Consider the following 115,343-nt stretch of genomic DNA (forward strand, 5'->3'; position numbering starts at 1 on the left):
TTCCACACCACCACGTTGCCCATCAGCGCGGGCGCGGTCGGCAGGTTGCCGGCGATGGCCGTGAAGTTGAACGGCGTGATCGCGTAGACGAAGCCTTCGAGCGGACGGTGGTCGAGACGGTTCCACACACCCGGCGAGTTCGCCGGCGGCTGCTCGGCCAGCAGGTCACGCGCGTACTTGACGTTGAAGCGCCAGAAGTCGACCAGCTCGCAGGGGGTGTCGATCTCCGCCTGCTGCGCGGTCTTGGACTGACCCAGCATGGTCGAGGCGGCCAGCGTCTCGCGCCACGGGCCGGCCAGCAGCTCGGCGGCGCGCAGGATGATCGCGGCGCGGTCGTCGAACGACATCGCGCGCCAGGCCGGGGCGGCGGCGAGCGCCGCGTCGATCGCGTCCTGCGCGTCCTGCTGGGTGGCGTGCGCGCCGGTGCCGATCACAGCCTTGTGGTTGTGCGGCTGCACGACCTCGAAGCGCTCGCCGCCGCCGAGCCGCTTCACACCGCCGATGGTCATCGACAGCTCGATCGGGTTCTCGGCCAGCTCCTTGAGCTTGGCCTCGAGGCGGGCGCGCTCGGCGGAACCGGGGGCGTAGCCGTGCACCGGCTCGTTGACCGGCGCGGGGACCTGAGTGACAGCGTCCATGAGTTCCGTGACTCCTTTGCGAGGGTGGGGAGGGGCTCGGCCCTGGAATCGGTTCTGGGGTCAGTTCTTGGTGATCATCGAGCGCGCGAAGAACAGCAGGTTGGCCGGCTTCTCCGCGAGACGGCGCATGAAGTAGCCGTACCAGTCGGTTCCGTACGCGGTGTAGACACGCATCCGGTGTCCCTCGGCGGCGAGGCGGACATGCTCCTCGCTGCGGATTCCGTACAGCATCTGGAACTCGTACTCGTCCAGTTTGCGCCCTGCGCTGCGCGCGAGCTCCTGACCGATGGCGATCAGGCGCGGGTCGTGCGACCCGATCATCGGGTAGCCGTCGCCCTCCATGAGGATCCGCAGGATGCGGACGTACGCCTTGTCGATCTCGGCCTTGTTCTGGAGCGCGACGGAGGCGGGCTCCTTGTAGGCGCCCTTCACCAGCCGCACCCGGCTGCCGTTCGCGGCGAGGCGGCGGGCGTCGTCCTCGGTGCGGTAGAGGTACGCCTGGATGACGCAGCCGGTCTGCGGGAAGTCCTTCCGCAGCTCCTCGTGGATGGCGAACATCGAGTCGAGGGTGGTGTGGTCCTCGGCATCGAGCGTGACCGTGGTGCCGATCGCGGCGGCGGCCTCGACGACCGGACGGACGTTCGCGAGGGCCAGCTCGTGTCCGCCCTCCAGCGCCTGGCCGAACATCGACAGCTTGACGGACATCTCGGCACGGGGGCCGAGCTCCAGCGGCTTGAGGTGCTCGATGAGCTCGAGGTAGGCGTCGCGCGCGGCGGTCGCCTGCTCGGGGGTGGTGATGTCCTCGCCGACGACGTCGAGGGTGACCTCGAGGCCCTGGGCGGCGGCGTCCTTGACCACCGGGACGACCTGGTCGACGGTCTCACCGGCGATGAACCGGGCGACCACCTGCTTGGTCCCCGGGGCGGCCGACACGAAACGGCGCATCTTGTCGCTGCGCGACGCTGCGAGGATCACGGGACCCAGCACGGGGCACCTCCACGGAACAGGTGTTGAAGGGGACCGAGGCCGACCGTTTCGCGTACGTGTCGGGAACGGCACGAAGAACCACCGTGAAACTTAAGGATCGCTCCGATCCGGGGCCATCGACAGCTGTCACGCATCCGTGTCCCGGATCTCAGACATATGTCTGAAGAGGTGCGAGAATGGCGGGATGAAGGGCGATTACCAGGATCTGGTCGACGAGATCTCCGCACTGCTCGCCATGCCGGCGACGCTGGAGAACCGGGATTTCGGGCTGATCGCCTTCGGGGCCCACGACAGCGGCAGCGCCTTCGACGAGACCACGCTGGACCCGGTGCGCACCCGGTCGATCCTGACCCGGAAGTCGACGCCCGCGGTGCGTGCCTGGTTCGAGGGCTTCGGCATCGCCCGCGCGACGGGACCGGTCCGCATCCCCGCCGCCCCGGACGCGGGCGTCTTCCGTGACCGCATCTGCCTGCCGGTACGGCACCGGGGCATCGTCCTCGGCTACGTGTGGCTGCTCGACGCCGACCCGGGTCCGACCGCGGAGCAGCTCGCCGCGGCCATGGAGGTGACGGAGCGCATCGGCACGTTGATGGCGGACGAGGAGCGCGCCGGCGCCGACCTGTCGCGCGAGCTGCGGGCGGTGCTGGCCGCGGAGCGCGGCTGGCAGTACGACATGGCGGTGGCCGCCCTGCGCACGGCGCTGGGCGCGGACGCCGACGGGACGCACACCGTGGTGTGCGTGACGCCGTGGCCGGCGGACGACGCGCCGTCGGCCCGGGCGCTGCCGGGGGCGGCGGCGCTGTGCACGCTGCCGCTGGGGGCTGGTGCCGCCTCCGGCGCGACCGCGCAGGGGGCCGACAGGCCGGCGGCCGGGCGGGCCGTCGCCGCGCTGGTGCGGCTGCGTTCGGCGGACAACGCGGCCCCGGCGCTGACGGTCGCCTCCCGGCTGCGCGACGCGGCGGCGTCGGGGGCCGGGGGCGTCGTGGCCGGGGTGGCCGCGGCGCGGCGCGGGCTCGGCGAGCTCGACGGGGCGTGGCGGGAGGCCGTGTCCGGCGCCCGCGCGGTGCTGGCCGAGCCCCGGCTCGGACCGGTCGCGCGGTGGTCGGACCTCGGCCCGTACCGGATGCTGACGGCCCTGCCCGAGGGCGCGGCCGACGACCCGGCCGTACGGGAGCTGTTCACCCCGGCGCACGCCGAACTGGCCCGCACCGCCGAGGTGTTCCTCGACTGCGCGGGCCAGGCGGGGCGCACGGCGGCGGCCCTCGGCATCCACCGGCAGACGCTGTACTACCGCCTGTCGCGCGTCGAGGCGCTCACCGGGCTGGACCTGAACGAAGGCGAGCACCGGCTGCTGCTGCACATGGCGTTGAAGGGCACGCGGCTGTGAGCGCTCGGGGCGCGCGCCCGGCCCGGTCCGCCGAGAGGCCCTAGGACGTCCGGGACGCCGCGTCCATCACGCGCCGCAGGCCCTCGGTGAGTTCGTCGGCACGGGTGGCCGTCTGCGGGTCGAACGTCCACTGGGCGATGAGGCCCATCATCAGCGTCATGTAGAACTTGCCGACCGTGTCGACCTGTTCGTCGTCGACGTCGGGCTCCTCGCCGCCCATCAGCATCGGGATGATCCCCCGTGCGCCCTCACGCTGGGCCCGCGCCAGGTGGTCGCGCACCCCGGGGAGCTGGTCGCCCATGACCACGATCTCCATGCTGAGCCGCCACAGCGAGTCGGGCCCCTGCATGGTGCCGATGACGTTCGACCAGACCTCATGGAACCGCTCCAGCGAACCCGGCCGCGTCCCGGTCGTTGCGCGCTCCCCCGCGTCGAAGTCGTCCGAGACGCCCTCGACCAGAGCGATGTACGCCTGGGCGAGGAGCTCGTCCTTCGAACCGTAGTGATAGCCGATCGACGCCAGGTTCGTCCCGGACTCCTTGACGATGTCCCGCGCCGTGGTGCGCACGAAACCCTTGTCCAGCAGGCAGCGCTTGGCGCCTTCGAGCAGATCCTCTCGATGTCCCATGCCCGGCACCCTACCGCCGGTTCCATACAAACGTCCCATACGCACGTCTTGCACGCCCGTGCTACACAGTTGTCCTAGACAAGCGTTTAAGACGTGCGTACATTGCTCGGCATGACGCTTCCCGCCACCCCACCGGTCCGCGCCGGCCGCCGCGAATGGACCGCCTTCGTCGTCCTGCTGCTGCCGCTCCTCCTGGTCTCGATGGACGTCTCCGTCCTCTACTTCGCGATCCCCGCGATCAGCCGCGAACTCGACCCGAGCAGCACCCAGCAGCTGTGGATCTTCGACATCTACACCTTCGCCCTCGCCGGGCTGCTGATCACCATGGGCTCGCTCGGGGACCGCATCGGGCGACGCCGGCTCCTGCTGATGGGAGCGGCCGCGTTTGGCACCGCCTCGATCGGCGCGGCGTACGCGCAGAGCGCCGAGATGCTCATCGCCGCACGCGCGCTGCTCGGCGTTGGCGGCGCGACGCTGATGCCGTCCACGATGGCGCTGGTGCGCAACATGTTCCGCGAAGACGCCCAGCGCACCAAGGCGATCGGCATCTGGTCCGGTGCGATGGCCGGCGGCATCGCGCTCGGCTCGGTGCTCGGCGGCGTCCTGCTGGACCACTTCTGGTGGGGCTCGGTGTTCCTGATCAACGTGCCCGCGATGCTGCTCCTGCTGGTCCTGGTGCCGGTGCTGGTGCCGGAGTTCAAGGACCCGGCGCCCGGGCGGTTCGACCTGCTGAGCGTGCCCCTGTCGATGGGCGCGGTCCTGCCCGTGGTCTACGGGCTCAAGGAGATCGCCGCCGAGGGCTACCGCCCCCTGCCTGCCCTGTGCATCACGGTCGGCCTCGCCGTCGGCTACGTCTTCGTACGGCGTCAGCGCAGCCGGGACGACGCCATGATCAGCCGGACCCTGTTCCAGAAGCGCGGCTTCGGATCCGGGATCGTCCTCAACACGGTCGCCATGTTCGCCGTGATGGGCTCGGCGTACTTCACCACGCAGTACCTGCAGTCGGTCCTCGGCATGGGCCCCATGGAGGCGGCGCTGTGGAGCGTGGTGCCGTCGCTCGCCGTCGGTGTCGCCGCCCCGGCCGCGGGCGCCGCCGTCCAGCGCGCCGGGCGCGGCCCGGTCGTCGTCGCCGGGTTCCTGATCGGCGCGGCGGGCTACGCGATCCTGTCGCTGACCGGCACCGACTCCCTGGCGGTCCTGCTGACCGCCGCGGCCGTCATGGGCTGCGGCACCGTCACGGTGATGGCAGTCGTCTCCGACATGGCACTGGCCGCGGCACCCCCGGAGAAGGCGGGCTCGGCGGCGTCGTTGCTGGAAACCGGGCAGGAGTTCGGCGGGGCGCTGGGCATGGCGTTCCTCGGCAGCCTGGGAACGGCGGTCTACCGCCGGGACATCGCCGACACGGCCCCGTCGGGCGTGTCGGGCGACGCGCTGACGACGGCCCGCGAAACCCTGGGCGGCGCCGGCGTGGTCGCGGACCGACTGCCCGCAGGCGCCGGCCAGTCACTCCTGGAGGCGGCCCGGGAGGCGTTCGTCCACGGGATGCAGATCGCCGCGGTGGCGGGCGGCGCGCTGCTGATCGCCGCGGCGCTGCTGGCGACGGTGCTGCTGCGCGGGCGCGCGTGCGCTGGCCCGGCCGAGCGCCCGGCCCCGCGGACCCCGGCCGACGCGGTGCGGCGGTAGCCGCGGGGCCGCGCTACTGCGCAGGCGCGCATGTACGTCCGCCCCGACGAGCCGACCGCGCCGGCCGATGCGGTACGGCGGCAGCCGCGGGCCTGCGCCCCTACCCGGCGGCCGATGGGGCCCCCGGGTGGCCACGTCCGCAGGGCGCACCCCCGCCCCGAAACCGGCAAGCCGGCGGGACCCCGAACCGCCGTCCGACCGGTGGCCGGACACCCCCTACGGCCCAGCGGCCGCGGGCAGGGCCCCGGCCAAGCCAGAGGATGTCCCCACCCCACAACCAACCTGGGCAAACGCAGGACGCCGTGAGCCCCGCAGCGGGGCTGCATACGCGGCGTCGGCGAGTCGGGCGCGAGGGCCGGTCGGCGGGTCCCACGCCCAATAGGGCCCGCCTGGGGCCACCTCCCACGGCCGCCAGGCCGTACGGAGGAAGGCCGCGGGCCGGTGGCCATGCCCGCAGAGCAGAGGTGAGGGTCCGGGGCGGAGCCCCGGTCGGGAAGGATCCGGGACGGAGCCCACGGTCCGGGGGCCGGGTATGCGAAAGGGCCCGGTCCACCGGGCCCTTTCGGGTGCGTGCAGGGCGCAGACCGTCAGTCCGTGAGGTTCACGGAGCGGGACGACGTCGCGCCGATCTCCGCCGCGATCTCCGAGAGCACCGCCTGCGGCACGGTGTCGTCCACCGTCAGGACGACGAGCGCCTCGCCGCCCTCCTCCGCGCGCGAGACCTGCATGCCCGCGATGTTGAGGCCCGCCTCGCCGAGGATGCGGCCGACCGTGCCGACGACGCCGGGACGGTCCTCGTACCGCAGGACGACCATGTGGTCCGCGAGCGCGAGGTCCACGTCGTAGTCGCCGACGGCGACGATCTTCTGGAGGTGCTTGGGGCCGGCCAGCGTGCCGGAGACCGCGACCTCCTCGCCGCCCGAGAGGGTGCCGCGCACGGTGACGACGTTGCGGTGGTCCGGGGACTCCGAGCTCGTCGTCAGCCGGACCTCGACACCGCGCTCCTGGGCGAACAGCGGGGCGTTGACGTACGACACGGTCTCGTCGACGACGTCCTCGAACACGCCCTTCAGCGCGGACAGTTCGAGCACCTTGACGTCGTGCTGGGTGATCTCGCCGTAGACCTCGACGTCGAGACGGACCGCGACCTCGCCCGCGAGCGCGGTGAAGATGCGGCCGAGCTTCTCGGCGAGCGGCAGGCCCGGGCGCACGTCCTCGGCGATGACGCCGCCCTGGACGTTGACCGCGTCCGGGACGAGCTCACCGGCGAGCGCGAGACGCACGCTGCGGGCGACGGCGATACCGGCCTTCTCCTGCGCCTCGTCCGTGGACGCGCCGAGGTGCGGGGTGCAGACGACCTGGTCGAGCTCGAACAGCGGGGAGTCCGTGCAGGGCTCCTTCGCGTACACGTCGAGGCCGGCGCCGGCGACCCGGCCCTCCTTGACGGCGGAGAACAGCGCGGCCTCGTCGACGATCCCGCCGCGCGCGGCGTTGACGATCCGGACCGTCGGCTTGACCTTGTGCAGCGCCTCGTCGCCGATGAGACCGAGGGTCTCGGGCGTCTTGGGGAGGTGGACGGTGATGAAGTCGGAGACCTCGAGCAGCTCGTCGAGCGTCAGGAGCTTGACGCCCATCTGCGCGGCACGCGCGGGCTGCACGTAGGGGTCGTACGCGACGATCTTCATGCCGAAGGCGGACATGCGCTGGGCGACCAGCACGCCGATGCGGCCGAGGCCCACGACGCCGAGGACCTTCTCGCTGAGCTCGACACCCGTGTACTTCGAGCGCTTCCACTCGCCGTTCTTCAGGGCGGTGTTGGCCTGGGGGATGTTGCGCGCGGTGGCGACGATCAGACCGCAGGCGAGCTCGGCGGCGGTGACGATGTTGGACGTCGGCGCGTTGACGACCATGACGCCGGCCTTGGTGGCGGCCGAGACGTCCACGTTGTCCAGGCCGACGCCGGCGCGGGCGACGACACGCAGCTTGCGGGCGGCGGCGATGGCCTCGGCGTCGACCTTGGTGGCCGAGCGGACCAGGATCGCGTCGACGTCGGCGATGGCGGGGACGAGCTCCGCGCGGTCGGCGCCGTTGCAGTGCCGGATCTCGAAGTCCGGACCGAGTGCGTCGACGGTCGCGGGCGACAGCTCTTCAGCAATGAGTACGACAGGTTTCGAGCTCACGTGAGTCCTCACATGTCCGGTGCAGACGGCCGTCCCGACGGCCGCAGCGGTGGAGGGGGCTAGCCGCGTGGAAGACGCACGACACTGTGGGCCTGACGCGTATGTAGTAACGAGTGTAGTGGTGCACCAGGGTGCGCCTTACGCCTCGGTGGAAGGATCACCCGTCCGTGGCTGGACGAAGTGGCGGAGGCGAGGGGGCCGGACACCGGCCCCCTCGCCCACAGGGTCACGCCTCGTCGTTGTCGACCCAGCTCATGAGCTTGCGCAGCTCCTTGCCGGTGGTCTCCAGCAGGTGGTTCTCGTCCTGCGTCTTGTACTCGTTGTACTTCTTCAGGCCGCCGTGGTACTCGTCCATCCAGTTCTTGGCGAACGTGCCGTCCTGGATCTCGGCGAGGACCTTCTTCATCTCGGCCTTGGTGGCGTCCGTGATGATGCGCGGGCCCGTGACGTAGTCGCCCCACTCGGCGGTCTCGGAGACCGACCAGCGCATCTTCTCCAGGCCGCCCTCGTACATGAGGTCCACGATGAGCTTCAGCTCGTGCAGGCACTCGAAGTAGGCGATCTCCGGCTGGTAGCCGGCCTCGGTCAGGGTCTCGAAGCCCGCCTTGACCAGCGCCGCGGTACCACCGCAGAGCACGGCCTGCTCACCGAACAGGTCGGTCTCGGTCTCTTCCTTGAAGGTCGTCTTGATGACGCCCGCGCGGGTGCCGCCGATGCCCTTGGCGTACGACAGCGCCAGGTCGAAGGCCTTGCCGGTGGCGTCCTGCTCGACGGCGGCGATGCAGGGAACGCCGCGGCCCTCCTCGTACTGGCGGCGGACCAGGTGGCCCGGGCCCTTGGGGGCGACCATGGCGACGTCGACACCGGCCGGCGGCTTGATGAAGCCGTAGCGGACGTTGAGGCCGTGGCCGAAGAACAGGGCGTCGCCGTCCTTCAGGTTGGGAGCGATGGACTCCTCGTAGACCTGGGCCTGGATCGGGTCCGGGACCAGGATCATGATGACGTCGGCCTCGGCGGCGGCCTCGGCGGGCGTCACGACGCGCAGGCCCTGCTCCTCGGCCTTGGCCTTGGACTTGGAGCCCTCGTGCAGACCGACGCGGACGTCGACACCCGAGTCACGCAGCGACAGCGCGTGGGCGTGGCCCTGGCTGCCGTAGCCGATCACCGCGACCTTGCGGTTCTGGATGATGGACAGGTCGGCGTCGTCGTCGTAGAACAGCTCGGCCACTGGGATTCTCCTTGGAGTGCTGGTGTTGCGTCCCACCGTACGGCGGGAGTGGATGGGGAAGTCTCGGGGTCTCGCCAGGCGAGAAGGGTGCGTCAGGCAGAACGGTCCAGGGCCCGCAGCGAGCGGTCCGTGATGGACCGGGCGCCACGCCCTATGGCGATCGTGCCGGACTGGACGAGCTCCTTGATGCCGAACTGCTCCAGCATCTTGAGCATCGCCTCCAGCTTGTCACTCGAACCGGTGGCCTCGATCGTGACGGCATCGGGCGAGACGTCGACGGTCTTGGCGCGGAACAGCTGGACGATCTCGACGATCTGGGAGCGGGTCTCGTTGTCCGCGCGGACCTTCACCAGGACGAGCTCGCGCTGGATGGCGCCGCCGGGCTCGAGCTCGACGATCTTCAGGACGTTGACCAGCTTGTTGAGCTGCTTGGTCACCTGCTCCAGCGGCAGGTCCTCGACATTGACCACGATCGTGATGCGGGAGATGTCGGGGTGCTCGGTGACGCCGACGGCGAGCGAGTCGATGTTGAAGCCGCGGCGGGAGAACAGGGCGGCGATCCTGGCCAGGATGCCGGGGGTGTTCTCCACCAGGACGGAGAGCGTGTGCTTGGACATGTGCGTCGTACCTCTTCCTACGGCTCTCAGTCGTCTTCGTTGTCGCCGAAGTCGGGGCGCACGCCACGGGCGGCCATGACCTCGTCGTTGGAGGTGCCTGCGGCGACCATCGGCCACACCTGGGCGTCCTCGTGGACGATGAAGTCGACGACGACCGGGCGGTCGTTGATCGCGTTCGCCTCGGCGATGACCTTGTCCAGGTCGGCCGGGGACTCGCAGCGGATCGCGTAGCAGCCCATGGCCTCGGACAGCTTGACGAAGTCCGGGACGCGGGTGCCGGCGCTCTTCTCCAGGCCGCTGGCCTCGGGGCCGGAGTGGAGCACGGTGTTGGAGTAGCGCTGGTTGTAGAACAGGGTCTGCCACTGGCGGACCATCCCGAGGGCGCCGTTGTTGATGATGGCGACCTTGATCGGGATGTTGTTCAGGGCGCAGGTGGTGAGCTCCTGGTTGGTCATCTGGAAGCAGCCGTCGCCGTCGATCGCCCAGACCGTGCGGTCCGGCTGTCCGGCCTTGGCGCCCATCGCGGCCGGGACCGCGTAGCCCATCGTCCCGGCGCCGCCCGAGTTGAGCCAGGTGGCGGGCTGCTCGTAGTCGATGAAGTGGGCGGCCCACATCTGGTGCTGGCCGACGCCCGCGGCGAAGATCGTGCCCTCGGGCGCGAGTTCACCGATGCGCTGGATGACCTGCTGGGGGGCGAGGCTGCCGTCGTCGGGCTGCTCGTAGCCCAGCGGGTAGGTCTCGCGCCAGCGGTTGAGGTCCTTCCACCAGGCCGCGTAGTCGCCGGTGTTGCCTTCGCTGTGCTCGGCCTGGACGGCCTGGACCAGGTCGGCGATGACCTCGCGGGCGTCGCCGACGATCGGGACGTCGGCGGTTCGGTTCTTGCCGATCTCGGCCGGGTCGATGTCGGCGTGGACGACCTTGGCGTACGGTGCGAAGCTGTCCAGCTTGCCGGTGACGCGGTCGTCGAAACGGGCTCCGAGGGCGACGATCAGGTCGGCCTTCTGCAGCGCGGTGACGGCGGTGACCGCACCGTGCATGCCCGGCATTCCCACGTGCAGGGGGTGGCTGTCGGGGAACGCGCCCAGCGCCATCAGGGTGGTGGTGACGGGGGCTCCGGTGAGCTCGGCGAGGACCTTCAGCTCGGCGGTCGCGCCGGCCTTGATGACGCCGCCGCCGACGTACAGCACCGGGCGCTTGGCGCCGGTGATGAGCTTGGCGGCCTCGCGGATCTGCTTGGCGTGCGGCTTGGTGACCGGCCGGTAGCCGGGCAGGTCGGTCTGCGGCGGCCAGCTGAAGGTGGTGCGCGCCTGGAGGGCGTCCTTGGCGATGTCGACCAGGACGGGGCCCGGGCGGCCGGTGGCGGCGATGTGGAACGCCTCGGCGATGGTGCGCGGGATGTCCTGGGCCTTGGTGACCAGGAAGTTGTGCTTGGTGATCGGCATGGTGATGCCGCAGATGTCCGCCTCCTGGAAGGCGTCCGTGCCGATCGCCTTGGAGGAGACCTGGCCGGTGATCGCGACCAGCGGCACGGAGTCCATGTGCGCGTCGGCGATCGGGGTGACCAGGTTGGTGGCGCCGGGGCCCGAGGTGGCCATGCAGACGCCCACCTTGCCGGTGGCCTGCGCGTACCCGGTGGCCGCGTGGCCGGCGCCCTGCTCGTGGCGGACCAGGACGTGGCGGACCTTGGTCGAGTCCATCATCGGGTCGTACGCCGGGAGGATGGCCCCGCCGGGGATGCCGAAGACCGTGTCGGCCCCTACTTCCTCAAGAGAGCGGATGAGGGACTGCGCACCCGTGACGTGTTCGACGGTGGCGGAGTGCTGTCCGCCGTTACGGGCCCGCGGCTGAGGATGGTGGGCCCCGGTGGCCTGCTCGGTCATCGGCTTCTCTTCTCGATGCTGAGGGTTTTTGCGAGGGTTTGGTACGGCTTCGGTACGTGCCGGTGCAACAAAAAACCCCTCGTGCCGTGAGGCAAGCGAGGGGAGCGCGTCGGGAGGTGTCCGCAGAGCCTGATCATGCGGCTCTGCTCAGCCGACGCGCTTTCCAAGTACGAGAATTCGGGTGCGCATGGCACTGACCCTCTCCCCGTCGCACCATTACTGTCAAGTGGGTGGGACGCGCGTCTCAGCATTTGAGCCATTTCGCGTGGGGGGAACGCCCCCGGTGAGCACCGGCAGAGCCATCCCCGCGGGAACCGGGAACTCGTCCCTGACCAGGGCGCGTCGCAGCCGGTACTCGTCCAGCGGCCCCGAGAAGGCCATGCCCTGCCCATGGGTGCAGCCCATGGCCCGCAGCGCGAGAACCTGCTCCGGGACGTCCACGCCGTCCGCCACGGAGTACATGCCGAGGTCGCGGGCGATGCGGAGCAGTCCACTGGTGATCTTGTGCAGCCGCGCGGACTCGACGACGCCCTCGACCAGACCCCGGTCGAGCTTGAGCACGTCCACGGGCAGCCGGCGCAGGGCGTTGATGGCCGCGTAGCCGCTGCCGAAGCCGTCCAGGGCGATCCGTACGCCGAGTCTGCGCAGCGCGACGAGCCGCTGCTCCAGCTCGTCGAAGGAGATCCGGGGGTCGCTGTCCGCGAGCTCGATGATCAGCGCTCCGGACGGCAGCTGGTGGCGGGTGAGCAGCGCCTCGATGGAGCCGAGCGGCAGGGATCTGTCGAGCAGGAGCCGGGCCGAGAGCCGGACCGAGACCGGGGTCGGATGGCCGAGCCTGCCGCGCTCGGCGGCCTGCTCCACGGCCTCTTCGAGGAGCCAGCGACCGAGCTCGGCGGTGCGGTTCCCGTCGTCGGCGACCCGCAGGAATTCGGCCGGGGTGAACAGGATGCCCTGCGCGGAGCGCCACCGGGCCTGGGCGGACACGGCGGCGATCCGGCCGGTGGTCAGGCTCACCACGGGCTGGTGCAGGAGGGCGAACTCGCCGTCGTGCAGGGCGCTGCGCAGGCGGGCGGCCAGCTCGGTGCGGCGCACCACGTCGGCCTGCATCTGGGGCGCGTACAGCTCGACGCGGTCCTTGCCGGCCGCCTTGGCGCGGTACATGGCGAGGTCGGCGTTGCGCATGAGGTCGGTGGGGCTGAGGGCCGGTTCGGCGAAGGCCACGCCGATGGAGGCGGCCACCCGCACCTCGGTGCCGTCGATGCGGTACGGCTGGGAGAGCATGAGCCGCAGCCTGTCCGCGATCTCGTGGACCTGGAGCTCGCGGGCGGTCCGGTCGAGGGTGCCGTCGCCGATGATGAGGGCCGCGAACTCGTCGCCGCCGAGACGGGCGGCGGTGTCCCCCGCCCGGACGGAATCGGCCAGCCGGCGGGCCGCCTGGATCAGCAGTTCGTCGCCGGCCTGATGGCCGAGACGGTCGTTGACGCCCTTGAAGCCGTCGAGGTCGATGAAGAGCACGGCGGTGCCCGGATCGCCCGCCCTGCGGCCGCCGAGAGCGCGGCGGACCCGTTCGGTGAACAGGGCGCGGTTGGGCAGGTCCGTCAGCGGGTCGTGTTCGGCGTTGTGCTGGAGCTGGGCCTGCAGCCGCACCCGCTCGGTGACGTCCCGGCTGTTGAAGATCAGCCCGCCCTGGTGGCGGCTGACCGTGGACTCCACGTTGAGCCAGTCGCCGGCGCCGGACCTGAAGCGGCACTCGATACGGGTCGTCGGTTCGTCGCCGGGCGGCGCGGCGAGGAACCGGCGCACCTCGTGGACGACACGGCCGAGATCCTCGGGGTGGATCAGCGAGGCCAGCTCGGAGCCGACGAGCTCCTCGGCGTCGCGCCCGTAGACCTTGGTGGCGGCGGGCGAGACGTAGCGCAGGACGCCGGTGGGAGCGGCGATCATGATGACGTCGCTGGAGCCCTGGACCAGGGAGCGGAAGTGGTTCTCCTTCTGAGCCAGTTCGTGGGTGAGCGCGATGTTGTCCAGGAGCATGATGCCCTGGCGCACGACGAGGGCCAGCACGACGGTGCAGCCGGTGATCACGACGACGCGGTCGACCCGGCGGTCCTCGGTGACGCTGTACAGGATCCCCAGTGTGCACACCGCCGCGGCGAGATACGGCGTGAGCGCGGCCAGGGAGCTCGCCAACGGCCGGCCGGTCTGCCGGGGGCCGCGCGGCGGGCCGCCGGTCTCCGCCGAGCGGCGCGCGCCCCAGGGCGCGTACGCCAGCAGGAGCGAGCCGGCGAACCAGCCCGCGTCGAGCAGCTGACCCGACCGGTAGCTCTCCCGCAGCAGCGGCGAGGTGAACAGGGCGTCGCACAGCACGGTCAGGGCGAGGCCCGCGATGGCCGTGTTGACGGCGGAGCGGTTGGCGGGCGAGCGCCGGAAGTGGAGCGCGAGCACCATGCTGACCAGCACGATGTCCAGCAGCGGGTAGGCGAGGGACAGCGCGGCCGGCGCCACGCTCTCGCCCTGGGCGTGCGCGGTGTGGGCGAGGGCGAGGCTCCACGACAGGGTGAGCAGCGAGCCCCCGATCAGCCAGGCGTCGAGCCCGAGGCAGACCCAGCCCGCCCTGGTCACCGGGCGCTTGGCGAGCACCAGGAGTCCGACGATGGCCGGGGGCGCGAAGCAGAGGAAGAACAGGTCGGCGACGGACGGGCTCGGCACCTCGCGCCCGAGCACCACCTCGTACCAGCCCCAGACAGCGTTGCCGGCCGACGCCATCAGGGACGAGATCGCGAAGAGCAGCCAGGCGGGGCGGAAGCGGCAGTCGGGTGTGCGCGCGTAGAACAGGCACGAGACGGCGGCGACGAGCGCGGCGGCGCTGAGCCCGAAGTCGCCCATGATCAATGCCAGTTCCTGCGACCCCCAGCCGAGGGCCGCACCCACGCCGTAGGCCGCGCACACGACGGCCAGGACCAGTTGCGGAAGCAGCGCGGCGGCGCCGCCCGGGACGGTGTCCCGCGCCATCAGCGCCCCTGGGGCGCTCACCGGGCCACCCTCAGGTGCCTGGTCGGCGGCTGGGGCCGCGCCGGGTGGGTGAGCGGCGGATGCGCCGAGCGCGGTCGGCACATCGGCGTGCACTGCCGACCGGGCCTGCCCGCCGGAGCGCACAGCGGCCGGCGGCGGCGGCCCCGCCGCGTCGGATCGTGGGTCCATCGGCCCTGCATCGCCCGTCGCCCCCCTCGGATCTGATCTGCACTCAGCTCGCGTCGCAGCACCGCTCCCTCGCGTCCGGTGCAGCCCCCAGGTCGGGACGATACACCAATATCGTCACTCAGGGACATAGCCCCTCTACTCTCCGTGACGACCTGCGACGATGAAGGCACGCGGCGCATTCGAGTGACTTCAGAGCGTGATCAAACGATCGACACTCCTGCTGTCAGGTGCCGGTGGTCGCGACCACGTTGCGCAGAGGCTCCCCGGCGGCGAACCGGGTGAGCTGGTCGGCGAGCAGCCGCTTGGCGCGTGGCATGAACGCCGAGGTCGAGCCGCCGACATGGGGGCTGATCAGTACGCCCGGCGCGTGCCACAGCGGATGGCCCGCGGGCAGCGGCTCCGGGTCGGTGACATCGAGCGCCGCGGTGATCCGTCCGCTCTCCACCTCCGCGAGCAGGGCCTTTGTGTCGACGACCGGTCCGCGCGCGACGTTCACCAGCAGCGCGCCGTCCTTCATCCGGCTCAGGAAGTCGGCCCCCACCAGGCCCTTCGTCCGCTCGGTGAGAGGCGTGGAGACGATCACGACATCGGCGTCGGGCAGCAGTTCCGGCAGATCGGCGAGTGCGCGCACTTCGCCGCGCTCCGTTGCCCGGGCGGAGCGCGCGACGCGCGCCACCCGCGCGCACTCGAAGGGCGCGAGCCGGTCCTCGATGGCCGCGCCGATGGAGCCGTACCCGACGATGAGCACCGACCTGTCGGCGAGCGCCGGATAGAAGCCGTCCCGCCACTCCTCCGCGTCCTGCCCGCGCACGAAACCGGGGATGCCGCGGAGCGAGGCGAGGATCAGGGCGAGGGTGAGCTCGGCGGTCGACGCCTCGTGAACGCCCCGGGCGTTGCACAGGCGTACGCCCTCGGGCAGTGCGGAGAGCCCCGGCTCCACGTGATCGATTCCGGCGGACAGGGTCTGCACCACGCGCACGGACCGCATCGCGGCCAGGGGGCGTATGGCGACCTCCATGCCCTTCATGTACGGGACGACGTAGTAGACGCAGTCGGCGGGGTCGGCGGGAAAGTCCGGTCCGCCGTCCCAGAAGCGGTAGGTGAGTCCCGACTCGGCGGGCGCGGGCAGGCCGTCGATCTCGTCGGCGGGGATGGGCAGCCACACATCAGCAGTCATGGTCAGGAGGCTATGCGAAGGGCGCTGCGGGCCATTGGTTAGTTTTGACGACGGCCAGGGGGCCCGACGGGAAGGTACGGGGAGTTGGAGCGCAGGACAATCGGTGCGGCGGCCCTCGAAGTGGGCGCCGTCGGGCTCGGCTGCATGCCGATGAACTGGGCCTACACCGGCTCCGAACAACGCGGGGAGCGCTCGCTGCGCGCCGTCCACGCCGCGCTGGACGCCGGTACGACCCTGCTCGACACGGCTGACATGTACGGGCCGTTCACCAACGAACTGCTGCTCGGCAGGGCACTGAGGGAGCGGCGGGCGGAGGCGTTCGTGTCGACCAAGGCGGGTCTGCTGGTGGGAGACCAGCACATCGTCGCCAACGGGCGCCCCGGCTACGTGAAGCGGGCCTGCGACGCGTCGCTGCGCCGCCTGCAGACCGAGGTGATCGACCTCTACCAGCTGCACCGGGCCGACCCCGAGGTGCCCGTCGAGGAGACCTGGGGCGCGATGGCCGAACTGGTGTCGGCGGGAAAGGTGCGGGCGCTCGGGCTCTGCGCCGTGGGGGCCCGCGCCGCGCGGCGCTCCGGCGCGGACGTGCATGAGCAAACGATCCGGCAGCTGGAGCGGGTCCAGCAGGTCTTCCCGGTGAGCGCGGTGGAGGCGGAGCTCTCGGTGTGGTCGCCGGAGGCGCTGGAGCGGCTTGTGCCGTGGTGCGAGGCGCGCGGGATCGGTTTCCTGGCCGCTATGCCGCTGGGGAGCGGGTTCCTCACGGGGACGCTGACGCCGGGGCAGGGCTTCGAGGCGGACGACGTGCGGGCACGCCATCCCCGGTTCACGGCGGAGATGATGGCCGCCAACCAGCCGGTGGTGGCGGGGCTGCGGCGCATCGCGGAGCGGCACGGGCCGGGGACGACGCCGGCGCGGGTGGCGCTGGCGTGGGTGCTCGGGCAGGGGCGGCACGTGGTGCCGGTGCCCGGGACGAAGCGGCCGCGCTGGGCGGCGGAGAACGCGGGCGCCGCGGATCTGGAGCTGACGCCGCGGGACCTGGCCGAGATCGCGGCGCTCCCCCCGGCGCGGGGGTCCTGGGACTGAGTCCCCGCACGTGCCGCCGAAGGCACCGCCGAACGCACCGGCGAAGGTTCTGGCGAAGATCGGGAACCTCGGGGCGGGCTGCGGTGTAAGAACAGTAGTCAGGCAGTTCACCCGGCACGCCGGGCAGCGCAAGCAGCCGTCGAAGGGATCACCACCGTGCATCGTCCTGCATTGACGGCCGTCGTGGCCGCCGCGCTCTTCCTTACGGCCGGGTGCTCCTCCGGCGACGGACAACACCCGGCGGGCAGTTCCGGGCCCTCGGCGGACGCGGCCGCATCCCCCACCGGCGGCTCCCCCACCACCTCCCCCTCCGCCCCCGCCGGTCCTCCGGCGAGGGGCTCCGTGAAGGTCGTCTCGACCCTGACGGACGAGCTGGACTCCCCCTGGGGCGTGGCGGCCCTGCCCGGCGGGGACCTGCTGGTGGCCTCGCGCGACGAGGGCACGATCACCCGCGTGTCGGCCGACGACGGCAGGAAGACCGAGATCGGATCCGTACCGGGCGTCGCCCCCGGCGGTGAGGGCGGGCTGCTGGGCCTGGCTGTCTCCCCCTCGTTCGCCTCCGACCAGCAGGTCTACGCGTACTTCACCACCGCATCGGACAACCGCATCGCCCGCATGCTGTACGACGAGCGGAAGCCCGCCGGCCAGCAGCTGGGCGCACCGGACACGGTGCTCCGCGGCATCCCCAAGGGGGTCATCCACAACGGCGGGCGGATCGCCTTCGGCCCGGACAAGATGCTCTACGCGGGCACGGGCGAGACGGGTGACACGGGGCTCGCGCAGGACAAGGACTCGCTGGGCGGCAAGATCCTGCGGATGACCCCGGACGGTCAGCCGGTCCACGGCAATCCGGAGGCCGACTCGCTGGTGTACTCGTACGGGCACCGCAATGTGCAGGGCCTCGCCTGGGACTCCGAGAAGCGGCTGTGGGCGGCCGAGTTCGGGCAGAACACGTGGGACGAGCTCAATCTCGTCGAGCCGGGGAAGAACTACGGCTGGCCCGAGGCGGAGGGCAAGGCGGGCAAGGCGGGCTTCGTCGACCCGGTGGCGCAGTGGCGGACGGCGGACGCCTCGCCGAGCGGTATCGCCTACGCCCAGGGGTCGATCTGGATGGCGGGGCTGCGGGGCGAGCGGCTCTGGCGGATTCCCCTGTCCGGCGCGGAACCATCCGCCGAGCCCCAGCCGTTCCTCGAAGAGGAGTACGGCCGTCTGCGCACCGTGCTGTCGGCGGGCGGCGACCAGGTCTGGCTCGTCACCAGCGAGACGGACACCCGGGGCACGCCAGGGCCGGGTGACGACAGGATCCTCCGGCTGGAGGTGAGGTAGGAGGTGGCCGGTCGGTGTTCCAGAGCTTCGACGAGTTCTTCGCCCCGGGCCGCAGGCATACCGACGAGGAGCGGCACCGCCTGGCGCTGACCCGGGTCGACGTCGGGGACGGTGACTCGGGCCGCGGCCCGATAGACCTCGCGTCGGGCAGGGTCACGATCCGGGTTCCGCAGGAACCGACGTCCCCTGCGGATGAGGCCCTTCCCCCTCCAGAAGATCGGTGAACAGCCGCAGGCGGTGCGCCATCGCCGCCGCCTCGCCCCGGCCCGAGACACCCAGTTTGGCCAGGATGTTGGAGACGTGGACGCTCGCCGTCTTCGGTGAGATGTAGAGCTCCTCGGCGATGCGGCGGTTGCTGTGCCCGACCGCGACCAGGCGCAGTACGTCCTGCTCGCGGGGTGTCAGGCCGAGCGCCGGGGGCGGTGGTGCGGCCTGCGGAGTGGCGGATGCGTCCGGGGCGGGGTCGGTGAGGGGGATGCGGGCGCGCCGGGCGAGCAGTTCGACGTCCTCGGCCAGCAGGCGCGCGCCGAGTTCGGCGGCGGTCGTGCCGGCCTGGCGCAGCAGGTCGGCCGCCCGGGCGCGGTGGTCGTCACCGGAGCCGGACCCCGCCGCGTGCAGCAGGGCCTCGGCCCAGCGGTGGCGGACGCGGGCCAGGTCGTAGGGGCGCTCGAGCGGTGCGAAGGCGCAGCCGGCCTCGGCCCAGTGCCCGGCGGTGTCCCGGCCCTCGGCGCGGAACAGCTCCGCGCGCACCCACCGTTCGTGGGCGGACCAGACGGGCACGGCGCTCGCCAGGGTGCGGGCGGCCTCACGGATGCGGCGGAGCGCCTCGTCGCGGCCCGCCTCCGCCGAGGGCAGGCCGCGGGCGTCCGCCTCGGCCGTGGCGGCGGCTCGCAGCAGCGGCCAGGCGTAGCGCTGCGTGCCGGGCGGGAACCCGCCGGCGGCGGCCCGTGCCAGCTCGGCCCTGGCATCCGCCAGCCGTCCCTGAGCCGCGGCGATCTCCAGCGCGGCCGTGGTGAGCGGCAAGGCCGTCTGGGGTACGGGGTCGTTCGTGCCGAAGTGGTCGTGGGCGACGCGGAGTTGCTCTGCCGCCCCGGTGGCGTCGCCGCGCCCCAGCGCGAGGAAGGCGAGGTGCAGCGAGGCCGATCCGCGGGGCTGGGGGCTGGTGGCGATCCGCAGCGTCTCCCGGGCGTGCTCGGCCGCCTCGTCCCAGCGTCCGAGCGACTGACAGGACTCGGCGAGGTTCTGGCGGATCCACGCCTCGCTGTCCAGCAGGCCGTAGCGCTGCGAGATGCCGATGCCCTCGACCAGGATCCCGACGGCCTCGCGGGAGCGGCCGACGCCCTCCAGCACCGAGGGCAGGTTCACATGGATGCGGCCGACGTGGGCGACGCCGAGGGCGGCGTCCCGGTCCTTGACGGCGTACAGCTCGGCGAGACCGCCCTCGACGTCGCCGGAGTCGACCAGGAGGCAGCCGAGGGTGAGCCGGGCGCGCAGCTCGATGTCCTCCTCACCGACCATGCGGGCGTAGGCCACGGCCCGCTCGGCCGTGGCGAGGCTGCCGGGCCCGGGGTCGTGGGTCATGCCCCAGCGGGCGGCCTCGGCGAGCACCTCGGCGTGGACGGCGGAGGGCGGCAGTCCGCGGACGAGTTCCTGGGCGGCACCGAGTTCGGCCCAGCCGTCGCCGCGGCCCAGGCCCGATATCAGCCGCGAGCGCTGCACGGAGAACCAGGCGGCCCGCAGCGGGTCGCCCTCGGCCTCCGCGAGGCGCTGCCCGCGTTTGGCGATCTTCAGGGCGCGTTCGCGTTCGCCGCACAGCCGGCCGGCGACCGATGCCTCCGCCATCAGGTCGAGGTAGCGCAGCGGGGTCGTGTCCGGGTCGCAGCCGCACGGCGGGTAGACCTCCACGTGGTCGACGGGCCGCAGCCGGTCGCGCACCTCCTCCGGTGCGTCGTCCCAGAGCTCCATGGCCCGCTCCAGCAGGCGCAGTTGCTCGGCGTAGGCGTGGCGCCTGCGGGCGGCGACGGAGGCGGCGAGTACGGCGGGCAGGGCCTTGGCCGCGTCGTTCGCGCGGTACCAGTAGGTGGCCAGGCGCGTGGCGCGCTCCTCCTCGCGGACGAGCGCGGGGTCGGCCTCCAGCGCCTCGGCGTAGCGGCGGTTGAGCCGGGAGCGTTCGCCGGGCAGCAGGTCGTCGCTCACGGCCTCGCGCGCCAGCGAGTGGCGGAAGCGATAGCCGTCGCCGTCCGGTGCGGCGAGGACGATGTTCGCGCCGACGGCGGCACGCAGCGCCCCGTCGAGGTCGTCGTCAGGCAGCCCGGCGACGGCGTGCAGGAGGCCGTGTTCGACCGTGGAGCCGCCCTCGGCGAGGATGCGGACGACGCGCTGGGTGTCCTCGGTCAGGGCCTCTATGCGGACGAGGAGGATGTCGCGCAGGGAGTCGGGCAGGCCGGAGCAGGAGTCGTCGCTCAGGCTGGCGGCGAGTTCCTCGACGAAGAAGGCGTTGCCGTCGGAGCGTTCGAAGACGCGGTCGACCAGGGCGGGGGCCGGTTCCTGGGCGAGGATGCCGGCCATCTGCCGGCCGACCTCGGCGCGGTTGAAGCGGGTGAGCTCGATGCGCTGGACGGTGCGGGCGCGGTCGAGTTCGGCGAGGAAGGGGCGCAGGGGGTGGCGCCGGTGGACGTCGTCCGAGCGGTAGGTGGCCATGAGCAGGAGGCGTCCTCGCCGCAGCGTGCGGAAGAGGTACCCGAGCAGGTGGCGGGTGGAGGCACCGGCCCAGTGCAGGTCCTCCAGGACCAGGACCACGGTGTGCTCGCGGGCGACGCGTTCCAGCAGGCGCGCGGTCAGTTCGAAGAGGCGGGCCATGCTCTCCTCGTCGTGGCGGCCCCCTTCGGTCCGTGCGGCGGTGCCGAGTTCGGGTACGAGCCGGGCCAGTTCGTCCTCCTGCCCGGCGGCGGCGTCGGCGAATTCGCGGGGGAGGCGCCGGTGCAGGGTGCGCAGGGCGGTGGAGAAGGCGGCGAACGGCAGCCCGTCCGCGCCGATCTCGACGCATCCGCCGACGGCGACGACCGCGCCCCTGCGGCACGCCTCGGTCAGCAGCTCCTCGACGAGCCGGGTCTTGCCGACACCCGCCTCGCCTCCGATGAGGAGCGCCTGCGGCTCTCCCCCGGGGCTCGTGCCCTCGGGGGAGTCGCCGCCTGCTGCGCGGGTGAGTGCGTCGGTGAGCAGTGCCAGTTCGCCGGCTCGGCCGACGAACACGGGGCTGACGGACCTGGTCTCCACGTCGCCGAGCATCGCACAGCCGTCCGGACCCGCGGGACGGTGCACCGCCGTGCTCCGCATCGGGGTCAGGCGGCGCGCGTGTAACGGCTGCTGTCGGCCGCGCCGGTCCGGTCCTCCTCCCAGTTCCTGGTGTGCCGCCGGGCGGCACGGCGGGCGGCACGGGCCTGCCGGACGAGGCGCTGCGCGTCGGCCTGGCGGATCAGTTCGGCGCGGTGCTGTTCCTGGATCGCGTAGTGCAGCACGGGGTGGCTCCTTCGGGACGTGTGCCGGGGTGCTTCACGGCGTGTGCCGTTGCCCCGACTCTCGTCTCCCAGGTGGCTGCCGCGCATCGGGCGACTGCCGCATGTTCCGGGGGCGGGGTGCCTTAGACGTACGCCGCGCTGCGGCAGGCGCGTCTGAGGTACCCCGCGCCGGCGGCGCGGTCCCGGTGCCCCGCGGGGCGGCGGGCAGGGTCCAGCCCCGCCCGCCCCCGGATCCGGTTCTGCGGCTCGTCCCCCGGGCGGCCCGGATCTCCGGGCCGTGTCCCGGTCTCAGCGCTTCCGCCGGACGGCCCGTCGCGGTCTCACGGCTTCCGCCGGACGTACGGATGGCGCGCCTGGGGCTTACCCGCGTACGGGCCCGGATCGCGATCCCAGGGCCTCCCCTCTTGCGCCGCCCCGGTCGCAGTACCGGGGCTTCCCCGCGTAGGGGCCCAAGTCGCGGTCCCGGGGTTCCTCCGCGTACACCACCCCGGTCGCGCCCCAGCGCCTCCCCACCTACACCGCCCGCATCGCAGCCCCAGCGCCTCCCCGCGTACACCGCCCGCATCGCAGCCCCAGCGCCTCCCCACCTACGCCGCCCGGATCGCGGGCCCAGCGCCTCCCCGCGTACACCACCCGGGTCGCGGGCCTACGGCTCGTACACGTACGGCGTCGTCGTCGCCAGGGCCGTGAAGCCGAGGCGTTCGAGGATGGGGCGGCTGTCGTCGGACGCGTCGACCTGGAGGTAGCGCACGCCCCGCCGCGCCGCGGTCTCGGCCCGGTGGGCGACCAGGGCGCGGTAGATGCCGCGGCCGCGCCAGTCGGGATGCGTCCCGCCGCCCCACAGGCCGGCGAAGTCGGTGCCGGGCGTGAACTCGATGCGGGCCGCGCACACCGGCAGGTCGCCCGCCATCGCGACGGTCATGAGGACCGTGTCCGGCGCCTGGTCGAGCTGGGCGAGGAGTTGCTGCCGCAGCCGGGTGCCGTCCGTGCCGAACGCCCGGTCGTGGACCCGCATCGTCAGCTCGACGCCCTCGGGGCCGGTCACCGGCTCCAGCCGTACGCCATCGGGCAGTTCGGGGACGGCGGGCAGACCGGCCGTCTCGGCGACGAGCACGGTCTCCTCGGGTTCGGGCCGAAAGCCGGCCCCGAGGAGCCGGTCGGCGAGGTCCCGTGGTGCGTCGTGGCTGTACAGCTTCCACTCGAAGGCGAGGCCGCGCCCCGCGAAGTACCGCACCTGTTCGGCGATCTCGGCGTCCGCCGTGTCCGCTGTCAGGTCCGACCAGAGGACACCGCTCCAGTCGCCGCCGGCACCGACCTGGCGGACGACGCGACCGGAGCGTTCGGTCAGCGGCCCGGTGGCCCCGGGTGTGGTGGTGCGGCGGCGCATCTGGCGGTCAAAGAGCGCGAGTACGGCTGTGTGATCCATGCGCGCAGTGGAGCACCCGCCCGTCCCCGTGGGCCAGTGCTTTTACGCCGCATCAGCCGCCACGGGCCCGGTGGCGCGGCGCGGCCGCTACGCGGCGGACTCCCGCCGCTTGCGCCACTCGGGCGCCAGGATCGACCAGCTCTCCATGTCGTGCCGGGCGCCGCGGTAGGCGTAGCTCTCGCGCAGCACACCCTCGTAGGTCATCCCCAGCCGCTGGGCGACGGCGATGCTGGGCTTGTTGGCGGAGGAGACCTGCCATTCGATCCGGTGCATGCCGCGCTGCTCGACCGCCCAGTCGATGATCACCCGCGCCGCGCGGGTGACGAGGCCCCGGCCCGCCGCCGACGGCTCCAGCCAGCAGCCCGCCTCGCAATTGCCCATGGCCGGGTCGAAGGTGCGGAAGAGGACGCCGCCGACGAGGGTGCCCTCCAGCCAGATGCCGTAGATGCGCCCGGCGTCGGCCGCGGCCTTGTCCGCGTAGGACTGGAGGAACGCGCGGGCGGAGTTCAGGTCAGCGGCGGCGGCGGCCAGCCCGACGTGGCGGCCGATGAACTCACGGCCCCGTTCTATGTGCGCGAAGAACTCCTCGGCCTGCCACGGCTCCAGGGGGCGCAGTTCGGCTCCGTCATCGCCCAGGCTTACGGCGAACACTGTGCTCCTCGTGGGTTAGGGCACGAGCTCCCCTTGATCGCCCGCGCGCTGCACGGGGATCTTCGCACGCGCCGCGCCGCGGCACTCGGGCTTTTCGATGCTGATGCGGGGCAGCCAGCGGTCCATCCAGCGGGGGAGCCACCAGTTCGCCCCGCCGAGCATGTGCATCAGGGCGGGGACGAGCAGGGTGCGCAGGACGAAGGCGTCCAGGGCGACGGCGGCGGCGAGTCCGATGCCGAACATCGCGATGACACGGTCGCCGCTGAGGACGAAGGCGAGGAAGACCGAGATCATGATCACGGCGGCGGAGTTGATGACGCGGCTGGTCTCGGCGAGGCCGACCCGTACGGCGCGCCGGTTGTCCCCGGTCTCCAGCCACTCCTCGTACATCCGGCTGACCAGGAACACCTGGTAGTCCATGGAGAGCCCGAAGAGCACCGAGACCATGATCACGGGCAGGAACGGCTCGATCGGTCCCGCGCTGCCGAGACCGAGCAGTTCGCTGCCCCAGCCCCACTGGAAGATCGCGACGACGACCCCGAAGGCGGAGGCGACGGCGGCGACGTTCATGGCGGCGGCCTTGAGCGGGATGCCCAGGGAGCGGAAGGCGAGCAGCAGGAGCAGGCAGCCGAGCGTGATGACGACGCCGACGAACAGCGGCAGCTTGCCGACGATGATCTCGGCGAAGTCGTCGTAGCTCGCGGTGACCCCGCCGACGTGGGCCGTCAGGGAGCTGCCCTGTTCGGCGGCGGGGAGGATGTCGTCGCGCAGCCGGTCGACGAGTTCGCTGGTCTCCCGGGACTGCGGCGAGGTGTCCGGCACGACGGTGAGGACCGCGGTGTCCCCGCTGCCGTTGTACGCGACGGGTCCGGCCGCGGCGATGCCGTCGGTGGTGCGCAGGGTCTGGGCCAGCCGGTCCATCGCGAGTTCGTCGTCGGCGCCGTCGAGGGAGGCGACGACGGTCAGGGGCCCGTTGACGCCCGGGCCGAAGCCGTCGGCCAGCAGGTCGTACGCCTGGCGGGTGGTGGCGGTCGCGGGTCCGTTGCCCTGGTCGGAGGTGCCGAGGTGGAGCGAGAGGGTCGGCAGGGCGAGGACGAGCATGACGACGGCGGCGACGGCACCGAGCAGTTTGGGGTGCCGTTCGACGAACGCCGACCAGCGGGCGGCGATGCCGGTGGGCACTTCGGGTCGCGGCCCGTGCTCGGCGAGCCTGCGCCGCTCGCGGCGGCTGAGGGCGCGCGGTCCGATCCAGGAGAGCAGGGCGGGAAGCAGGGTCACGGACGCGGCGACGGTGAGGACGACGGTCAGGGACGCGGCGATCGCTACACCGTTGAGGAAGCCGAGGCGCAGTATCAGCATGCCGAGCAGGGCGATGCAGACGGTGGCTCCGGCGAAGACGACGGCACGGCCGGTGGTGGCCACCGCCTCGCGGGCCGCCTCGGCGACGGGGAGCCCTCTTTTCAGGCCCTTGCGGTGTCTGGTGACGATGAACAGCGCGTAGTCGATGCCGACGCCGAGGCCGATGAGCATGCCGAGCATGGGCGCGAAGTCGGCCACCGACATCACATGGCCGAGGAGCACGATGCCCGCGTACGCGGTGCCGACCGAGACGAGCGCGGTGGCGATGGGCAGCAGGCTGGCGGCGAGGGAGCCGAAGGCGAGGAAGAGCACGACGGCGGCGACGGCCACGCCGACGATCTCGGCGGTGTGGCCTTCGGGCGCCTCGGTCAGGGCCACGGCGTTGCCGCCGAGTTCCACCCGCAGGTCGCCCTCCTGGACCGCCTTGGCGGTGTCGACGAGCGCGCGTGCCTGGGGCTCGGGGATGTCGTCGGCCTGCGCGTCGAAGGTGACGACGGCGTACGCCGTGCGCCCGTCGGCGCTGATCTGGGGGCCGCCCTGGCTGCCGTAGGGGCTGGTGACGGAGGCGATGCCGTCGAGGCCGGCGACGCGGTCGAGCATCGCGGACACGCGCTGCTCGACGGCCGGGGAGCGGACGCTGCCGTCCTGGGTGTGCCACACGACGGTGTCGGTGTCTCCGACACGGCCGTGGAAGCCCTCCTCCAGCAGGTCGGTGGCGCGGCCGGACTCCGTGCCCGGGACGTCGTAGTCGTTGGAGTACGCGGACCCGGCGATGCTCGCGCCCGCCGCGGTCCCGCCGAGGGCGAGGAGCCAGAGCATGACAACGACGAGACGGTGCCTGACACACCACCGGGCGATAGCTGCCAACGGACCTGCTCCCTGAGTGGTTCGTGGATCTTTGACCGGGAACCGCCCGCAAAGACTCATGACCTGCGGCGAATACTCTCGCAGTCAATGGTGATCCTTTGCCCGTTTCGTGGCGTTACTCACACAGGTGCGCGGAAGCAGGATGATCACTTGATTCCCGCTTCCGCACCACCGCGCATGTGCGTGCCCGCGCCGCTCAGCCGGAGACGCTGGCCCGCCCGTTCTCGATGTGGCCCATCAGCCGGCGGCGGAAGCCCTCGTCACCGTCGGCGGTCACCTCGATGTCGTACCAGCCGTGCGCGTCGGCGGCGGAGTGCACCACCGTGCGGCTGCGGCCCGCCTTGACCGTGACGCTGCGGGTCCAGGTGTGCAGGTCCGCCTCGTCCACATAGCCGAGCGGGCGGACGGTGAAGGTGACGGGCTCGCTGCCGCGGTTGCGGAGTGTGAGGTGCACATCGCGGTCGTGGTGGTCGATGTGCGAGGCGACCTCGGCGGCTCCCGCCGCGCGCCCGGCGAACTCGCGGCGGAAGCCGTTCGGGCCGGTGATCGTGAAGCGGTAGTGGTTACCGGTGAGGGGCACGCTCCACTGCGCCTCGCCCTTCACGTCCTTGTGCTGCGGGACGGCGAACTCACCGGCGTACGGGTAGAGCGCGAAGTGCGCGCTCGCGCGTCCCGTGTTGCGCAGCGTCACGGTGAACACCGTGCCGTCGGTCGTCCCGTGCGCGTCGGGCTGGTAGGGCAGGGGACGCGCCGGGCGGGTGCCCGGCTCCTGGACGGGCATGCGCTGCTCCGCCGGCGGCACCGGGCGCCAGCGTCCCGTGAACGGCGGGACGGGTCCGGGCCGCTCCACCTCGGGCTGCGGCCTGCCGCGCCCGAAGTCGAACGCCGAGGTGAGGTCGCCGGTCACCGTGCGCCGCCAGCGCGTGATGTTGGGCTCCTCGATGCCGGTCCACTTCTCCAGCAGCCTGATCACCGACGTGTGGTCGAAGACCTCGGAGCAGACGTAGCCGCCGACCGACCAGGGCGAGACGACGAGCATCGGCACCCGGATGCCGAGGCCGGTGGGCAGCCCCTGCCAGCGCTCAGCGTTGCCTGCGGGGTCGTCGGCCGGCGGCACGGGCGGCGGGACGTGGTCGAAGAAGCCGTCGTTCTCGTCGTAGTTGATCAGCAGGACGGTGTGCCGCCACACCTCCGGGTGCGAGGCGAGCGCGTCGAGCACCTTGTAGACGAGCGAGGCGGAGGCGATCGGCGAGGAGGAACCGGGGTGCTCGGAGTCGATCGCGGAGGGCACGAGGTAGGAGACCTCGGGCAGGGTGCCCGCGGCGATGTCGTCCCGGAAGGCGTCGGCGAGCCGGCCCGTCTCCACGCGGCGCAGCCCGCGCTCGAAGAGGGACCGCTCGGCGTCGGTGAGGGTCTTGACGCCCTCCTCGAGCGCGGCGAGCAGCTTGTCGCGCTCGGCGGCGTCCTCGGTCTCGCGCACCTTCGCGTAGAAGGCCTCCATGTATGTGAAGTCACCGGCCTTCTCCAGCGCCTTGCGCGCGATCTTCTTGAAGGTGGTGAAGAACTCGATGTTGTTGTCGGTGAAGTTCTCCCACTCCGTGTACGTCTTCCAGGTGCGACCCGCCTTCTCCAGGCGTTCGGCGTACGTCGGCCACGGGTAGCCGGGGTGGGTGCCCTCGGCGTACGCGGCGTTCGACACGGCCCGGCGGCCGTCGGCCTCGTAACCGGTCCAGCCGCTCCACAGGTGGTTGCGGTTGGGGCTCGTCGAGGTGTGGATGGAGGAGTGGTAGGCGTCGCAGACGGTGAAGGTGTCCGCGAGTTCGTAGTGCAGCGGCAGGTCGCGGCGGTCGTAGTACGCCATGGTGGCCGCGGTCTTGGCGGTGATCCAGCCGTCCGTCCAGCCGCCCCGCCAGGCCCGCGCCCCGCCGGTCCAGGAGTGGTCGAGGTCGCCGATGTACTGGAGGTCCTTCTTCTGGGCCTCGGCCGCGTCGCGGACGGGGAAGGGCAGGACGGTGCCATCGGGGCCCGGCTGCTCGAAGACCGGCTTGCCGGAGGGCAGTTCGACGGCATTGCGGTCACCGAAGCCGCGAACGCCGCGCAAGGTGCCGAAGTAGTGGTCGAACGAACGGTTCTCCTGCATCAGGATCACCACGTGCTTCACGGCACGCAGGCCGCCCGTGGGCGGGTCGGCGGCCAGGGCGGCCTGGAGGGACGGCGGCAGCAACGAGCCGACGGCGGCGGCGCCGACGGCCCCTCCCCCGAGCGCGAGCATCCTTCTGCGTGAGATTTCCGGTGACATGCCCGACCTCTTCGTCGACGACCAATGGTTCTGCTGCGATCCATTGAAGGCTTACGGCCGGGACGGTAGTGAGAAGGGATGTCGGCGAGAAGACCTGGTGACGACCCCGTGGTGAACGTCCAACAAGCCGCGCCGGCAGTCCAAGCGAGATCCGGCCAGCGGGAGCCTAGCCGAGGGGAACGGCCCAGGTGCCCGGTGACCCGCCTGCGGCGGAAATCGGCCTCGGTCGGCAAGACCGCCGGAACTGTCGGTCGCCCCTGGCACCATGGCCGACATGGAATACAGGGGGATCGATCAGACGGCACTGACGCCCGCGGACGCGGCGGAGTTCGCCCGTATGCTCCACGACGCGCCCGGCCCTCACCTGGGCCGCGCCCCCGTCCCGGTGCTCGTGCACGGACCCGGCGCCCCGCTCGCCGGGCGCCGCGAGGCGTTCCGCGGGGTGTACGAGGCGATCACGGCCCGGATAGGCCAGCCGACGCTCTACGGCGGGTCGTCGCTGGGGCCGGGCGTCCGCTGGCGGGACAGCCGCCGCACCGTGCTCCTCGCCGGGGACGACCGGCAGGTGGGTCTTTCGGTGCACGACACGGAGGCCCTGGAGGGCGAGGAGCACCGCGTCTTCGAGTGGGGCGGCGCCTGGTCCGGCGGCGAGCCGCACGGCGTCGACTTCCTGCCGTACGTATGGCAGTTGGACCGCAGCGGCCCGGGCGAGCGCCCCCTCGCGCGGCCCGGTGCCCGTCTCGCCCCGAGCCTCGAGCACTTCCGCACCGGGCTCGAACTGCTCCTCGCGGCCTGGGTGGAGCAGCTGCCGGTGCAGGTGGGCACCGATTGGGCGAGCTTCTGCGTGACCAGCTCCGCCGACCGCGGCCGCCGGATCCTCGTGTCGTACAGCATCGAGGACGGGCTGTACGCGTCGGTCGACGACCGCGACGGGGAGGACGGCGAGGAGCGGGCCCGGCTGATGCGCGAGCGCGGCTGGCAGTCCCGCGACCGGGGCTGGTGGCAGACGGAGTTCACCGAGCCGGAGCGGGTGCACACCGCCGCGCTCGCGCACCTGGTGGTGGCCGAGCTGCGGGCCCGCGGCACGACCGAGCCGGAGGAGCTGCGGGCCCGGGACGTCAGCTGCAAGGACCGCGGCGAGATGTGGCTGCCGGGACTCGGCATACGCCAGTGACGCGGCCCGCTCCGCTCAGGCGCTGAGCAGTCCGGTGACCGGGTCGAGCCGACCCGCCAGCGGCTGGAGGTCGTTCGGCACGCCGGCGAGCCGGTTCAGCCCGGCGAGCTGCTCGGAGGGGGCGGGCACCTGCCCGCGGTGCTCGGCGGGGATCGAGCCGGCGGAGAGGGAGTCGGGTTCGTCCATCACCGGGACGGACTGCGGGGCGTCGAGGGGAGCGGCGGTCGCGGCCGGTGCGGCGAGCGCGGTGGCGCCGGTGGCAAGGGCAAGTGCGGTGAGTACGCGGTGTGCGGTGGTCATGCCGTGAGCGACGCGACGGGAGATCACCGGTCGGGGACACCGTCCGCAGGGCGGTGCTGCGACCACCGGCGCGCAGGGCGCCTTCCGGGCCGCGGGCCGGACGGGGTGGCGCGGGCCCCGCCCCGGCCCGCCGCCCGGTCCACCGGGGCTCCGCGCCTCAAACGCCGGCGAGGCTGATTTCTCCCGCACGGGGCAGCGCGGACCCGACCCGGGGCCGGACGCACCGAAGGGCGGCACGTCGCGCGTGCCGCCCTCCGATCGGACAGGGGGCGTCAGCCCTCGACGCCCAGCTTCTGAAGGATCAGCTCCTTGACGCGCGCCGCGTCCGCCTGGCCGCGGGTCGTCTTCATGACCGCGCCCACCAGCGCGCCCACTGCCGCCACCTTGCCGCCGCGGATCTTGTCCGCGATCGCCGCGTTGCCCGCGATGGCCTCGTCGACGGCCGCGCCGAGCGCGCCCTCGTCCGAGACGACCTTCAGGCCGCGCTTCTCGACGACCTGGTCCGGGTCGCCCTCGCCGGCGAGCACGCCCTCGATGACCTGGCGGGCCAGCTTGTCGTTGAGGTCACCCGCCGCGACCAGCGCCGTCACACGGGCGACCTGCGCCGGGGTGATGGGGAGCGCGGACAGGTCCACGCCCTGCTCGTTGGCGTTGCGCGCCAGCTCGCCCATCCACCACTTGCGGGCCGCGGCCGCGTCGGCGCCCGCGTCGATCGTGGCGACGATCAGGTCGACTGCACCCGCGTTGAGCATCGACTGCATGTCGTGCTCGGAGATGCCCCACTCCTCGCGCAGCCGGTTGCGGCGCACGCGCGGCAGCTCGGGGAGTCCGGCGCGCAGCTTCTCGACCCACTCGCGGGACGGGGCCACCGGCACGAGGTCCGGCTCGGGGAAGTAGCGGTAGTCCTCCGCCTCCTCCTTGACCCGCCCCGATGTGGTGGAGCCGTCGTCCTCGTGGAAGTGGCGCGTCTCCTGGACGATCGTGCCGCCGGACGAGAGCACCGCGGCGTGCCGCTGGATCTCGAACCGGGCCGCGCGCTCGACGCTGCGCAGCGAGTTGACGTTCTTCGTCTCGGAGCGGGTGCCGAACTTCTCCGTACCGTTCGGCCGCAGCGACAGGTTCACGTCGCAGCGCATCTGGCCCATCTCCATGCGGGCCTCGGAGACGTCGAGCGCCCTGATGAGCTCACGCAGCTCGGCGACGTACGCCTTGGCGACCTCGGGGGCGCGCTCACCGGCGCCGACGATCGGCTTGGTGACGATCTCGATCAGCGGGATGCCGGCGCGGTTGTAGTCGAGCAGGGAGTGGGACGCACCGTGGATGCGGCCCGTGGCACCGCCGACGTGCGTCGACTTGCCGGTGTCCTCCTCCATGTGGGCGCGCTCGATCTCGACGCGGAAGACCTCGCCGTCCTCCAGCTGGACGTCCAGATAGCCGTTGAAGGCGATCGGCTCGTCGTACTGCGAGGTCTGGAAGTTCTTCGGCATGTCCGGATAGAAGTAGTTCTTCCGGGCGAAGCGGCACCACTCGGCGATCTCGCAGTTCAGCGCGAGGCCGATCTTGACGGCCGACTCGACGGCGATCGCGTTGACGACCGGGAGGGAGCCGGGCATGCCGAGGCAGGTGGGGCAGGTCTGCGAATTGGGCTCGGCGCCCAGCTCCGTGGAGCACCCGCAGAACATCTTGGTCTTGGTGCCGAGCTCGACATGGACCTCCAGGCCCATGACGGGGTCGTAGGACGCGAGGGCGTCCTCGTACGACACCAGTTCAGTGACGGTCACGATGAAACTTTCCCTCTCAGCCCAGCAGTACGTCGTCGTCGCCGAGCCGCTTCAGCTCGCGGTAGAGGATGGCCAGGCCGGTGACGATGGCGGCGGCGGACACCGCGGCGTCGACCAGTCGCAGGAAGTCACCGTCCTCGCGGGCCAGCTTGGCCTGCTTGGCGACGCTGATCGCACCGAAGGCGGTGGTGCCCAGCGACACGTACAGCCCGGTCTTGGACTTCTTGAAGTTCTTGGCCTTCTTTGCCATGGCACTCATAGCGACGGAGCCTCCTCAAGCAGCGGGTGACCCCAGCGTTCCACGAACGCGGCCTCGACGGCGGCACCGACCTTGTACAGCCGGTCGTCCTTCAAGGCGGGGGCGATGATCTGCAGGCCGACGGGCAGGCCGTCCTCGGGCGCGAGACCGCACGGCAGGGACATCGCCGCGTTGCCGGCCAGGTTGGTCGGAATGGTGCACAGGTCCGCGAGATACATCGCCATCGGGTCGTCGGCGCGCTCGCCGATCGGGAAGGCGGTGGTCGGCGTCGTCGGGGAGACGATGACGTCCACCTGCTCGAACGCCTTCTCGAAGTCGCGCGTGATGAGCGTGCGGACCTTCTGCGCCGAGCCGTAGTACGCGTCGTAGTAGCCGGAGCTGAGCGCGTAGGTGCCGAGCATGATGCGGCGCTTGACCTCCGGGCCGAAGCCGGCCTCGCGGGTGAGCGCGGTGACGTCCTCGGCGGACTTCGTGCCGTCGTCACCGACGCGCAGGCCGTAACGCATGGCGTCGAAACGGGCGAGGTTCGAGGATGCCTCGGACGGCGCGATCAGGTAGTACGCGGCGAGCGCCAGGTCGAAGGACGGGCAGTCCAGCTCGACGATCTCGGCGCCGAGCTCCCCCAGCAGCTCGACGGACTCGTCGAAGCGCTGCACGACACCGGCCTGGTAGCCCTCGCCGCGGAACTGCTTGACGACACCGACGCGCATGCCCTGGACGGAGCCGTTGCGGGCGGCCTCGACGACCGGCGGGACCGGCGCGTCGATGGACGTCGAGTCGAGCGGGTCGTGCCCGGCGATGACCTCGTGCAGCAGGGCCGCGTCCAGGACCGTACGGGCGCAGGGGCCGCCCTGGTCGAGGGAGGAGGAGAACGCCACCATGCCGTAGCGGGAGACGCCGCCGTAGGTCGGCTTGACGCCGACGGTCGCGGTGACGGCGGCGGGCTGGCGGATCGATCCGCCGGTGTCCGTGCCGATGGCGAGCGGGGCCTGGAAAGAGGCGAGCGCGGCGCTGGAGCCACCGCCGGAACCGCCGGGGATACGGGTCAGGTCCCAGGGATTGCCCGTGGGGCCGTACGCGCTGTTCTCGGTCGAGGACCCCATGGCGAACTCGTCCATGTTGGTCTTGCCGAGGATGACGACGTCGGCGGCCTTGAGCTTCTTGGTCAGGGTCGCGTCGTACGGCGGGATCCAGCCCTCGAGGATCTTGGACCCGACCGTGGTCGGGATGCCCTCGGTGGTGAAGATGTCCTTCAGCGCGAGCGGCACGCCGGCGAGTGGGCCGAGCTTCTCGCCGCGCGCACGCTTGTCGTCGACGGCGCGGGCCTGGGCGAGAGCGCCCTCGCGGTCGACGTACAGGAAGGCGTTGACCTTCTCGTCGACCGCGTCGATACGGGCCAGGTGGGCCTCGGTGACCTCGACGGCCGTGAGCTCGCCCGCGGCGATCTTCTCGGCGGTCTCGGCGGCGGTGAGCCTGATGATGTCCGTCATGTGATTAGTCCTCCCCCAGGATCTGCGGCACCTTGAAACGCTGCTGCTCCTGGGCCGGGGCGCCGGAGAGCGCCTGCTCGGGGGTGAGCGACGGACGGACCTCGTCCGCGCGCATGACGTTGGTCAGCGGCAGCGGGTGGGAGGTCGGGGGTACGTCTTGGTCGGCGACCTCGGAGACGCGGGCGACCGCGCCGATGATGTCGTCGAGCTGTCCGGCGAAGTGGTCGAGCTCTTCGTCCTTCAACTCGAGACGCGCCAGCCGGGCGAGGTGGGCGACCTCCTCGCGCGTGATGCCAGGCATGCAGCGATCCTCAGGGGTGAGTGTGATGGTTTTGGCCCAATCCTATGGGGCGGGGCGGGGTGACCGTGAAACGGTTTGCTCTCCCCCGCTCCGCGGCCGCCGACGCACCCCTTGCGCCCATGGGCGAGAGCCGCCACGGGAACCCACCCCGACGGGCCCCGGGCGCAGGCGGCGGCCCACGGGGCTACGGGACCGCGTGGCCCCCCGGGCACGGGCGGCAGCCCACGGGCCGGCGGCCCCCGGAGCTACAGGACCGCGTGGCCCGGGGCGCGGGCGGCAGCCCCCGCGGTTGGCGGCGCCCGGGGCTACGGGACCGCCTGGCCAGGGGCGCGGGGGGCGCCGTTCGGGGACGGTGGGCGTTCGCCCGCCGGGAGCGCCGGGCGGTGCCAGCCCCGCTCGCCGCGCGCCAGCAGCCACGCCGTCGTCTCCTGGGGCGGCATCGCCGCCGCCACCAGCCAGCCCTGCACCGCGTCGCAGCCCAGGTCCCGCAGCCGTTCCCACGTCTCGTCGTCCTCGACGCCCTCCGCGACGACGAGCAGGCCGAGCGAGTGGGCCAGGTCCACCGTGCAGCGGACGATCTCGGCGTCCTCGGCGTCCACGGCGAGGCGTGCCACGAAGGACCGGTCGATCTTCAGCTCGCTGACCGGGAGCCGGCGCAGGTGCACCAGCGAGGAGTAGCCCGTGCCGAAGTCGTCGAGGGACATCTTCACGCCGTGGTCGGCGAGCCCGGCCAGGGTGTCGGCGGCCCGCTGCGGGTCCTCCAGGAGCACGTGCTCCGTTATCTCCAGCTGGAGCGCGCCCGGCGGGACCCCGTGCCGGGCGAGCCGCGCGGCGACCGCGCCGGCGAAGCCGGGGGTGTGGACGTCCCGGGGCGAGACGTTGACGGCGACCGGGACCGTGAGCCCCTGCGCGCGCCACTGTGCGACCTGCGCGAGCGCCGTCTCCAGGACGTACTCCGTCAGGTGGGGCATCAGCCCCGATGACTCGGCGATGGCGATGAACTCGTCCGGGGGGACCCGCCCCCGCTCCGGGTGCACCCAGCGCACCAGGGCCTCCAGCCCCGAGACGTGTCCGTCGAAGCGGACCTTGGGCTGGTAGTGCAGCTCGACGTCGCCCGCGTCCAGCGCCCGGCGCAGATCGCCGAGGAGTCCGAGCCGGTCGGGGGTGTTGCTGTCTCGCTTGGACTCGTACACCTCGACGCCCGTGCGGTCCCGCTTCGCCTGGTACATCGCCACGTCCGCGCGGCGCAGCAGCCCCTCGGCGTCGAGGGCGTGGTCGGGGAAGACGGCGAGTCCGGCGCTCGCCTCCAGCACGAGGGTGAGTCCGTCCAGGTCGAGCGGCGAGGACAGCTCGGCGACAAGGTGACGGGCGACGCGCTGCGCGCTGGTCGTGGAGTCGGCCGTGGGCAGCAGGACGGCGAACTCGTCGCCGCCGAGCCGCGCCGCCTCGGCGCCGCGCGGCAGGGCGAGCCGCAGCCGCTCGGCGATCTGGAGCAGCAGCCGGTCCCCCGCGAGATGGCCGAGGGTGTCGTTGACGGCCCGGAAGCGGTCGAGGTCGATGAGGACCAGGGCGGAACGCGCCCCGGAGCTCTCCGCGTCCTCCAGCGCGGACCAGGTGCGCTCCAGCAGCCACTGACGGTTGGGCAGCCCGGTGAGCGGGTCCCGCAGCTGCTCCTCGGCGCGGGCCCTGGCGATCCACAGGGTGGAGTCGAGGGCGATCAGCGGCACGGCGAACAGCGGCAGCAGCACGGGCATGGCCACGGTGACGACGCTGATGAGCGGAGCGATGCCGACGAGGGCGAGGGCGACCAGGCCCTGCCGGAGCAGGGCGGTGCGGGCGACGGTGGGCAGTCCGCCGCCCTGCGGGGCGAGGACGTACCACAACAGCAGCCGGGTGACGGCGAGATAGGCGGTGGCGGCGAGGATGACCTCGGGCGCGGCCTCGACCTCCCAGCGCAGCGGATCCCACGGCCGCTCGACGGTCGGTACGACGCCGAACGCGGCGAGCGCGAGCGCCGCCGCGCCGATACCCAGGACGTCGACGGCGCCGTGCAGCAGCCCCTGGCGCCATCTGCCGCGGCACGCGGCGCCGACGAGGGCGACGACCGAGAGGCTGACGAGCCCGGCGGGCACCCAGCCGAACAGCAGGAGGACGGCCAGGGTGAGTGCGGCGCCCGAGCCGGTCCCGCCCCACCAGCGGTCGCGGCCGAGTGCGACGAGATGGCCGACGATGATCCCGGTGAGCAGCGCGAGGGACCAGCCCTCGGTGGAGCCGGGGAACAGGGCGTGCCCTTCGCGTACGGTGGTGACGGCTCCGGTCACGAGGACGAGTGCGGCGCCCGCGACGACGGCCGCGGGCAGGCCGGGGGTCCGGCCCACCAGTGCCGCGCGTGCACGCGGCCGTGGGACCGGGGCGGCGCTCTCGGTCGGTTTCATTCCCGTCCCTCTCACAGCCGGCGGTGCCGATGCGGCCCTGTCCTGTCGACCCTGCCGGGCCTGAGCGAACAGGACGGGGCCGTGCGATGGCTCCCGATTGTCATGCCACCACGACTGAAATCCCACCACGCAGCCGTGCACGACAGGCGCACGTCTCAACAGTAGGCGGCAGGAGGCTCGGACGGGCAGCGCTCTACAGCTCTTGCCCGAATGAGACCCGGCCATCCTTATCCATCTGGTATGCGCTGAACGGGTGACCTGTACTGGCCGTTCCACCGGCGCGCCGTACGTCGCTTTCCGGCCCCGCGCGCCCTTTTCGGGCTCCCGGTGCGCCCCCGGAGGAACCGACTCATTCCGCGCGGGTCACGCCCCTTCGGTAACAGCCGCCTCACGAGCCGCATCCGGTCCCTGCTCCAGGAGGACCGCGAAGCCCGCTTCGTCCAGCACGGGCACCTTCAGCTGCACAGCCTTGTCGTACTTCGACCCGGGGTTGTCACCGACCACCACGAAGCTGGTCTTCTTGGAAACGGAACCGGCCACTTTCGCACCGAGGCTCTGGAGCGCCTCTTTTGCGCCATCCCTCGTGTGGTGCTCCAGAGTGCCGGTGACGACGACCGTCAACCCCTCCAGCGGGCGCGGGCCTTCGTCCTCGCCGGTCTTCTCCGCCTCCAGCCGGACGCCCGCCGCACGCCACTTGCGCAGGATCTCGCGGTGCCAGTCCTCCTCGAACCACTGCTTGAGGGAGGCCGCGATGGTCGGGCCGACGCCCTCGACCGCCGCCAGCTCCTCCTCGCTCGCCTGCTCGATGCGGTCGATCGAGCGGAACTCGCGCGCCAGCGCCTCCGCCGCCACCGGGCCGACATGACGGATGGACAGGCCGGTGATGATCCGGGCGAGCGGCCGCTGCTTGGCCGCCGCGATGTTCTCCAGCATGGCCAGGGCGTTCTTGCGCGGCTCGCCCTGCTGGTTGGCGAAGACCGTGGCGATCTTCTCCTCGCCGGTCTTGGGATCACGCTTGGGCAAGCCGCTGTCCTGGTCCAGGACGTACGCCTTGATGGGCAGCAGCCGCTCGATCGTGAGGTCGAACAGATCGCCCTCGTCCACCAGCGGCGGTTCGGCCGGCTCCAGGGGCTTGGTCAGCGCGGCCGCCGCCACATAGCCGAAGTTCTCGATGTCGAGGCACTTGCGCCCGCCGAGGTAGAAGAGACGTTCACGCAGCTGCGCCGGGCACGTACGGCCGTTGGGGCAGCGCAGGTCGACGTCACCCTCCTTCATCGGCCGCAGCGGCGTCCCGCACTCGGGGCACTCGGCGGGCATCACGAACTCCCGCTCCGTACCGTCCCGCAGGTCCGCGACCGGCCCGAGGATCTCCGGGATGACGTCGCCGGCCTTGCGCAGCACGACCGTGTCCCCGATGAGGACGCCCTTGGCCTTGACCACGTCCTGGTTGTGCAGCGTGGCGAACTCGACCTCGGAGCCCGCGACGGTGACCGGCTCCACCTGCGCGTAGGGCGTCACCCGGCCCGTCCGGCCCACGCCCACGCGGATGTTGACCAGCTTGGTGTTGACCTCCTCCGGCGCGTACTTCCAGGCGATCGCCCAGCGCGGCGCCCGCGAGGTGGAGCCGAGCCGGCCCTGGAGCGGGATCTCGTCGAGCTTGACGACCACGCCGTCGATCTCGTGCTCCACCGAGTGCCGGTGGTCGCCGAAGTACGCGATGAACTCCCGTACGCCGTCGATGTCGTCGACCACTTTGTTGTGCCGGGCCGTCGGCAGGCCCCACTCGCGCAGCAGCCCGTACGCCTGCGACAGCCGGCTGATCTCCAGGCCCTCGCGCGCGCCGATGCCGTGCACCACCATGTGCAGCGGGCGGGTGGCAGTGATCTTCGGGTCCTTCTGGCGCAGCGAACCCGCCGCCGCGTTGCGCGGGTTGGCGAAGGGCTTGTCACCGGCTTCCACCAGGCGGGCGTTGAGCTCCTCGAACTTCTCCATCGGGAAGTAGACCTCGCCGCGGATCTCGACGAGGTCCGGGATGCGGTCGCCCTTCAGCCGGTCGGGCACGTCCGAGATGGTGCGGATGTTCGGCGTGATGTCCTCGCCCGTGCGGCCGTCGCCGCGTGTGGCCGCGCGTGTGAGGCGGCCCTTCTCGTACGTCAGGTTGACGGCGAGGCCGTCGACCTTGAGCTCGCACAGGAAGTGGTACGCCGAGGTGCCGACCTCCTTGGCGACGCGGTCCGCCCAGGCGGCCAGCTCCTCGTCGTCGAAGGCGTTGTCCAGCGACAGCATCCGCTCGCGGTGCTGGACGGCCGTGAACTCCGTCTCGTAGGCCCCCGCGACCTTCTGGGTCGGCGACTCGGGGGTGCGCAGTGCCGGGTACTCCTCCTCGATCGCCTCCAGCTCGCGCATGAGCCGGTCGAACTCCGCGTCGGAGACGATCGGGGCGTCCTTCACGTAGTACCGGAAGCGGTGCTCCTCGATCTGCTCGGCGAGCCCCGCGTGCTGCTCCCGTACATCGGCGGGCAGTGCCGTCTGCTGTTCGCCAGCCACCGTTTCGTCCTTCCGTCTGCCGTGCACCCGTTACTCAGGGTTGTCCGCGAGTGATCTCGCGGCGCGGACGCAGTGGGCGAGCGCCGCGCGTGCGTATGCGGGCGATGCGCCGGCGAGGCCGCAGGCAGGAGTGATCACGACCGACTCGGAGAGAGTCCCGGGATTCAGCCCCAACCTGCGCCACAGTGTCCGTACACCCTTGACGATATCGGCGCCCACCGACAATCCGGCCGACGCGGCGTCGGTGGAGGGCACGAGGCCCGCGAAGAGCCTGGTGCCGCCCTCGACGGCCTCGCCGATCGCCTCCTCCTCACGCTCGGTGATCAGCCCGAAATCGAACGAGATGCCCTGCGCGCCGGCGCGGCGCAGCAGCGCGAACGGCACGTCGGGGGCGCAGGAGTGCACGACGACCGGTCCGTCCGTGACGGCGACGACGTCGCGCAGCGCGCTCTCTACGATCTGGCGGTCCACCGCGCGGTGCGTGCGGTAGCCGCTGGCGGTGCGGATCTGCCCGCGCAGCACGGCGGTGAGGGACGGCTCGTCGAGCTGGAGCACGACCTGCGCGCCGGGCACGCGGCGGCGTACGTCGGCGAGGTGGCCGCGCAGCCCCTCCACGAGCGAGGCGGCGAGGTCCCGGCAGGCACCGGGGTCACCGAGCGCGGCCTCGCCGCCGCGGAGTTCGAGGGAGGCGGCGAGCGTCCAGGGGCCGACCGCCTGCACCTTGAGCGGGCCCTCGTACCCCTGCGTGAACTCCTCCAGCGCGTCCAGGTCCTCGCCGAGCCAGGAGTGGGCGCGGCGGGTGTCGCGGCCCGGCCGGTCGCTGACCCGCCAGCCGCTGGGCTCGACATGGGCGTACATCTCGACGAGCAGCCCGATGGTGCGCCCGATCATGTCGGCGCCGGGCCCGCGCGCGGGCAGCTCGGCGAGGTACGGGAAGTCCTCGACGGACCCGGTCACGGTCCTCGCGCTCTCGCGGGCGTCGCCGCCCGGCATGGATCCGACACCGGTCGCCGGTCCCCAGCTGAAGTCCTGTTTCTCGCTCACGCGGGAAGCGTACGTGGCGCGCACGGGCTCCGGCGCAGGTCGGGGCCCCTCAGCGTCCCGGCCGCACGGTCAGGTCGTTGATCTCGGCGTCGCGCGGCAGGTCGAGGGCCGTGAGGATCGTCGTGGCGACCGACTCGGGATCGATCCAGCGCTCCGGGTCGTACTCCTTGCCCTCCTGGGCGTGGACCTTGGCCTGCATCGGGCTCGCGGTCCGGCCCGGATACACCGACGTCACCCGCACCCCGGCCGCGTGCTCCTCGTGCCGCAGCGAGTCGGCCAGCGCCTTGAGGCCGTGCTTGGAGGCCGCGTAGGCGCCCCACTCGGCGTGGGCGTTCAGCCCGGCGCCGGAGTTGACGAAGAGCACATGGCCGCGGGCGACGCGCAGCTGGGGCAGGAAGAGCCGGGTCAGCTCGGCCGGGGCGATCAGGTTGACGTTCAGCTGGTTGCGCCAGGTCTTGGTGGTCAGCTCGCCGACCGGGCCGAGGTCGACGATGCCGGCGATGTGCAGCAGCGAGTCGATGCGCTCGGGCAGGGTCTGGTGGCCGAGCGCCCAGGAGATGCGGTCGGGCTCGGCCAGGTCCGCGACGAGGGTGCGGGCGCCGGAGTACCGTGCCGCGAATTCCTTGGCGCGGCCCGCGTCCCGTGCCACGAGGACCAGGTCGTCGCCCCGCTCGTGCAGCCTGCGGGCGACCGCCGCGCCGATGCCGGACCCTGCGCCGGTGATCACATGTGTAGCCATGCCCGCCATGCTCGCACTAGCGGATGCCCGCGCTCTCCTCCAGGTAGGCCATGGCGGCCACACCGTCCTCTGCGAAGAACACCAGGTCGGTCAGGGGCAGCGGCAGGAAGCCCTCGTCCTCCATCCGCCGGAACTGCTGCTTCAGACCGTCGTAGAAACCGGCCGCGTTGAGCAGGACCACGGGCTTTGTGTGGTGGCCGTGCTTCTTGAGCTCCAGGATCTCGGTGGCCTCGTCCAGCGTCCCGGTGCCGCCGACCATGACGACGACCGCGTCGGACTTGGCCAGAAGCAGCGCCTTGCGCTCGGCGAGGTCCTTGGCGACGACCATCTCGTCCGCGTCGGCCCGCGCCTTCCCCTGGAGGAACTCGACCGACACACCGACCAGCCGGCCGCCCGACTCCGCCACCCGGTCCGCGACGACCTTCATCAGCCCCACGTCGGAGCCGCCCCACACCAGGGTGTGGCCGCCCTTGCCGATGAGTTCGGCGAACTCGCGGGCGGGGCGGGTGTAGCGGTCGTCGAGGTCGGCGGCGGAGAGGAAGACGCAGATGTTCATGGGGCAACCGTACGGGCCGCGGCACGTTCTCAGAATTTTTTTCGTGGCCGCCGATGAGTTGGGCCCGGCGGACCGGTCTGCACTCTCATGGACAACTTGAGCAGGACGCTCAACAGGACCGAGTCGGCGGACGGTACGCGCATCGTCTACGAACAGCGCGGCGAGGGACCGGCGTTGGTGCTGGTGGGCGGGGCGCTGTGCACCGCCGCGTCGGACGCGCCGCTCGCCGAGCTGCTCGCGGACCGCTTCACCGTGCTCACGTACGACCGGCGCGGCCGGGGCGGCAGCGGTGACACCGCCCCGTACGCGGTGGAGCGGGAGGTCGAGGATCTCGCGGCGGTGATCGAGCAGGCGGGCGGGAGCGCCATGGTCCACGGCATGTCCTCGGGCGCCGCGCTGGCGCTGCGGGCGGCGTCCGACGGGCTGCCGATCACCAGGCTGTCGGTCTACGAGCCGCCGTTCGAGACGGACCCCGCGCTGCGGGAGGCGGGCCGGAGCTACGAGGCCCGGATGCGCGCCCTGCTGGCCGAGGGCCGCCCGGGCGATGCGCTCGCGGAGTTCCTGGGCGCGGTGGGGATGCCGCCCGAGGCGCTGTCGGGGCTGCGGCAGCTGCCGGTCTGGGCGGACATGGAGGCGCTGGCGCACACCCTCGCGTACGACCACGAGGTGCTGGGGGACGGCAGCGTTCCGGCGGCCCGGCTGGCGTCAGTGACCGAGCGCGTGCTGGTCGTGGACGGCGGAGCGAGCCCGGCCGGGATGCGGGAGGCGGCACGCGCGGTGGCGGCGGCACTTCCCCGCGGGCAGCACCGGACGCTGACGGGCCAGACGCACGAGGTGGCGCCGCAGGTGCTGGCGCCGACGCTGCTCGACTTCTTCACGGCGTGAGGCCCCGCGTCCCGGTCAGGTCCTCTTGAGGACCGGCGGCAGCCGGGTCAGGCGACCGCGGCCGCCCGCCGCGTCGTCGCGATCGTCGCCGAGCCGACCACGCGCGTCCCGTCGTAGAGCACGATCGCCTGGCCGGGCGCGACCGCGCGGACCGGCTCGGCGAAGGTGACGTGGAGCTCGCCGTCCACCAGCTCCGCCGTGGCCTTCGTCTCCCCGCCGTGTGCGCGCAGCTGCGCGGTGTACGTCCCCGGGCCCTCGGGGGCCGCGCCGCACCAGCGGGGCTTGATCGCGGTCAGGGCGGTGACGTCCAGTGCCTCGGCCGGGCCGACCGTGACCGTGTTGTTCACCGGGGAGATGTCCAGCACGTAGCGCGGCTTGCCGTCCGGAGCGGGGTGGCCGATGCGCAGGCCCTTGCGCTGGCCGATCGTGAAGCCGAACGCGCCGTCGTGGCTGCCCAGCCGGTTGCCGGACTCGTCGACGATGTCGCCCTCCGCCGTGCCGAGGCGGTTCGCCAGGAAGCCCTGGGTGTCGCCGTCGGCGATGAAGCAGATGTCGTGGCTGTCGGGCTTCTTCGCGACCGCGAGCCCGCGCCGCTCGGCCTCGGCCCGGATCTCGTCCTTGGTGGTGAGCGTGTCGCCGAGCGGGAACATCGCGTGGGCGAGCTGCTTCTCGTCCAGGACACCGAGCACATAGGACTGGTCCTTGGCCATGTCGCTCGCGCGATGCAGCTCACGGGTGCCGTCCTCCTTGAGGACGACGGTGGCGTAGTGGCCGGTGCACACGGCGTCGAAGCCGAGCGCGAGCGCCTTGTCGAGCAGCGCGGCGAACTTGATCTTCTCGTTGCACCGCAGGCACGGGTTGGGCGTGCGGCCGGCCTCGTACTCGGCGATGAAGTCCTCGACCACGTCCTCGCGGAAGCGCTCGGCGAGGTCCCACACGTAGAACGGGATGCCGATCACGTCCGCGGCGCGGCGGGCGTCGCGCGAGTCCTCGATGGTGCAGCAGCCGCGGGCGCCCGTGCGGAACGACTGCGGGTTCGCGGAGAGCGCCAGGTGGACCCCGGTGACATCGTGCCCTGCCTCGGCGGCGCGGGCGGCGGCGACAGCGGAGTCCACACCGCCGGACATGGCGGCGAGCACACGGAGGGGGCGCGGGGAAGTCTCAGTCATAGCTCTACCAGAGTACGGGCCCCGGGAACCGATGACTCATGAGTATGCGTTGTGGTCGGCATGGGGAGCGAGAAGAAGCACGGCAAGCGCAAGAGCGGCGTGAGCCGGCGGGCCGTGCTGATCGGGGGCGGGGCCGCTGTCGTCGGCGGCGGGGTGGTGGCCGGCGAGGAGATACGCCGTATCTGGCGCGGCATGCCGTGGGTGCGGACACCGCGCAAGGCGGGGGAGATCGACCACGCGGGGGCGCAGTGGATCGCGGCGAACGCGGCGAACTGGCGGCTGGCCGACCGCCCCGACGACTACACGATCGACCGCGTGATCATCCATGTCGTCCAGGGCAGCTATCCGACGGCGCTGAAGGTCTTCAAGGATCCGCTCCACGGGGCGGCGACGCACTATGTCGTGCGCAAGGACGGTCATGTGGCGCAGATGATCCGCGAGCTGGACGTCGCCTACCACGCGGGCAACCGCTCGTTCAACGAGCGCAGCATCGGCATCGAGCACGAGGGCTTCGTGGACCGGCCGCAGGATTTCACGGACGCGATGTACCGCGCGTCCGCGCGGCTGACGGCGGACATCTGCGCGCGGTACGCGATACCCGTCGACCGCGAGCACATCATCGGTCACATCGAGGTCCCGGGCACGGACCACACGGACCCGGGCCCGCACTGGGACTGGACGCGCTACATGAAGCTGGTGCGGGAGGCGGCGGCCTCCCAGGGCACCGCCTGACAGCACGGGCTCACAGCACGGCTAGGGTCTTTCGTTTGGATCAGGCCGGATCAGTGAGCGGGGTCTGGTGCGTGCGATCGCAAGGCGGAGGAGGGAGACAATGGCGGAGCCATGGCGACCGACGACAACGCGGCGTGGGGGCACCTCCCGTGCCCGAAGGGCTACGGGGGAGTGCATGCCAGGGCCCGCGAGCCCGGCATGATCCAAACGAGAGGCCCTAGCTGAGTCCTGCCGTACGGGCCCGTTCGACCGCGGGTCCGATCGCCTGGGCCACCGCGTCCACGTCGGGCTTCGTGGAGGTGTGGCCGAGGCTGAAGCGCAGGGTTCCGCGGGCCAGGTCCGGATCGGTGCCGGTGGCGAGCAGTACGTGGCTGGGCTGGGCGATGCCCGCGGTGCAGGCGGAGCCCGTGGAGCAGGCGATGCCCTGTGCGTCCAGCAGCAGGAGCAGGGAGTCGCCCTCGCAGCCGGGGAAGGTGAAGTGGGCGTTCGCCGGCAGCCGGTCGACCGGGTCGCCGCCGAGGATTGCGTCCGGCACGGCCTCGCGCACCGCACGGACCAGCTCGTCGCGCAGTGCGCCGATGTCGCGGGCGAAGTCGGCGCGGCGCTCGGCGGCCAGCCGTCCGGCGACGGCGAAGGACGCGATGGCGGGGGCGTCGAGCGTGCCGGACCGCACATGGCGCTCCTGGCCGCCGCCGTGCAGTACGGGAACCGGGCTGTACTCGCGGCCCAGCAGCAGCGCGCCGATGCCGTACGGGCCGCCGATCTTGTGGGCGGAGACGGTCATCGCGGCGAGCCCCGACGCGGCGAAGTCGACGTCGAGCTGGCCGACGGCCTGTACGGCGTCGGCGTGCAGCGGTACGTCGAACTCACGGGCCACCGCGGCCAGTTCGGCGACGGGGAAGACCGTGCCGATCTCGTTGTTGGCCCACATCACGGTGGCCAGCGCGACGTCGTCGGGATTGCGCGCGATCGCCTCGCGCAGCGCCTCGGGGTGGACCCTGCCGTACGCGTCGACCGGCAGGTACTCGACGGTCGCGCCCTCGTGCCCGGCCAGCCAGTCGACGGCGTCGAGGACGGCGTGGTGCTCGACGGGGCTGGCGAGGACGCGGGTCCTCGCCGGGTCGGCGTCGCGCCTCGACCAGTACAGGCCCTTGACGGCGAGGTTGTCGGCCTCGGTGCCGCCGGAGGTGAAGACGACTTCGCTGGGCCGCGCGCCGAGGGCCTCGGCGAGCGTCTCGCGTGCCTCCTCGACGGTGCGGCGGGCCCGGCGCCCGGCGGCGTGCAGCGCGGAGGCGTTGCCGGTGACGGCGAGGTTGGCGGTCATCGCCTCGACCGCCTCCGGCAGCATCGGAGTGGTCGCGGCGTGGTCGAGGTATGCCATGGTGGCCTCGATTCTACGAGGCTCCGCGGGGGCGCGGCTGCGGCGCAGGGGTGCACGGTCGTCCGGCGTGCGCCCGCGGCGGGGACGGGGGGCGGCTCTCCCCCGGCGAGGCCCGTACGGCGGTCCCCCGATCGCGGCTCAGGCGCCGAAGCCCCAGACGACCGATCCGTTCACCGTCACGAGGACGGCGAGGACCACGAGGTCGGCGATCCCCAGCGCGAGGCCGAGGATCGCGCGGCCGCGGCGCCCGGTGCCGCGCAGCAGGGCGAGCGCCGCGAGCACGACGGCCGTGGGGCCGAGCACGATGTTCATCACGAGCAGCCCGACGAGGCCGAGCACGAAGGCGGCGACGGCCATGCCGTCGGCGTCCTTGCGGCGCTCCTGCATGCGTGCGGGCGTGGCGAGTTGCATGACGTTCTTCTCCTTCCGGGGCCGGTGCGGGGTCAGTCGCGGCGGGTGCGCCGCTCGCGCACGGCGAAGACGAGCAGCCAGCAGCCGATGACGGCGGCGGCCACGAGCGAGGCGGAGGTGGGGAGTTGGACCACGGCGCCCAGCATCACGCCCATGAGCAGGAGTGCTGCGACGAGGACTGTCACGGTCGTCCTTTCGGTGAACTTTGAGAGTACGACTGTTCACTGACTCATCAGTCTACTGTTTCGCTCCCCGGAGAACGGTTGTTTACTGAATGTCATGAGTCACACCGTCGGCGTCCGCCAGGCCCAGAAGCAGAAGACCCGTCAGGCCCTTCTCGACGCGGCGCTGGGGCTGCTGGAGGAGCAGAGCCTGAGCAGCCTGGGGCTGCGCGAGGTCACCCGGGCGGTGGGGGTCGCGCCGACTGCGTTCTACCGGCATTTCCGGGACATGGCGGACCTCGGCGTCGCGCTCGTGGAGGAGACGCTCGGCAGCCTCCACGCGACGATCGCGGAGGCCCTGACCGAACCGGTGGACGCAGCACGCATCGATCGTGCGGTGGCACTGATCGCCGGCCTGGTGCGTACGTCGCCGGCGCATGTGCGCTTCGTCGCGCGCGAACGCCACGGCGGTGTCGCGCCGGTGCGGGAGGCGATAGCCGAGCAGTTGCGGCGGTTCGCGGACGAGGTGGCGGCGGTGTTCGCGCGGGACGAGGGGGCTGAGGGTTGGAGCGAGGACGACCTGCACATGCTCGCGGGGATGTACGTCGATCACATGGTGATGACGGCGTCGTCGTTCCTGGATGCGGGGCCGGAGGGCGAGGAGCGCGTGAGCGAGCTGGCGCGGAGGCGGTTGAGGCTGGTGAGCCTCGGGAGGGCGCACTGGCTGGACTGAGGGGCCGGCCCGCAGGGAGCCGCCCGGAAACGGCGCAGCGCCCGTGAGGACAGCCTCACGGGCGCGCGCATCACGTCCGGGGGTCGGTGCCCCCGAGCGTCAGGTGCGGGGGGCCTTGGCGAGTTGGCGGGACTGGGCCACCAGGCGGTCCGCGGAGTCCCAGACCTCCGCGTCCTCCTCCAGGAACCCGCCCGCCAGGTTGCGCGTCGTGATCGACACGCGCAGCGGGCCCGGCGCCGGGCGGCAGCGCACATGCGTCGTCAGCTCCACGGTCGGCGTCCAGCCCGTCAGGCCCAGCTCGAACGACGTCGGCGGCAGCGCGTCCACCGTCAGCAGCAGCGACAGCGGGTCCGCGTCACGCCCGTCCGCCAGCGCGAACCAGCCCCGCATCTCACCCTTGCCCGACGGCGCGCCGATCGCCCAGCCCACCGTCGCCGGGTCCAGCCTGATGTCCAGGCGCTCGGTGATCGCCGAGCTGCCGGGGATGGGCGCCGGCCCGTCCGCGGGGCCGAGGCAGTGCTCCATCGGCGGGATCGCCGGCGGCTTCGCGGAGGTGCGCACATCGTCCGGGAGCGCGTCCAGGTCGCCGTAGGAGGCGAGCACCCGGATGCGCTCCACCTCCGTGCCGTCCTCCTCGAACTGCACGAGGGACGCCTGACCGGTGGACAGCGTGCGGCCGGTACGGATCACCTCGGTACGGATCACCGCCGGACCCGGCCGGGATGCCGTCAGGTAGTGCGCCGAGACCGTGAACGGGTCCGGGTGCGGCAGCGCGTCACCGAGCGCGCGGCCCAGCATGGCCAGCAGATAGCCGCCGTTCACGGCATGGATGATCGTCCAGCCCGCCGAGAGCTCCGCGTCGTAGACGCCCGTCTCGCGCAGGGTGACCGCCGTGTCGCGGTCGAACTCGCTGTCCCCGACGGCCGCCCGGACCGTCTGCGCTGCCTCTGCCATGCCGGTACCGTACAACAAACAATTACTGAGCGGTAGCTTTTTCCTCGGTCGCCTCCGACCTCCGGTTCCATGCCCGCGGCGCCCGCCAGTGGAACCGCATGGCCAGCAGCCGCAGCACGAAGGCGGTCATCACCGCGAGCCCGCTCGTGGCGGCGTTCAGTACGTCGAACTGGATGCACAGCACCACCATCGTGGCGCCCACCATCGCGGGCACGGCGTACAGATCGCGGTCCCAGCGCAGCAGCGACGGCACCTCGTTGGCGAGCACGTCGCGCAGCACACCGCCGCCGACCGCCGTGGCCAGCCCGAGCGCGGCGGAGGAGGTGAGCCCGAGTCCGTACTCGTACGCCTTGGTCGTGCCGGCCACGCAGAACAGCCCGAGACCCGCCGCGTCGAAGACGTTGACGCCGACCTGGATGCGCTCCACGTGCGGGTGCAGGAAGAAGACGATGACCGTGGCCACCAGGGGCATCAGGAAGTACCCGAGATCGGTGAAGGCCGCGGGCGGCACGGCCCCGATGACCAGGTCACGCAGCAGCCCTCCGCCCAGCGCCGTGACCTCGGCGAGCACGGCGATGCCGAACACGTCGAAGTTCTTTCGTACGGCGAGCAGCGCCCCGGAGATCGCGAAGACGAAGATTCCGATGAGATCGAGCGCGTGCTGGACGGAGGGCGTGAACAGTTCTTGGAACACCGGACGATTGTGCCGTGTCCGGCGACCGGGTTCTGTGCCGCGCTATTCCTTGCGGCCGCCCTCCGACTCCTCGGGCCCGTCGCCCTCGGCTCCCGGGGCCGCCTCGGCGGGCGTGTCGGCGGAGGCGTCGTCGGCCGGCGTCTCGGCGTCGTCGTCCGCGGAGGCCGGGCTGTCGGCGTCGGCCTCGGGGGCCACGTCCTCCTCAGAGGCAGCCGCCTCAGGAGCCGCCTCGTCCGGCGTAGCCGCGTCCTCCTCCGGGGCCGCCTCCGACTTCGGCGTCGTCGTCACTATCTCGATCGCGTCGCGGGCCGACGCCAGCGCCACGTCCTCCGGTGCCTGGTCCGGCGCGTTCTCCGGGTGGTGGCACGCCACCTGCTGGCCCGGCCCCAGCGCGAGCAGCGGCGGCTCCTGCTCCTTGCAGATCTCCGTCGCCTTCCAGCACCGCGTGTGGAAACGGCAGCCGGTCGGCGGCGAGATCGGCGACGGGACGTCGCCCTTGAGCAGGATGCGCTCGCTCTTCGCACCGCGGCGGCGCGGGTCCGGCACGGGCACCGCGGAAAGCAGCGCCTTGGTGTACGGGTGCATCGGCCTCTCGTACAGCGACTTCCGGTCCGCGAGCTCGACGATCTTGCCGAGGTACATCACCGCGATGCGGTCCGACACGTGCCGGATCACCGACAGGTCGTGGGCGATGATCACGTACGTGAGGCCCAGTTCGTCCTGGAGGTCGTCCAGCAGGTTGACCACCTGCGCCTGGATCGACACGTCCAGCGCGGAGACCGGCTCGTCCGCGACGACGAGCTTCGGCTTGAGCGCGAGCGCACGCGCGATGCCGATGCGCTGGCGCTGGCCGCCGGAGAACTCGTGCGGATAGCGGTTGTAGTGCTCGGGGTTGAGGCCGACGAGCTCCAGCAGCCGCTGGACCTCCTTCTTCACGCCGCCCTCGGGCTGTACGCCCTGGAGCTTGAAGGGAGCCGAGACGATCGTGCCGATCGTGTGCCGCGGGTTCAGCGAGGAGTACGGGTCCTGGAAGATCATCTGCACGTCGCGGCGCAGCGGGCGCATCTTGCCCACGCCCAGGTGCGTGATGTCGTGCCCCTGGAACTCGATGCGTCCACCGGTCGGTTCGAGCAGCCGCGTGATCAGCCGGCCCATGGTCGACTTGCCGCAGCCGGACTCGCCGACCACGCCCAGCGTCTCGCCCGGCCGGACGTCGAAGCTCAGCCCGTCGACGGCCTGGACGGCTCCGACCTGGCGCCGCAGCAGCCCCTTCCTGATGGGGAAGTGCTTGACCAGGCCCTCGACCTTGAGCAGCGCCTCGGGCGAGGACGGTGAGGCAGGTGAGGACGGTTCGGTGACCGTCTGCTCCGGGATCGTCACGTCGTTCTCACTCACAGCTTGGGCGCAATCTCTTCGGTCCAGATCCGCGTCCGCTCCTCCTGCGACATGTGGCAGGCCGAGAAGTGCCGGCTGCCGACCTGGCTGAGTTCGGGGCGGACGGTGCGCGTCAGGTTGTCCTTGGGCACATCGGCGTACGGACAGCGGGGGTTGAAGGCGCAGCCCTCGGGGATGTTGATGAGGCTGGGCGGGGAGCCCTTGACCGGGATGAGCCGGTCGGTCTGGTCCCGGTCGATGCGCGGCATCGAGCCCAGAAGACCCCAGGTGTAGGGGTGCTGGGGCTCGTAGAAGACCTGCTCGGCGGGGCCGCGCTCGACGCACCGGCCGCCGTACATCACGAGGATGTCGTCGGCGAGCTCGGCGACGACGCCCAGGTCGTGGGTGATGATGATGACCGCGGAGCCGAACTCCTTCTGCAGGTCCCTGATCAGGTCGAGGATCTGCGCCTGGACGGTGACGTCCAGTGCGGTCGTCGGCTCGTCGGCGATCAGCAGCTCGGGGTTGTTGACGAGTGCCATGGCGATCATCGCGCGCTGGCGCATGCCGCCGGAGAACTCGTGCGGGTAGCTGTCGACGCGCTTGTCCGGCTGGGGGATGCCGACCCGGTCGAGCATCTCGATCGCGCGCCTGCGGGCGGTCTTCTTGTCGACGTCGTGGTGGACCAGGTACGCCTCGGTGATCTGGCGCCCGATCGTGTAGTACGGGTGCAGGGCCGACAGCGGGTCCTGGAAGATCATCGCCATGTCGCGGCCGCGCAGCCGGCGCACCTCGTCCGGGTCCGCGTTCAGCAGCTCCTTGCCGTCCAGCCAGACCTCGCCGGAGATCTGTGCCCGGCGCCGCCCGTACTGGCCGGCCGTGTGGAGGCCGAGGATGCCGAGCGAGGTGACGGACTTGCCGGAGCCGGACTCGCCGACGATGCCGAGCGTCTTGCCCTTCTCCAGCTGGAAGCTGAGGCCGTCGACGGACTTGACCAGGCCGTCGTCGGTGGGGAAGTGGACCTTGAGGTCGCGCACCTCCAGGAAGGCGGTGGGCGCGGGCGAGCCGGCCGCGGCCGGCTCCCCCAGTGCGGTGCCCGTTGCGACGAGGTCTTCGTTGCTGGGCTTGCTCAGGTCGGTCATCCGATCCTCACTCGCGGGTCGACGACGGCGTACAGAAGGTCGACGAGGAGATTCGCGACGCAGATGAACAGCGCCGCGAACAGCGTGACGCCGAGAATGAGGGGAAGGTCCTTGGAGTTGATCGCCTCGATCGCGAGCTGGCCGAGACCCGGCAGGTTGTACGTGCTCTCGGTGAGCACCGCTCCGCCCAGCAGTGCGCCGAGGTCAAGGCCCAGCAGGGTCACGACCGGGGTCCAGGTCGAGCGCATCGCGTGCCGCCCGATGACGGTCTTCTCCTTCAGGCCCTTGGCGCGGGCCGTACGGATGTAGTCCTCGCCCATGATCTCGAGCATGGTGGCCCGGGTGAGGCGGGCGTACATCGCCGCGTAGAGGAAGGCCAGCGTGATCCACGGGAGGATCAGCGTCTGGAACCACTGGGCCGGGTCCTCCTCCAGCGGCGCGAACTCCCCGCTGACCCAGTCGAGCTGGTAGCTGAAGATCGCGAGCGAGAGCAGACCCGTGAAGTAGATGGGGAGCGAGACGCCGGCCAGTGCGACGGTCATCGCGCCGCGGTCCCAGATGCTGCCCCGGCGCAGTGCGGAGACGACACCCGCCGAGACACCGCCGATGATCCACAGCAGGCACGCGCCCGCGGCGAGCGACAGGGTGACCGGGATCGCCTCGGACAGCAGCGGCCACACCTCCTGCTCGGTGCGGAACGAGTAGCCGAAGCACGGGGCCGGGCAGTGGGTGACGTCCGCGCCGTTGGTGTAGTCCCGACCGGCGAACAGGCCCTGCACGAAGTGCCAGAACTGCACCAGGACCGGGTCGCTGAGCCCCAGCTTCTGGCGGATGCCCTCGATCGATGCGGGGTCGGTCTGCTTGCCCGCGAAGAGGTACGCGGGGTCGGAGCCGGCCCACTTCGGGAGCACGAAGAAGATGACGAAGGTCGTCAGGGTCACGACCAACAGCATCATGGCGACGGCGAACAATCGCCGGATGACGTAAGCAAGCACTGTGCGCGGCCCGGCGGCGGCCCGGAGATCCCCGGATTACGGGGTCCCCGGGCCGCCGCCCGAGGCCATCACCTGCCCTTCGGGACTGGCGGGTTGGGCGATGGTGGGGTGGGACTCGTCACGAGGACGGGTTACTTGACGACGCCCAGGGAGACGTAGTCGTAACGGCCGTTGTACGCCGCGGTGGAGTAGGCGTTCGTCAGCCGCGAGCTGCGCCAGGTGAAGTTCTTCTCGTAGATGAACGGCATCTGGACGGCGAGGTCCGCGACCGCGTGGTTCATCTGCTTGTAGATCTCGCCGGCCTTCTCGGGGTCGGTCTCCTTCAGAGCGTCGTCGAAGAACTTGTTGATCTTCGGGTCGTTCGTCTCGGAGACGTTGTAGTTGCCGTTCGGCGCGATGAAGCGGCCGTCGACGAGCGGCTGGGAGAAGCCCTGGCCGGTCGGGAAGTCCGGGCCCCAGCCCGTCATGACCAGACCCAGACCGCGCTTCTTCACAACGGCCGGCGAACCGGTGATGGAGGAGGACTCGGCGCCGTCGATCGGCTCGACCTCGGCCTTGATGCCGACCGCCTGGAGCGACTGCTGGAGCGCCTCGGCCGTCTGGACCTCACCCGGGTTGTTGCTGCGGGCGCTGATGACGGTGGAGAAGCCCTCCGGCTTGCCGCACTTCTTCAGCGCTTCCTTGGCCTTGGCGACGTCCGGCTTGCCGTCCCGGGCGAGGATGCCGTACGGGTCGTAGTCGTCCGCGCCCTTGATGGACTTGGGCAGCATGTTGGTGGCGATCTCGCCACCGGCGTCCGGGCCGCCGCGGACCGTCTGCATCGACTTGTAGTCGGCGGCGTAGATGACGGCCTTGCGGCACTCGATGTTGTCGAACGGCGCGACCTTGGTGGCGATGTCGACGTACCGGATGAAGCTGGTCTCGATGTTGTCGACGTTGTCCTTGTGCTGCTTGAGCGCCGTGGTGCGGCCCGACTGGGACATACCTGTGGCGTTCAGGTCGACGTCGTACTCGCCCTTGATGAGCAGCTGGTCGATCGCCTCGATGTTGGAGTTGATCGTGACCGTGATCTTGTCCGGCAGGGCGGCGCGGATCGGGTCCGAGGACTTCTGCCACTTGTCGTTGCGGACGAGGACGGCGCCCTTCTTGGGCGTGTACGACTCGAACTTGTACGGGCCGGAGGAGAACGGCTTCAGCTGGTACTTGGCCGCCGTGTCCTTCTCCTTCTTCACCGGGGAACCGGCCGGCATGGCGAGCATCTGCTCGAAGTCACCGTTGGGCGTCGCCAGGTTGAAGACGATGGTCTTGTCGTCCGGGGTCTGGATGGCCTTCAGGCCGAGCTTGTCCGGGGACGAGTCCTTGTAGGGGCCCTTGTACTCGCCCTTGGGGTCGAGGACCTGGCGCAGGTAGGACGGGCCGCCGGTGATGACGTCCGTGGCCCAGATGCGCTCGATGCCGTACTTGATGTCCTTGGAGGTGATCGGCGTGCCGTCCTCCCAGGTGATCCCGTCGCGCAGCTCGTACGTGTACGTCTTGCCGCCGTTGGTGACCTTGCCCATGCCCTTGGCGAGGTCCGGGACCAGCTCGGCGCCGGCCGGGCCCGGCTTCGGGGCGTAGGAGACCAGCTGGCGCGCGTAGAAGCGGGAGAAGTCCCAGGCCATGCCGTAGTACTGGCGCTGCGGGTCGGTGGAGTCGAAGTCCTGCTTGCCGATGAACTTCAGCGTGCCGCCCTTTTTGTCGGACGCGTTGGCGATGCCCTTGACCGCGGCGTTGTAGCCCGCGGCCTTTCCGCCGTTGCTCTTGTCCTTGGAACCACCGCCACCGCACGCCGCGGTGGCCGTGAGGGCGGCGACGACCAGCGCCGCGCCGGCGATCCGCCGGGTCCTCGACGAACGAAGGGGAGTCATTGTTCCTGCAACCTCCGGGTTAGCGCGGTTCTTGGCGGAACGCCGGGGAACCATCGGTGAGCCGCCTGACCTCTGTGGCAGGGGCACGTTCGGTTGTCTGCGGCCGGACGGCGCCGCGGGGTCGGTGGCTGTCAACGGGTGCCCTTGGGGTCCAGCGCGTCCCGCACGCCGTCGCCGAAGAGGTTGAAGGCCAGCACCGTCACGAAGATCGCCAGACCCGGTACGACCATGAAGGTCGGGTCGGACTGGTAGGTGTCCACCGCCGTGGAGAGCATCTGCCCCCAGGAGGCGGTCGGCGGCTTCACACCTGCCCCGAGGAAGCTGAGCGCCGCCTCGGTGAGGATGTTCGTGGGGATCATCAGGGTGGTGTAGACGGTGATCGGGGCGACCAGGTTGGGCAGCAGTTCCTTGAACAGCACGTACCGCCGGCCGGCGCCGAGGCTGCGGGCCGCCTCCACGTACTCCTTCTCCCGCAGCGACAGCGTCTGGCCGCGCACGATACGGCCCACATAGGGCCAGCCGAAGAAGCCGATGACGGCGACGAGGATGGCGATGCGGACGTTGCTGCCGGTCAGTCCGAGCAGGTCGTTGGGGAGCACCGAGACCAGGGAGATGATGAAGAGCAGCTGCGGGAAGGCCAGCAGCATGTCCATCACCCGGCTGATGACCGAGTCGACCCAGCCGCCGAAGTAGCCGGCGACGATGCCGAAGACGGTGCCGAGCATCACCGCGACGAGAGCGGCGAGGAACGCGACGAGCAGGGAGATCCGGGCGCCGTAGACGATCCGGCTGAAGACGTCGCGGCCGTTGCCGGGCTCAACTCCGAGGAGGAATTCGGAGCTGATGCCTCCGAAGGCTTCCTTGGGGGTTCCGAACAGCGGGTCGATCTGGTCCTGGTGGAACTCGTTCGGCGGGTGGCCCAGCAGGCTGACGATCAACGGCGCGAAGATCGCCACCAGTACGAGGAAGATGACGACGACGCCGCCGGCCAGGGCCAGCTTGTCCCGCTTGAGACGGGACCAGGCGATCTGTCGCAGTGACCGACCCTCGACCGACTTCTTGACTACATCCGCCGCGACACCGGCGGTCGCGTCCGCGTCCGTGGCGGTGTCGTGCAATGGTGCCGTCATCGTGGTGGGGACCCCTCTCGGCCGGAGGTGACCGGCCCGTACCCGCCGCTGTAGCGGCATTGTTCACAACATGTGGTGCACGTGGTGCTCTTGGTACGAGAAGTACGTGTGAAGCGCGCCGTACACGGGGGCGAATCTCCCCTTGCTGCGGGAGTCTTCAACGCCGTCGCGATCACCCGCCAGACCCGGCGGGGAATGTTTGCTCAAACGTGATGCATGACAGAGGGTTCCGTTATACGGACGGTGCCGACGGCTCAGCGGAACGCCATCCGCCTTCCAGCGGACAAAAGTTGAGAGAGTTTCACCAGGTGGACAACGCCGCTGCAAACGACCGAAGGGGCGGATGAGGGGATTCGCTCCTGGCAATCAAAGGCGGCCGTCGGGAAACTGCCGTGCAAACAGACAGCCGAAATGGTCAGCGGGCGCCGACCGGTGGGTACCCGTAGCCGCCGGCCGGCTGGGCGCCGCCGTGCGCCTCGCGGTCGTAGAAGGGCCGGGCGTTCGCCCGCATCCACATCGTCACCGGGTCGTACTCGTCGGACATCGCGACCGTGGAGACCGGCAGCCCGTCCGGGACCGCACCGATCGACTGCTGCATCATCGCCCGCGCCGCGTCGACCGCCTGCGCTCCGGTGTCGTACAGATCGAGCCCGATGGCGAGGTACGCGGCCCCCACCGCCGGCTGCACCCAGGCACGGCGCAGCGACCGCACGGCGGGCGTGCGGTGCGCGTTCTGCGTGAGCAGGGCGTAGAACTGGAGGATCTCGACGGCGGGGTCCGACAGCCGCAGCGGGCCCGCGGGCATCCGGTCGAGTCCGGTGGCGATACGGCGCAGATCCAGCCAGGGGATGCCCACACCGCCGCCCGGGGCGTGCGGATTGAGCCAGATGCCCCATCGCTCGGGGTACAGGGCGCGGGCGATGTCCCGGCCTGTGACGACCTCGTGGGCGCGGCTCCAGCCGGAGACGGCGAGCTCCTGGGGCGAGGTCACGCACGGCGCATAGCCGACGCCGTCGACCTCCATGTTCCCGTACTGCGCGTCGGGGGAGCCGGGGCGGCCGTGCCACAGCAGCATCCAGATCCGGCCGCCGGTGGGGTCGGCGAGGGCGTGCAGCAGTGCCTCGTACGCGTCGTAGTGCCCGGGAGTCACCTGGCGCAGCATGTGCTCGACCTGCCCGGTCGCCGCGGTGCCTGACGCGCTCACCCTGGATTCCGCCCCTCTTCGATCCGTACCCGTGCCCGAGTGGTCCGTCCCTGTGTCAGGGGACCTCCGGCCAGGTCATCAAACCAGCTTAAGCGGCCGTCCTGGCACCGGCTTGACTTCTACACGTGATGTCGTTGGTAGAAGGGGCGCACGCGCTCCAGCATCCAGTCGCCGACGGGGTCCTGCGCGACATCCAGAAGGACGAGGTTCACGGGCCACGGCACTTGGACACGGCCGAGGGCGCGGCCGAGCGCGTCCATGGGCGCGTCGCGGTCGGCACCCTCCCAGGAGGAGAGCTGGACGCCGACGAACAGGGTCGGCGCGTCGCCCTCGACGGAGGCGAGCGCCCGGCGCGCGGTGAGCACGACACCGACGGCCTCGAACTCGCCGGCCGCGGCGGCGAGGAAGTCGACGGGCTCCTCCTGCCAGTCCGGCTCGAAGAGCCGCACCCGGCCGCCGGACGCGGCCCCTCCCCCATAGCCTTCGGCATGGGAGGTACCTCCATGCGGCGTGCGCCCCACGCGGCACAGTTCGGCGACGGCGGGCGGCGGCAGGGGGGCGCCGACGGGGCCGCCCGGGTTCACGGCGATGCCGAGCTGCGGGGGCAGACCACGGGCGAACTCGCGGGCGGGGGCCACGGTGAACGACATGTGAGAACCCACGACGGCGAGGAACTGCTGCTCGGAGCTGAAGACGGGGACGTAGGCGGCGCCGTCGATCTCCATGGTGGGCAGGTCGAGGCCGGCGCTGTCTGGCCCGCCGCCGTTGGGAAGGGGAACCCAGACGCTGCTTCGCCCGAGCACCTCGACGATGCGGGCGCCGGCGGAGGGGGCGCCGAGGGATGCGGCGAGGACCTCCTCCAGCTCGTTCCCGGGCCAGCCGCGGTACGGATACTCCATGCGCTCGTCTCTTCCTCCCCGGGGCGGGACCCCGGCGCCTGCGTGGTCGCGGCGACGACGATAGTGGCCGGGGGGCGGGGCGCGCTGCGCGGGGGCCTTTCCCCACCCCGCCCTCCCCCTACGGCCTGGCGGCCGTAGGAGGAGATTGACGCGCGGGGGCCCGGGGTCAGGGGGCCGTGAAGCCCAGGACGCGCAGCGTGGCCGCCGCGTCGCGGTCCAGCAGGACCGCGGACGCGCAGCCGCGCGGCAGACGACCCGACTCCGCGTCGGCGATCAGGCGGCCCACCGCCCTGCGGTGGCGGGCGAAGGCGTACCCCGACACCCCGCGCCCCCGCTCGCGCTGGCCCTCGCGCGCCACCCGGGGCGGCACGTCCAGCAACACCAGATGCAGCGACGCCCCCCGGCGCCGCGCCTCCCGCGCCAGCCAGCGCCGCACCCACGCCTGCGTGCCGCAGTCGTGCACGACGACGCTCTCGCCCGAGCGCAGCGCGCGCCACAGGCCCGCGTAGTGCGCGATGCGCACGAAGGGGCGGTACACGGCGTACGGCAGAAGGCGGGGCGCCCGCGCGTCCCACCGGTCTCGGGTGTCCTGCGAGTCGATCCCGCGCCCGGTCACCGCGCGCTTCATCAGCGTCGTCTTCCCGCTGCCGGGCAGCCCGGAGACGACCACCACGTCACCGGCCGCGAACACCAGGGCGCGCGGGCTGTGGCCCGCCCGCTCCCGCAGGTCGCGCAGCACGGGTGCGGGCGCTCCGAGCAGGCCGTGGGCGGGGACGCCCTGCTGGACGGGCATCCCCGCGGCCGTGGCGGCGTATGCGCCGGACCGCTGCAACATCATCAGCCTCCCCCATGTCGGGTCATCCCACCCTTGCCCATGAAGTGTAAAGAATTGGTAATACGGGACAACCGACTTTGCCACGGTCCGCGCGTCCCACTCCTGCCGTAGGCGTGCAATGATGTGCGCGCCAACTGCATACCGGCCGCTTGAATCCGCGCGGGAGAGTCCCGGCCACCTGGTGTGGCGGGGCGCCGAAGGAGCAAGTTCCTCCCTTGAATCTCTCAGGCCCCGTACCGCGTGCGATGAGGCAGATCTGAAAAGCGAGTCGTTCGGACGGCTCCACCCAAGGTGCAAGCCGCGACCATCCATACGCACGGTCGCGGCGAACCTCTCAGGTTCCGATGACAGATGGGGAGGATTGTCCTCGCAGCCATGCCCTGGGAGCCATACCTATGAGCAATGCCCCTCGTCGTACCGCCCTCGATGCCCTGCATCGATCGCTGGGCGCGACCATGACCGATTTCGCCGGCTGGGACATGCCGCTGCGCTACGCCAGCGAGCGCGACGAGCACAACGCGGTCCGCACGACGGCCGGCCTCTTCGACCTCTCGCACATGGGCGAGATCACCGTCACGGGGCCGCAGGCCGTCGACCTGCTGAACTACGCGCTCGTCGGCAACATCGGCACGGTGGGCCCCGGCCGGGCCCGCTACACGATGATCTGCCAGGAGGACGGCGGCATCGTCGACGACCTGATCGTCTACCGCCTCGGCGAGACGGAGTACATGGTCGTCGCCAACGCCGGAAACGCGCAGATCGTGCTCGACGCGCTCACCGAGCGTGCGGCCGGTTTCGACGCACAGGTGCGCGACGACCGTGACGCGTACGCGCTGATCGCGGTCCAGGGCCCCGAGTCCCCCGGCATCCTCGCGTCGCTCACCGACGCCGACCTCGACGGCCTGAAGTACTACGCGGGCCTGCCGGGCACCGTCGCGGGCGTCCCGGCCCTCATCGCCCGTACGGGCTACACCGGCGAGGACGGCTTCGAGCTCTTCGTGGAGCCCCAGCACGCCGAGAAGCTGTGGCAGGCGCTGACCGAGGCGGGCGCCCCGGTCGGCCTGATCCCCTGTGGCCTGTCCTGCCGCGACACGCTGCGCCTGGAGGCGGGCATGCCGCTGTACGGGCACGAGCTGACCACGGCGCTCACCCCGTTCGACGCGGGCCTCGGCCGGGTCGTGAAGTTCGAGAAGGACGGCGACTTCGTCGGCCGCGAGGCGCTGACGGCCGCGGCCGAGCGCGCCGAGACGGCGCCGCCGCGCAAGCTCGTCGGCCTGATCGCCGAGGGCCGCCGCGTCCCGCGCGCCGGCATGGACGTGGTCGCCGACGGCAAGGTCATCGGCACGGTCACCTCGGGCGCGCCGAGCCCGACCATCGGCAAGCCGATCGCCATGGCGTACGTCGACGCCGCCCACGCCGCGCCGGGCACGCCGGGCGTGGGTGTCGACATCCGCGGCACGCACGAGCCGTACGAGGTCGTGGCGCTGCCGTTCTACAAGCGCCAGAAGTGATCGTCCGCACCCCCTCTTCGTTCACCACCACTCCCCCGCGTACAGGAGAATTCAGGTCATGAGCAACCCCCAGCAGCTGCGCTACAGCAAGGAGCACGAGTGGCTGTCGGCCGCCGAGGACGGCGTGTCGACGGTCGGCATCACGGAGCACGCGGCCAACGCGCTCGGCGACGTGGTGTACGTCCAGCTTCCCGAGGTGGGTGACACGGTGACCGCGGGCGAGACCTGCGGCGAGCTGGAGTCCACCAAGTCGGTCAGCGACCTGTACTCGCCGGTCAGCGGTGAGGTCACCGAGATCAACGAGGACGTCGTCAACGACCCGTCGCTCGTGAACTCGGCGCCCTTCGAGGGCGGTTGGCTCTTCAAGGTGCGCGTGGGCGAGGAGCCGAAGGACCTGCTCTCCGCCGACGAGTACACCGATTTCGCGGGCTGACCCAAGACCTTAGGGACCGAGTGATGTCGCTTCTCAACACCCCTCTTCATGAGCTGGACCCGGATGTCGCCGCCGCCGTCGACGCCGAGCTCCACCGTCAGCAGTCCACCCTCGAGATGATCGCGTCGGAGAACTTCGCCCCGGTCGCGGTCATGGAGGCCCAGGGCTCCGTCCTGACCAACAAGTACGCCGAGGGCTACCCCGGCCGCCGCTACTACGGCGGCTGCGAGCACGTCGACGTGGTCGAGCAGATCGCGATCGACCGCATCAAGGAGCTGTTCGGCGCCGAGCACGCCAACGTGCAGCCCCACTCCGGCGCGCAGGCCAACGCCGCCGCCATGTTCGCGCTGCTCAAGCCGGGCGACACGATCATGGGCCTCAACCTGGCCCACGGCGGTCACCTGACCCACGGCATGAAGATCAACTTCTCCGGCAAGCTCTACAACGTGGTCGCCTACCACGTCGACGACGCCACCGGCCAGGTCGACATGGCCGAGGTCGAGCGTCTGGCCAAGGAGTCCAAGCCGAAGCTGATCGTCGCCGGCTGGTCCGCCTACCCCCGTCAGCTGGACTTCGCCGCCTTCCGCCGCATCGCGGACGAGGTCGGCGCCTACCTGATGGTCGACATGGCGCACTTCGCGGGCCTCGTCGCCGCCGGGCTGCACCCGAACCCGGTCCCGCACGCCCACGTCGTGACCACCACCACCCACAAGACCCTCGGCGGCCCGCGCGGCGGTGTGATCCTGTGCACCGCCGAGCTGGCGAAGAAGATCAACTCCGCGGTCTTCCCCGGCCAGCAGGGCGGCCCGCTCGAGCACGTCATCGCCGCCAAGGCCGTGTCCTTCAAGGTCGCGGCGTCCGAGGAGTTCAAGGAGCGCCAGCAGCGCACCCTGGACGGCGCCCGCATCCTCGCCGACCGCCTGGTCCAGGCCGACGTCACCGAGCACGGCGTGTCCGTCCTGTCCGGCGGCACCGACGTCCACCTCGTGCTGGTCGACCTGCGCAACAGCGAGCTGGACGGACAGCAGGCCGAGGACCGCCTCCACGAGGTCGGCATCACCGTCAACCGCAACGCCATCCCGAACGACCCCCGGCCCCCGATGGTCACCTCCGGCCTGCGGATCGGCACCCCCGCCCTCGCCACCCGCGGCTTTACGGCCGAGGACTTCCGCGAGGTCGCCGACATCATCGCCGAGGCCCTCAAGCCGTCGTACGACGTGACGGCGCTGCGCACCCGGGTGACCGCCCTGGCCGCGAAGCACCCGCTCTACCCCAGCCTGTGACGGATCTCCCGTAACAGTCCGGAGCAAAACAAAAGGGGCACCGCGCACACTGGACAGTGAGCGCGGTGCCCCGCACCACGTTCCCACCCCGTTCCACCGCATTGCTCTGCACCACCCCGGCAGACATCGGCGTCTACCACCCACAAGGAGTTTTCCGTGGCCCTTTCGGTCTTCGACCTGTTCTCGATCGGCATCGGCCCGTCCAGCTCCCACACGGTGGGCCCCATGCGCGCCGCCCGGATGTTCGCCCGGCGCCTGAAGAACGAGGGCATGCTGGCCCACACCGCCTCGATACGCGCCGAGCTGTACGGCTCCCTCGGCGCGACCGGCCACGGCCACGGCACCCCCAAGGCCGTCCTGCTGGGCCTGGAGGGCAACTCTCCCCGCACGGTCGACGTCGAGACCGCCGACGACCAGGTCGAACACATCAAGACGGCCAAGCGGATCAACCTGCTCGGTATGCACGAGATCGGCTTCGACTTCGACGAGGACCTGGTCCTGCACCGCCGCAAGGCCCTGCCCTACCACGCCAACGGCATGACCCTGTGGGCGTACGACGCCGAGGGCACCGCCCTGCTGGAGAAGACGTACTACTCGGTCGGCGGCGGGTTCGTCGTGGACGAGGACGCCGTCGGCGAGGACCGCATCAAGCTCGACGACACCGTGCTGAAGCACCCCTTCCGCACCGGTGACGAGCTGCTGCGCCTCACCAACGAGACGGGCCTGTCGATCTCCGCTCTGATGCTGGAGAACGAGAAGGCCTGGCGCACGGAGGAGGAGATCCGCGGGGGCCTGCTGGACATCTGGCGGGTCATGCAGGCGTGCGTGGACCGGGGCATGTCCCGCGAGGGCATCCTGCCGGGCGGCCTGAAGGTCCGCCGCCGCGCCGCGAACACCGCGCGCAAGCTGCGCTCCGAGGGTGACGCGCAGGCCCTCTCCATGGAGTGGATCACGCTCTACGCGATGGCCGTGAACGAGGAGAACGCCGCCGGCGGCCGGGTCGTCACCGCCCCCACCAACGGCGCGGCCGGCATCATCCCGGCCGTCCTGCACTACTACATGAACTTCGTCCCCGGCGCCGACGAGGACGGGGTGGTCCGCTTCCTCCTCGCGGCGGGCGCGATCGGCATGCTCTTCAAGGAGAACGCCTCCATCTCCGGCGCCGAGGTCGGCTGCCAGGGCGAGGTCGGCTCCGCCTGCTCCATGGCCGCCGGCGCACTTGCCGAGGTCCTCGGCGGCTCCCCGGAGCAGGTGGAGAACGCCGCCGAGATCGGCATGGAGCACAACCTCGGCCTGACCTGCGACCCGGTCGGCGGCCTCGTCCAGATCCCCTGCATCGAGCGCAACGGCATGGCCGCGGTCAAGGCGGTCACCGCCGCCCGCATGGCGATGCGCGGCGACGGCACCCACAAGGTGTCCCTCGACAAGGTCATCAAGACCATGAAGGACACCGGCGCGGACATGTCCGTGAAGTACAAGGAGACCGCGCGCGGCGGCCTCGCGGTGAACATCATCGAGTGCTGACGGCACCGGCCACGGCATGCGGGCGGCCCCCGGCGATCACGCCGGGGGCCGCCCGCATGTCCGGCTGCGTCAGGCCTTGTTCAGGTGGGACCAGAACTCGTCGAACGACAGGAGCTTGTCCTGGTCGGTGTCCTGCGCGGCGATCACGGCCTCGGCAACCGACTCGGTGACGTGCCAGTCACCCATCTGAGCCATCGCCGTCTTGTACTCGGCCGCAGTGATGAAGCCGTCGCCGTCCGCGTCGTACCGATCGAACGCCTTGCGTGCTGCCTCGATGTCCGCCACCGGTCCACCCCTTCTTGGTGCATTACTGACGGGGGTCAGATTATCGGCCCCCGTGGATCATCATGGACGGAGCCGGTCCTCACGGCGCGCTGAGCGGGTACCGGGCTCCGCCCCGGGTCCTGTCGGTCCCCGGGGCGGACGGGCCGGCGCCTGTTCGGCCGCGTCAGGGCCGACGTCGTCGTCGCGTCGGCCCCGCAACGTCACCCGCCTGTCGGCCAGTTGGGCGTGCTAGCGGAAGACGCCGGTGTGGCCGAGGGAGTAGCGCCCGGGCTGGGGGTAGACGGCGAGCCCGTGCGGGCCGCTGCCGACGGGGATGCGGGCGAGCTGCTTGCCGGTCTGCGTGTCGATGGCGTACACCTCGGAGTCGTAACGCCCCGAGAGCCACAGGACCTTGCCGTCGGCGGAGACGCCGCCCATGTCCGGGCTGCCGCCGCCCGGCAGCCACCACTTCTTCGTCAGCTTGTTCTCGGCGAAGTCGAAGACGGAGATGGAGCCCTCGCCGCGGTTGGGGATGTACATCTCCTTCGAGTCACGGCTGATGTAGAGGCCGTGGGCGCCCTTTCCGGTGGGCATCAGGCGGGGCTCGGTGAACTTCTCCCCGTCGAGGACCCACACGCCGTGCGCGATCATGTCGGCGATGTAGAAGGTCTTGCCGTCCGGGGAGAGCTTGACGTCCTGCGGCATGGCGCCTTCGAAGGGCAGCCGCTGCTGGCCGACGACCTTCATCTTCTCCGTGTCGACCTTGAGCAGTTCGGCGGAGAACTCGCAGGAGACGATGAAGTACCTGCCGTCGGCGGAGAAGTCCGCGTGGTTGACGCCGTAGCAGGAGACGGGCTCGGTGTGCCGGGTCTCCATGGTGTGCGGGTCGCGGAAGACGAGCTCGCGGTCGAGGGAGGCCATGACGACGGCGTACTTCCCGTTGGGCGTGAAGTAGAGGTTGTACGGGTCGTGGACGTCGACCGGCTCGCCCGCCTTCCCGGTGGCGGGATCGATCGGGGTGAGCGTGTGGCCCCGGTTGTTGTTGACCCACAGCGTCTTCAGGTCCCAGGAGGGCACGACATGCTGCGGCTGCACGCCGACCGGGATGGTGTCGATGACCTTGTACGTCGCGGGGTCGATGACCGAGACGGTGTTGGAGTTGGTGTTGGGGACGTAGATCCGGGACGGGAAGTCCTTGACGACCGGCGAGAGCATGCCCGGCCGGTCGGCCGCGTAGATGTCCTTCGGATCCTGGACCGGCGGCATGCCGGGCAGCCCGGCGGGAGTTGCCGCGATCTTCTTCGGCTCGCCGGTCGGGGCGGCCTGCTCGGTGCCGCGTGCGCCGGTCTTCTCGCCGCCCGCGCCGCAGCCGGCGAGGAGGGCGAGGAGGGCGCCCGCGAGGAGCGCCGTGGTCCGCTGGGTGAGGGAGGTCGTCGGATGCATCAGCTCAGCAGCTCCGTGGTGGTCACCGCGCGCAGTCCGCGGCGGTCGAGTTCGTCGAGAAGGGCGGGCAGGGCGGCGGCCGTGCCGGCATGGCCGAGGTGCAGGCTCACCACCGAGCCGCGCCGGACCTGCCCGGTGACATTGCTGGTGACGGCCGAGGGGCCGGGCGAGGTGAAGTCGAGGGAGTCGACGTCGTAGGACAGGACGTGCGGGTAGCCGGCCCGACGGGCGAGTGCGGTGACGAGCGGGGTGGCGTGCCGGGCGCGGGAGGGCCGGAACCAGGTGCCGATGGAACCGGTGAGCCGCCGCAGCCGCTCGGCGCAGCCGGTGATCTCGGCGTACGCCTCCCGCTCGGTCATCTCCGTGATGGTCAGGTGGCGCTGGGTGTGGTTGCCGAGGTCGTGTCCGCCGTCGAGGATCCGGCGGGCGACTGCGGGGTGCCGGTCCAGCCACGTGCCGACGGCGAGGACGGTCAGGCGGGCGCCCGCGCGTTCGGCCTCGGTGAGGACCGCTTCGGTGAGGGCCGGGTCGCCCTGGCCGTGGAAGGTGAGGGCGACCAGGTCCCGGTCGCGGGGGCCGTGGGTGATCTCGGCGGGCCGGCCGGGGAAGCGCCGCGGTGCGGGCGCCGGGCGCGGCCTGTCCGCAGCGGGGCGGGCCGGGGGCGGGGAAGGAGGACCGGCGTCGTCGGCGCATCCCACAGCGAGGGCGCCGACGGCGGCCGCTCCCGCTCCTGCCCGCAGGACGCTGCGGCGGTCGATCGAGGTCACGGGAATGCACAGTAGGGGCGAAAGCGGTGAAAGATAACGATTGACCCAATTCGCCAGCACCGCGGGTCGCCCGGCCGCCTCTCGCCCCCACGACGACCGACCGCTGAATCACTCGCGCAGACCTATACTTATACGGAGATTACAAGGTCGGCTGGCTTTCTCACCTAAGATTCATTCACACTTGATCCCAGGCGATCCGCTTTTGTCCGTCTATGGCGTTTTGAAGCCGAGGCGTCCGTCTGTCATAGTCGAGGACACGACCCCCATTGACCCGGGCCAGGTCGTCATCGGCCGCCGTGGATACACCCCCCCGATCCACGGCGCTCCCACAGAAGCCCCCTCCGGGGGCTTTTGTGCGTCCGGCCCGCATGCCGCGGGCGGCCGCCCACCCGCCTCAGCGGTCGACGACGCGCATCTCGAACCAGGTGGTCTTGCCGCGCGGCAGCAGGTCGACGCCCCAGCGGTCGGAGAGGGTGTCGACGAGGAACAGGCCGCGGCCGCTGGTGTCCATGTCGTGCACCGGCATCAGGCAGGGCAGTCCGCGCGACGGGTCGCGGACCTCGATCCGGATCCAGCCGCGGCGGCGCAGCATCCGCAGACCGAAGACACGGGCCCCCGTGTGCCGCACCGCGTTGCCCACCAACTCCGAGACGAGCAGCACCGCGTGCTCGCAGGTCTGGGCCGGCAGCGCCCACTGGCGCAGCACCACGCACTGGGTGAGCCGTCGCGCGGTGCCCGCGGATTCGGGGCGCGAGGGCAGCCGGACCTCCTCCTCCGTCGGATTGCCGTACAACTCCAGCGCCTTGAGCGCCTGTTCGTCGTCCACGGCCGGGATCCACCGCGCGGCGATCGCGCTTGCGCGCTGCCGCGGTTGTCCCGCACCCTCCAGGCCCGCCATGTCACCATCATGGCCGCAAAGAGCCGCCCTCGTGGCCGTTCCACGGGAATAGGCCCCCCGGAATACTTGATTCCGGGGGGTCGTCCGGCATATGCCTCTGGCCTCATTCGGCCACGCACACCCCACCTGAGCTGCAAAGACGCCACTCCCGCGAAGGGTTGCGCGGCACTCACGGGCGGAGGTGCACGGAATCCCTCCCCCGAGCCCGGACGATCCGCGTACGCGATTGACGCGCGCCGCGAAGTGCCGCGTCCGGACCAACTGGAGCCGTATCAGAGGAACTTGGCCTTGCCCGGACCCTCCTCGACGAAGCTGCGCATGCCGCGCTCGCGGTCTTCGGTGGCGAACAGGCCCGCGAACCAGTTCCGTTCGACCGCGAGGCCCGTCTCGATGTCCGTCTCCAGGCCCGCGTCCACCGACTCCTTCGCGGCGCGCAGCGCCAGCGCCGGGCCCTTGGCCAGCTTCGCCGCCCAGGCGCGGGCCTGCTCGTAGACCTCGGCGGCCGGGACGACCCGGTCGACCAGGCCGAGGGTGAGCGCCTCGTCCGCCGCGACCATCCGGCCCGTGAAGATCAGGTCCTTGGCCCGGGACGGGCCGATCAGGCGGGACAGCCGCTGGGTGCCGCCGGCACCGGGGATCAGGCCGAGCAGGATCTCGGGCTGGCCGAGCTTGGCGTCCTCGGCCGCGATCCGGTAGTCGGCGCAGAGCGCGAGCTCGCAACCGCCGCCGAGCGCGTAGCCGGTGACCGCGGCGACGACGGGCTTGGGGATACGGGCGACGGCGGTGAAGGACTCCTGCAGGGCACGGGAGCGCACGATCATCGCCGTGTGGTCCATCGCCTGCATCTCCTTGATGTCCGCGCCGGCCGCGAACACCTTCTCGCCGCCGTAGAGGATCACGGCGCGCACGTCCTCGCGCCGGGTCGCCTCTTCGGCGAGCTCGCGCAGGCGGTCCTGCACGGCGATGTCGAGAGCGTTCATCGGGGGCCGGTCCAGTCGGATGGTGCCGACGCCTTCGGAGACTTCGAGGGAAACGGTCATGGAGGGAAGGTTAGCCGCCGTTAACGACACGGGGCCCGGTGCATGGAGGCTTTGGGGGATCCCCCCAAAAGCACAGCCTCACAGCGCCGGGCCCCGCGGGTGCCTGCTAGGCGATCCACTCCGACCAGGGCATGTTCCAGCCGTTCAGCCCGTTCTCCGGGGCGATCTGCTTGTCCTTGGAGTTCTTCACGATCACCACGTCGCCGATGATCGAGTTGTTGTAGAGCCAGGCCGCCGGGGTGTTCCTGTCGTACGCGCCGCGCACGTCGCGCAGGCCCACGCAGCCGTGGCTGACGTTCGCCGAGCCGAACGTGCCCGCGGACGCCCAGTAGTTGCCGTGGATGAAGGTGCCCGAGGTGGACAGGCGCATCGCGTGCGGCACGTCCTTGATGTCGTACTCGCCGCCGAAGCCGACGGTGGCGCCGTTCATCCGGGTCACCTGGTACTTCTCGCTGATGACCATCTGCCCGTTGTACGTGGTGGTCGACGGCGCGCCCGCGGTGATCGGGATGCTCCGGATCTCCTTGCCGTCGCGCACGACCTTCATCGTCTTGGCGCTCGCGTCCACGGTGGAGACCTGGGAGCGTCCGATGGTGAACGAGAAGCTCTTCGCCTGCTTGCCGTAGACTCCGGGGCGGCCCTCGACGCCGTCCAGGTTCAGTTTCACGGTCACCTTGGTGCCCGCGGCCCAGTACTTCTCCGGGCGGAAGTCGAGGCGGTCGTTGCCGAACCAGTGGCCCTCGATCGGCACGGACGGCTCGGCGGTGACCTTGACGGCCTTCTCGACGGCCGCGGGATTCGTGATGCCCCGGGTGAAGTTGATGGACACCGGCATGCCCACGCCGACCGTCGAACCGTCCTCCGGCGTGTAGTGGCCGATGAAGGTGTTCTGCGGAACGAGAGTGGTGAAGGTGGTGTCCTTGGCCGACTCGCGGCCGTCGGAGTCCTTCGCGACCGCGTGGACCTTGTACTTGGTGGAGCCCGCGAGATGCTGCAGCGGCTCCCACGTGGTGCCGTCGCCGGAGATCCGGCCGTCTATTCGCGTGCCCTTGTCGTCCTGCACGGTGACCGCGGTCAGCTTGCCGTCCGCCGCGGTGACCTTCAGGGCACCGCTCGTTGCGACGGCCTCGGCGCCGTCCTTGGGCGCGATCGTCACCACGGCCCGGGAGGCCGCGTTCTCGACGGTCCCGCCGTCCTTCTTGCCCGCACTGTCGTCGCCGCCCTTGCCGGAACCCCCGCCCCCACAGGCCGTCAGCACCAGCAATGCCCCCAGCGCCAGCGCGGACGCCCGGGCGCCCCCGCGCCCGTACCTCCGCCGCTCCGCCCCGGCCGATGCCCCCGATATCGGCTGCCCGTTCACTGTCGTGTTCTCCCCTCAGCACGGCCTGGCCCCGCCACGGCCCGCACCCCCCGCGTGCCTCACGCACGCACGCAGACAGAAAATCACACCGCAGGTCATCGAAAGTCCCCACGAATGTCACCGTTCAGTCCCAACCTGTCCATCGGACAGGCACGGGAAACGGCCGCCAGGGGTCAAAGGGGGCGGCGCGGGCGGCGCGGAGGCCGGATCACCGGCCGCGGGATGGCCCCGCCAAGTCACTGCAGGGCCGAACCCGCCTTCCAGCTCTGCCAGTCCATGTTCCAGCCGCCGAGCCCGTTGTCGGGAGCGACCGTCTTGTCCTTGGAGTTGACCACCTCGACCACGTCGCCGATCAGTGTGCGGTCGAAGAACCAGCCCGCGGGCGACTCGCTGCTGCCGCCCTTGTCGTCGCGCAGCCCCACACAGCCGTGGCTGACGTTCGCCGAGCCGAACGTCTCGGGCGCGGCCCAGTAGTTGCCGTGCAGGAAGGTGCCGGAGGTCGTCAGGCGGATCGCGTGCGGCACGTCCTTGATGTCGTACTCGCCCTTGCCGTCCTTCTTCGTGAAGCCGACCGTCGCGCCGTTCATCCGGGTCACGTCGAACATCTCGGTGACGACCATCTTCCCGTTGTACGTCGTCGTCTTGGGCGCGCCGGCCGTGACGGGCACGGTCGCCAGCAGCGCCCCGTCCCGCACGACCCGCATGGTGTGCGCCGCCGCGTCGACCGTGGAGACCTGGGAGCGGCCCACGGTGAAGGTGATCGTCTTCTGCTGGATGCCGTAGATGCCGGGCGCGGCCGCCACGTCCCGCAGCCGCATGTCGACGGTGACCTCGGTGCCCGGCTGCCAGTAGGAGCGCGGCCGGAAGTCGAGACGCTCCTTGCCGAACCAGTGGCCGACGACCTCGACCGCGGGCGAGGAGGTGACGCGGATGGCGCGCTCGACGGCGGCGCGGTTCTCGATCGGCCGGTTGAAGGTGAAGGAGACGATCATTCCGGTGCCGACGGTCGAACGGTTCTCCGGTTTGAAGTACCCGATGAAGTGGCGTTCGGGGACCGCCGTGGTGAAGGTGGTGTGGCGTGCCGTGCGGCGCCCGTGGGCGTCCAGGGCGACGACGTCGACGCTGTACTTGGCGGCGAGCTGCAGCCGCGTCCCCTCGATGGGGGCCCAGCGCAGGCCGTCGTCCGAGACGGAACCCGGCACCTCGGTGCGGCCCGCTGCCTCGACCCGGGTCACCTTCACCCGCTCCAGCCGTCCGCTGGGCAATTTGACCAGCAGCGGCGTATCGGGGCTGACGCCCTGGGCGCCGTCCCCCGGTGTCACCCGGATCGTGTCCTCGGGTGCCCGTGGCTTGCTGCCGATGTCGAGAGTCCCGCCGGTGCAGCCGGCGAGCCCCGCGACGAGTCCTGCTCCGGCCACCGCGAGGGCCGCGCACCGCCCTGCCCACTTCAGTACATGTCTCACGTACCGACCAACGACGGGCCCCCTCCGGGGGCAACGTGGACACGGGGCGATGTTGGGACGAGTGCCGCGCGGGCAGAAATGGTGAAAGGACCGTACGAGGGCCGCAGCGGAAGGGACGCCGCGGCGGCCCGGTGGGGCTGTCCGGCGTCGCCGCCGGACAGCCTCGTGCCGGAAGGGCCCTTCCGGCAGGCCCGACGAGCCGCGGGAGGCCGACAGGTGTCGAGCGCAGCCGAGCAGGAGACGGTGGACGAAGGAGTACGGGGCGGCCCGCCGCGTGCGCCTTCGGCGACGCCCGGCGCGGAGGGCCGCGCCGCCCCGGTGCGCGCCGCGCCCGCCTGGCCGGGGGCGCCGACCCCGCTGGGGGCGCGGTACCGGGTGGGTCCCGACGGGGTCGCGGGCACCAACTTCGCGCTGTGGGCGGGCGGGGCCGAGGCCGTCGAGCTGTGCCTGTTCGACGGCCCGGGGCCTGCGGCCACCGAGACGCGGGTGCCCCTGGCGGAGCTGACGCACGGGATCTGGCACGGTTTCGTGCCGGGAGCGGGAGCAGGCCAGCGGTACGGCTACCGCGTGCACGGCCGCTGGGACCCGTGGACCGGGGCCCGCTGGAATCCGGCGAAGCTGCTGCTCGATCCGTACGCCCGCGCGGTGGACGGGGACTACGCCGACTTCGGGCTGCCACCGGCGGTCTACGGGCACGTGCGGGACTGGCCGCAGCAGCATGTCGCCGACACCGTGCGCGACGACCGGGACTCGGCCCCGTTCGTGCCCAAGGGCGTCGTGGTCCACGACGACGCGGACGGCGACGAGTGGATGGACGACCGCAGGCCGAAGACGCCGTGGGCGGACTCGGTCATCTACGAACTGCACGTACGCGGCTTCACCAAGCTGCACCCCGGCATCCCCGAGGAGCTGCGGGGCACGTACGCGGGACTCGCGCACCCGGCCGCGATCGAACACCTCGTGGGCCTCGGGGTGACGGCGGTGGAGCTGCTGCCCGTGCACCAGTTCGCGCACGAGGACCATCTGCTGCGGCGCGGGCTCGTCAACTACTGGGGGTACAACTCCATCGGCTACTTCGCCCCGCACGGCGCGTACGCGGCATCCGGCACGGCCGGGCAGCAGGTCGGCGAGTTCAAGCGGATGGTGCGGGCGCTGCACGCCGCGGGGATCGAGGTCATCCTCGACGTGGTCTACAACCACACGGCGGAGGCGGGCGAGCTGGGCCCGATGCTGTCCCTGCGGGGCATCGACAACCGCGGTTATTACCGCCTCCAGTCCGATGCGCGGCGGTACGCGGACTACACGGGCTGCGGCAACACCCTGCACGTGGTGCAGCCCCATGTGCTGCGGCTGATCACCGACTCGCTGCGGTACTGGGTGACCGAGATGGGTGTCGACGGCTTCCGCTTCGACCTGGCGGCCGCGCTCGCCCGCTCCATGCACGACGTCGACATGCTGTCCCCCTTCCTCGCCGTCATCGCCCAGGACCCGGTGCTGCGGCGGGTGAAGCTGATCGCCGAGCCGTGGGACGTCGGCAACGGCGGGTACCAGGTGGGCGCGTTCCCCCCGCTGTGGACGGAGTGGAACGACCGATACCGCGACTCCGTGCGGGACTTCTGGCGCGGCGCGCTGCACGACGTACGGGACCTCGGCTACCGCCTGTCGGGCTCCAGCGACCTGTACGCCTGGGGCGGGCGCCGCCCGTACGCGTCGATCAACTTCGTCACGGCACACGACGGTTTCACCCTGCGCGACCTGGTCAGTTACGAGCACAAGCACAACGAGGCCAACGGCGAGGGCAACCGGGACGGCACCCACGACAACCGGTCGTGGAACTGCGGCGCCGAGGGCGAGACGGACGACCCGGCAATCAACGCGCTGCGCCGCAGGCAGTTGCGCAACCTGCTGACCACGCTGCTGCTGTCGACCGGTGTGCCGATGCTGGTGGCCGGTGACGAGATGGGCCGCACCCAGGGCGGCAGCAACAACGCGTACTGCCAGGACAACGAGGTCAGCTGGGTGGACTGGACCCTGCCGGAGCAGGAGACCGGGCGCGGGCTGCTGGAGCTGACGCGGCGGCTGCTCGCGCTGCGGCACGCCCATCCGGTGCTGCGCCGGCGCGCGTTCTTCTCCGGCCGCCCGCAGGCGCCGGACGGACTGCGGGACCTGGCCTGGTTCACTCCGCAGGGCACGGAGATGACCGAGGGCGACTGGTACGCGCCCTCGGCGACGCTTGCGCTCTACCTGTCCGGCCGCGACATCCCGGGGCGGGACGCGCGCGGGGCGCAGGTGACGGACGACAGCTTCCTGACGGTCCTGCACGCGGCGGGCGAGCCGGTGGACTTCCGGCTGCCCGGACCGCCGTGGGCCGAGGCGTACGAGGTGGTGGTGGACACCTCGCTGGAGAAGCAGGGCCGGCCGCCGGGGACGGTGCACGCGGGGGGTTCGGTGGTGCGGGTGCCCGCCCGGTGCGTGCTGCTGCTGCGCGTGCGGACCTGATCCGGGCCGTCCGGCACAGTTCCGCGGCTTCCGCGTGTCACCGGAAAACGGCATGAGGGCTGTCAGTGGCGAACCGTAGGCTCGCCCCTGATGCCCACACCACCCGTCGCCCCCGGTCCTTCGTCCGAGCGATCCGCCGTGCGCTCGCTGCTGCGGCTGTGGCCCTATGTGCGGCCGGTGCGCACCCGGCTGTTCAGCGCGGCGTTCGTCGCGATACTGGCCTCCTGTCTGAGCCTTGTCATCCCTCTGGTACTCAAGTGGATCGTGGACGGCCCGGTGGCCGGCGGCGATCCGGGCGGGGTGTGGACCGGGGCGCTGCTGCTGCTCCTCCTCGGAGTCGCGGAGGCGGCGCTGTTCGGCTTCCGGCGGTGGCTGGTCGCCCGGCCGTTGGCGGGGGTGGAGGCGGCGATGCGGGCCGATCTCTTCCGGCATCTCCAGCGCCTGCCCGTCGCCTTCCACGACCGGTGGGCGTCGGGGCAGCTGCTGTCCCGGGGCACCACGGACCTGATGCTGCTGCGGATGTTCCTGGCCTTCCCGCTGACGTTCCTCCTCGTCAACGGGACGACGATCCTGGTCGGTTTCGTGATCCTGCTCCAGCAGCAGTGGACCCTCGGTCTGGTGCTGCTCGCGCCGATCGTGCCGCTCGTCGTCGCGTGCTTCCTGTTCCAGACGCGGTACTCGCTCGTGGCCCGCCGCGCGCTGGACCAGGTCGGCGACCTGACCACGGTCGTGGAGGAGAGCGTGCTCGGCATCCGTGTCGTCAAAGGCTTCGGCCGGCACCGCAGTCAGGCGGAGGCGTTCCGGGCTCTGTCGGAGCGGCTGCGCGGCACGGAGCTGGGCAAGGCCCGGCTGCTCGGCGGGATCTGGGCAGTCATCACGGTGGTCCCGGAGCTGGCGATCGGCGCGGCGCTCGTGCTGGGCACGGTCCAGGTCGCGGACGGCGAGCTGACGGCGGGCACGCTGGTGGCGTTCCTGTCGACCGCGCTGGCGCTGCGCTGGCCGGTGGAGTCGATCGGCTTCCTGCTGGCGGTGAGCCAGGAGGCGGCCACCGCGGCCGACCGGTACTTCGAGGTGCTGGACGCCCCGGAGGAGCGGGAGACGCACGCGGACGCCCCGGCGGCGGCGCCCGGCGAAGGGGACGGACTGCGCTTCGAGGGCGTCGCGTTCCGCTACCCCGACGCTCCCGAGGGCACCCCGCCCGTCCTCGCGCGCGTCGACCTGCATGTGCGCGCCGGCGAGACGATGGCGCTCGTCGGCGGCACCGGCAGCGGCAAGACCACGCTCACGACGCTGGTGCCGCGGCTGTACGACGTCACGGACGGGCGCATCACGCTCGACGGGCAGGACATCACGGCGCTGCCCCGCGAGCGGCTGCGCGAGCTGGTGTCCGTCGCCTTCGAGGAGCCGACGCTGTTCTCGGCGAGCGTCGGCGAGAACGTGCTGATGGGCGCGGGGGGCGCGACGGACGCGGATGTGCGGCGCGCGCTGGAGGTGGCGCAGGCGGGCTTCGTCGACGACCTGCCGGACGGCGCGGACACGCAGGTCGGCGAGCAGGGCCTGAGCCTGTCCGGCGGTCAGCGCCAGCGGCTGGCGCTCGCCCGCGCGGTCGTCGGGCGGCCGCGCTTCCTGGTGCTCGACGACCCGCTCTCGGCGCTCGACGTCCACACCGAGGCGCTGGTGGAGGCGGCGCTGCGCCGGGTGCTGGAGGGCACGACTGCCCTGGTGGTGGCGCACCGCCCGTCGACGGTGATGCTCGCCGACCGGGTCGCGCTGCTGTCCGGCGGCCGGATCACGGCGGTGGGCACCCACCACGAACTGCTGCGGACGAACGGGGAGTACGCCTGGCTGATGTCGGGCACGCGCGCGCCCGACGGCCCCGCCCCGGACGCCACGACGAGCGCCACGGGCGCGGAAGGGAGGGCCCGGTGACGACGGGTTCGACAACGGGCCCGGCACAGGACCCGAACGGGACACCGGATCCCGCCCTGGACGCCGCGGGCGGGCCGGCACGTCCGGTCGGCGCCAAGACGACTAATGCGGACGCGGCCGCAGGCCCGGCGTCCTTCACGTACCCCGCGGCGGCCGGGGCGGCCGCGGGCCCGGTGGCTGCCGTGCCCGAAGAACCCACCGCTTCCGGCGGCGCGGACACGGAGGCCGGGACGACCGGAACGCCGGTCCGGGACTCAAGTGCCGGAGCCGGTGGCCGGCGGGGCAGGGCAAGTGCCGCCGAGGACGGTACCCCGGGCCCCGGCCCGGCGGCTCCCGGGACGGAGAGCGAAGCGGCCGCCGGCCCCCCGGGCCCCGGCCGCGCCGGGCAGCCGGCCGCGCGGTCCGGCGACGCGGACGACCCCTTCGACCGGGACGCGCTGCCCGCGCCCAAGGGGGCGACCGGGGCCCTGCTGCGCTCGCTGCTCGCGCCACGCCGCGCGCGCGTGGTGCTCGCGGCGGTGCTTCTGCTGCTCCAGCAGGCGACGGTCCAGGCCGGTCCGCTGCTCGTCGCGTACGCCATCGACCGCGGCGTGCCCGCCTTCCGGGCGGGCGACCACGGGCCGCTGATCGCCGTCGGTGCCGGGTACGCGGTGTGCGCGCTCGCGGCGGGCCTCCTCCAGTACGCCTTCATCCGCTCCTCCGCGCGCGTCAACCAGGACGTGCTGCTCGACCTGCGGGGCCGTATCTTCCGCCATGCGCAGGCGCTGAGCGTGGACTTCCACGAGCGCTACACCTCTGGGCGCCTGATCTCGCGGTCCACCACGGACGTCGAGTCCTTGCGGGAGCTGCTGAGCGAGGGGCTGCAGGAGCTCATCGGGGTCGTCCTCGCCTTCGTCTTCATCTCGGCCATGCTGCTGTGGCTGGACGTGGGCCTCGGCGGCCTGGCGGTGCTCTCCTTCGTGCCGCTGTACCTGCTGGTGCGGCTCTACCGGCGGCGTGCGAAGTCTGTGTTCATGCGGCGGTCGACGGCGATCGCCGCGGTCATCGTGAAGTTCGCGGAGACGATGAACGGCATCCGGCCGGTGCGCGCCTTCCGCCGCGAGCGGACCAACGACGCCGCCTTCCGCGTACTGAACGAGCACCACGCGCGCAGCAACGGCGACGCGCTGCTGGAGATGGCGCGCTACGTGGTCGGTTCGCGGCTGGTGGCCAACACGGCGGTGGCCGGGATCGTACTGTGGGGCGCCTACCGGGTCGCGTCGGGGACGCTGGCGCTGGGTGTGCTGGCGGCTGCTGTGCTGTACCTGCGGCGGCTGTACGACCCGATCGACCGGCTCGGCATGTTCCTCAACTCCTACCAGTCGGCGGCCGCGTCGCTGGAGAAGATCGCCGGCCTGCTGGCGCAGGTCCCGTCCGTGCCGGAGCCGGCGCGGCCGCGCGAGCTGCCGGTGCGCGCCGGCGGTCGTCCCGGCCGCGAGGTGGTCTTCGAGCGGGTCGGCTTCGGGTACCGGACGGGCGGCGAGGTCCTGCCGCGCTTCGACCTGACCATCGCGGCCGGCCAGACGGTCGCCGTCGTCGGCTCGACGGGTGCGGGCAAGTCGACGCTCGCCAAGCTGCTGGCCCGCTTCTACGACCCCACCGAGGGCCGGGTGCTGCTCGACGGGACGGATCTGCGCGACCTGGCCGTGCCGGAACTGCGCCGCGGGGTGGTGATGGTGACGCAGGAGGCGTTCCTGTTCTCCGGCACGGTCGCGGAGAACATCGCGATCGGCCGCCCCGATGCGACCCGCGCGGAGATCGAGCAGGCGGCGAAGGCGATCGGGGCGCACGACTTCATCGCCTCGCTGCCGGAGGGCTACGACACCGACGTTCGCAAGCGGGGCGGGCGCATCTCCGCGGGCCAGCGCCAGCTGGTGGCCTTCGCGCGTGCGCTGCTCGCCGATCCGGCGGTGGTGATCCTCGACGAGGCGACGAGCTCCCTGGACATTCCCGGTGAGCGGGCCGTGCAGCGCGCGATGGACACCGTGCTGCGGGGGCGTACGGCCGTCGTGATCGCGCATCGGCTCTCGACGGTGGAGATCGCGGACCGGGTGCTGGTGATGGAGCGGGGGCGGATCGTCGAGGACGGGCCGCCCGCCGAACTGATCGGCGGCGAGGGCCGGTTCTCCGGTCTGCACAAGGCGTGGCGGGACAGTGTGGTGGGCTGACGCCGTGCCGGGAGGGCTAGGGTCTTTCCGGCCCTGATCCGCCGGACAGCCCCTAGGGGGTGTCTTGTCGATCAGGCCGGATCAGCGAGCGGCGTCTGGTGCCGTGCATCGCAAGGCGGAGGAGGGAGGCGACGCGGAGCGTCGGCGACCGACGACAACGCGGCGAGGCGCGGTGCCAGACGCCGGGAGCCCGGCAAGATCGGCGAGACACCCCCTAGGTGCCGCCGCGCAGGAAGCGGCGCAGCTTCGTCAGCGGCCATGCGTTGATGACGTCGTCCTTGGTGAGCCAGCCCCGCTGGGCCGTGCCGACGCCGTAGCGCATGTAGGGCAGGTGCGTGGTGGAGTGTGCGTCGGAGTCGACGGCGAACTTCACCCCGTACCGCTTGGCGCGCAGGATCTCCTCGTCGCTGAGATCGAGCCGTTCCGGATGGGAGTTGATCTCCAGGGCGGTGCCCGTCCGGGCACACGCCTCGAATACGGCGTCGAAGTCGGCGTCGATGCCGGGCCGTTTGCCGAGCAGCCGGGTGGTGGGGTGGCCGATGACGGCGACGTGCGGGTTCTCGCAGGCGCGCAGCAGCCGCCGGGTGAGTTCGCGGCGGTTCTGGTTGAAGTGCGAGTGGACCGAGGCCACGCACAGGTCGAACCCGGCCAGGAATTCGTCGGGCCAGTCCACTTCGCCCTCCGGCCCGATGTTGAGTTCGGTGCCGTGCAGCAGCCGCATTCCGTGGTGCCTGCGGTCGAGTTCCCGTACGCGCTCGCGCTGCGCGAGCATCTTCTCGGCGGTCATCCGCTGCATGGCGAGGTTGGGGGCGTGGTCGGTGATCGCGAAGTAGGCGTAGCCGAGGTCCGCGGCGGCGGCGATCATGTCCTCCAGCGGGGCGAGCCCGTCGGTGAGGTCGGTGTGGGTGTGGAGGTCGCCCCGGATGTCGCGGTCGGTCAGCAGCTCGGGGAGTTCACCGCGCAGTCCGGCGGCGATCTCGCCGCGGTCCTCGCGCAGGGGCGGCGGGATCCAGGGCAGGCCGAGCCGGGCGTAGATGTCCCCCTCGTCCTCCGAGGTGATCTTCCTGCCGTTCTTGGCGTGGAAGAGCCCGTACTCGGAGAGCTTGAGCTTGTGGCGCACCGCGATCTCGCGGGTGCGGATGTTGTGGGCCTTGGAGCCGGTGAAGTACTGCAGTCCCGCTCCCCATGAGTCGGGCGGCAGGACCCGCAGGTCGACCTGGAGTCCCTTGGTGGTGCGGATGGAGGTCTTCTTCTCCCCGCCGGCGATGACCTCGGCCGTGTGCGGCAGGCGGCCGACGGCCTCCATGAAGGGTGCCGACCGCGCGGCGGCCACCAGGATGTCGATGTCCCCGATGGTCTCCTTCATCCGGCGCAGCGACCCTGCGTAGGTGCACCCCTTGCAGCCGGTGACCGCGGACAGCTCGGCGACGATCTGTTCGGCGACGTCCATCGCGGCGTTGATGAGGATGCGGCCGCTCCCGCCGGCCTTCTGCATGAGTCCGATGCCGTGGAGGATGTTCTCCTCGGTCTTCTCGCCGAATCCGCGCAGGTCACGCAGCCGTTCCTGGTGGATGGCGTCGAGCAGCTGGTCCACCGATGAGATGTCGAGTTCCTCGTAGAGGACCATCGCCTTCTTGGGGCCGAGTGTGGGGATGGTGATCAGCTCCCGCACCCCGGCCGGGATCGACGCCCTGGCCTCCTCGATGGTGGAGACCTGACCGGTCCGGAGGTACTCGACGACCTTCTCGGCGATCGACTTCCCCACGTTGGGGATCTCTTTCAGCCCTTTGAGGTCGAGCTTCGAGACGTCGGCGGGGAAGCCTCCGACGGCACGGGCGGCCTTCTCGTAGGCGCGCGCCTTGAAGGCGTCGCCGCCGGTGATCGTGATGAGGTCGGCGTACTCCTGGAGCAGCGCCTCGACCTCTTCATTGGCCCTGGTCATATCGGCCGGGTGCCCTCAGGGCGGATGGCCACGCATGGGCGGTGGCCCCGCCGAAACGTCCGCTCACCGAACATGACTTTTCGGGCAACGGACGATTTCCGGCCAACTTCTTGACGCGCCCCTGTCATAAGGCCGCCGCCGGTGCCACTCTTCCCCCGTTCCGCGCGCACCGTGCTCCGCAGCTCTCTTCGCTCTCTTCGCTGTCCTCGCTCCGCCAGCTCTGTTTGCCCTGCCCGGCCGCACACCCAGCGGCCGGTACCCCCCTCGCAAAAGGAGTCCGCGTGAGACCCACGCATCGCCGTCGCGCCACCGCGACGGGAGCCCTCATCACCACCGCCGCGCTTCTCGCGGTCGGTTTCCAGGCCGGCCCCTCGGCCGCCCAGCCCGCGGCGGCACCCGCCGCGGCGAAGGCGGGCCAGGCCGACCCCGGCGCGCTGCCCAAGAACCTCTCCCCCGCCCAGCGTGCGGAGCTGATCCGCGAGGCGACCGCCACCACGGCCGCCACCGCGAAGGAACTCGGCCTCGGGGCCCAGGAGAAGCTCGTCGTCCGGGACGTCGTCCAGGACCGCGACGGCACCACCCACACCCGCTACGAGCGCACCTACGCGGGGCTGCCGGTCCTCGGCGGCGACCTCGTGGTGTCCCAGAGCGCGGCGGGCGCCACGCAGTCCGTCACCAAAGCGTCGAGGGCTGCCCTGAAGAACGTCGACACCAGCGCCGACATCGCTCCGGCCACGGCCGAGAAGCAGGCGGTGAGCGAGGCCAGGGCGGAGGGGTCCGCCGAGACCGGGGCCGAGCGCGCACCGCGCAAGGTCATCTGGCTGACGGACGGCAAGCCGACGCTGGCGTACGAGACGGTCGTCGGCGGACTCCAGCACGACGGCACGCCCAACGAGCTGCACGTCATCACCGACGCCACCACGGGTGAGAAGCTCTTCGAGCGCCAGGCGGTTCACAACGGGACGGGCAACACCCAGTACAGCGGCCAGGTCACGCTCGGCACGGCGCCGTCGTACACGCTGACGGACACCGGACGCGGCAACCACAAGACGTACAACCTCAACCGGGGTACGTCCGGCACCGGCACGCTGTTCTCCGGCCCGGACGACATCTGGGGCGACGGCACCCCGCAGAACGCCGAGACCGCCGGCGCCGACGCGCACTACGGCGCGGCCCTCACCTGGGACTACCTCAAGAACGTGTACGGCCGCAGCGGCATCCGCGGCGACGGCGTCGGCGCGTACTCGCGCGTCCACTACGGCAACGCGTACGTCAACGCCTTCTGGTCCGACTCCTGCTTCTGCATGACCTACGGCGACGGCGCCAACAACACCAAGCCGCTCACGTCGATCGACGTTGCCGCGCACGAGATGACGCACGGCCTCACGTCCAACACGGCCGGCCTGGTCTACAGCGGCGAGTCCGGCGGCCTCAACGAGGCCACCTCCGACATCTTCGCCGCGGCTGTCGAGTTCTACGCCAACAACACCAAGGACGTCGGCGACTACCTCGTCGGCGAGAAGATCGACATCCGCGGCAACGGCACCCCGTTGCGCTACATGGACAAGCCCAGCAGGGACGGCTCGTCCAAGGACTACTGGTACTCCGGTATCGGCAACATCGACGTCCACTACTCCTCGGGCCCGGCGAACCACTGGTTCTATCTGCTCTCCGAGGGCAGCGGGGCCAAGACCGTCAACGGCGTGAACTACGACTCGCCGACCTCCGACGGCCTGCCGGTGACCGGGATCGGCCGCGAGAAGGCGGCGCTGATCTGGTTCAAGGCGCTCACCACGAAGTTCAACTCCCGCACGGACTACGCGGGTGCCCGCACCGGCACCATCGCCGTGGCGACGGAGCTGTACGGCGCGAGCAGCGCCGAGGTCAAGTCGGTCACCGATGCCTGGGCCGGCATCAACGTCGGCGCACGTCCCGGCGGCGACCCGGACCCGGGCACGGTCTTCGAGAACACGGCCGACGTGTCCATCCCGGACGCCGGCGCCGCGGTGACGTCCTCGATCAACGTCACGGGCCGCACGGGCAACGCGCCCTCGACCCTCAAGGTCGGCGTGGACATCGTCCACACCTGGCGCGGTGACCTGGTCATCGACCTGCTGGCCCCGGACGGGACCGCGTACCGCCTGAAGAACTCGAGCGGTTCGGACTCGGCGGACAACGTCCAGACCACGTACACCGTCAACGCCTCCAGCGAGGTGGCGAACGGCACCTGGAAGCTGCGGGTGCAGGACGTGGCGCGCTACGACACGGGCTACATCAACAGCTGGAAGCTCACCTTCTGAGCCGGCGCCGCACCGCTGCCCCACTGCCGCCCGGGGTGCACCGCACCCCGGGCGGCTCCGTCGCCGGGCGACTGCCGACCACGATCGTCAACCGAGGGTTGACGATCCGGTCATCGTCAACCTAAGGTTGTCGCATGACGGATACCGATCCTGTGCGTCTCACGCACCCCGTGCGGCTCGACGATCTGATCGAAGCCATCAAGAAGGCGCACTCCCAGCCCCTCGACCAGCTGTCCGACGCGGTCATCGCGGCGGACCACCTCGGCGACATCGCCGACCACCTCATCGGCCACTTCGTGGACCAGGCCCGCCGCTCCGGCGCCTCGTGGACCGAGATCGGCACGTCCATGGGCGTGTCCAAGCAGGCCGCCCAGAAACGCTTCGTGACCAAGGGGTCCGACCAGCCCCTCGCCCTCGATCCGGACCAGGGCTTCAGCCGGTTCACCCCGCGGGCCAGGAACGTCGTCACGGCGGCCGCCAACGAGGCCCGCGAGGCCCGCAACGCGCACGTCGGCACCGAGCACCTGACCCTCGGCCTGCTCGCCGAGCCCGAGGGCCTCGCCGCCAAGGCGCTCACCACGCTGGGCACCGACGCCGACCGGGTCCGCGCCTCGGTGACGGCGGCGCTGCCCCCGGCCGCCGACGACCTCCCCGAGGTCGCGCCGTACGACGCCCGGGCCCGCAAGGCCCTGGAGCTCACCTTCCGCGAAGCCCTTCGGCTGGGCCACAACTACATCGGCACCGAGCACATCCTGCTGGCCCTGCTGGAGGCGGAGGACGGCAGCGGCCCGCTCTCGGCGCTCGGCATCGACAAGGGCGCCGTCGAGGCGTACGTGACGGAGGCACTGGCCCCGTTCCTGGCCGCCAAGGAGCAGTAGCCCTCGACCGCTTGCGGTGGCGACGGACGTGGACAACGAGGAGGACCGCCCCCGGTGGTGCTGGGGGCGGTCCAGACGGAGACACTCACGCGGCTCCGGATCCCTGCATGGTGTCCTTCAACTGCCGGAGATACGACGCGCTGCGGCGGCCACCGCCTCACCCACGGAGGCCACGACCTCCGCCGGCTCGGCGTGATCCGTGTCGGCGACCCGGTACGCACCGCTGCCCAAGGGCTCGATGTGCAGTTCTCGTGCTCCTTGCACACCGTTGCCGAAGCTCAGCCTCAGCACTCCGTGACTCAGGTTCGGGAACAGCCGGTGAAAGCGCCCGTCCGCGTGGAAGGCCGCAACCAGGCTCCGTTCGTCCGCGTACACCTCGGCGGTGCACAGCCAGTCCCACTGGGCGCGGGTGACGTCTCCGGACTCGCGGGCCCGGGCGAGCCGCCCGGGCGTCATGAAGGGGAATGCGCCGGCGAAGTCGTCCACCGGCATCCCTCCCCGCCATGCCGCGATGGCGTCGACGAGCTCGTCGACCTCTTCGGTCGCACCTTCCGCCCAGACGAACCTGCGCTCGTAGATGCCCAGGAAGAACGTTCTGGACTCCGTACCGAGCGACACGTGCAGCGTCCCCCGGCTCGACTCCAGCTCCGCCCCGACGGATTGTCCCGCCCCCGAGGAGCCCTGCCCGGCGACCCTGCCCACATCGACGCCCCGGCTGCGGGCCACGGACTCGATCGACTCGGCCAGACCACCCATCGCGAGAACGTCCGCGTAGAGATCGCTGTCGATGGCATTCACTGGTTCAGGAACCCCCTGGAATCGTGACTAGCACCCGCATGAGGGCCCTGGTTCGTTGATGTACGGCCGGATCCGCCCGAAGGTCGACCAGTCAGGTTCCGGAATCTTGTGCTCCACAAGCGTCCCCTTGGCATTGGGCCGGTAGAACTTGATGGAATCCCAGGAACGCTTGCCGTTCACCACGGCCCTGGCGATCATGCCCATCTCGATGTCGGTCGCATAGGGATGTGTCGGGTTGAGTCCGTCCTTCGCGGCGTCCGAGAAGGACGGGATTCCCTTCATGTTGACATGAAGGCGGACATTGGGGTCCGCGATGGCGTTCTCCACCGGCCCCTGCCAGTCCTCGACACCGTCGAAGTGCTTGAAATTCTTTTCGTTTGCCCAGGTGTAGGTTCCCTCGTCCTTCATTCCGAGTGCGACGTCGCAGTTGTGCACGAGGACCGGAGCGGTCCCTGCCAGGACGTAGTACGCGTGGATGCCCGTGACGGTGAGGTCGTGCGTGCGCTGGCGCTTGTCGAAGTGACGCGTGTCCGTGACCTCGACCGTGTCACCCGTCGGGGTCAGCAGAGTCATTCCGGGACGGAGGTCGCCCGCCTTGATCCACTCGCGCTCGGAGACCACCCAGAACGGGTGGGTCGTGGTGGCGATCAGGGCCTCGGGCGTACCGGATTCACCCGCGATCGTGAGGTCGACGAAGTGCTTGTCGTCCTCGGTGACGATGGTGCCCGCGACCTCGCGAACCGTCGTCTCGCCGGTCTCGGAGTCGGTGACGGTGACCTTGTCGCCGAGCGCGACGTCCTCGATCGGCTTGGTCGTACCGTCGGCCAGAAGAACCTTCGTGCCGGGCAGGAAGCTGTGGCACTCGCTCTTCTTCTTCTTGAGAGCTTCCGCGGCCTTCTTCTTGGCCGCGGCCAACGCGTCCTTCGCCTTGGACAGCCCGTCCTTCGCCTTGTCGACGGCCTTGTTGGCCTTCCACAGGTCCTTGACTCCGCCGATCAGGTCGCCGACCAGGCCGACCACGCGCTTGGCGAGCTTGGCTCCCTTGGCCCAGTTCCACGGTGCGCCGTACTTGGCCAGGATCTTGCCCGCGAGACCACCGGCGAAGCTGCCGGCGATGTTGAGCAGCGTCTCGCCGCAGGCGCCCATGTCTCCGCTGGAGACACAGTCGAGCGCGGCGTCCACACCCAGGATGTCCCGGACGATCTTGACCAGGGCCTTGCCCGCGGACTTGATCCGCTGCTTGGCCGCACTCTGCTGACCCTGCGCTCCGGCGAGGTCGTTCGTTGCCTTGGTGACGGTGTGCTCGGCCTGCTTGACCTTGTCCGTGACCGGCTTGCCGCCCTCGCACTCGATCAGGCCCTGCCAGCACTCCGCGAGAATCATGCCGCTCGGGTCGGCGTGGGTCACCGGGGAGTTGTTGGCGTAGCTGTAGCCGTTGATCTGCTGCGGCTGCTTGTGATCGATGATCGGGTCGACGGAGATGAACTTGCCGATGACCGCGTCGTACTCGCGCGCGCCCAGATGGGTCAGCCCGGTCGACTTGTCGATCGTGCCGCCGACATAGCCCTTCTCACCCGGCCAGGTGCCGGTCGCCTCACCCCGGTCGACACCGAAGGGGTCGAAGCGGCGCTGCGAGACGGAACCCGTCACGGCGTCGATGGCGAGCTCGCCCGTGCCGTGGTGGTCGGAGGCGAGGAACGACACCTTGCCGTCGTTCGTGCGGACCGCGACCGTCTGGCCGGCGTGCGAGTAGTAGCGGGTGGCCTCCGTCTTCGTACCGTCGGCGGAGAGCTTCAGCTCCATGCCGGGCAGGTAGACCGTCGTGCCCGTCGGGTCCTTGCGCTGGACCCGGTTGCCGTCACTGTCGTACAGGTACGTCGTGGTGGAGCCGTCGGCCTCGGTCGCCTTGGCGAGCTTGCCCGCATCGGTCCACTCCAGCACCTGTGCGTCACCACCCGTGGTGCGCTCGGTGGTGTTGCCACTTGCGTCGTACTCGTAGGTCGACTGCTTGTCGCCGGTCGGCGTGCTCTCCACGACCTTGGTCAGCTGGTGCGGACCGTCGCCCAGCGCGCCCGCGCCGCCGTACGTGTACGTGCGGGTGATGTTCTTCGCGGGGTTCAGGCCGGTGTCGTGGACGGTCTCCGAGGTCCGGTTGCCGATGGCATCGGTGACGTACGACTTCCAGTACGGGGCCGGACCGCCGAGCGGATTCGCCCCCGGAGCGGACTGACACGCCGCGGGCCCGGACCCCCCGACCGGAGCGGTCGAGCCGATCGTGCCGCTGCCCGACCCGTCGGCCACGCCCGACGCCGGGGTCCACGCCTCCGCGAGACGCTTGCGCGAGTCGTAGCCGAAGCACTGCACGTCCGGCGAGGCGGTGTTCGACGTGTCCGCGATCGACAGGACGTTGCCCGCCTGGTCGTAGGAGTAGTTGGCCTCCTTCACCGGAGCGGACGCTCCGTAGACGTCGACCACCATGCGCGTCATGCGGTCGGTGCCGGTCTCGTAGTCGAAGGTCTGCCAGACCTTCTTGCCGGTGCCGGTGGACAGCTCCAGCTGGCGGAGTTCGCTCTGTCCGGAGTAGACGGTGTCGGTGACATAGGGCGTCGAACCGGTCAGCGTCGTGGGACGCTGCAGGTTGTCGTAGCCGCTGACCAGCACCTCCGCCGGCAGATCACCGGCGGCGGGCAGCCCGTTCGACTGCACGGTTCCGTCGCGGTTGTAGGCCGCCGTGTAGGTGTACGTCCCGGCCAGCGCCCCCTGGGACGGCGGGACCACATAGTTCGTCTTCAGCGGCCGGTAGAAGTCGTCCCATGTCTGGGTGACGGTGCCGAACGACTCCGTCGGCGAGATGTAGCTGATCATGGCCCAGGCGTGGCCCAGCAGCCCGGCCTTGTCGTACCGGGTCTCCGTGATCTTGGTACCCGTGGTCGGTTCTCCCTGCCACGTGGACAGGGTGCGGCCCAGCTTGTCGTAGACGGTGGAGATCTTCTTGCCCCGGCCGTCCGTCGCCGAGACGGCGCGGTCCGAGGCGTCGTACTGCGTGGTCGACGTCCCCGCGTCCGGGTCGATGCTCTTCGTCTTGCGGCCCAGCAGGTCGTACTCGTAACGCCACACGTTGCCCTGGGCGTCCGTGACCGTCTCGAGCTGGTTCTTGGGCGTGTACGTGTACTTGGTGACGTCGTAACCGGACAGCGGGTTCGGGGAGTCACCCCGGTAGTGCCAGATCTCCTTGGTGTTGCCCGCGAAGTCCGTGATCGTGGTGGTGGGCACGCCGCCCTTCGGCGGGTCGACCGTGGTGCGCTCCCCGTCGTACGTGGTGGTGGTCCGCCACTGCTCGACACCGGACACGGCCAGGATCTGGGCAGTCATGCGGCCGAGGCCGTCGTACTCCATCAGGCTCTGCCGGCCGACCTCGCCGTTGCGGACGATCAGCAGCTCGTCGGAGGCCGCCCCGGCGGCGTTGTACGTTGCGTGGGTCTTCTTGACCTTGCCCGTGCCGTCGTAGAACGAGTCCGCGACCATGCGCGTGCCGCCCGCACCCTCGGTCTGGAGCTGACGCGGGCGCAGCAGGCTGTCGTACAGCTGGTACTCGGAGCCGTACGAGCCGTCGTTCTCGATCTTCTCCGTCCGGATCGCCGTGACCTTGTCGCGACGGACGTTGTACGAGTACTTGATGCTCGGGGTCTGCGTCTTCACGCGGTCCGGCAGCCAGACCGAGGTCAGGCGGCCGAGGCCGTCGTAGGCGAGATCCGTGCGCTTGCCGTTCGGGTCGGTCTGGCCGGCCGACATGCCCCAGGCCGGGACGTAGTCGGTGGTCGTGATGTGGCCCAGCGCGTTGGTGTTCTTCGTCTGCGAGATCAGGCCGTTGACATCCGTGTACGCCGTCTTGGTCACGGCGCCCGCCGCGTCCGTCTGGGACAGCGGGCGGCCGAAGGCGTCGTACGTGGTGGTGCCGGTGACCTGGTAGGTGCCGGTCGTGCCGTTGTGCGACGTCAGGCGCTCCGTGGTGGTGGCATCGCCCAGGGTGGGTGCCTGGCCGAACGCCTTGCCGTCGTACGAGGTGCGCTCGTCGGCGTGGACCTGCGTCCTCCGGTCGGGTGTGACCGAGCACCCCACGCCCACCGCCTCGCTGCGCGACGGCAGCGAGAGGATGTTCGCGCCCACGTTGTCGGCGTACCAGGTGCGGGTGCAGGTGTCGTCGGCCGTGGTCGATACGTCACCCTGGTCGTCGACCTCCACCACGCGACCGGTTCCGTTGACCGTGTCGTACTTGGTGGTGGCCTTCGTCTGGCGCCACGTGCCGTCGGACAGCAGGCTGTAGCCGCGTTCCGTGTCAGAACGGACGATGACCGAATGCGACGTTCCCCAGCTGCGGGTCTGCGTGGCGGTGACGGCCTTCCAGGGCTCGCTGATCACCTTGGAGACGAGCTTGGTCCCGTCGTAGGTGTGCGCCTCCAGCTGGTGGCCGGTGAACTCCTCGGAGTCGGTGTACTCGACGCCCGTCGAGTCGGTGACCTTCACCGAACGGGTGCCGCCGGCCGGGTCCTTGTCGCCGTCCATGCCCTGCAGGTACGTGTAGTCGACCCGCGAGGTCTGCTGGTCGGCGCTGCCCGAGGTGACGGTGACCTTGCCGTAGCCCTGCCAGCCGCCCCAGGTGAGGTACTTGTCCTCGGTGATGCCGTCCGGCACGGCCTTCCGCCAGGCCGCGGCGCCGTTGTAGTCGTAGCGCGTGACGAGCGAGTCGCCGCCGCCGGTGCGGTCGGTCTCGACGATCTCGGCGACGACGTACTTGTGGAACCAGTCCGTGATCGGCTCGATGGTGCCCGGCGGGGCCCACTTGACCGGGTAGCAGCGCTTGGTCGACTCGCCCGGCTTGGGCAGTGCGTCCTTGGTGCACTCGGTCGGTGCGTAGTTGATGTCGAGCTGCGCCCCGGTCTCGCTCAGGACGGCCGCGAGGCGGTAGCGGTGGAACGGCGCGATGTTGTCGCCGATCGCGTCGACCCGGTTGACCAGCTGCTCGCCGTACAGCTCCAGGCTGGGCAGCTTCGCCGCGGTGCCGACCCGGCCCTCGTGGTCGAGCTTCGACAGCCACAGGGTCTTGGAGTCGTCACCGTTGTCGGTGAACACGTGCGTGTAGGTCCACGCGTCCACGTCCTGGTACTCGGTGGCGCTCTTGCGCATCTGCGTGGTGATGCTCGTCAGACGCTTCGTCGTCCAGAAGGTCTGGCCGACGGTGCACTTGGTGTCGGCCTTGCACTCCTGGTCGACCGGCGTGTCCGGCCAGTGTGCCGCGTTCGCCTTGGTGCGCTTGGACTCGGCGCAGTCGAAGTCGGCGGTGGGCAGGCAGCGTTCGGTGACGCCGAAGACGACCCGGGCGGGCGCCTTGGCCGCGTAGACGGAGCCGTCGCGCTGGCCGTAGTCGACGCGCTTCAGGTAGCCGCCGCGGTGGTACGCGGTGCCGTTGACGTCCGTCTTGCCGTTGAGGGCGTAGTGGTTCGTCTCGGGGGCGTAGAAGTAGGACATCACGTTGCCGTGGGTGTCCTTGACGTAGTCCAGGCTCCAGCGCCACGCCTGCTTGCAGTGGGCGCTGGTGAACGTGGCGTTGTAGCAGGGCTCGCCGGAGTCGTCGCCGAAGACGGGGGCGGTCCAGGCCGAGTCGGTGGTCTCGTTGCCGGTGGCCCAGCCGGGCAGGCGGTTGAGGCCGAACCAGTACTGGGTGCCGTCGGCGGTGGTGACCTTCCAGTGCTCGCCGTCGTTGTCGCCGTTCGTCGCACCGGTCAGCTTCTCGACCTTGGTGCCGTCGTCGGACGAGAACTTCCAGGCGCCGGTCTTGTCGTCCTTGATCAGCTCGCTGGAGCTGCCGTTGAGCATGATCGAGGCGTTGTCGAACGCCCAGCACTGCTCACCGGAGGTCGAGTGGCCGTCGTCGGCGCACGGCTTGTAGCGGCGCTCGATGTAGCCGGGGTCGTACGAGAAGCCCTCGCCGATCCACGAACCCTGGTTGTTGGTCGTGGAGGTGCGGCCGTCCGCGGACTGCGACGAGTAGCCGAGGCCGATGGTCGGGGAGAGGCCGCCCGGCGTGGGGACCGTACGCATCGGGTAGTTCCAGCTGAAGCCGCCCGAGGAGTTGGCGACGCTCCAGCTCGCCGAGGGGGAGAGCGGGGTCGCCTTGTACGAGCCCTGCGCCGAGGACGGCCCGGCCGCGAGCGCCACGAGCGAGGTGCCCTCGACGGCCATGGTCGACGGGCCGGACTCCGGCGCCGGAGCCGCGACCACGGAGGCGGAGACCGTGCGGTCCTCGGGGTCGTTGACGGTGGGCAGCGGCTTCGGCAGCTCGGGGCACGCCTTGCTGCCGGGGGTCGCGACGGTCGCACAGGCGGGCAGCTGCACCAGGTGCAGGCGGGAGGCGTACGAGCCGCCGTAGCCCTCGGCGAAGGAGGAGTAGTCGACGGTCAGACGCACCGTGGCGTCCTTCGCCCGGTCGTCGGCGCGCTCGACGCGCAGCAGCGCGGCGGCGTGGAGCTCGGCGGCCCGCTTGGCGGGCAGGACGTCGACGGTGACCTTGGCGGGGGCGTCCTGGGCGGATGCCGTGCGAGCCGGCTTCGCCCCCTTGGCCGGCACCGAGGAGACGGCGACCGGCAGGCCGCCGACCGTTGTCTCCTTCGGCGTGGCGGAGGCGACGGCGAGTTCGGCGCTGCCGCCGCCGGGCCAGACCGCCTTGTCGAGCGTCGTGACCGCGGCCTTCTTCGCCGGATCGGCCGGACGCGGTGCGGCCTTGGCGTCCTTGCCCTCGACGGGATCGCCCAGGTCCTGCACGCCGGGCCTGCCCCGGCCCTGCTCCTGCAGGGTGAGCGGCATCGCCTGGACCGTACCGCCGGTCAAGGCGATGGTCACTCCCAAGGCGGTCGCTGCGAGCAGCCGCCCGGGTATGCGCCGGTTCAGCAACCGGCCACGAAATGGCATCACGTGTCTCCACACGTAGAAAGGGACGGAAACCGAGCGGGCGGGCGGGCCGGCCCCGGGAGGCCGGACCGCCCGCCCGTCGGGGATCACATGTCGGGCAGAGCCATCGGGTTGGACATCTGCTGGATCGCGGTCTTGTCCGCGGCTCCGCTGTAGACGCGGACCTCGTCGATCGCGCCGGCGAAGTACTCGCTGCCGCCGCCGAGTGCCGAACGGCCGACCTGGAGGGCGCCGGTGGCGGCCCACAGGGTGTCGTCGGAACCGTGCGCGATGTCGGCGAGCTGGCCGTTCACGTACAGCCGGATCTGGTTGGCGAACGCGTCGTACACGACGGCCAGGTGCTGGCCGGCCGGGTCGGTGTCCGGGAGCGCCTGGTCGTCGGTGAACGACTTCACCGTCGCCGTGGCCGAGTCGGACTCGGCGACCGCGAGCTCCCACATCGACGGCGTGGACGCGTCCGGACCCGGCCGGTAACGGACGGAGAGGCGGTTCGCCGCGGCGCCCGGCAGCGAGAGCACGGTCTGTGCCTTCACCGCGTCGAGCGTGGTGAGCTGCACCCGTGCCGAGACCGTGAAGCTAGCGGCGCCGGTGACCGGTGCGGTACCGGTCGACGCGTAGTCCCCGTCGCCGTCGAGCACGAGATGACCGGCACCCACCATCGGGAAGGGGCCTTCGAAGTACGGGTCGTCCGACGGCGCGTTGTAGACCGACGCGTTGCCCGCCAGCGTCAGCGCCTGCCCCGTCCCTGTGTCCGGGGACGAGCCCGACGTGGCCGAGTCCAGCTGCCAGTAGTTCTTGCGCTGCGGCTTGACCGTCATCATCTCGGCCACCTGGGCGGCGGGCAGCACACGGTCGAAGACGCGGACCTCGGCGAGGTCGCCGTCGAAGTTGTCGCGGTAGCCGCTCTTCGCCGTGGTGCGGCCGAGCTGCAGCGGGCCGTAGGACCGCCACACCGAGCGGCGCGAGGCGACGCCCTTGGAGTCCTTGTTGATGTACAGCCGCAGTTCGGACTTGGTCGCGTCGTAGACGCCGGTCAGCAGGACCCACTGGTCGGGGACCACGCTGACACCGGTGGCGACGGCCTTCCACTCGCCGAGCGAGTCCACGTCGGTCACCGGGACGGAGAACGCCCAGGTGCCGGCCGTGTGGTCGTAGCCGAGGGTGAAGCCGGGCTCGCCGGTGCCGTCCTGGCTGACGACGGCCATGTCACGGGTCGGCGTGCCCTTCGGGCGGACCCAGGCGCTGACGCTGAAGCTCTTCGAGGAGTCGAGGACCGTCTCGTTGACGTCGGCGTAGGCGGCGGAGGTGCCGTCGAAGCGGGCGGCCGCGTCGACCTTGCCGCCGGGGCCCTCCACACCGAAGGTGACGCCCGTGCCCGCGTCCGCGGAGAAGGCTCCGGTCTCGTCGTGCGCCTCGGTGCTGGTGGGCGCGTCGGCGAGGTTCCACTGGGCGGCGACCGGGGTGCCCTCGGTGACGAGGAACTCGTAGTGCGCCTTGGTGCTCGGGTTCTCCGCCTTGTCGACGGCGACGACGTCGACCCAGTGCCGTCCGGAACGCGTCGGCATCCAGCTCACGGTCGCGGGACCGCCGGCGGATGTGGCGTTGACCGTGGTGGTCGGGGTGGCCACGCTGTCGAAGGCGTACCGGTACTTGACGACGTCGGTGTCCGGCACGGAGTCGTTCGGGTTCGGGGAGAACGTGAACGAGCCGTAGGTGCCGACGCCGTCGTGGTAGACGCTGTCGGACGGGTACTGCTTGGACAGCACGTTCGGCTTGCCGGGCAGCGTCCGGTCGTAGATGAACTCGCAGCGCACGGAGTCGCCGTCGTAGCTCCACGGGCCGTAGCCGTCACCGTCGTAGGCGCGGGCGCTCCAGTAGATGACGGTGTTCTGCGGGATCGTCGACTTCACCGTGTGGGTGAACTTCGTCCCGGAGGTCGGCGCCAGCCAGGTCGGGGTGAGGTACGTGTAGCTCTTGGGCTCCTTGGTGACCGGGTCGGTCCAGTCGACCTTGAACTCGACCTTCACCTTGTCGGTGCTGGTGCTCGTGTGGTCCGGGTCGCTGGCGATGGCCTGGAGCTGCGGCGGGACCTCGGCGTAGGGACGGCCGGTACCGGCGGTGCACACGCCGCCGGGGTTCTGCGACAGCGAGGTGATCTTGCGCGGCAGGTTGTTGTAGCTGATGGAGAGGTACGCGTTGCCGCAGATCCGCTTCCACTCGGGCAGCCGGGTCTCGTCGGCGGCGCGCAGGCCGAGCGTCATCGAGGACCAGCCCTCGGCCGCCGCTGTCCTCACCTCGGTGGTCAGCTCACCCGTGGAGCCGGCCTCGAAGTGCAGGTTGGCCTGGCTGGAGCAACTGGTCGGCGAGATCGCCTTGTCGACCGTGCCGATGTGGTCGAGCCAGTCGTCCGAGGTGTTGGACCAGCTGGAGGAGGAGGTGATGCTGTAGTTCTTGCCACCGATGCGGTAGAGCCGGATCGGCTCGGCGGTCGGCGAGGCGCTGTAGATGTGCTCGACACGTGCGGAGAACGTGGCGCCGAGGATCTGCTTGCCCGAGTAGAACGACATCGGCATCGTGAACAGCAGCCGCCGCACACCCACGCCGTTGCAGGACACCGGGCTGTAGTCCGTCGGGCACTTGCCCACACCGGCGCTGCCGGAGTACTTCCAGTCCTGCTCGCTCGGCATGCCCGACATCACGCCGGTCCACGCGGTGCGCGAAGTGGTGCGCTGGATCGGGTCGATGACGACCGGGAAGACGGTGTCCTTGCCCTTGAGCAGCTTCTGGTCGGGCACCAGGGACAGCTTCCCCTTGCCGACCTCGACGCCCAGCGGCGACGTCTTTCCGCCGCCGCCGGGGCCCGCGAGGGCGGGTTCCGGGGCGACGGACGGGGCGGGAGACGCGTCCGCGGACGCGGCGGCGAGCGCCTTGGAGACGGCCTGGGGGCCCTGCTTCCTGGCGGCGGCCTCCTTGACGGCGGCCGAGTCCCACATGGCGGGCTTGCCGGCCTCGAAGACGGTGCCGCCGACGGCGGCGTCCTCGGCCTTGAGCGCGCCGGTGGCGTCCTCCTTGACCTTGAGACCGTCGGTCTTCAGACCGAGGTCGAGCCGGGCCAGCCTCGAATCGGCCGCGGCCTCGGGGGTCTTGACGATCAGCAGGTGACCGAACCCGTCGGCCTCCGCGCGCACCGCGAGGTCCACACCGGGCAGCGCGTCCTTGTAGGTGGCCGTCTCCCCGTCGAGGACGGGCGCCGGCAGCTTTCCGTACGGCCAGGACAGCGACAGCTCGCGGCCCGCCTGCTGCATCGTGACGAACGGCTTGCCTGCCGTGCCGTCGGAGAACGACAGGGCCACGGCGGTCGCCTTGGGCGCCACGCTGCCGTCGGACTGCCGCACCAGGGTCCTGTCGATGTCGACCCACGAGCCGTTCTGGAAGGTGCGGATCGGGTCGGTGTACTCGCGGGCCGTGAACGTCCCGTTGGGCTCGGCGTAGATCTCACGGCGTGCCGTGCGCATGCCGAGGATCTCGATCTTCTTGTTGCTCTTCTTCGCGACCGCGAGGGCCTCGGCCTCCGTCTGCACGGGGGTCCCCGTGCCGACGGCGGTCTGCTTCGGTGCGGCGTCGGCGCCGTCCGGCTCGTCCGGCAGCGCGTTGAAGCCGCCGGTCAGTACGGCGCCGGCCGCCACCGCGGCGATCGCGCCGCGCAGCACGAGGCCGCGTCGTATACGTCTGGACACGTGTCCGTTCTCCTTGTGGTTCATCAGCGGACCGCCGCACCGAAGGCGGTGTCGCCCGCGGGGATGCCGCCCTCGCCGGGCCTGAATGTCTGCGTGGGAGCGCCGCCGTTCGCGACGTTCCACGGGAAGAGGTGGACCGCGTGGCCCGCCGCCGGCCCGTAGGGCATGCCGACGTACAGCCCGCCCGGGGACGCCGCCAGGCTGAGTCCCGCGAGCTGGGTGGGGGCCGGTTCGCCGGGGATGCCCCAGCCCGGGTCGATCCAGGAGTCGGACGCTCCGGGCGCACCGACCATGGGCACGATGTGGACGCCGCCCTTCTCGCGGTGCTCCTCTGCCGACTCCTCACCGGGGACGCCGATCGCGAGCCGGGTGTTGGTGACCGAAGTGGTGCTGGTGGGCGCGGTGTTCACGGCCGCGAGACGCTGACCGAAGAAGTCGCCCGGCTCGCCCGCCTGCTCGACGTCGGCGGTGTCCTGCTCGATCCACATGGTCTCGGTGAAGCTGCCGCCGGCCGTGATCCGGAAGATCTGTACGGCACCCGCGTCGACCACGCTCTTGAGGTCCTCGCCCGGCACGCCCACGGCGAGCAGCGACTCGGTGGTCGAGGTGGCCCCGGAGGGGCGGTACGGGACCATGGCGAGAGCGGTCCCGAAGCCGTCACCCACCTCCTCGGCGCCGTTGATCGTGTCCTGGTCCTGGCCCAGGCCCACGAGGGGCTTGGGGTGGCCGGAGACCAGCGTGTGGCTGAAGACCGCGACACCGCCCGCGAAGGTGGTGGTGCCCAGCGCCTCGCCCGGTGTGCCGACCGCGAAGTGCGTGGGGGTGGCCGCCAGCGAGGCGCCGAACCGGTCGTCGGTCTCGGCGACTCCGGGTACGGCTCCCGCTGTCTCGGTGTCCTGGTGGTTGCCCAGGGCGGTGGTCGCGTCGGCTGAGACGTAGAAGAACGCCCCCGTGTCCGCGACCGTGCCGATGTCCTCGCCGGGAGCGCCGATCAGGAGGTAGGAGCTGCCCCCGGCGGCCTTGCCCGCGGCCAGGGCGTAGCCGGTCCAGTCACCGGCCTCGTCGCCTCCGCCCAGCGAGTAGGTCGCGCCCTGCTTGTGCTCTCTGACGCCCTTGCCGCCGAGGAGGCCGGTCGGCGAGCCGTAGACGATCTGCACGAGCCCGGAGTCGGGAGTCTCCAGGTCCTCGTACGGGATGCCGACGGCGAGGTCGCTGCAGCCGTCGGCGTCGGCGTCGTAGACCGCGAGGGCGAAGCCGTACTGGTCCTCGTTCTCGGCGCCGCCGGGGACGCCGGCCGTCTCCTGGGACAGTTGCAGAGTGCCCTTGCCGCCGCCGTAGACGACCTGCACGAGGCCCGCCCGCGTCTTGCCGTTGACGGTCGCCTCCGGGTCGGCGATCGCGGTGTCACGGATGCCGTCGCCGTTGAAGTCCGACTCCACGCCCGAGCAGCCGGCCGCGACCGCGGCGTGGACCGGCGGGCTGACGCCCAGGGCCGAGGCGGTCAGGACGAGGGCGCCGGCGGCGAACGCCGTTCGTCGCCGCATGGTGCGTCGTGGCCGACGCGTTGGACTGGTCACTGCGTTGGTACCTCCCCTTTGCTGCCGGCGGCTTCCCGCCGGAGGTTCTCGGCGTCGGCGCCCTGCCGGGCGCCCACGGGTGTCGATGGGGGTGCTGCGGTCCGCGCCGTCGCGGGTTCGGGGCCGCGTGCGCCTTGTGGTCGGCGGTCGTCATGTGCGGACGACCGTGCGGGAGCCGGGAGCGTCGCCGCGTCGCGCACCGGGCAGGTTCCACCGGAGAGCGGGCGCCGGCCTCGTACGGGCGGGCGGTGGGTCCCGTGGAGGGCGGGCGGCTTCCTCGTGGCGCGGCGGGGCCGGGCGCCGCCCTTGCGCGGGCGGGCCGGCAGCGGCCGTGCGTCACGGCAGGGCGCAGCGGCGCCGTGCCCCTGGGCACGGCGCGGACCGGGCGCGCCCGTCAGCTCAGAAACGCGCCGAAGGAGACGTTGTCCGGCGTGATGCCGCCCTCGCCGGGGCGCCAGGTCTGCGTGGGCGCACCGCCGTTGGGGGTGTTCCAGGGGAAGGCGTGTACGGCCCTGTTCGCCACGGGCCCGTACGGGACACCGACGTACAGAGAGCCGGGGCTCGCACCGAGGCCCATGCCGGTGAGCATGCGGGGCGCACGGGCGGCCGGTATACCGTTCCCCGGCGAGATCCAGCTGTCACCGGTACCCGGTTCGCCGAGCAGCGGCAGGATCTGCACCCCGCCCTCCTCCGGGTACTCCTCGGCGGACTCCTCGCCGGGTGCGCCGACGGCCAGGCGCATCGTGGCCGCCGAACCCGTCACGGTCGGCGAGGTGTTGACCGCGGCGAGCCGCTGGCCGAAGAAGTCGCCCGCCTCGGCCGCGCCCTCCACGTCCGGCTGGTTCTGGTCGATCCACTTGAGGTGCTGGACGGTTCCGTCCGCCTTGATGTGGTACGTGTGCACGGCGCCGGCGTCGACGGTGGACGCCAGGTCCTCGCCGGGGACGCCGACCGCGAGGAGCGAGTCGTTGTTCGCGGTGGCACCGGCGGGGCGGTAGGGCGCCATGGCCAGCGAGGTGCCGTACTGGTCGCCGGCCTGCGCGGTGGTGTCGGCGCTGCCGCTGCGGCCCTGCCCCATGCCGAAGAGCGGGTCCGGGATGCCGTCGGTGTTGATCGACGGCCGGAAGGCGATCACGGCGCCGGCGAACTCGACGTTCTGCGTGGTGGTGGCCGTGGACTCCCCGGGCGCACCGACGACGAAGTGGCGGTCGGTGGCGGCGATCGACGCGCCGAAGCGGTCGTTGGGCTCGGGGTCCTCCCACACGCCGGCGCTGTCCTGGGCGATGTGCGCCACGTTGTAGCCGGTGCCGTAGACGTAGTGGAACATCCCCATGTCCTGGCCCCCGGTGCCGTCCTCGCCCGGGGCGCCGATGACGAGGAAGGGGATGTTGGTGGCCGACCTGCCCGCGGCTACGGCGTATCCGACCCAGTCCTCGGCCTCGTACCCGCCGCCGAGTTTCCCGTCGGCCCCCTGCCGGAAGCCGTAGGTGCCGAGTCCGGCCGAGGCGACGCCGGTGGGCGAGCCGTAGATCAGGTGGACGAGGCCGGCGTCCTTGACGGTCCGGCCGGTCAGGTTGATGTCCTCGAACGGGATGCCCACGGCGATGTCGCTGCACCCGTCGAGGTTGGCGTCGTAGACGGCGAACGAGAAGCCGAACTGGTCGCCGGTCTCGGCCCCGTCGGACACGTTCGGCGAGTCCTGCGACAGGGCGAACGTGCCCTTGCCGCCGCCGTAGACGATGTGGATCTGCCCGGCACGCTCCTTGCCGGAGACCGTGGCCTCCGGGTCCGCGACGGCCATGTCGCGGATGCCGTCACCGTTGAAGTCGTTCTGCGCTCCGGCGCAGCCCGTCGCTGCGGCGGCCTGCGGCACCGGTGCCGCGGCCTGCCCGAGCAGGGTGACCGCGGCTCCCAGAGCGAGCGCCGTCACCCCCCGGGCCGTACGTGTGCCGACAGTCGGCATCCTTCCCCCCACCCCCTGCTGTGCCGTGCGGCTTCCTCCGACGGGAGCGGCACGGCATCCATGTGACTGGTCCGCGAGGCGGCCCCGGACCGGTGGTCCGGGCAACCTCCGCCTCTGCCGGCCGGTGCGAGCGTGCCGGACGCCGCCGGCCCTGCACGTCGGTGCCGGCCCGGCCGATGTCAAACGGAGCCTCCCCGCTCCGCCGACTCCCCTGTCCGCATCCTGGTTCCGACCCCGTGCGACCTGCAGAAGCGGAACGGGACTATGACATGAACGGTGCGACCTCACAAGATCACATGTCCGACATCGCGTCATCGGTGACCATCACGTCTCGGTCACATCGCCTGCACGTCGGCGTCATGGAACGGTCACCGGCAGGGCATCCGGCCGGACCGGGGGCCGGTCCGGCCGGGTCGGCAAGTGCCGGCCTAGGAGGGGTTGTTCGCGTGGGTCAGGGTCTCCCATGCCACGAACAGGTTGTTGGTCCCCGCGGGCCGCTGCTGCTCGGTGAGGCGCAGCGTGTTGGTCATCCCGTAGCCCATGCGGTGGGCCAGGGCGTTGTAGCCGACCTCGGTGACGGGGCCGAGCCGGTCCTTGAGGGTGCCGCCGCACAGGCTGCCGGGCACGGGCTCGACGCCGAGCTGGTACTTGGCATGCAGGCCGAGGGCGTGCCGCAGCCGGTCGGCGATCTCGGGGTAGAGGTCCTGGCCCTGGATACGGCTGGTCTCGGCGATGTGGGAGATGGCGGAGAACCCGTAGCCGGCGTGGGTGAGGTCGCGGCAGGTCTCCTGGCTGATGCCGTTCATGGTGAAGGTCGACTGGCCCTGCCAGTAGCGGATGATCTCGTCCCGGGTGTCGAGGCCGCTGCCGGGCGCCGTTCTCGGCAGGGAGCCGTCGCTGGTGAGATAGATGTACGCGGGAACCCGGCCGCGGAATTTCGCGACGGCCCTGTCGTACGCCGCCCGGTCCTCCAGGAAGACCGCGATGCCGATGGCGGCCTCGGTCATGCTCAGTTCCCAGTTCCCGTTGGAGTGCGAGCCGCCTGCGACCTCGGGGAGGTAGACGGTGCGCAGCATGGTGGCGAAGCGGCCGGAGTCGGGCCATCCGCCCGGGTAGGTGTACTTGACGATCTCCGCCGCGCGCGGCCAGGAGGAGCCGGCCCAGCCGGTCTGGAGCGGGGCGTTGCTGTTGGTGTGGTCCTTGATGACGGCCGACCAGGCGTCCATGAGCTCGATGGACTTCTTCGCGTAGCGGCTGTCGCCGGTGATGTACCAGGCGAGGGCGGTGGTGTACGCGGCGATCGCGTCCTCGCGCTCGTCCGTGCACCCGTAGTTGGGGTTGGAGTACGAGCCGCACTCGACGACGGCGCGCGGCTTGGGCACGCGGGAGAGGGAGGCGTACTTGCTCGCCGCCATCTGGTCCCAGGCGGCCTTCCACGGCTGCGCCCCGGCCTGCACCCGGGACTTCACGAAGTCGAGCTGGGGCCGGCTGACAAGAACGCCGGGGTGGGTGAAGACCGCCGGCGCGGCGACGGCGGCGGGCCGGGGGTCCGCCGGAGCCTTGCCGGCGGACGCGGGGGCGACGAGGGCGGCGGCGAGAACGCCGGCGACACCTATGGACAGGGCGAGGAGGAGGGCTCTCGGCCGGCGCAGGGCGTGCCTGCGGGTTCCGGTGCGCATGGGGGGTGCCTTCCGGTCGGGGGATCACCCAACTCGGTTCACATGGATGAACGTTGAGCCGGGTGGTGAACGCCGTGATGCGGGAGGAACCTAGGGGCATCCCATGAACACGTCAAGCCTTCGGGTTCACGGCGTGAGAAAAGCACGCGGCCCGGCCGGGCAGCACAAAGGCACGGCCCCTCCGGATACCGGAAGGACCGTGCCCGTGCGGCGCGACCGCTCAGCGCATCAGCACGCCCGCCTCCTGCCCCGCGGCCTCCGGCGGCAGCGCCACCAGACCCATGTCCGCACCCGCCGGGATCAGCCGGTGCGCGGGCAGCACCCGGACCGTGTAGCCGAACGGTCCCGTGCGGTCCAGCGCCATCGGGCCCTCGTACACCCAGCGCCCCTCCAGATCCGGGCGGCCCGACGGCTTCAGCGGGAAGGTCTGGGCGTCGCGGATCGCGTCGTCGGAGTCGACCCGGCCCGCCACCGCCTGCACCTCCACGTCGTCCGGCCGCAGTTCACCGAGTCGGGCCTGCACCCGCAGGGTCAGCGTGGACCCGAGACCCGCCGTCGCCGCGGCACCCGCACCCGCGTCCTGGTCCACGGCCTCCACGTGGTCGACCGCGACCTGCGCCCAGCCCGCCCGCACCCGCGCCTTCCACTCCGCCAGTTCCTCGGCCGCCGGCGCGTCCAGGGCCCGGTGGGCCTTCGCGGCCGGGGCGTACAGCCGCTGGACGTACTCGCGCACCATGCGGCCCGCGAGCACCTTGGGGCCGAGCGTGGTCAGGGTGCGGCGGACCATCTCGATCCAGCGGTCCGGCAGGCCGCCCGCGCCCTGGTCGTAGAAGCGGGGGGCGACCCGCTCCTCGATCAGCGAGTAGAGCGCCGCCGCCTCCAGTTCGTCCCGGCGGTCCTCGTCGGTGGCCGCGCCGTCGGCGGTGGGGATCGCCCAGCCGAAGTCCGGCTCGTACCACTCGTCCCACCAGCCGTCGAGCACCGACAGGTTGAGGGATCCGTTCAGCGCGGCCTTCATGCCGCTGGTGCCGCACGCCTCCAGCGGGCGGAGCGGGTTGTTGAGCCACACGTCGCAGCCCGGGTAGAGCTTCTTCGCCATCGCCATGCCGTAGTCGGGCAGGAAGACGATGCGGTGGCGCACCTTCGGGTCGTCGGCGAAGCGCACCAGCTCTCGTACGAGACGCTTGCCTCCGTCGTCGGCGGGGTGCGCCTTGCCCGCGACGACGATCTGGATCGGCTGCGTGGGGTGCAGCAGCAGCTCGGTGAGCTTGCGGCGGTCGCGCAGCATCAGGGTGAGCCGCTTGTAGGAGGGCACCCGCCGGGCGAACCCGATGGTGAGCACGTCGGGGTCGAGCACCCCGTCGATCCAGCCGAGTTCGGCCGCGCCCGCGCCGCGCTGGCGCCAGGAGGCCCGCAGCCTCTCCCGCACCTCGTGCACCAGTTGCTCGCGCAGCGAGCGGCGCAGCTCCCAGATGTCGGCGTCGGAGATGTTGGCGACGGCGTCCCACCGCGAGGACCCGCCGACCGACAGCGCGTCCTCCGCGCGGCCGGCGCCGATCTGGCGCGCCCCCAGCCGGAAGACCTCGGGCGCGACCCAGGTCGGCGCGTGGACGCCGTTGGTGATCGAGGTGATGGGCACCTCGGCCGCGTCGAAGCCCGGCCACAGGCCGGAGAACATGTCGCGGCTGACGGCTCCGTGCAGCTTGGACACGCCGTTGGCGCGCTGGGCCAGGCGCAGCCCCATCACCGCCATGTTGAACACGCCCGGCTCGCCGCCGGGGTAGCTCTCGGTGCCCAGCTGGAGCACGCGGTCGACGGGCACTCCGGGCAGCTCGGCATCGTCCGCGAAGTGGCGGGCGACGAGCTCGCGGTCGAAGCGGTCGATGCCCGCGGGCACCGGGGTGTGGGTGGTGAACACCGTGCCCGCGCGCACGGCTTCGAGGGCGGCGTCGAACCCGAGGCCCGGACGCTCGCCCAGCTCACGGATGCGTTCGAGGCCGAGGAACCCGGCGTGGCCCTCGTTCGTGTGGAACACCTCGGGCGCCGCGTGCCCGGTGATCCGGCAGTACGCGCGGACCGCCCGCACACCGCCGATGCCGAGCAGCATCTCCTGGAGCAGGCGGTGCTCGCTGCCGCCGCCGTACAGCCGGTCGGTGACGTCGCGGGCGCCCTGCCCGTTGCCCTCGACGTCGGAGTCGAGCATCAGCAGCGGGACGCGGCCGACCTGGGCGACCCAGATGTGGGCGTGCAGCAGGCGGCCGCCGGGCAGGGCGAGGGACACACGGGCCGGGGCGCCGTCGGCCTCCCGCAGCAGGCCGAGCGGCAGTTCGTTCGGGTCGAGCACGGGATAGTGCTCCTGCTGCCAGCCGTCGCGGGACAGCGACTGACGGAAGTAGCCGTGCCGGTAGAGCAGGCCGACGCCGATCAGCGGCACGCCGAGGTCGCTGGCGGCCTTGAGGTGGTCGCCGGCGAGGATGCCGAGGCCGCCCGAGTACTGCGGCAGGGCGGCGGTGACACCGAACTCCGGCGAGAAGTAGGCAATGGCGGCGGGGAATTCCGGGGTGTCGGGCCCACCGTTCCCGGACTGGTACCACCTGCGGCCGTGCAGGTAGTCGTCCAGGTCGTCGGCGGCCGCGGCGAGCCGGCGCAGGAAGCGCCGGTCCTTCGCCAGTTCCGCCATCCGGGCGGCGGACACGTTCCCGAGGAGCCGCACGGGATCGCCGGCGACGGCCTGCCACCCCTCGGGATCGACGGAGCGGAACAGCTCTTGGGTCTCGGTGTGCCAGGACCAGCGCAGATTGCGCGCCAGGCCGCTGAGCGGTTGCAGTGGTTCGGGGAGGACGGGGCGGACGGTGAATCGACGAATGGCCTTCACAGGTCCCACCTTCGCAGGGGATGTACGCATCCGAGCGGACGCACGACGGTGTGCGCCCTTTTCCGTCGTTCCCGACGGTAGTCGCACCCGCTCCTCCCCGACCACGGCGCATGGCGCCCCCTTTTGGGGCTCGGTTCTCCCCCTGGCTGCGCCGGGGGACCCCCACGGGGCGCTTTGAGCGTGTGTCGACGGTCGATCGTGCTCGACTGCTCTCCCCCAGCTACCGCTGGGAGGTGCCCCCACTCGCAGCCTCCGCGCGTTCTCGCTTTCGACACCCGCGCGCCCCTTCGGCTCACTCGCCATGTGCCTGGCCGTCCCCGACCAGGGCGCGCAAACCCGTGTGAGGAGTACCCCCCTACGACGACCGGTGCAGCGTTCCTCCGTACGGGGAGCCCTGGTTCACGCTCCGCGGGTCGAACGCGCCGGTGGCCGCGTAGCGTGCCGCGATCCCGGCGAGTTCGGCGGCCGGGATCACGTCGTGGATGTCGGTGAATCCGCCGGGCGCACGCCGGTGGGCCAGGTTGATGACCACCTCGGGGCCCTGCTGCCGGTTGGACAGCTGGAGCCGGGTCATGGCCGGCCGCCGGTCCGCCTCGTAGGCGGCGAGCGCGGCCACGGGGTCACGGTGGCGGGCCAGCGCGTGGGCGAGGGCGCGGCCGTCGACGATGGACTGGGTCGCCCCGTTGGAGCCGATCGGGTACATCGCGTGGGCGGCGTCGCCGATCAGCGTCGTACGGCCCCTGGACCAGGACGGCAGCGGATCACGGTCCACCATCGGGTACTCGTACGCGGCGTCGGCGGCGGCGAGCACCTCGGGGACGCTGACCCCGTCGAACTCCCAGCCCTCGAAGCGGCCCGCGAAGGTGTCCACGGGGACGGCCCGGTTCCAGTCGCCGCGGAAGGTGCCCCCGGCCGTCTCGGAGGGCGCGGCGAGCGCCCAGTTGACGAGGACGTCGCCGCCGTCGGCGGGCTCGGAGATCGGGTAGACCACGGCCCGCAGCCGGTCGTCCCCTGCGATGAACATGAAGTCGCCCGCACGGTCGGCCGGCACGCGCGAGACGCCGCGCCAGACGAGCATCCCGTTCCACGGCGGTTCCCCCTCGCCGGGGTTGAGCGCGGCGCGTACGGCGGAGCGGATGCCGTCCGCGCCGATGAGCAGATCGGGTTCCAGCGAGGCGCGGCCGCGCATGGCGCCGTCGCTGTGCTCCAGGGTGACGCGCGGGCGGCCGTCGGGGAGCGGGTCGACGCCGATGACGCGTACGCCGCTGAGCAGGGCACACTCGCCGAGCCTCGCCCGTACGGCCTCGGCGAGCACGCGCTGCAGGTCGCCGCGGTGCACGGACAGCTGGGGCCAGTGGTAACCGGCCCCGAGTCCGCGCGGATCACGCGAGATCAGGCCGCCGCTGCGGTGGTAGTAGCGCAGCTCCCGGGTGCGGACGGCGCATTCCTCGATGGGGTCGAGCACGCCGAGCGCGTCGAGTTCGCGCACCGCGTTGGGCATGATGTTCAGGCCCGCGCCGACGGGGCGGATCTCCTGCGTCGCCTCGACGACGGTGATCCGCTCGAAGCCGGCCGTGTGCAGGGCGAGCGCCGCGGTCAGGCCGGCGATGCCACCGCCGGCGATCATGATGTGGGTCATGGGGACGAATCTCCTCGAACTCCTGTGGCTCTCCTCCGGCGGTCAGCGGGCAGGCGCGGCGGCGGGCGGCTCCACGGAGCGGCGCACCAGCGTCTCGTTGTCGCGGGTCAGGTCGAGCACGGAGCGCAGGAGGGCGACCGGGGCGCCGCCGCTGCCGGCGTCGTAGAGCCGTACCTCCTCGCTGTAGGCCTTGCGGGCGATAGTGAGGTGGCGGGCGCGGAAGGTCTTGAGGATGCGCAGCACGCGGGCGAGGGAGACGGCGGAGGCGGTGAGGGCGGCGGGGACGCGGCCGCCGCCCTCCCAGCTGAAGGCGGCGGACAGCTTGGAGACCGCGGAGACACCGCCGCGGTGGGCCGCGTAGTGGGCGCGCCAGGACGGCAGGCTGTACTGGACGGAGTCCTCGAGGAAGGCGTCGTAGCGCTCGTTGCCCCGGTCGCACTGCCACACCGTCAGATCGACGAGCCACAGCGGGACCTGGGCGGCGGCGGGGCCGAGGTAGTCGCGGCCCGCGACATCGATCTCCTCGAAGTAGGAGCGCAGTTCGCGGGCGAAGAAGACGGGCGAGACGCTGTCGACGGTGAAGTCGATGGCGTCGACCATGGCCTGCACCTGGCGGGCGACGCGGTCGAGGGCGAGGGCGAAGCCGGGATCGTACGGCTCCAGGCGGGCCAGCTCCGCGCAGGTGTCGAGCGAGGCGACGAGGCTGGGGAAGACCATACGGACGGCGTCCTGGAGGTTGCCCTCCATGGGGTCGCCCGTGTACATCCGCCGGCGTTTGCCCGACGGGTTCCAGGTCGTGTAGTGGTGCACGGTGTCACGCGGGACCATGTCGGTGCGTCGGCCCAGTTCCTCGAGGACGGGCAGCACCTCCGGCACGGCCGCGATCGGCTGCGTGCCGTGACGTTTCAGCGAGCCGAGGAGGATGCCGAGGTCGCGCATCGCGGCGAGCGCGTCGACGATCCCGAGCGAGGCCACCCGGTCCTCGTCGGGTACGAGGGTGCGCAGGGCGACGGTGAGCGCGGGCACGTCGGCTGCCGCGTTCATCGCGGGGAGCGCGGCGAGGAGCGCGTCCGCGCCGAGCGGGTCCGCCGCGCGTATCTCCGCTATCCGGTAACGCGGTTCGCCAAGCACATCGAGACCGGGCGCGACAAGGTCGTACAGGGTCAACGGAATGTCCCTTCGGACAGAACGGTTCACTGGTGGGTTGTGGGGCGGGCGGTGCGCGGGCGCCGCAGTGCCGCAGGGCCGCACGGCTCCCGCCGGGGCACCGTCCCGCCCCCGGTCACTCCACGGCGCCGCCGACCCGGTCCTGGCGTGGCGGCGCCATGGCGGGCGCGGGCAGCCGCAGCCGGGAGGAGAGCAGGGCGGCCAGGGCCGCGAACGCGGCTCCGGCCAGAAGGGCGGATCTGAAGCCCGCGGTCTCGGCGGCGGCGTCGCCGGCCGCCGTGCCGCCGGCGGTCGCGACGGCGACCAGGACCGCGAGGCCGAGGACCGAGCCGAACTGCTGGCTCGTGTTGACGAGTCCGGAGGCGAGCCCCGTCTCGTGGGGCGACGCGTCGGCGGTGGCGGCCACGTTGGTGGTGACCATGACGAGCGGCAGGGCGACGCCCAGGACGAGGCTCGGGGCGAGGACGGTGCTCGGGAAGGTGCCGTCGGCGTCGAGCGCGAGCGCGAGCCAGACCATGCCGGCGAGCAGCAGGCCGAAGCCGAGGGTCATGGTGCGCCGCAGCCCGATCCGGCCGATGAGCCGGCCGGTCTGCGGGGCGACCGCCACCACGACCAGGGACAGCGGCAGCAGGCCGAGTCCGCCGGTCAGCGGGGACTGGCCGAGCACGCTCTGCAGATAGAGGCTGACCAGGAAGAACATCGGGAAGAGCGCCATCTGGGCCAGTGCGCCGAGGAGGTTGGCGAGCCGCAGGGCGGGACGGCGCAGCACGGCGGGCGGCACGAGCGGCCGCTCGATGCGCCGCTCCAGCAACGCGAACGCGGCGAGCAGGGCGAGCCCAGCCGCACCGCTCACGAGCGTCCGCGTGCCGGTCCAGCCCGCCTCGCCCGCGCCGACGAGGGCGTACGCGAGAAGCCCGAGCCCGCCGGTCGCCGTGAGGGCGCCGCCGAGGTCGAAGCCGCCTTCGCGGCCGCGGGAGCCGGGGGCCGGGTCCTGTCCGGGCGACCTTTGAGGATCAGCCCGCGGCGTCAGATGCATGGGGTCTCCCCAGGCCCGCAGGGGCCGAGGGGACGCATCGCAAGGCGGAGGATCGTCCTCGTACTGGACGTACTTGGGCGACTCCAACAACTCGGCGAGGTGCCGTAGCTGTCGTCGCGGGCCCGAGAAGGTCGCCCGGACAGGGCCCAGCAGCCGCAGTGCGGCGGCGGCGAGGACGAGCGCGACGACGACGTTGAGCCAGAACGTGGAGCGCCAGCGGAGGAGGTCGGTCAGTACGCCGCCGAGCACCGTGCCGAGCACCCCGCCCAGTCCGCCCATCGCGGCGAACACCCCGAGTGCCTTGTGCCGGCCGGGTCCGTCGGGGAAGAGAGTGAGCAGCAGGGCGAACGCGGCGGCCGCGGCGAGTGCGGCGCCCACGCCCTGCGCGGCGCGGGCGGCGATCAGCAGCCCGGCGCTGCCGGCGGCGCCGCCCGCGGCGGACGCGGCGGCGAGCAGCCCGAGACCGGCCAGGTAGAGCCTGCGGTGCCCGAACAGGTCCGCGGCCCGGCCGCCGAGCAGCAGCAGCCCGCCGAAGGTGATGAGGTAGGCGTTGGCCACCCACGACAGCCCCGCCGAGCCGGACCCGAGGTCGTCGCCGACGGAGGGCAGGGCGACGTTGACGATCGCGGTGTCCATGATCAGCAGCAGCTGGGTGGCGGCGAGCAGCGGGAGCGCGCGGCCGGCCCCGGACGCGGCCCGGTCGGCGTGGGTCGCGTCCGCGGTGCGGTCGGGGGTCACCGTTGCCGGGTCCTCTCGTCGAGCGCGTACCCCGACAGGCACGCCCGCGCCAGCGCCTCGCAGCTGTCCGTGTCGCCCTCCCACGCCTGCTGCATCAGATAGACGTGCGGCGCGCCGTGGTAGAAGCGCTCGTACTGCTCGTGGCGGGAGGCGAACTCCGAACCGAGCGCGTCCCACGCCAGTTTCAGCAGCTTGATCCGGTCCTCGGCCGGGTGGCCCGGCGAGCGGATGTACTTGCGCACCAGCGGGCCCAGTTCGGGGTGGAGCAGGTCGTCGGCGGACGCGGGGAGCTGGATGACTCCGCCGCCCGCCAGCGTCTTGATCTCCTGCACAGCCGCCGGGTACAGCTCGCCCGCCATGATGCGCTGCGCGAACGAGATCTCCTTGCCCGGCATCACACCGCCGCGCCCGCCGTCGACCTCCTCGTACGACGCCTCCGCCGCCAGCACGAACGCCTTCGCCTGCGCCACCCGGCCCATCAGCCGGCCGATCGCCTGGGTGACGGGCGGCAGCTGGTAGGTGTTGTTCGCCTTGGTCAGCAGGATGGCGATCCCGGTCAGGAACTCCAGTTTGGTCCAGAAGCGCGTGGCGGCCTGGTGCACGAAGTTCACGTACGCCGGGGTGCGCCACCACATGCCGAACGTGGCGTCGACGTTCCGGTAGGTCAGGATCCGCTCCCACGGCACGAACACGTCGTCGCACACCAGCAGCGCGTCGTTCTCGTCGAACCGCGACGAGAGCGGGTTGTCGAAGACGCTGCGGGCCTGCGCCTCGTAGGAGGTCCGGGACAGGAACTTGAGGCCCGGTGTGCCGATCGGCACCGAGAAGCACAGGGCGTGGTCGACGTCCTGGGGCGCGAGCGGTTCGATCGTGCCGACGATGACCTCGTTGCCGAAGACGGCCGCGGTGCCGATCATCTTGGCGCCGCGCACCACGACCCCGCCGTCCTTCTCCGCGACGACCCGGACGACCAGGTCGTCCTCCTCCTGCTCGGACGCCGCCTTCGTACGGTCGATCTGCGGGTTGGTGATGGTGAACGTGGGGTAGAGGTCACCCTCGGCCAGCCTGCGGTGGTAGGCGACCGCGTTGTCCGCGCCGTCGAAGCCCTCGGTGGTGAACAGCCCAGGCGCCGCCGCGAATCCGGCCGCCCCGCCCGCCATGTAGTCCGGCGTACGCCCGAGGAAGCCGAAGCTCGACTCGGCCCACACCTTGTACGCCCGGCGCCGAGCGACGAGGTCCTCGTACGAGCGCGGGACCTTGTACGCGCGATGCGCGCCGTCCGCCGTGAGCACGGACGCGTACTCCGGGTCGTGTGCCAGGTCGTAGAGCCGCGCGATCGATGCCGCGGTGTTGCGGAAGGCGGGGTGACGGGTGACATCGGCGACGCGTTCGCCGTCGAGCCACACCTCGCGCCCGTCCCGCAGCGATGCGAGGTATTCCTGGCCGGACCTGGTCAACGTCTCTCCTCGAAGGGCCTTCGGCTGGACGGACCGCCGCCGGCCGCGCACGGGGCCGGCCGGCGGCGGTCGGTTTCAGGTGAGCCTGTCCCCCGCCGTGGACACCGGGCAATGAACGACCGTCCAGCGGTCCTTAAGAACCGGCCAGTCATGCTGCTGAGGCACCCTTGCTGCGGTACTCGCCGGGGGTCATCCCGTACCACTTGCGGAAGGCGAGGTGGAAGCCCACCGTGCTCTGGTAGCCCACCCGTTCGGGCACGGCCGACTGCGGCAGCGAGGTCTCCCCGAGCAGCCGGGCCGCCTCCTGCATCCGGCGGCCCGTCAGATGCCGGGCGGGCGCCTCGCCGACGAGGTCCCGGAAAGCCGCGGTGAACGCGGACCGGGACATGCCCACCTCGCGTGCGAGCGACTCGATGGTCCACGGCTCGGCGAACCGGGTCGCGATGATCACCATGGCCCTGCTGATGCCGGGGTGGGACAGGACGGGCAGGGCGGACGGATTGCCGGCCAGTTCGCGCAGCAGCGGCCGCAGCGCGAGCACCAGCGCCATCTCGAAGGCGCGCAGGGTGATCAGCCGGTCCCCCGGCCCCACCGGCCGGTCGGTCGTGGCGAGCAGCCGCAGGGTGTCGCGCAGCAGCGGCTCCCGGTCGACCTGGGAGCCGTCGAGCACCAGGGCCCAGGGCAGCGCCTTGTACAGGCCGGTCGCCGCACTCGCGTCGTAGTGCAGGCCGGCACACAGCATTCTGCTGACGGGTCCCTCCCCCTCGATGCGGATCTCGCCCGATGTGCCGGGCCGGCGCTCGGGCAGCATCGCGGCGAGCGAGACACCCCGCCGGTCGGGGCGGTCCGCGAGCCGGTGCGCGGTCCCGGTGGGGAAGACGGCGAGGTCTCCCGCGCGCAGCTCGATCGGTGTCTGGTCCTCGCCGGTGACCCAGCATCCCCCTTCGGTGATGAAGTGCAGTACGGCACAGCTCTGTTCGGCGTCCCCCTCGATGGCCCAGGGCGCGCGCAGATGCCACCGGCTGTCGAACACCCCGGTGAGCCGCAATGGCTTCAGCAGCTCGCTCAGGAGGTCGTCACGCTCACTATGGGTCGGTTCCAGTGGTCGGTCCATTGGACGATCCTTCAACCCCCGCCCCGGATTGTTAATTGATCGGCCGAAGCCGCCGCCGCGAGCCTGGAAGGGCCGTTCACGGCAGCAGCCACACCCTATCGAAGGGCCCTTCTGAGACATGTCCGATCACATTCCGATGCGCGTAGCCGTGGTGGGGGCGACCGGTTTCCAGGGCGGCGCGACGGCCCGTCTGCTGGCCGAGCGGGGCCACCGGGTGCGCACCCTGAGCCGTAAGCCCGAGGAGGACCGCCCGAAGCTGCCCGGGGTCTCGGTCGCGAGCGGTGACCTGGGGCGGCAGGAGGACGTACGGCAGCTCTTCGAGGGCGCCACCCATGCCGCGGTGACGATGCCGCTGGTGTACGAGGCCGAGAAGGTCATGCGCTACGCCCAGCACGTCGCGAAGGCGGCCCGGGACAGCAAGGTGCACCGGATCGTCTACAACGCCAACACGCGGGTCCCGCAGCCGACGACGAACCTCGCGGCGTTCGAGACGCGCCGTCTGGTGGAGACGGTGCTGCGCGAGAGCCTCGCCGAGAGCGGCGTGGAACTGGTCGTCGTGCGCCCTCCCGTGTATCTGGACAACCTCTTCAGCCCCTGGAACGGCCCGGCGCTGGTGAACGAGGGCGTGCTCGCCTACCCCCTGCCCGCCGACGTCCGGACCGCCTGGATCTCGCACCGCGACCTGGCGAAGGCCGTGTGCGCGGCGCTGGAGGCGGACGGAGCGGCCGGTCGCGTGTTCGACATCGGCGGCGCACGGTCCCTCACCGGCCCGGAGCTGGCGGAGGAGTTCGGCCGCGGCCTCGGGCGCCCGGTGCGCTACAGGGCGCTCGAACCGCACGTCTTCGAGCAGGGCCTCGCGCAGATCCTGGGCCCCCGGACGGCGGCAGGTGTGGCGGGCATTTACCACTTCATGGCGAGCGGCGCCGAGCCGGGGCTGATGGCGGGCGACGGCGGCGGCTCGGCGCGGGAGCTGGGGTTCACCGCGACGGCGGTGGACGAGTGGGTCTCCCGGCAGCCGTGGCAGATGTGGTCGGGCCGTACGGCGGAGTCCGCAGAGACGGCCTGACGGGGCGTCGGGAGGGCCCGTATACACAGGGCAAGAGGAAGGGCCGGTTCCGTCCAGGTGACGGGTCCGGTCCTTTTTCGTCCGTCTTGCGCGCCCCGCTACGTCCTAGTAGTTAACACATCGCCGGATTGGCCTCCCCAAGGGCGTGGGAAGGCTCATCCGGTACGTACGCGAGCGCACCCTCCGATCGCATCCTTTCCGTCCACCCGAGTGAACGCGGACAGGAGCCGACATGCCCGCACCCGGCCAGTCACCGACCGAGCAGTTACAAAGAAGACAAACACTGCCTCTACGTGCTCGACCCGACCTGCCCGCACAGCCCTCAGGTGATGTTGTGAACTCGCTCATTGGTCGCATTCCCGTCCTGGACGTACGCCCGCTCGTCGACTGCGGAAGAAGGCCGGCGAAAGCCGTGGCGGGTGAGACCTTCCAGGTCACCGCCACGGTCTTTCGCGAGGGCCACGACGCGGTCGCCGCCAATGTCGTGCTGCACGATCCGAAGGGCCGCCCGGGGCCCTTCACCCCCATGCGGGAGCTCGCCCCGGGCACCGACCGCTGGGGCGCCGACGTCACCCCCGACTGCGAGGGCGAGTGGACCTACACGGTGGAGGCGTGGAGCGATCCGGTCGCCACCTGGCGCCACCACGCCGAGATCAAGATCCCGGCCGGCATCGACACCGGCCTGGTCCTCGCCGAAGGCGCCGAGCTGTACGAGCGCGCGGCGGCCGGAGTGCCCAAGAAGGACGGCCGCGAGGCGGTTCTCGCGGTCGCCGACGCGCTCCGCGACACCCAGCGGTCCGCCGCCGCACGGCTCGCGGCCGCCCGCGCGGCCGACGCCGCCGCCGCGCTCGCCCGTCACCCACTGCGCGAACTGGTCAGCTCCTCGCCGTCGCTGCCACTGAAGGTCGAGCGCCGGCGCGCACTGTACGGGTCCTGGTACGAGATGTTCCCGCGCTCGGAGGGCGCGGTGGTGAAGGAGGGCGAGCCGCCCGTCTCCGGGACGCTGCGCACCGCGGCCGAACGGCTGCCGGCCATCGCGGCGATGGGCTTCGACGTGGTGTACCTGCCACCTGTCCACCCCATCGGCACCACCCACCGCAAGGGCCGCGAGAACTCGCTGACGCCGAGCCCCCACGACGTCGGCGTGCCCTGGGCGATCGGCTCGGCCGAGGGCGGTCACGACGCGATCCACCCCGACCTCGGCACGCTAACCGACTTCGACCACTTCGTCCGGGCGGCCCGCTCGCTGCGCATGGAGGTCGCGCTGGACTTCGCACTCCAGTGCTCGCCCGACCATCCCTGGGTGAAGGAGCACCCCGAGTGGTTCCGCCACCGCCCCGACGGAACCATCGCGTACGCCGAGAACCCGCCGAAGAAGTACCAGGACATCTACCCGATCGCGTTCGACGCGGACATGCCGGGGCTGGTCCGCGAAACGGTGCGGCTGCTGCGCTTCTGGATGGACCGCGGGGTGCGCATCTTCCGCGTCGACAACCCGCACACCAAGCCGGTCGTCTTCTGGGAACAGGTGATCGCCGAGATCAACGGCAAGGACCCCGACGTCGTCTTCCTCGCCGAGGCGTTCACCCGGCCGGCCATGATGCACACGCTCGCCGCGATCGGCTTCCAGCAGTCGTACACCTACTTCACCTGGCGCAACGGCAAGCACGAACTCACCGAGTACATGAGGGAGCTGTCCGGCGACGCCGCCTCGTACATGCGGCCGAACTTCTTCGTGAACACCCCCGACATCCTGCACGCGTACCTCCAGGAGGGCGGCCGGCCCGCGTTCGAGGTGCGCGCGGTGCTGGCCGCGACGCTGTCGCCGTCGTGGGGCGTGTACGCCGGGTACGAGCTGTGCGAGAACGTGCCGCTGCGCGTCGGCAGCGAGGAGTACCGCTGCTCGGAGAAGTACCAACTGCGGCCCCGGGACTGGGAGTCGGCCGAGCGGGAGGGCCGCACGATCACGCCGCTCATCACCCTGCTCAACCGGCTCAGGCGCCGCCACCCGGCACTCCAGCAGCTGCGGGACGTCCACTTCCACCATGCCGACAACGAGGCGGTGATCGTCTACTCCAAGCGCTCGGGCCAGGACGTCGTGCTCGTCGTCGCCAACCTCGACCCCCACCACACCCAGGAGGCCACGGTCTCGTTGGACATGCCGCGACTCGGACTCGAAGAACACGAGACCGTACCGGTGCGCGACGAGCTCACCGGCGAGACCTATCACTGGGGCAGGGCCAACTATGTGCGCCTCGAGCCGGGCATCACGCCCGCGCACATCGTCACCCTGCGACCGTCCCCGCAGACCGGAGGGTCACCCACATCATGATCGTCAATGAACCCGTTCCCGACACGTTCGAGGACACTCCCGCGCGTGACCGCGACCCCGACTGGTTCAAGCGGGCCGTCTTCTACGAGGTCCTCGTCCGGTCCTTCCAGGACAGCAACGGCGACGGTATCGGCGACCTCAAGGGAATCACCGCGAAACTGGACTATCTGCAGTGGCTGGGCGTCGACTGCCTGTGGCTGCCGCCGTTCTTCAAGTCTCCCCTGAAGGACGGCGGTTACGACGTCGCCGACTACACCTCGGTGCTGCCCGACTTCGGTGACCTGGCCGACTTCGTGGAGTTCGTGGACGCCGCCCACCAGCGCGGCATGCGCGTCATCATCGACTTCGTGGTGAACCACACCAGCGACCAGCACCCGTGGTTCCAGGAGTCCCGCGCCAACCCCGACGGACCGTACGGCGACTACTACGTCTGGGCCGACGACGACAAGCAGTTCCAGGACGCCCGCATCATCTTCGTCGACACGGAGTCCTCGAACTGGACCTTCGACCCGGTACGCAAGCAGTACTACTGGCACCGGTTCTTCTCCCACCAGCCCGACCTCAACTACGAGAACCCCGCCGTGCAGGAGGAGATCATCTCCGCGCTGCGGTTCTGGCTGGACCTGGGCATCGACGGATTCCGCCTCGACGCCGTGCCGTACCTGTACCAGGAGGAGGGCACCAACTGCGAGAACCTGCCGCGCACCCACTCCTTCCTCAAGCGGGTGCGCAAGGAGATCGACGCGCACTACCCGGACACGGTGCTCCTCGCCGAGGCAAACCAGTGGCCCGAGGACGTCGTCGACTACTTCGGCGATCCGGCCAAGGGCGGCGACGAGTGCCACATGGCATTCCACTTCCCGGTGATGCCGCGCATCTTCATGGCCGTGCGGCGCGAGTCGCGCTACCCCGTCTCGGAAATCCTGGCCAAGACCCCGGCCATTCCGTCCGGCTGCCAGTGGGGCATCTTCCTGCGCAACCACGACGAGCTGACCCTCGAGATGGTGACGGACGAAGAGCGCGACTACATGTACGCGGAGTACGCCAAGGACCCGCGCATGCGCGCCAACATCGGCATCCGCCGCCGCCTGGCCCCACTGCTGGACAACGACCGCAACCAGATCGAGCTGTTCACCGCCCTGCTGCTGTCCCTGCCCGGCACGCCGATCCTCTACTACGGCGACGAGATCGGCATGGGCGACAACATCTGGCTCGGCGACCGCGACGCGGTGCGCACGCCCATGCAGTGGACCCCCGACCGCAACGCGGGCTTCTCCTCCTGCGACCCCGGCCGGCTGTACCTGCCGACCATCATGGACCCGGTCTACGGCTACCAGGTCACCAACGTCGAGGCGTCGATGTCGTCGCCGTCGTCGCTGCTGCACTGGACCCGACGGATGATCGAGATCCGTAAGCAGAATCCTGCCTTCGGACTGGGGTCCTACACGGAACTGCCGTCGTCCAACCCGGCGGTGCTCGCCTTCCTGCGCGAGTGCAAGGACGATCTCGTGCTCTGTGTGCACAACTTCTCGCGGTTCGCACAGCCGACCGAGCTCGATCTGCGGACGTTCAACGGCCGGCACCCCGTGGAGCTGATCGGCGGTGTGCGGTTCCCGGCCATCGGCCAGTGGCCGTATCTGCTGACCCTGGCGGGCCACGGCTTCTACTGGTTCCGGCTGCGGAAGGACGCCGCACCGGTGGCGGGGCCGGACGTGATGCCGGGCGCCGGAACGGGAACCACCCTGGCCTGACGGCCCCCTGAGGGGGAATCACGGGTCCGAAAGGCGCCCTCTGCGCCGGCGGGGCGGTTTCTGCCGCCCCGCACTGGGCACTCTCCCCCTCATCCCCGCGCGCCGCCGGACAGCCACAGCTGTAATCCGGGACACTTTGCGCATTCGTGGTGTACCCGGGGAAAGGACGCGATGCCCATGTCGGAGGCTGCATCCACCCGGATCCCGCTCGCTCTGCTTCCGTCGCTCGCCCCCCTGCTGCACCAATGGCTGCCCCGGCAGCGCTGGTTCGCGGGCAAGGGAACGCCGGTCACCGGTTTCTCCCTCGTGTCGGCGACCGAGTTGCTGCCTGTGCGGGGCCCGGGGCCGGGCCTTCTGCATCTGCTCGTACGGGTCGAGCAGCCCGGGTCGCCGGGTGACTGCTACCAACTGCTCGTCGGAGTGCACGAGACCCTGCCGCCCGCCCTCGCTCCCGCGCTCATCGGCCATCTGGCCCACGGCCCGCTCTCCGGGCGCACCGTCTACGAAGGCACCCACGACCCCCGGCTCGCCGCCCTGCTCCTGGAGCGGCTGCGCACACCGGGGTCGCTCGGCCCGCTGCACTTCCGGCGGTACGACGGCTCGCCCGCCATCCCCGGCGGCCTCGCACCCCGGCCGCTCGGCGCGGAGCAGTCCAACTCCTCGCTCGTGTACGGCGACACGTACATCCTCAAGCTCTTCCGCCGCCTGCACCCGGGCCCCAACCCCGACCTGGAGCTGCCGCTCGCGCTGGCCCGCGCCGGATGCGAGCGGGTGCCCACTCCGGTCGCCTGGTACGAATCGGCCACGCCGGAACCTTTCACCCTCGGGGTGCTCCAGCCGTTCCTGCGCGGCTCGCGCGACGGATGGGTGCTCGCGCTGGAGGCCCTCGCCGAGGGCCGCTCCTTCCGGGCCGAGGCCCGGGAACTCGGGCGCGTGACCGCGGAGGTGCACACGGCGCTGGCCCGCGCCCTGCCCAGCGTGAAGCTGAGCGGCGCGCAGAGCGAGGAGCTGGCCACCGCGATGACCCGGCGGCTGGAGGCCGCGGTCCGCACGGTGCCCGCGCTGGAGCCGTACGCACCGCGGCTGCGGACGGCGTTCGAGGCGGTCGCGGTCCTCGGGCGGCGCGGACGCATCTGGGCCGCGCAGCGGGTGCACGGCGATCTGCACCTCGGCCAGATACTGCGCGGCCCGGTCGCCACGCCCTGGTCCGTCATCGACTTCGAGGGCGAGCCGGCCCGGCCGCTCACCGAGCGCTGCCGGCCGCAGCCGGTGGTGCGCGACGTCGCCGGGATGCTCCGCTCGTTCGACTACGCGGCCCGCACGCACCGCCCGTGGAACCCGGCCTGGGCGGAGGCGTGCCGCGACGCGTACTGCTCCGGTTACGCGCAGGCGTGCGGCAGCGACCCGCGCGACGAGCCCGAACTGCTGCGTGCCTACGAGACCGACAAGGCCGTGTACGAGGTCGTGTACGAGGCCAGGCACCGGCCGGACTGGCTGCCGGTGCCGATGGCCGCGATCGACCGCCTCGCGACGCTCGACTGACCCGACCGCTCCCTTACCCGCGCCCAGGAGGCCGACCCCCGTGACCCCCCGCCGCTCCCCCCGTCCCGCGACCGACGCCACGCCCACGCCCCCGCCCGGCACGGAGGCGGCAGACGCGCCCGTCCCCGAGCCGGCGGCCGGCCCGGGGACACCCCCGGCCGAGGACCCCGAGCCCGTCCCGGTCACGCCCCCGCCGCCGGCCGGGCAGGCGCCCGGACAACGGGACACGACCGCCGTGACCGCGACCGGGTCGGGCGGGGACAGCGCGGCCGGGTCGGCGCCCGTGTCCGATACCGGCCAGGGGTCGGACGCGGCGGGCGCCACGGGCGAGGCCGAGGGCCGCGACGCCGGCGGGGCGGGCGCGCGGGGCGGGCGGCGCCGGGCGCCCAGGGACGCCGCCGGGACGAAGAGCACGACGGCCCCGCGGCCGCGCGTGACCTCGGCGCGCAAGGCGGGGCCCGACGAGCAGGCCGACGCCCCCGCGACGGGCGGCACCGCGTCCACGGCACGGCGCGTGACCTCGGCCCGCAAGGCCGGGGAGGACGCCCCCGTGCCCGGCGGCACCGCACCCTCCGCGCGGCGCGTGGCCTCGGCCCGCAAGCCCGACGCACCCGCAGCGGGGGGCACGCCGGACGCGGGACGGCGCGTCACCGCCGCGCGCAAGGCCGATCCCGCGGAAGACGCCCCCGTCCGCCAGCCGCTCGCCGTTGGCGGGTCCACGGCACGGGCCGAGGAGACCCGGCAGCCCGGCGGCGGGACCGCCAAGGGCTCCGGCGGCGGCGGGCGGTCCCGCACGAA

The 115,343-nt window shown here is 71.5% G+C and carries 81 protein-coding genes and 1 riboswitch; of the genes, 22 read left to right on the forward strand and 59 right to left on the reverse strand.

Translation table 11 applies throughout. The annotated features are described in order from the left end of the window. Together ACF08N_RS16970 and ACF08N_RS16975 are read right to left on the reverse strand one after the other, a co-directional pair. A partial coding sequence (locus ACF08N_RS16970) for an aldehyde dehydrogenase family protein (protein ID WP_392325404.1) occupies window positions 1–638 on the reverse strand: 638 nt, incomplete at its 3' end. A gap of 60 nt (window positions 639–698) precedes the next feature. After that, the gene (locus ACF08N_RS16975; RefSeq protein ID WP_392325405.1) at window positions 699–1,625 is read right to left on the reverse strand and encodes a proline dehydrogenase family protein; all 927 of its coding nucleotides are present in this window, start codon (window positions 1,623–1,625) and stop codon (window positions 699–701) included. 184 nt (window positions 1,626–1,809) lie between these two features. On the opposite strand from ACF08N_RS16975, the gene ACF08N_RS16980 reads away from it, so the two are divergent. Continuing rightward, on the forward strand, window positions 1,810–3,012 hold the full coding sequence (locus ACF08N_RS16980) for a PucR family transcriptional regulator (RefSeq protein ID WP_392325406.1): 1,203 nt from the start codon (window positions 1,810–1,812) through the stop codon (window positions 3,010–3,012). Window positions 3,013–3,052: 40 nt separating this feature from the next. On the opposite strand, the gene ACF08N_RS16985 is transcribed toward ACF08N_RS16980, so the two are convergent. Further along, window positions 3,053–3,640 carry a TetR/AcrR family transcriptional regulator gene (locus ACF08N_RS16985; protein WP_392325407.1) on the reverse strand — a complete coding sequence of 196 codons (588 nt, stop codon included), beginning with the start codon at window positions 3,638–3,640 and terminating at the stop codon, window positions 3,053–3,055. A gap of 111 nt (window positions 3,641–3,751) precedes the next feature. Between ACF08N_RS16985 and ACF08N_RS16990 the strand changes: the two genes are divergently transcribed. Further along, window positions 3,752–5,323 carry an MFS transporter gene (locus ACF08N_RS16990; protein ID WP_392325408.1) on the forward strand — a complete coding sequence of 524 codons (1,572 nt, stop codon included), beginning with the start codon at window positions 3,752–3,754 and terminating at the stop codon, window positions 5,321–5,323. A 587-nt stretch (window positions 5,324–5,910) separates the two neighbouring features. On the opposite strand, the gene serA is transcribed toward ACF08N_RS16990, so the two are convergent. The 6 genes from serA to ACF08N_RS17020 form a co-directional block, all read right to left on the reverse strand. Then, window positions 5,911–7,503 carry a phosphoglycerate dehydrogenase gene (gene serA / locus ACF08N_RS16995; RefSeq protein WP_392325409.1) on the reverse strand — a complete coding sequence of 531 codons (1,593 nt, stop codon included), beginning with the start codon at window positions 7,501–7,503 and terminating at the stop codon, window positions 5,911–5,913. A gap of 226 nt (window positions 7,504–7,729) precedes the next feature. After that, window positions 7,730–8,731, reverse strand: a complete 1,002-nt coding sequence (gene ilvC / locus ACF08N_RS17000) for a ketol-acid reductoisomerase (protein WP_307713286.1) — start codon at window positions 8,729–8,731, stop codon at window positions 7,730–7,732. Window positions 8,732–8,823: 92 nt separating this feature from the next. Further along, window positions 8,824–9,348, reverse strand: coding sequence for an acetolactate synthase small subunit (gene ilvN, locus ACF08N_RS17005; RefSeq protein ID WP_392325410.1), 525 nt, complete (start codon window positions 9,346–9,348; stop codon window positions 8,824–8,826). A gap of 26 nt (window positions 9,349–9,374) precedes the next feature. Continuing rightward, window positions 9,375–11,228: an acetolactate synthase large subunit gene (locus ACF08N_RS17010; RefSeq protein ID WP_392325411.1), complete on the reverse strand. Its 1,854-nt coding sequence runs from the start codon at window positions 11,226–11,228 to the stop codon at window positions 9,375–9,377. A gap of 222 nt (window positions 11,229–11,450) precedes the next feature. Then, complete coding sequence (locus tag ACF08N_RS17015) at window positions 11,451–14,261, reverse strand: putative bifunctional diguanylate cyclase/phosphodiesterase (RefSeq protein WP_392325412.1); 2,811 nt, start codon at window positions 14,259–14,261, stop codon at window positions 11,451–11,453. Window positions 14,262–14,652: 391 nt separating this feature from the next. Then, window positions 14,653–15,606, reverse strand: a complete 954-nt coding sequence (locus tag ACF08N_RS17020) for a 2-hydroxyacid dehydrogenase (RefSeq protein ID WP_392325413.1) — start codon at window positions 15,604–15,606, stop codon at window positions 14,653–14,655. Window positions 15,607–15,690: 84 nt separating this feature from the next. Here ACF08N_RS17020 and ACF08N_RS17025 point away from each other — a divergent pair, with 84 nt between their 5' ends. The 3 genes from ACF08N_RS17025 to ACF08N_RS17035 all read left to right on the forward strand — a co-directional run bounded on the left by ACF08N_RS17025 (window position 15,691) and on the right by ACF08N_RS17035 (window position 18,239). Next, a complete protein-coding gene (locus ACF08N_RS17025; protein WP_392325414.1) occupies window positions 15,691–16,689 on the forward strand; it encodes an aldo/keto reductase in 999 nt (332 codons plus the stop codon). A 156-nt stretch (window positions 16,690–16,845) separates the two neighbouring features. Beyond that, window positions 16,846–18,015, forward strand: coding sequence for a PQQ-dependent sugar dehydrogenase (locus tag ACF08N_RS17030; protein WP_392325415.1), 1,170 nt, complete (start codon window positions 16,846–16,848; stop codon window positions 18,013–18,015). Window positions 18,016–18,029: 14 nt separating this feature from the next. After that, window positions 18,030–18,239 (forward strand): DUF6191 domain-containing protein, encoded by a 210-nt coding sequence (locus ACF08N_RS17035; RefSeq protein WP_392325416.1) that lies wholly within the window; start codon window positions 18,030–18,032, stop codon window positions 18,237–18,239. On the opposite strand, the gene ACF08N_RS17040 is transcribed toward ACF08N_RS17035, so the two are convergent. From ACF08N_RS17040 to ACF08N_RS17065, 6 genes are all read right to left on the reverse strand, one after another. Then, a complete protein-coding gene (locus tag ACF08N_RS17040) occupies window positions 18,169–21,303 on the reverse strand; it encodes an AAA family ATPase (protein WP_392325693.1) in 3,135 nt (1,044 codons plus the stop codon). The two genes, ACF08N_RS17035 and ACF08N_RS17040, sit on opposite strands and share 71 nt — an antisense overlap. Before the next feature lie 53 nt (window positions 21,304–21,356). Beyond that, a complete protein-coding gene (locus tag ACF08N_RS17045) occupies window positions 21,357–21,533 on the reverse strand; it encodes a hypothetical protein (RefSeq protein ID WP_392325417.1) in 177 nt (58 codons plus the stop codon). A gap of 646 nt (window positions 21,534–22,179) precedes the next feature. Continuing rightward, window positions 22,180–22,959, reverse strand: a complete 780-nt coding sequence (locus tag ACF08N_RS17050) for a GNAT family N-acetyltransferase (RefSeq protein WP_392325418.1) — start codon at window positions 22,957–22,959, stop codon at window positions 22,180–22,182. An 87-nt stretch (window positions 22,960–23,046) separates the two neighbouring features. Further along, the gene (locus tag ACF08N_RS17055) at window positions 23,047–23,610 is read right to left on the reverse strand and encodes a GNAT family N-acetyltransferase (protein ID WP_392325419.1); all 564 of its coding nucleotides are present in this window, start codon (window positions 23,608–23,610) and stop codon (window positions 23,047–23,049) included. Between the two features lie 15 nt (window positions 23,611–23,625). Then, the gene (locus tag ACF08N_RS17060) at window positions 23,626–25,836 is read right to left on the reverse strand and encodes an MMPL family transporter (RefSeq protein ID WP_392325420.1); all 2,211 of its coding nucleotides are present in this window, start codon (window positions 25,834–25,836) and stop codon (window positions 23,626–23,628) included. A gap of 196 nt (window positions 25,837–26,032) precedes the next feature. Continuing rightward, window positions 26,033–28,135 carry a phosphocholine-specific phospholipase C gene (locus tag ACF08N_RS17065; protein WP_392325421.1) on the reverse strand — a complete coding sequence of 701 codons (2,103 nt, stop codon included), beginning with the start codon at window positions 28,133–28,135 and terminating at the stop codon, window positions 26,033–26,035. 265 nt (window positions 28,136–28,400) lie between these two features. Here ACF08N_RS17065 and ACF08N_RS17070 point away from each other — a divergent pair, with 265 nt between their 5' ends. Beyond that, window positions 28,401–29,309, forward strand: a complete 909-nt coding sequence (locus tag ACF08N_RS17070) for a hypothetical protein (RefSeq protein ID WP_392325422.1) — start codon at window positions 28,401–28,403, stop codon at window positions 29,307–29,309. A gap of 15 nt (window positions 29,310–29,324) precedes the next feature. On the opposite strand, the gene ACF08N_RS17075 is transcribed toward ACF08N_RS17070, so the two are convergent. The 10 genes from ACF08N_RS17075 to ACF08N_RS17120 all read right to left on the reverse strand — a co-directional run bounded on the left by ACF08N_RS17075 (window position 29,325) and on the right by ACF08N_RS17120 (window position 40,761). Beyond that, a complete protein-coding gene (locus ACF08N_RS17075; RefSeq protein WP_392325423.1) occupies window positions 29,325–29,609 on the reverse strand; it encodes a hypothetical protein in 285 nt (94 codons plus the stop codon). A gap of 272 nt (window positions 29,610–29,881) precedes the next feature. Continuing rightward, window positions 29,882–31,390: an Asp-tRNA(Asn)/Glu-tRNA(Gln) amidotransferase subunit GatB gene (gene gatB, locus ACF08N_RS17080; RefSeq protein WP_392325424.1), complete on the reverse strand. Its 1,509-nt coding sequence runs from the start codon at window positions 31,388–31,390 to the stop codon at window positions 29,882–29,884. Window positions 31,391–31,406: 16 nt separating this feature from the next. Continuing rightward, window positions 31,407–31,649, reverse strand: a complete 243-nt coding sequence (locus tag ACF08N_RS17085) for a hypothetical protein (RefSeq protein ID WP_392325425.1) — start codon at window positions 31,647–31,649, stop codon at window positions 31,407–31,409. Further along, complete coding sequence (gatA, locus tag ACF08N_RS17090; protein WP_392325426.1) at window positions 31,646–33,139, reverse strand: Asp-tRNA(Asn)/Glu-tRNA(Gln) amidotransferase subunit GatA; 1,494 nt, start codon at window positions 33,137–33,139, stop codon at window positions 31,646–31,648. Before gatA ends, ACF08N_RS17085 begins: the two co-directional genes overlap by 4 nt. 4 nt (window positions 33,140–33,143) lie before the next feature. After that, complete coding sequence (gene gatC, locus ACF08N_RS17095) at window positions 33,144–33,440, reverse strand: Asp-tRNA(Asn)/Glu-tRNA(Gln) amidotransferase subunit GatC (RefSeq protein ID WP_016642027.1); 297 nt, start codon at window positions 33,438–33,440, stop codon at window positions 33,144–33,146. 305 nt (window positions 33,441–33,745) lie between these two features. Then, window positions 33,746–35,875, reverse strand: a complete 2,130-nt coding sequence (locus ACF08N_RS17100; protein WP_392325427.1) for a putative bifunctional diguanylate cyclase/phosphodiesterase — start codon at window positions 35,873–35,875, stop codon at window positions 33,746–33,748. 363 nt (window positions 35,876–36,238) lie between these two features. Further along, window positions 36,239–38,422, reverse strand: coding sequence for an NAD-dependent DNA ligase LigA (gene ligA / locus ACF08N_RS17105; RefSeq protein ID WP_392325428.1), 2,184 nt, complete (start codon window positions 38,420–38,422; stop codon window positions 36,239–36,241). A gap of 30 nt (window positions 38,423–38,452) precedes the next feature. Continuing rightward, entirely contained in the window at window positions 38,453–39,466 is a 1,014-nt protein-coding gene (locus ACF08N_RS17110; RefSeq protein WP_392325429.1) for a methionine synthase, read from the reverse strand. 49 nt (window positions 39,467–39,515) lie between these two features. Further along, complete coding sequence (locus ACF08N_RS17115; protein ID WP_392325430.1) at window positions 39,516–40,205, reverse strand: SDR family oxidoreductase; 690 nt, start codon at window positions 40,203–40,205, stop codon at window positions 39,516–39,518. 16 nt (window positions 40,206–40,221) lie between these two features. Continuing rightward, a complete protein-coding gene (locus ACF08N_RS17120) occupies window positions 40,222–40,761 on the reverse strand; it encodes a TIGR00730 family Rossman fold protein (RefSeq protein WP_392325431.1) in 540 nt (179 codons plus the stop codon). Window positions 40,762–40,848: 87 nt separating this feature from the next. On the opposite strand from ACF08N_RS17120, the gene ACF08N_RS17125 reads away from it, so the two are divergent. Continuing rightward, window positions 40,849–41,646 carry an alpha/beta fold hydrolase gene (locus ACF08N_RS17125; RefSeq protein WP_392325432.1) on the forward strand — a complete coding sequence of 266 codons (798 nt, stop codon included), beginning with the start codon at window positions 40,849–40,851 and terminating at the stop codon, window positions 41,644–41,646. 47 nt (window positions 41,647–41,693) lie between these two features. Here the strand turns inward: ACF08N_RS17125 and mnmA are convergent, their stop codons facing one another. After that, window positions 41,694–42,815, reverse strand: coding sequence for a tRNA 2-thiouridine(34) synthase MnmA (mnmA, locus tag ACF08N_RS17130; protein WP_392325433.1), 1,122 nt, complete (start codon window positions 42,813–42,815; stop codon window positions 41,694–41,696). A 60-nt stretch (window positions 42,816–42,875) separates the two neighbouring features. Between mnmA and ACF08N_RS17135 the strand changes: the two genes are divergently transcribed. After that, window positions 42,876–43,547, forward strand: a complete 672-nt coding sequence (locus ACF08N_RS17135) for an N-acetylmuramoyl-L-alanine amidase (protein ID WP_392325434.1) — start codon at window positions 42,876–42,878, stop codon at window positions 43,545–43,547. A 217-nt stretch (window positions 43,548–43,764) separates the two neighbouring features. Here the strand turns inward: ACF08N_RS17135 and ACF08N_RS17140 are convergent, their stop codons facing one another. The 3 genes from ACF08N_RS17140 to ACF08N_RS17150 form a co-directional block, all read right to left on the reverse strand. After that, window positions 43,765–44,928 (reverse strand): cysteine desulfurase family protein, encoded by a 1,164-nt coding sequence (locus tag ACF08N_RS17140; protein WP_392325435.1) that lies wholly within the window; start codon window positions 44,926–44,928, stop codon window positions 43,765–43,767. 138 nt (window positions 44,929–45,066) lie between these two features. After that, window positions 45,067–45,339 carry a DUF4190 domain-containing protein gene (locus tag ACF08N_RS17145; protein ID WP_392325436.1) on the reverse strand — a complete coding sequence of 91 codons (273 nt, stop codon included), beginning with the start codon at window positions 45,337–45,339 and terminating at the stop codon, window positions 45,067–45,069. A 32-nt stretch (window positions 45,340–45,371) separates the two neighbouring features. Beyond that, window positions 45,372–45,524: a hypothetical protein gene (locus tag ACF08N_RS17150; RefSeq protein WP_392325437.1), complete on the reverse strand. Its 153-nt coding sequence runs from the start codon at window positions 45,522–45,524 to the stop codon at window positions 45,372–45,374. Window positions 45,525–45,618: 94 nt separating this feature from the next. Between ACF08N_RS17150 and ACF08N_RS17155 the strand changes: the two genes are divergently transcribed. After that, complete coding sequence (locus ACF08N_RS17155) at window positions 45,619–46,233, forward strand: TetR family transcriptional regulator (RefSeq protein WP_392325438.1); 615 nt, start codon at window positions 45,619–45,621, stop codon at window positions 46,231–46,233. 99 nt (window positions 46,234–46,332) lie between these two features. On the opposite strand, the gene ACF08N_RS17160 is transcribed toward ACF08N_RS17155, so the two are convergent. From ACF08N_RS17160 to ACF08N_RS17205, 10 genes are all read right to left on the reverse strand, one after another. Next, window positions 46,333–47,187 carry a thioesterase family protein gene (locus ACF08N_RS17160; protein WP_392325439.1) on the reverse strand — a complete coding sequence of 285 codons (855 nt, stop codon included), beginning with the start codon at window positions 47,185–47,187 and terminating at the stop codon, window positions 46,333–46,335. Window positions 47,188–47,209: 22 nt separating this feature from the next. Continuing rightward, window positions 47,210–47,881: a trimeric intracellular cation channel family protein gene (locus tag ACF08N_RS17165; RefSeq protein ID WP_392325440.1), complete on the reverse strand. Its 672-nt coding sequence runs from the start codon at window positions 47,879–47,881 to the stop codon at window positions 47,210–47,212. Window positions 47,882–47,923: 42 nt separating this feature from the next. Beyond that, window positions 47,924–49,261 carry a dipeptide ABC transporter ATP-binding protein gene (locus ACF08N_RS17170; protein WP_392325694.1) on the reverse strand — a complete coding sequence of 446 codons (1,338 nt, stop codon included), beginning with the start codon at window positions 49,259–49,261 and terminating at the stop codon, window positions 47,924–47,926. A gap of 11 nt (window positions 49,262–49,272) precedes the next feature. Beyond that, complete coding sequence (locus ACF08N_RS17175) at window positions 49,273–50,397, reverse strand: ABC transporter ATP-binding protein (RefSeq protein ID WP_392325441.1); 1,125 nt, start codon at window positions 50,395–50,397, stop codon at window positions 49,273–49,275. Then, on the reverse strand, window positions 50,394–51,392 hold the full coding sequence (locus tag ACF08N_RS17180; RefSeq protein ID WP_392325442.1) for an ABC transporter permease: 999 nt from the start codon (window positions 51,390–51,392) through the stop codon (window positions 50,394–50,396). The genes ACF08N_RS17175 and ACF08N_RS17180 overlap by 4 nt, the downstream gene beginning before the upstream one ends. A 131-nt stretch (window positions 51,393–51,523) precedes the next feature. Beyond that, window positions 51,524–53,299, reverse strand: coding sequence for an ABC transporter substrate-binding protein (locus ACF08N_RS17185; RefSeq protein WP_392325443.1), 1,776 nt, complete (start codon window positions 53,297–53,299; stop codon window positions 51,524–51,526). 131 nt (window positions 53,300–53,430) lie between these two features. Beyond that, the gene (locus ACF08N_RS17190) at window positions 53,431–54,429 is read right to left on the reverse strand and encodes an ABC transporter permease (protein WP_392325444.1); all 999 of its coding nucleotides are present in this window, start codon (window positions 54,427–54,429) and stop codon (window positions 53,431–53,433) included. Window positions 54,430–54,844: 415 nt separating this feature from the next. Continuing rightward, window positions 54,845–55,633 (reverse strand): enhanced serine sensitivity protein SseB C-terminal domain-containing protein, encoded by a 789-nt coding sequence (locus tag ACF08N_RS17195; RefSeq protein ID WP_392325445.1) that lies wholly within the window; start codon window positions 55,631–55,633, stop codon window positions 54,845–54,847. Between the two features lie 119 nt (window positions 55,634–55,752). Further along, window positions 55,753–56,532 carry an enhanced serine sensitivity protein SseB gene (locus tag ACF08N_RS17200; protein WP_392325446.1) on the reverse strand — a complete coding sequence of 260 codons (780 nt, stop codon included), beginning with the start codon at window positions 56,530–56,532 and terminating at the stop codon, window positions 55,753–55,755. Between the two features lie 166 nt (window positions 56,533–56,698). Next, window positions 56,699–57,370 carry an AAA family ATPase gene (locus tag ACF08N_RS17205; protein ID WP_392325447.1) on the reverse strand — a complete coding sequence of 224 codons (672 nt, stop codon included), beginning with the start codon at window positions 57,368–57,370 and terminating at the stop codon, window positions 56,699–56,701. A 147-nt stretch (window positions 57,371–57,517) separates the two neighbouring features. Continuing rightward, window positions 57,518–57,616: riboswitch (glycine riboswitch) on the forward strand. A 146-nt stretch (window positions 57,617–57,762) separates the two neighbouring features. Here ACF08N_RS17205 and gcvT point away from each other — a divergent pair. The 4 genes from gcvT to ACF08N_RS17225 all read left to right on the forward strand — a co-directional run bounded on the left by gcvT (window position 57,763) and on the right by ACF08N_RS17225 (window position 62,118). Then, window positions 57,763–58,878, forward strand: coding sequence for a glycine cleavage system aminomethyltransferase GcvT (gene gcvT / locus ACF08N_RS17210; protein WP_392325448.1), 1,116 nt, complete (start codon window positions 57,763–57,765; stop codon window positions 58,876–58,878). Window positions 58,879–58,936: 58 nt separating this feature from the next. After that, window positions 58,937–59,311: a glycine cleavage system protein GcvH gene (gcvH, locus tag ACF08N_RS17215; protein ID WP_392325449.1), complete on the forward strand. Its 375-nt coding sequence runs from the start codon at window positions 58,937–58,939 to the stop codon at window positions 59,309–59,311. A gap of 23 nt (window positions 59,312–59,334) precedes the next feature. After that, entirely contained in the window at window positions 59,335–60,594 is a 1,260-nt protein-coding gene (gene glyA, locus ACF08N_RS17220) for a serine hydroxymethyltransferase (RefSeq protein WP_392325450.1), read from the forward strand. A gap of 156 nt (window positions 60,595–60,750) precedes the next feature. Continuing rightward, window positions 60,751–62,118 carry an L-serine ammonia-lyase gene (locus tag ACF08N_RS17225; RefSeq protein WP_392325451.1) on the forward strand — a complete coding sequence of 456 codons (1,368 nt, stop codon included), beginning with the start codon at window positions 60,751–60,753 and terminating at the stop codon, window positions 62,116–62,118. Window positions 62,119–62,187: 69 nt separating this feature from the next. Here ACF08N_RS17225 and ACF08N_RS17230 read toward each other — a convergent pair whose 3' ends face one another. The 7 genes from ACF08N_RS17230 to ACF08N_RS17260 form a co-directional block, all read right to left on the reverse strand. Then, a complete protein-coding gene (locus ACF08N_RS17230; protein ID WP_392325452.1) occupies window positions 62,188–62,403 on the reverse strand; it encodes an EF-hand domain-containing protein in 216 nt (71 codons plus the stop codon). A 228-nt stretch (window positions 62,404–62,631) separates the two neighbouring features. Further along, window positions 62,632–63,825, reverse strand: a complete 1,194-nt coding sequence (locus ACF08N_RS17235) for a YncE family protein (RefSeq protein WP_392325453.1) — start codon at window positions 63,823–63,825, stop codon at window positions 62,632–62,634. Continuing rightward, complete coding sequence (locus tag ACF08N_RS17240) at window positions 63,825–64,592, reverse strand: polysaccharide deacetylase family protein (RefSeq protein ID WP_392325454.1); 768 nt, start codon at window positions 64,590–64,592, stop codon at window positions 63,825–63,827. Before ACF08N_RS17240 ends, ACF08N_RS17235 begins: the two co-directional genes overlap by 1 nt. Before the next feature lie 394 nt (window positions 64,593–64,986). Continuing rightward, a complete protein-coding gene (locus ACF08N_RS17245; protein ID WP_392325455.1) occupies window positions 64,987–65,490 on the reverse strand; it encodes an ATP-binding protein in 504 nt (167 codons plus the stop codon). 272 nt (window positions 65,491–65,762) lie between these two features. Continuing rightward, window positions 65,763–66,530: an enoyl-CoA hydratase/isomerase family protein gene (locus tag ACF08N_RS17250; RefSeq protein WP_392325456.1), complete on the reverse strand. Its 768-nt coding sequence runs from the start codon at window positions 66,528–66,530 to the stop codon at window positions 65,763–65,765. 106 nt (window positions 66,531–66,636) lie between these two features. Beyond that, entirely contained in the window at window positions 66,637–67,890 is a 1,254-nt protein-coding gene (locus ACF08N_RS17255) for an Ig-like domain-containing protein (RefSeq protein ID WP_392325457.1), read from the reverse strand. A 236-nt stretch (window positions 67,891–68,126) separates the two neighbouring features. After that, complete coding sequence (locus ACF08N_RS17260) at window positions 68,127–69,353, reverse strand: Ig-like domain-containing protein (protein ID WP_392325458.1); 1,227 nt, start codon at window positions 69,351–69,353, stop codon at window positions 68,127–68,129. 216 nt (window positions 69,354–69,569) lie between these two features. Between ACF08N_RS17260 and glgX the strand changes: the two genes are divergently transcribed. From glgX to ACF08N_RS17275, 3 genes are all read left to right on the forward strand, one after another. After that, on the forward strand, window positions 69,570–71,852 hold the full coding sequence (gene glgX, locus ACF08N_RS17265; protein ID WP_392325459.1) for a glycogen debranching protein GlgX: 2,283 nt from the start codon (window positions 69,570–69,572) through the stop codon (window positions 71,850–71,852). A 90-nt stretch (window positions 71,853–71,942) separates the two neighbouring features. Further along, window positions 71,943–73,781 (forward strand): ABC transporter ATP-binding protein, encoded by a 1,839-nt coding sequence (locus tag ACF08N_RS17270; protein WP_392325460.1) that lies wholly within the window; start codon window positions 71,943–71,945, stop codon window positions 73,779–73,781. After that, window positions 73,778–75,988, forward strand: a complete 2,211-nt coding sequence (locus ACF08N_RS17275) for an ATP-binding cassette domain-containing protein (protein ID WP_392325461.1) — start codon at window positions 73,778–73,780, stop codon at window positions 75,986–75,988. Before ACF08N_RS17270 ends, ACF08N_RS17275 begins: the two co-directional genes overlap by 4 nt. Window positions 75,989–76,202: 214 nt before the next feature. Here the strand turns inward: ACF08N_RS17275 and polX are convergent, their stop codons facing one another. Beyond that, window positions 76,203–77,930, reverse strand: a complete 1,728-nt coding sequence (gene polX, locus ACF08N_RS17280) for a DNA polymerase/3'-5' exonuclease PolX (protein WP_392325462.1) — start codon at window positions 77,928–77,930, stop codon at window positions 76,203–76,205. Between the two features lie 281 nt (window positions 77,931–78,211). Between polX and ACF08N_RS17285 the strand changes: the two genes are divergently transcribed. Further along, entirely contained in the window at window positions 78,212–80,230 is a 2,019-nt protein-coding gene (locus ACF08N_RS17285; RefSeq protein ID WP_392325463.1) for a M4 family metallopeptidase, read from the forward strand. 134 nt (window positions 80,231–80,364) lie between these two features. Beyond that, window positions 80,365–81,108 carry a Clp protease N-terminal domain-containing protein gene (locus ACF08N_RS17290; RefSeq protein ID WP_392325464.1) on the forward strand — a complete coding sequence of 248 codons (744 nt, stop codon included), beginning with the start codon at window positions 80,365–80,367 and terminating at the stop codon, window positions 81,106–81,108. Window positions 81,109–81,225: 117 nt separating this feature from the next. Here the strand turns inward: ACF08N_RS17290 and ACF08N_RS17295 are convergent, their stop codons facing one another. From ACF08N_RS17295 to ACF08N_RS17350, 12 genes are all read right to left on the reverse strand, one after another. After that, complete coding sequence (locus tag ACF08N_RS17295; RefSeq protein ID WP_392325465.1) at window positions 81,226–81,906, reverse strand: DUF6193 family natural product biosynthesis protein; 681 nt, start codon at window positions 81,904–81,906, stop codon at window positions 81,226–81,228. Window positions 81,907–81,933: 27 nt separating this feature from the next. Then, on the reverse strand, window positions 81,934–88,767 hold the full coding sequence (locus tag ACF08N_RS17300) for a polymorphic toxin-type HINT domain-containing protein (RefSeq protein WP_392325466.1): 6,834 nt from the start codon (window positions 88,765–88,767) through the stop codon (window positions 81,934–81,936). A gap of 191 nt (window positions 88,768–88,958) precedes the next feature. Continuing rightward, the gene (locus ACF08N_RS17305) at window positions 88,959–92,609 is read right to left on the reverse strand and encodes a LamG domain-containing protein (RefSeq protein WP_392325467.1); all 3,651 of its coding nucleotides are present in this window, start codon (window positions 92,607–92,609) and stop codon (window positions 88,959–88,961) included. Window positions 92,610–92,632: 23 nt separating this feature from the next. Next, window positions 92,633–94,153 carry an FG-GAP repeat domain-containing protein gene (locus tag ACF08N_RS17310; RefSeq protein WP_392325468.1) on the reverse strand — a complete coding sequence of 507 codons (1,521 nt, stop codon included), beginning with the start codon at window positions 94,151–94,153 and terminating at the stop codon, window positions 92,633–92,635. Between the two features lie 427 nt (window positions 94,154–94,580). Beyond that, window positions 94,581–96,116, reverse strand: a complete 1,536-nt coding sequence (locus tag ACF08N_RS17315; RefSeq protein WP_392325469.1) for an FG-GAP repeat domain-containing protein — start codon at window positions 96,114–96,116, stop codon at window positions 94,581–94,583. Window positions 96,117–96,577: 461 nt separating this feature from the next. Further along, window positions 96,578–97,828 carry an alginate lyase family protein gene (locus ACF08N_RS17320; RefSeq protein WP_392325470.1) on the reverse strand — a complete coding sequence of 417 codons (1,251 nt, stop codon included), beginning with the start codon at window positions 97,826–97,828 and terminating at the stop codon, window positions 96,578–96,580. A gap of 220 nt (window positions 97,829–98,048) precedes the next feature. Next, on the reverse strand, window positions 98,049–100,703 hold the full coding sequence (gene glgP, locus ACF08N_RS17325) for an alpha-glucan family phosphorylase (RefSeq protein WP_392325471.1): 2,655 nt from the start codon (window positions 100,701–100,703) through the stop codon (window positions 98,049–98,051). 355 nt (window positions 100,704–101,058) lie between these two features. Continuing rightward, window positions 101,059–102,342 carry a flavin-dependent oxidoreductase gene (locus ACF08N_RS17330; RefSeq protein WP_392325472.1) on the reverse strand — a complete coding sequence of 428 codons (1,284 nt, stop codon included), beginning with the start codon at window positions 102,340–102,342 and terminating at the stop codon, window positions 101,059–101,061. A gap of 42 nt (window positions 102,343–102,384) precedes the next feature. Then, window positions 102,385–103,509 carry a monodechloroaminopyrrolnitrin synthase PrnB family protein gene (locus ACF08N_RS17335; protein WP_392325473.1) on the reverse strand — a complete coding sequence of 375 codons (1,125 nt, stop codon included), beginning with the start codon at window positions 103,507–103,509 and terminating at the stop codon, window positions 102,385–102,387. A 115-nt stretch (window positions 103,510–103,624) separates the two neighbouring features. After that, complete coding sequence (locus ACF08N_RS17340; RefSeq protein ID WP_392325695.1) at window positions 103,625–105,181, reverse strand: MFS transporter; 1,557 nt, start codon at window positions 105,179–105,181, stop codon at window positions 103,625–103,627. 98 nt (window positions 105,182–105,279) lie between these two features. Continuing rightward, a complete protein-coding gene (locus ACF08N_RS17345; protein ID WP_392325474.1) occupies window positions 105,280–106,740 on the reverse strand; it encodes a 4-hydroxyphenylacetate 3-hydroxylase family protein in 1,461 nt (486 codons plus the stop codon). A 148-nt stretch (window positions 106,741–106,888) separates the two neighbouring features. Next, window positions 106,889–107,854: an AraC family transcriptional regulator gene (locus tag ACF08N_RS17350; RefSeq protein ID WP_392325475.1), complete on the reverse strand. Its 966-nt coding sequence runs from the start codon at window positions 107,852–107,854 to the stop codon at window positions 106,889–106,891. Window positions 107,855–107,972: 118 nt separating this feature from the next. Here ACF08N_RS17350 and ACF08N_RS17355 point away from each other — a divergent pair, with 118 nt between their 5' ends. The 4 genes from ACF08N_RS17355 (at window position 107,973) to ACF08N_RS17370 (ending at window position 114,545) form a co-directional block, all read left to right on the forward strand. After that, window positions 107,973–108,920, forward strand: a complete 948-nt coding sequence (locus tag ACF08N_RS17355; protein ID WP_392325476.1) for an SDR family oxidoreductase — start codon at window positions 107,973–107,975, stop codon at window positions 108,918–108,920. A gap of 232 nt (window positions 108,921–109,152) precedes the next feature. Further along, window positions 109,153–111,252 (forward strand): alpha-1,4-glucan--maltose-1-phosphate maltosyltransferase, encoded by a 2,100-nt coding sequence (locus ACF08N_RS17360; RefSeq protein ID WP_392325477.1) that lies wholly within the window; start codon window positions 109,153–109,155, stop codon window positions 111,250–111,252. Then, the gene (gene treS, locus ACF08N_RS17365; RefSeq protein ID WP_392325478.1) at window positions 111,249–113,003 is read left to right on the forward strand and encodes a maltose alpha-D-glucosyltransferase; all 1,755 of its coding nucleotides are present in this window, start codon (window positions 111,249–111,251) and stop codon (window positions 113,001–113,003) included. Before ACF08N_RS17360 ends, treS begins: the two co-directional genes overlap by 4 nt. A gap of 177 nt (window positions 113,004–113,180) precedes the next feature. Next, window positions 113,181–114,545 carry a phosphotransferase gene (locus ACF08N_RS17370; RefSeq protein ID WP_392325479.1) on the forward strand — a complete coding sequence of 455 codons (1,365 nt, stop codon included), beginning with the start codon at window positions 113,181–113,183 and terminating at the stop codon, window positions 114,543–114,545. The last annotated feature ends 798 nt before the right edge of the window (window positions 114,546–115,343 follow it).

It is taken from the genome of Streptomyces sp. NPDC015127, assembly GCF_043080095.1.
In the GTDB taxonomy this organism is placed as follows: Bacteria; Actinomycetota; Actinomycetes; order Streptomycetales; family Streptomycetaceae; genus Streptomyces.

Coding starts and splice junctions, on each gene's coding strand:
- ACF08N_RS16980 (WP_392325406.1), top strand. CDS start 1,810: ATGAAGGGCGATTACCAGGATCTGGTCGACGAGATCTCCGCACTGCTC.
- ACF08N_RS16985 (WP_392325407.1), bottom strand. CDS start 3,640: ATGGGACATCGAGAGGATCTGCTCGAAGGCGCCAAGCGCTGCCTGCTG.
- ACF08N_RS16990 (WP_392325408.1), top strand. CDS start 3,752: ATGACGCTTCCCGCCACCCCACCGGTCCGCGCCGGCCGCCGCGAATGG.
- ilvN (WP_392325410.1), bottom strand. CDS start 9,348: ATGTCCAAGCACACGCTCTCCGTCCTGGTGGAGAACACCCCCGGCATC.
- ACF08N_RS17010 (WP_392325411.1), bottom strand. CDS start 11,228: ATGACCGAGCAGGCCACCGGGGCCCACCATCCTCAGCCGCGGGCCCGT.
- ACF08N_RS17020 (WP_392325413.1), bottom strand. CDS start 15,606: ATGACTGCTGATGTGTGGCTGCCCATCCCCGCCGACGAGATCGACGGC.
- ACF08N_RS17040 (WP_392325693.1), bottom strand. CDS start 21,303: ATGCTCGGCGACGTGGAGACCAGGTCCGTCAGCCCCGTGTTCGTCGGC.
- ACF08N_RS17050 (WP_392325418.1), bottom strand. CDS start 22,959: ATGGATCACACAGCCGTACTCGCGCTCTTTGACCGCCAGATGCGCCGC.
- ACF08N_RS17065 (WP_392325421.1), bottom strand. CDS start 28,135: ATGTCACCGGAAATCTCACGCAGAAGGATGCTCGCGCTCGGGGGAGGG.
- ACF08N_RS17070 (WP_392325422.1), top strand. CDS start 28,401: ATGGCCGACATGGAATACAGGGGGATCGATCAGACGGCACTGACGCCC.
- ACF08N_RS17075 (WP_392325423.1), bottom strand. CDS start 29,609: ATGACCACCGCACACCGCGTACTCACCGCACTTGCCCTTGCCACCGGC.
- ACF08N_RS17085 (WP_392325425.1), bottom strand. CDS start 31,649: ATGAGTGCCATGGCAAAGAAGGCCAAGAACTTCAAGAAGTCCAAGACC.
- gatA (WP_392325426.1), bottom strand. CDS start 33,139: ATGACGGACATCATCAGGCTCACCGCCGCCGAGACCGCCGAGAAGATC.
- gatC (WP_016642027.1), bottom strand. CDS start 33,440: ATGCCTGGCATCACGCGCGAGGAGGTCGCCCACCTCGCCCGGCTGGCG.
- ACF08N_RS17100 (WP_392325427.1), bottom strand. CDS start 35,875: ATGAAACCGACCGAGAGCGCCGCCCCGGTCCCACGGCCGCGTGCACGC.
- ACF08N_RS17115 (WP_392325430.1), bottom strand. CDS start 40,205: ATGGCTACACATGTGATCACCGGCGCAGGGTCCGGCATCGGCGCGGCG.
- ACF08N_RS17120 (WP_392325431.1), bottom strand. CDS start 40,761: ATGAACATCTGCGTCTTCCTCTCCGCCGCCGACCTCGACGACCGCTAC.
- ACF08N_RS17125 (WP_392325432.1), top strand. CDS start 40,849: ATGGACAACTTGAGCAGGACGCTCAACAGGACCGAGTCGGCGGACGGT.
- mnmA (WP_392325433.1), bottom strand. CDS start 42,815: ATGACTGAGACTTCCCCGCGCCCCCTCCGTGTGCTCGCCGCCATGTCC.
- ACF08N_RS17135 (WP_392325434.1), top strand. CDS start 42,876: ATGGGGAGCGAGAAGAAGCACGGCAAGCGCAAGAGCGGCGTGAGCCGG.
- ACF08N_RS17140 (WP_392325435.1), bottom strand. CDS start 44,928: ATGGCATACCTCGACCACGCCGCGACCACTCCGATGCTGCCGGAGGCG.
- ACF08N_RS17145 (WP_392325436.1), bottom strand. CDS start 45,339: ATGCAACTCGCCACGCCCGCACGCATGCAGGAGCGCCGCAAGGACGCC.
- ACF08N_RS17155 (WP_392325438.1), top strand. CDS start 45,619: ATGAGTCACACCGTCGGCGTCCGCCAGGCCCAGAAGCAGAAGACCCGT.
- ACF08N_RS17160 (WP_392325439.1), bottom strand. CDS start 47,187: ATGGCAGAGGCAGCGCAGACGGTCCGGGCGGCCGTCGGGGACAGCGAG.
- ACF08N_RS17175 (WP_392325441.1), bottom strand. CDS start 50,397: ATGACCGACCTGAGCAAGCCCAGCAACGAAGACCTCGTCGCAACGGGC.
- ACF08N_RS17185 (WP_392325443.1), bottom strand. CDS start 53,299: ATGACTCCCCTTCGTTCGTCGAGGACCCGGCGGATCGCCGGCGCGGCG.
- ACF08N_RS17190 (WP_392325444.1), bottom strand. CDS start 54,429: ATGACGGCACCATTGCACGACACCGCCACGGACGCGGACGCGACCGCC.
- ACF08N_RS17200 (WP_392325446.1), bottom strand. CDS start 56,532: ATGGAGTATCCGTACCGCGGCTGGCCCGGGAACGAGCTGGAGGAGGTC.
- ACF08N_RS17205 (WP_392325447.1), bottom strand. CDS start 57,370: ATGATGTTGCAGCGGTCCGGCGCATACGCCGCCACGGCCGCGGGGATG.
- gcvT (WP_392325448.1), top strand. CDS start 57,763: ATGAGCAATGCCCCTCGTCGTACCGCCCTCGATGCCCTGCATCGATCG.
- gcvH (WP_392325449.1), top strand. CDS start 58,937: ATGAGCAACCCCCAGCAGCTGCGCTACAGCAAGGAGCACGAGTGGCTG.
- glyA (WP_392325450.1), top strand. CDS start 59,335: ATGTCGCTTCTCAACACCCCTCTTCATGAGCTGGACCCGGATGTCGCC.
- ACF08N_RS17235 (WP_392325453.1), bottom strand. CDS start 63,825: ATGCATCCGACGACCTCCCTCACCCAGCGGACCACGGCGCTCCTCGCG.
- ACF08N_RS17245 (WP_392325455.1), bottom strand. CDS start 65,490: ATGGCGGGCCTGGAGGGTGCGGGACAACCGCGGCAGCGCGCAAGCGCG.
- ACF08N_RS17250 (WP_392325456.1), bottom strand. CDS start 66,530: ATGACCGTTTCCCTCGAAGTCTCCGAAGGCGTCGGCACCATCCGACTG.
- ACF08N_RS17270 (WP_392325460.1), top strand. CDS start 71,943: ATGCCCACACCACCCGTCGCCCCCGGTCCTTCGTCCGAGCGATCCGCC.
- polX (WP_392325462.1), bottom strand. CDS start 77,930: ATGACCAGGGCCAATGAAGAGGTCGAGGCGCTGCTCCAGGAGTACGCC.
- ACF08N_RS17290 (WP_392325464.1), top strand. CDS start 80,365: ATGACGGATACCGATCCTGTGCGTCTCACGCACCCCGTGCGGCTCGAC.
- ACF08N_RS17300 (WP_392325466.1), bottom strand. CDS start 88,767: ATGCCGCTCACCCTGCAGGAGCAGGGCCGGGGCAGGCCCGGCGTGCAG.
- ACF08N_RS17310 (WP_392325468.1), bottom strand. CDS start 94,153: ATGCGGCGACGAACGGCGTTCGCCGCCGGCGCCCTCGTCCTGACCGCC.
- ACF08N_RS17320 (WP_392325470.1), bottom strand. CDS start 97,828: ATGCGCACCGGAACCCGCAGGCACGCCCTGCGCCGGCCGAGAGCCCTC.
- ACF08N_RS17330 (WP_392325472.1), bottom strand. CDS start 102,342: ATGACCCACATCATGATCGCCGGCGGTGGCATCGCCGGCCTGACCGCG.
- ACF08N_RS17340 (WP_392325695.1), bottom strand. CDS start 105,181: ATGGACACCGCGATCGTCAACGTCGCCCTGCCCTCCGTCGGCGACGAC.
- ACF08N_RS17350 (WP_392325475.1), bottom strand. CDS start 107,854: ATGGACCGACCACTGGAACCGACCCATAGTGAGCGTGACGACCTCCTG.
- ACF08N_RS17355 (WP_392325476.1), top strand. CDS start 107,973: ATGTCCGATCACATTCCGATGCGCGTAGCCGTGGTGGGGGCGACCGGT.
- ACF08N_RS17360 (WP_392325477.1), top strand. CDS start 109,153: ATGCCCGCACCCGGCCAGTCACCGACCGAGCAGTTACAAAGAAGACAA.
- treS (WP_392325478.1), top strand. CDS start 111,249: ATGATCGTCAATGAACCCGTTCCCGACACGTTCGAGGACACTCCCGCG.
- ACF08N_RS17370 (WP_392325479.1), top strand. CDS start 113,181: ATGTCGGAGGCTGCATCCACCCGGATCCCGCTCGCTCTGCTTCCGTCG.